The sequence below is a fragment of the Actinokineospora spheciospongiae genome (assembly GCF_000564855.1).
In the GTDB taxonomy this organism is placed as follows: Bacteria; Actinomycetota; Actinomycetes; order Mycobacteriales; family Pseudonocardiaceae; genus Actinokineospora; species Actinokineospora spheciospongiae.
Map to the genome: position 1 here is coordinate 1 of NZ_AYXG01000139.1, position 115343 is coordinate 115343.

The window sequence follows — 115343 nt, forward strand, 5'->3', positions numbered from 1 at the left end:
ATGACAATTCTCCTGTCGACAGACCCCATTCTACTTGGGGTCGATGTCCGAGAAATCCATGGCACTCCAGGCATGGCCGTAGCCGGGGCGGCGGTTTCCGGGGTGGTCGGTTGGGCAAGCACATCCGCCCACCCGGGCATTCGCTCGCCGGGCCGCCGGTTCTCGGGGTGGTCGGCCTGCGTTCAGGACCTCCACCCACCCGGGCAGTTGGCTCGCCGGGCCGGCGGTTCTCGGGGTGGCTGGTTGTTGTTGCTGCGCCGGTGGGGTTCTTGGTGGCGGGCTGCCGGGCTGGTGGGCTGGTGGTTGGCGGGGTGGTCGCGCGGTCTGGGGGGCAGGTCTTAGGGTGCTGGGGTGATCACCGAAGAAGAACGCGCCGCCCGTTCCGCCCGCGCCCGCGACGCCGCTGTGGCCGCCGCGACCGATCTGGGGCTTGACGCCTCGGGGGCGGCGGTCGTCTACGACGTGTTCTCGGTCGTGGTCGACCTGGCTCCGTCGCCGGTGGTGGCCCGGGTGCCGGTTGTGACCCCGCGTGGCACCGACTCCGCGGGGTTCCAGCGCACCGAGCTCGCCGTCTCGCGGTGGCTGGCCGGGCGCGGGGAGCCGACCGTGGTCCCCAGTGGACTCGTTCCGGCCGAACCGGTCTTGCGCGATGGGTTCGCGATGACCTTCTGGGAGAAGGTCGACGGCGTCCTCCCGCCGGACTACGAGGTGGTCAAGCGCATGCCCGCCGTCGCGCGCCTGCACTCGGTCCTCGCCGAGTACCCCGGTGAGGTCGGGTTCTTCCCGGGGATGCAGGGTTACGTGGACCTGGCCTTCGACGACCTCGCGGGGCGCGCGGACCTGCTGCCCGCTGCGGACCTGGCCCGGGCTCGCGCCGAGTGGGCGGCGCTGTCGCCCGCCATCGCCTCGCCCGAGGCGTTCGCCGGGGTGTTCCCGGGGGTCCCGGTGCAGGTCGTGCACGGCGACGCCCCGTACTTCAACCTCATCGCGACCGCCGACTCCGTGCTGTACTCCGACTTCGAGCACGTCGGCCTCGCTCCCGTGGAGTGGGACCTCGCGCACACCGGCGCCGAGGCGATCGCCGCCTACGACGCCGCGGCCGTCGACCTGGGGCTGCGGCCGGTGGACCCCGGCGCGCTGCGCGCGGCGGAACGCCTGCGCGACCTGCAAGCGGTCGCCTGCCTGGCGCTGGCGCCGCAACTGCCGCTGCTGGTCGACGGACTGGCCTCGACGGTGGAAACCTGGCGCGGCACCGAACCCTGGGCCTAGGACCGAGCCGGTCAGTGCGGTTGAGGGAACACGACCGACCGGGGCGACGGGTTCGGGGCGGGCGGCAGCACGGCGCGGACACCGCCGCGGTGTCCGAAGAGGACGCGGGGTGTCGGGCCCGCGGTGGTGGCACCGAGGTCCGCGGGCCTGTGCGGGGTCGCCCGTATGGTCCCTGTCGCGGGTGCGGGGACGGGGGCATCCTTGGTGTCCGGCGCGCGTGCCCGTGCCGGGCTCCCGAGCACCGCCTGGATGGAGACCGATGATGATCACATCGTTCCGCACCGCCGCGGCCGTCCTGCCGGCAGCCGCCTGCACCTCGGCACTGCTCGTGCTGGGCTCGAGCACCCCGGCCTCGGCGGGCGTGCTCGACGTGACCTGCGCCCCGCCCAGCAGCGAGGTCGTCAACTTCTCCCCGCCGTTGACCATGACCCCGCAAACCGTCACCGTCAGCACCACGACGCAGTACGGGCCGTGCGTGTCGCTGAGCAACCCGGCCCTGACCTCCGGCGCCCGCACCAACAGCAGCTCCGCCCCCGGTCAGACCTGCCTCGAACTGCTGACCAACGGGCCCACCACCTTCACGGTCACCTGGAACACCGGCCAGACCTCCACCATCTCCGCGAACCGCACCTCCACCGTCGTCGGAGCCGCCCTGGTGACCACCCACACCGGCACGGTCACCGCGGGCCTGTTCGCCGGGAGCACCGCCGTGCAGGTCCTCACCGGCGCGGCCGCCGACGTGCTGCCGTGCACCCTGGGTCTGGGAACGGTCGCGAGCATCTACTCCGCCGTCACCCTGGAGATCACCTCGGTCTGAGGTCCGTGGGGTCCGCCCACGACCTCGACGATCGCGGCCGCCGTCGGTTTCCCCGCTCCCGCGGTTCAGACGGGTTGGTGGGAGGTCCACTCCACGGGGTGCAGCGCGTGGTCGCCCTTGAGGCCCTTCAGCTCGGTGTGCCGGGGCTCCGCGAGGCGGAAGCGGCCCGGGTCCGGGAGACCGTCGAGGGTGTCGGCGCTGACCAGGACCTCCTCGCTGCCCGCCTGGGCCGCCACCCGGGCGGCGGTGGCGACGGTGCGGCCGAAGTAGTCGCCGTCGCGGGTGATGGCGGGGCCGCGGTGGATGCCGATGCGGATGGTGATGGGGGTGGCGCGCAGGGCCTTGTGCTTGCGCTGGGCCAGGGCGTGCTGGATGGCGATGGCGGCGGAGATGGCCGGTTCGGGGGTGCTGAAGGCGACCATGAAACCATCGCCGAGGGACTTGACGACGTGGCCCCCTCGGGTGCTGACCTGCGTGCGGACCAGGTGGTCGTGGGCTTGCAGGAGGCGGACCCAGGCCTTGTCGCCGAGTTCGTCGTTGAGGGTGGTGGAGTCGATGATGTCGGTGAACACGAACGTGATGGTGCCGTCGGGGGCGGTGACGCGGGCCAGTTCCCCGCGGTGTTCCTCGGCCCAGCGGGTCAGGTCGTCGAGGGAGCTCAGGAGCAGGCCGCCGACGCCGTGGCGGCGCAGGCGGGCCGCGGTGGTGTTGGCGATCCGGACGGCGCGGTGGGTCGCCCCCAGCAGGCCCTCGGCGCGCGGCCCGGCCCCCAGGCGCGGCCGCGACTCCGAACGCGAGCGGGTGGAGGCCAACAGCCTGGCGTAGCGGCGCCTCGACCGCCCCAGGAGGATGGAGAGCACCAACACCGCGACCAGGGCACCGACGGCGACCACGGACACTGCCACCAACCAGACGGTCACGACGCGGTCTCTCCTTCACGGCGGGCGGACCCGGGCACCAGCATGCTACCCATCGGTAACCCACCGGGCGGCCGGTGTCACCGTGATCTCACCGGTCCCGGGCACTTGGACCACCTCGCCGCGTGCGGGACCGCCGCTTCGCCTGGTTGCGACGTGGGTGGTTCGACTGTGCGCGAGGTGGCAGATGCGGTGGCCACCACCATCGACCACAGCGGGATCGACCGATGAACGACGCTTTGCGGCAGCTCGCCGACCTGACGGGTCGGCAGGGCACGGCCGGGGCAGAGCCCCGAGGGCGCCCCGCTGGCGGCCCAGCTCGACGTGCGGGTCGTCGGCGCGGACGGCGTCTTCGACTCCGGGTTCCCGACCTTCGTCGTCCACCAGGTGACCGGCCGGGGGTGGCGGCCGGTGTACCTGGGCGGGCTGGACCGCTGGGCCGCGCGTCAGCGGTCCGCGTGGTCGCTCGGGTTCGGGACCCCGGTGGTCGGGGCGTGCGGTGCCCGGGTCGGTCCGCGGTTGAGGTAGGTGGCCAGGCCGCCGAGTTCCTCGCTGGCGATGAACGCCGACCGCACGTTGAGGAGGGCTTCCTCGGCGTGGACCTGGCAGCCCCACGCCGCGTCGCCCCAGGAGTCGGCGACCTTGAGTTCTGCCGGGGCGGTGCACCCGTCGGCGGCGCCCAGCGCGCACTGCTCGGGGTGCGGCACGGCGGCCTGCGCGGCGGCGGCGGTGCGCATCCGGTCCGCCAGTTCGGCGGCGGCGGTGGCGCGCTGCTCGGCCTCGGCGCGCAGTTTCTGCTCCGTGCGCACCGCCTTGGCCAGCTCGTCGCGGGCCGCTTCGGCGCGGGTTTCGGCGTCGCGCCGCGCCTGCTCGTCGTGGTGGCGCTCGATGGCCAGGGCCGCGGTGCCCGCGAAGACCCTGGCGAGGGCGAAGTCGAAGTCCCGTGGGACCCGCGGGATGCGGTGGTACATGGCGAAGGTGCCCAGCAGGCTCCCGTCGCGGGCCAGGATCGGTGTGGACCAGCAGGCGGCCAGGCCCGCCCGGTCGGCCAGGTCCCGGAAGTCGTCCCAGAACGGGTCGGTGGCGATGTCGGTGACGATGACCGCTTCCCGCCGGTGGGCGGCCGTGCCGCACGAGCCGACGCCCTCGCCGGTGGCGATCCCGTCGATGGCCTCGTTGTAGAAGTCGGGCAGGCTGGGCGCGGCCCCGTGGCGCAGGTGCAGGCCGTCGGGGTCGGCGAGCAGGACGGAGACGAGCACCTCCTGCGCCGCGAGGTCCTCGATGCAGCGGGCCATCCCGTCGAGGACCTCGCCCAGGGGCGCCTGCCGGGCGATCTGCTCCAGCAGGGCGCGGTGCTCGGCCATCAACTGGTGGGCGTGCTTGACCTGGGTGGTCTCGACGCCGATCACCCGAATCCCGGTGACAGCGCCCCCGGCGTCGCGCCGCGGCTCGTAGGTGAAGTCGAAGAACGCCTCCCGCGCGTCCGGGCCCGTCCCGAGCACCACCCGGACGTCGCGGCCGGTGTGCGGCTCACCGGTGCGGTGGACCTGGTCGAGCAGGGCGATGAAGCCCTGACCGACCAGCTCGGGCATCAACTCGGCGAGCGGCACACCGGTGCGCTCCCGCTGCCCACCGATCGTGGCGAAGAACGCCGGGTTCGCCGCCTCCACCACGTGCGTCGGCCCCGCCAGCGAGGCGAACACGGCGATGGACTGCCCGAACAGCGCCCGCAGGTCCTCCTCCGCGGCCTGCCCGGCAACCGCAGGACCCGTGGACAGGGGGTGCCCGCTCGATGCCGCCGTCATGGTGTGTTCCGTTCCTCGTCTGTGGGGTGCCACCGTAATACCAGGGACACGTCCGGGCCGCACGGGCTCGCGGGCTGAGACGCACGCCGCTGTGGTCGAAGGCCCGGCCCCGGACGGCGGAGAGCGAACCGCCCGTCGAGGAAACCCGTCCTCGGCGGGCGGTTCGCCTGCCGTCAGCCGGGGCCCGGCCTCACCTCAGGTGCCGGACGAAGAACCGGTTCCCGTCGTCGCCCTCGAACCGCGGGACGCCGGTGTGCCCGCCCGTGTTGGCGTGCAGCGTCTTCTCCGCGGAACCGAAGGCGTCGAACAGGTTCAGGGCCATCTGCCGGTCGTTCCCCTCGTCGTCCCACTGCAACAGGACCAGCAGCGGGATGGTGACCCGCCGGGCCTCTTCGACGATGGCGCGCGGCACGTAGCTCCCGGCGAACAGGAGGGCGGCCGAGATCCGCGGCTCCACCACCGCCAACCGGACGCCGATGGAGATCACCCCGCCCGAGAACCCGACCGGGCCACCGATCCCGGGCAGCGGCAGGAGTGCGTCCAGGGCGGCCCGCCACTCCGGGACCGCCTCGTCGACCAGCGGGAGGACCAGCCGGTCGACGACCTCGTCGGGGACCGGCTCACCCGCCCGCACCGCCCGGCGCAGGTCGGCCCGGGCTTCCTCCGCGGCGGCGGAACGGGGTCGGTCACCGCTGCCGGGGAGTTCGATGGTGGCCGCGGCGAAGCCCTCCGCCGCGGCGTGCCGGGCCCGGTCCAGCAGCCGGGGGTACATCCCGGCCAGCCCGCCGGGGTGGCCGAGCAGGACCAGCGGGGCCGGTGCGGGCGCGGGTTCGGGCGTCCACAGGATGCCGGGGACCTCGCCGAGGGTGAACCCGCGTTCGAGGACACCGTCGTCGAAGCGCTGTTCGGAAGTGAATCGCATGGTCGTGCCTTTCGGGAGAGCTCGTGAACGGCGCTCCCGGACGACCTACCGCCCGACCGTGACCCGCGAGGGGAGCACCCATGTCGATACGTTCACGGGTACCACCTCCTCGGTCTCTCGCACGGCCGACGGCAAGGTAGCAGTGCCCGCCGCGGTCCACCACGAGGTTTTCGCATGACCTCCGCGACCGCCCGGATGAATCGAAAAAAGATCCGGGAGGCGGTGTCGGATCGGGGTGGTGGCGTTCGTAGCAGGGGTGAGGCCGCCCGCGGGGGTGGCCCGGACGAGGGAACCGCGACCATGAGGCTGACGGCCATGACCCAGGTCACCATCGACGGCGTGATGCAGGGCAACGGGCACGCGCCGGAGGAGGACCGCGAGAACGGGTTCGAGCGCGGCGGGTGGGCCCGGACCTCGCCCTCGACCCGGTCGAGTCGCGGGTCGACTCGAAGGGCGTGGCGATCCAGGTCCACCGGCCCGCCGGGCGCCCGCGGTACGCGACGGTCTGAAGTCCCCCGCTTTCCCGACGACACAGGAGATGATCCTCAGATGCGGTACCTGGTTTCCGTCATCGACGACAAGGTCAACCCCGGCAGCACGGACCGGCAGCCCGCCATCAGCGCGTTCAACGAACGGCTGATCGCCGACGGCCACTGGGTCTTCGCGGGCGGACTAGCCGACACCGACGCCGCCACGGTCGTCGACAACCGGGGTGAGCAGGTCGTGTTCAGCGACGGGCCCTTCGTGGAGTCGAAGGAGTACCTCGCGGGCCTCTGGGTGTGGGAGGCCTCCGACCTGGACGTGGCGCTGCGGCTCGCCACCGAGGCGTCGGAGGTCTGCGACCGCAAGATCGAGGTGCGGCCGTTCCGGTGAGCGATGTCGACGAGGCGGTCACCCGGGCCCACCGGGAGGGGTGGGCCCGGGTGGTCGCCGCCCTGACCAGGCGCTTCGGTGACCTCGACATCGCCGAGGAGTCGGCGGCCGAGGCGTTCGCGACCGCCGTCGAGCGGTGGCGGGCCGACGGCGTGCCCCCCAACCCCGGCGCGTGGCTGACCACCACCGCCAACCGCAAGGCCATCGACCGCATCCGGCGGGAGAACAAGCGCGACGACAAGCACGAGGAGGCCCGGCTGGTGCACGACGACGACCCGCCCGAGCCCCCCGGCGCCATCGACGACGACCGGCTCCGGCTGATCTTCACCTGCTGCCACCCGGCGCTCGCGCCGCAGACCAGGGTGGCGCTGACGCTGCGCATGGTCGGCGGCCTGACCGTGCCCGAGATCGCCCGCGCCTTCCTGGTGGCCGAGACCGCCATGGGGCAGCGGATCACCCGCGCGAAGACCAAGATCAAGGCGGCGCGCATCCCCTACCGCGTACCGTCCGCCGAGGACCTGCCTGCCCGCGTCACCGGTGTGCTCACCGTCCTGTTCCTCGTCTTCAACGAGGGCTACCTGGCCACCGGCCCCGACACCGACCCGGTGCGCCACGACCTGACCGCCGAGGCGATCCGGCTCACCCGCCTGATCCGCGCCCTCCTGCCGGAGGACGGCGAGGTGGCCGGGCTGCTGGCGCTGATGCTCCTCACCGAGGCCCGCCGCCCCGCCCGGGTCTCGGCGGACGGCGAACTGGTCGCCCTGCACGAACAGGACCGCGGGGCCTGGGACCCCGCCCTGATCGCCGAGGGCCACCGGCTGGTGCGCGAACGCCTCGCCGCTGCCGCCGCCGGGGTGGCCCCGGGCCGCTACCAGGTCCTGGCCGCGATCAACGCCGTGCACACCTCCGCCCGCGACGCCCGCGACACCGACTGGTCCCAGGTCCTCGCCCTCTACGACCGGCTCGTCCGCCTCGACCCCTCCCCGGTCGTCGCCCTCAACCGGGCCATCGCGGTCGCCGAACTCGACGGCCCGGAAGTGGCCCTGGCGGCCGTCGAGCGCCTCGGGGACGAACTGGCCCGCTACCACGCCTACCACGCCACCCGCGCCGACCTGCTGCGCAGACTGGGCCGCAGCGAGCAGTCGCGCGCGGCCTACGACACGGCGATCGAACTGGCGGGCAACACCGCCGAAACCGCCTACCTGACCCGCCGCCGCGACCAACTGGGGTGGAGCCCTCCCGGCGCGGCAACCGAAACACGGCCTAGTCCTCCCGTGGAGGGACGTTGAGCACCTCCAGGTAGAGCTTGCGGACGATCGCCTCCTGCGTCGCGCCCGTCGAGACGTAGTGGTCGAGTCCGGGGGTGCCGTTGACCTCGATCACCGCGCACGTGCCCTCGTCGGAGGCGATGTCCGAACAGGCCAGGTCGACACCGCAGAACCTCAGGTTGAACAGGCCCGCCACCGTGACCGCCAGGGTGACCCACCGCTCGGCGACGATTCCGGTCACGTCGTCGGCGGTGCCCCCCGCCGACAGGTTGGAGATGTCGAGCAGGCGGACCCGTTCGCCGGTTTCCGGCACCGAGCGCAGCGTGCGCCCGTCCCGGCGCAGTCGCGCCCCGATGCGGGCGTCGCCCGCCCTGAGCACCGTGTCGCGGAGTCCCAGGCTGTACGACTCCTGCAACCGGGACATCAACTCGGCCACCGTGGACGCGCCGTCCCCGACGACCGCCAAGGGGTTGCGCCGGTACGCGGAGATGAGCTTCCCGTCGAGCACGACCAGGCGGTAGTCCGGCAGGTCGATGGCCTCCTCGACGAGGGCCACCCGGACCCGCTCCTCCTCGAAAGCGGCGAACACCCCGGCGAGTTCCGCCTCGTCGGACACCCGCCACACGTTGATGCCCTTCGAGCCGTCGACGGGCTTCACGTACACCGGGAACCCCGTGTTGTCCCGCACGTACTCGGCGGCGGCGTCGACGGTGCGCAGCGCGTGGTGGCCGTTCGACTCCATCCGGGGGCGGATGCGCCGGGCCCACCAGGGGAGCAGGAACGACTCGCCCCTGGCGCAGGGAACACCGGAACGGCGCAGGAAGAACTTGGTGTGGGCCTTGTCCTTCACCACCTCCTGCGCGGCACCCGAATTCAACCCGACGTCATTCCCGCGAGTCGTGCGGTACGTGCCGTTCGCGTAGTGGATTCTGGTGACGTACCCGTACTCCGGCTCGATCTCGACATCCACGACGTTGGACAACGCGCCCTCCGCGAACAGCCCCGCGACCATCCGGGTGACATACGGGTAATGCGGCGCACCATCGATGACCATGTCGCGACACGTTACCCCGCAACGGATTCAACCCCGGGATGGCCTGGAGGTCGTCCAGGTGGGCTCCGCCCCATTCGGCCTCAGCTCGGATTGACCTCCCGTGCTCGAGGGGCGGGGGACCGCACTGCTGGTCCACTGTGGATTGAACGTGGGAAGGTCCGGCACCAGGCCGGGGTGGCTCAGCGCGCGGGCCGACAGCCCCCACGCGACCTGCCCGGCTGCCCCCCGCCCCGGCGGCCGTGCCCCAGGTCGGGGACGGTGCTGGATGGGGGCGGAGGGGCGGGAGGAGGTGCCTCAGCGCGTGCTCGCCAGCCGGGTGACCGGGGTGGTGTCGCGGTCGACGAGGAAGTCGGGTCTGGTGGGGGAGCGCGGTGCGTTGGTGACCGAGTTGTAGGTGATCAGCAGCAGTGCCCGGCCCCGGTCGGACCGGTTCTCCGCTGAGGAGTGCACCAGGTTCGGGTGGAACGCGAAGAGCGTCCCCGCCGGTCCGGTCAGCTCGACGGTGCCGTGCGCCTCGGCCAGGTGCCGGGCCACCGCGCCGTCCACCCGGTGCGGCAGGTCGGCCGAGACGTGGCTGCGCCAGTCCGCTTCCCCGGCACCCACCCGCTCCGGGACGTCGAGCAGGTGGGTGCCGGGGATCACCGTCAGCGGGCCGTTGGTCGAGTCCACGTCGTCGAGCAGGAGGGCGATCGTCAGCGCCCTGGGTTCGGGCATCCCGTCCTCGGTGCGCCAGAACGGGTAGTCGCGGTGCCAGGGCCAGGCGGCCCCGAGGCGGGGCTGCTTCAGGTTCACCTTGAACTGGTAGACGTACGCGGGCGTTCCCAGCAGCGCCTCCGCGGCGTCGACCAGGGCGGGGTGGCGGACCAGCCGGGCGCACCCGTCGTCGTGGCGGTGGCAGCCGTGGACCGCCCGCACCACCGACGACCCCGCTTCGTGGACGACCTCCGGCCGGTCCTGCGCGCTGATCCGCTCGATGGCCGCGCGCAGCTCCGCCACCCGGTCCGGCCCCAGCCGGGCGGGCAGCCCGCTCCACCCGTGCGCGGCGTAGTCGGCGACCAGCGAACCGGTCGCCGCCTGCTCGACCGGCATCAGGCCGGGTCCCCGCCGTCGCGGGCGTGGCCCTCCATCGCCTCGATGAGGCTCTTGGGGCGCATGTCCGTCCAGTTGCGCTCCACGTACTCCAGGCACTCGGCCCGCCCGGCCGGTCCGTGGGCGGTGGTCCAGCCCGCGGGCACCTCGACGAACTCCGGCCACAGCGAGTGCTGGCCCTCGTCGTTGACCAGCACCAGGTAGGTGCCGTCCTCGTCCTCGAAGGGGTTGGTCATCGTGGTTCCTCTCCACTCGTGGGTCTACCGCTGGGTGCCGCGCGGGTGCGCGGTGTCGTGCCGCCGGGTGGTGTCGAGCCTGGCGGCCAGCACCCGGCCGATCTCGGCGGCCGGGCCCGGCCGCATCATCTCGGCGTGCCTGCACCCGATGAGGTGCGGTCGCACCGCGCCGTCGACGTGGGGCAGCCACCGCCGGGCCAGCGAACCGGGGTCCGACTTGCCGACGGTGGCGGTGAACAGCAGCAGGTCGCCGCGGAACCGGCCCAGGTCGGCGGTGTGCACGACCCGGACGTTGTTGTCCATGACCCGCAGGAAGCCGGGCAGCTCGGACTCGACGAAGGCGCCGATCGCGCTGCCCCGCTCGCGCAGCAGCGCGGCCACGGCCTCCGGGGTCGGTTCGCCGTCGCCGAGGTCGCGCGGGTCGCAGCCCGCCACCTCCAGCAGCAGCTCCAGCGCGACGCCCCGGCCCACCGGCTCGACGTCCGGTCCCGCCTGCGCGGCCCCGGCGGTGGCCAGCGTGGTCGGGTAGGTGTCGAGCACCGCCAGCAGCGCCACCTCCTCCCCGGCCGCCTGCAACCGGGTGGCCACGACGTGCGCCACCGGGCCGCCGAAGGACCAGCCGAGCAGGTGGTAGGGGCCGTGCGGTCGCACCGACCGGATCTCCCCGAGGTAGTCCTCGGCGACCTCCGCCACGGTCGAGGGCAGCGCGTCCGGCTCGGTGTACGCCCTGGCCTGCAACCCGTAGACCGGGTGCTCGGCCGGGATGTGCGGCAGCAGGGCCGCGAACGGCCAGCCCAGGCCGCCACCGGGGGACACGCAGAACACCGGGGGCGCGTCCCCGCCGCGGCGCAGCGGCAGCAGCACGGCCAGCGCGTCGTGCTCGCCGACGCCGGTGTCGAGCAGCGTGGCCAGCCCGGCGACGGTGGGTGCCTCGAACAGCGCGCGCAGGGTCAGCTCCGCGCCGAACGCGGCCCGCACCCGCGCCACCACCCTGGGGACCAGCAGCGAGTGCCCGCCCAGCTCGAAGAAGCTGTCGTCGATGCCGACCGAGGGCAGGCCGAGCACGTCGGCGAAGATCCCGCACAGCACCTCCTCGTGCGGGGTACGCGCCCGCCGGGCACCGGGCCCGCCGGGCAGCGGGGCGGGCAGCGCGGCCCGGTCCACCTTGCCGTTGCGGGTCAGCGGCAGCGCGTCGAGGACGACGAACGCCGCGGGCACCATGTGGCCGGGCAGGGCGGCGGCGACCCGCCCGCGGACCAGCTCCCGGTCGACCTCGTGCCCGGCGGCGGGCACGAGGTAGGCCACCAGCCCGGTGGTGCTCCCGTCGGCGCGGGCCACCACGGCGGCCTGGGCGACACCGGGCTGGGCGGCGAGCACCGCCTGGACCTCGCCCGGCTCCACCCGGAACCCGCGGACCTTGACCTGCTGGTCGGCCCGGCCCAGGAACTCCAGCTCGCCCGCGCCGGTCCAGCGCACCAGGTCGCCGGTGCGGTACATGCGCTCCCCGGTCCCGGCGAACGGGTCGGGCAGGAACCGCTCGGCGGTCAGCCCCGGCCGCCGGTGGTAGCCGCGGGCCACCCCGGCGCCCGCCGCGTACAGCTCGCCGGGCACCCCGGACGGCACCGGTGCCAGCCGGGCGTCGAGCACGTAGAGCCGGGTGTTCCACAGTGGACCGCTGATCGGGGCGGTGCCCGGCCACCCGACCGGGTCGGCGGGCAGGGTGTGGGTGGTGACCGCGTGCGTCTCGGCCGGGCCGTACACGTTGTGCAGCCTGCGGCCGGGCAGCGCCGCGTGGAACGCGCGCAGGCCGCCGCCGAGCGCCAGGGCCTCGCCGCCCTGGAGCACGTCGGTGAGCGACGGGAGCGCGGTGCCCAGGTCCCCGGCGGCCTCGACCAGCGCCTCGACCGCCGGGTTGGGGGCGAACAGCTCGTTCACCCCGTACCGGTCGATCCAACGCGCGAGCGCCGTGGCGTCCCGGCGCACCCGCTCCGGCGGGATCACCAGGGTCTTGCCCGCCACCAGGGTGGACAGGACCTCCTGCACCGCGAAGTCGAAGGCGAGCGCGGTGAACTGGGCGGTGCGCGTGCCGGGCCCGCCGGGCAGCGCCGACCGGTGCCAGGACAGCAGGTTGACCAATCCCCGCACCGGCATCACGACGGCCTTCGGGCGCCCGGTGGACCCCGAGGTGTGCACCACGTAGGCCGGGTTCTGCGGCCGCACCGCGGCGGTGCGGTCCGCGTCGGTGATCGCGGTGGCCGGGGTCGCGGCGACCGCCGCCAGGGTGGCCGGGTCGTCCAGGGCCAGCCACGCCACCCCGGCCGCCGCGCCGGGCAGCCGGGCGGTGATCTCGCCGGTGGACAGCACCAGGTGCGGTTCGACGTCGGCGAGCAGGTCCGCGACGCGCTGGGCGGGGTCCTCCGGGTCGAGGGGCAGGTAGGCCGCGCCCGCCTTGAGGACGGCGAGCACCGCCACCACCAGCTCAGGGGAGCGCGGCAGCAGCAGCGCCACCACCCGCTCGGGACCCGCCCCCCGGCCGATGAGCAGCCGGGCCAGCCGGGTGGACCGCTCGTCCAGCTCGGCGTAGCCCAGTCCGGCGGCGCTGTTCCCCGCCGGGTCGGTCTCCTCGTCCGCCCACAGCGCGGCCGGGCCGCCCGGGGTGCGGGCCACCTGTTCGGCGAACAGTTCCGGCACCGACCGCGCCCGCACCGGGTGGGCGGTGTCGTTGCGGGTGACCAGCAGCTCGTGCCGCTCGTCGGGGGTCAACACCTCCACGGCGGTGACGGGGGTGTCCGGTTCGGCCAGCACCGCGGCCAGCAGCCGGGTGAAGGTGGCCGCCAGCCGCTCGACGGTGCCGCGGTCGAACAGCTCGGTGCTGAACTCCAGTGCGCCGTTGACGCCGTTCGGGGTGCCGTCCTCCGCCCGGCTCTCGGCCATGCTGAACAGCAGGTCGAACCGGGACGTGCCCAGCCCCACCGGCACCTGCTCGGTGCGCAGGCCGGGCAGCTCGACCGCGGCCCGCGCGTTGTTCTGCAACGCCAGCATCACCTGGAACAGCGGGTGGCGGGCCGCCGACCGCTCCGGCCGCAGCACCTCCACCAGTCGCTCGAACGGCACGTCCTGGTTGGCGTAGGCGGCCAGGTCGGCCTCCCGCACCCTGGCCAGCAGCGCCCGGAACGACGGGTCGCCCGAGGTGTCGGTGCGCAGCACCAGCGTGTTGACGAAGAAGCCGACCAGCTCGTCGAGCGCGCTGTCGGTGCGACCGCCGACCGGGGTGCCGATCGGGATGTCGGTGCCCGCGCCCAGCCGGGTGAGCAGCACGGCCAACCCGGCCTGCAGCACCATGAAGACCGTCGCCTGGTTCTGCCTGGCGAAGGCCACCAGCTCCGCGTGCGGGCCCGGGTCGAGCCGGAAGGCGATCCAGTCGCCCCGGTGCCGGGTGGTGGCCGGGCGCGGCCGGTCGACCGGCAGCGCCAGCTCCTCGGGCAGCCCGGCCAGGCGCTCGCGCCAGAAGCCGGTCTGCCGGTGCACGGGGCTGGTGGGGTCGTCCTCGTCGCCGAGCACCGCCCGCTGCCACAGGGTGTAGTCGGCGTACTGGGCGGGCAGCGGCGCCCAGCCCGGGGCGCCCCCGCCCAGCCGGGCGGTGTAGGCCGCGGCCAGGTCGCGCATCAGCGGCGCCATGGACCACCCGTCGCTGGCGATGTGGTGCAGCACCAGCAGCAGCACGTGCCGGTCGCCGCCGAGGTCGAACAGCGCGGCGCGCAGCGGCAGGTCGGCGGCCAGGTCGAACGGCTCGGACACCGCGGCGGCCACCAGCGCGGGCAGGCCCGCCTCGTCGGCGGGCACCCGGCGCAGGTCGGGTCGCAGCCCGTCGGGGTCGAGCACCACCTGGTGGGGTTGGCCGTCGGTCTCGGCGAACACCGTCCGCAGGCTCTCGTGCCTGGTCACCAGGTCGGCCAGCGCCTCGGCCAGCGCGGTCGCGTCGACCCGCCCGGACACCCGCAGCGCCACCGGCACGTGGTAGGTCGGGCCCGCGTCCTCGAACCGGTCGAGGAACCACAGCCGCCGCTGGGCGAACGACAGCGGCACCCGCTCGGGCCGCGGCCCGGCGGTGAGCGGTGGGCGCCCCGCCCCGTCCGCCGCGCCCAGCAGCCCGGCCAGGCCCGCCGGGGTCGGCTCCTCGAACACCGCGCGCACCGACAGGTCGACCCCCAGCACCGCGCGGATGCGGCTGACCAGCCGGGTGGCCAGCAGCGAGTGCCCACCCAGGTGGAAGAAGCCGTCGTCGGGGCCGACCGCGGGCGCGCCGAGGACGTCGGCCATCAGCTCGCAGAGGATGTCCTCGGTCGGGGTGCGCGGGGCCCTGGCCGCGCGCTCCCCGCGCACCTGCGGCTCGGGCAGCGCGGACCGGTCGACCTTGCCGTTGGGCAGCAGTGGCAGCACGTCGAGCACCACGAACGCGGCGGGCACCATGTACTCCGGCAGCGCCGCCTCGGCGTGCGCCCGGATCGCGGCCACCTCGGGCGAGCGCCCGGACCGGGGCACCAGGTAGGCCACGATCTGCCGGTCGCCGCGCGGGTCCCGGCGGGTGACCACGCAGACCTTGGCCAGGTCGGGGTGGCTGTCGAGCACCGACTCCACCTCGCCCGGTTCGATGCGGAAGCCGCGGATCTTGACCTGGTCGTCGGTGCGGCCGAGGAACTCCAGTTGCCCCTCGGCGTTCCACCACACCAGGTCGCCGGTGCGGTACATGCGCTCGCCCGGCCCGCCCAGCGGGTCCGCGACGAACCGGTGCGCGGTCTGCCCCGGCTGCCCGAGGTAGCCGCGGGCCAGTTGCACCCCGGCCAGGTACAGCTCGCCGGGCACACCGGGCGGCACCGGCCGCAGGGCGTGGTCCAGCACGTACACCCGGGTGTTCCACAGTGGACGACCGATCGGCACCATGCCCGGCCCCCGGTCGCGGGGGCAGTGGAACGCCGTCGTGTCCACCGACACCTCCGTGGGCCCGTACAGGTTCCACAGGTCGGCGCCCAGCACGCGGAAGAAGTCCGCCCGCAGCTCGTCGGAGAGCAGTTCGCCGCCGTAGATCACCCGCTTGAGGCCGGTGCACAGCGCCGTGGTCGGCTCGTCGACGAAGACCCGCAGCATCGGCGGCACGAAGTGCGCCGTGGTCACCCCCGCCCGGCGCACCAGCCCGGCCAGGTACGCCGGGTCGCGGTGCCCGCCCGGCTTGGCCAGCACCGTGGCCGCGCCGACCGCCAAGGGCCAGAAGAACTCCCACACCGACACGTCGAAGCTCGACGGGGTCTTCTGCAGGACCCGGTCCTCGGCGGTGAGCCCGTAGGTGTCCTGCGCCCACAGCACCCGGTTGACGATGCCGCGGTGCGGGATGACCACGCCCTTGGGCCTGCCGGTCGACCCCGAGGTGTAGATGACGTACGCCGGGTGGTCGGGACCGGCCACCGGGGTGGGGCCGTCGGCGGGCAGGGTCGCCAGTTCCGCGACCACCGCCGGGTCGTCGAGCACCACCGCGGGCACCGCCGCGGCGCCCGCGGGCAGCCCGCCCCCGCCGCCGACGGTCAGCGCGACCACCGGGCGGGAGTCCGCCAGGGTGTAGGCGATCCGGTCGGCCGGGTACTCCGCGTCGACCGGCAGGTAGGCCGCCCCGGCCTTGACCACGGCGAGCAGGCACACGACCAGTTCGACGGACCGGGGCACGGCCACGGCGACCACGTCCTCGGCGCCCACCCCGCGCGCGGCCAGCAGCCGCGCGAGCCGGTTCGCCCTGGCGTCGAGGTCGGCGTAGGAGACCTCGGTGTCCTCGAACACCACCGCGGTGGCCTCGGGCGTGCGGGAGACCTGCGCCTCGACCAGTTGCGACAGCGTCGTGGGCGGCAGTTCGCGCGCGGTGTCGTTGCGCACCACCAGCAGTTCGTGGCGCTCGGCGTCGTCGAGCACGTCGATGGTGGCCAGGTCCCGCTCCGGGTCGGCGGCCACCGCCCGCAGCACCCGCAGCAGCCGCGCCAGCACCCGCTCGGCCTGTTCCCGGTCGATGAGGCCGGGCTGGTGGTCGAGCCGGAACCGCAGCCGCTCGCCCGCGCGCACGGTCAGCGAGAGGGCGTAGTGGTTGGCGTCGCGGCCGGAGACGCCGCTGATCCGCAGCCCGGTGTCCGGGAGCGCGATGGCCCTCGGGTCCGTCGGGTAGTTCTCGAAGGTGACCACGGTGTCGAACAGGTCGGTGCTGCGCCCGGCCCCGCCCGCCGTGCCCGCGAGCCGCTGCACGTCCGCGAGCGGCAGGTACTGGTGCTCGGCCATGCGCGCCTGCGCGTCCTGCAACTCGGTGAGCGCCCGCGCCGCGCCGCGGCCGGGGGTCAGGTCGACCCGCACCGGCACCGCGTTGATGAACAGGCCCACCATCGCCTCGACCCCGTCGACCTCGGGCGGGCGGCCCGAGACGATGGTCCCGAAGACGACGTCCGCGCGCCCGGTGAGCGCGCCCAGCACCACCGCCCAAGCGCCCTGGACCACGGTGTTCGTGGTCAGGCCCAGCCGCCGGGCCGCGGCGGACAGCGCGTCGCCCACCGCCCGGTCCAGCTCGCCGGTGCGGCGACCGGGCGCCGTGGGCGTCCAGTCCGGCGGTGCCGTCGCCACCAGCGTCGGTTCCTCCACGCCCGCCAGGTGGTCCCGCCACGCCCGTTCGGCCGCGCCACGGTCCCATGTGGACAACCAGGTGAGGTGGTCGCGGTAGGGCGCGATCGGCGGCCCCGCCGCCGCGCCGCCGTGGTATAGCTCGAACAGCTCGCGCACCAGCACGGGGGTCGACCAGCCGTCCAGGAGCACGTGGTGGTTGGTCATCAGCAGCCGGTACCGGTCGGCGGCGACCCGGACCACCGTGAACCGCAGCAGCGGCGGGTGGTCGAGCCGGAACCGGCGGGTGCGGTCCCGCTCGGCGACGCGCTCCAGCTCGGCCGCGGGGTCGGCGGCACCGGACAGGTCCACCTCGTGCCACTCCGGTCGCACGTCCCCGGCGATCACCTGCACCGGGCCGCCGGAGGCGCGCCGGGGGAAGCAAGCCCGCAGGTTGTCGTGCCTGGCCACCACCGCGTCCGCCGCGGCGCGCAGCCGGGCGGGCTCCCACGGGCCGTCGAGGTCGATGGCGAGCTGCACCGCGTAGAGGTCGTCGGCGCGGTCGTCGTACCAGGCGTGGAAGAGCAGGCCCCCCTGCAACGGGGCCAGTGGCAGCACGTCGGCCAGCCCGGGCACGGCCGCCGCCAGGTGGTCGACCTCCCGCTGGGAGAGCTCGACGAGCGGGAAGTCCGAACCGGTGTGCCCGCCGCCGCCCGCGTCGACGTGCCGGGTGATGCCCTCCAGCGCGTGCCGCCACAGCTCGATGAGCTCCGCGACCTCCGCCTCGGCCAGGGCGGTGCGCGGCCAGGTGGCGGTGGCGCGCAGCCGCGGGCCGTCGGGGTGCTCGTGGGTGACGGCGTTGACCTCGACGGCGTGCGCCGCGGGCAGGTCGGCGGTCAGCGCCGCGCGGTCGGTGCCGGGCGCGGCGCGGTCGAGGCCGCCCGCGCCCGCGCCGAACCGGCCGAGGTAGTTGAACCCGATCTGCGGGGTCGGCAGCGCGGCGAGCACCGCGCCCGCCTCCGGCCGCAGGTACCGCAGCAGGCCGAAGCCCACGCCGTGGTCGGGGACCGCCCGCAGTTGCTCCTTGACCCGCTTGACCGCGCGGCCGACGCCGTCGCCGCCCGCCCGGACCTCGGCCCAGCCGACCTCGCCGGGGTCCAGGCGCACCGGGTGGATCGCGGTGAACCAGCCGACCGTGCGGGACAGGTCGGCCCCGGTGTCGCCCTCGTGCCTGCCGTGGCCCTCCAGGTCGACCAGCACGGCGCTGCCCGCCGCCGCCCGCCGCCCGCGCCACCGGGCGACGGCCAGCGCGAGCGCGGTCAGCAGCACGTGGTCGACCCCGGCGTGGAACGCCGCGGGCACCCGGGTCAGCAGCGCGCTCGTCAGCTCGGCGGGCAGCTCCGCGGTGAACCGGGCCGCGGTCGAGGCGGTGTCCGCGGCGGGGTCCAGCGGCCGGTCGAGCAGCAGGGGGTCCGGGGTCCGCAGCACGGCGGTCCAGTGCGCCAGCTCCCCGGCCCGGTCCACCGCCTCGGCCCGCTCGGGCAACTGCCTGGCCCACCGCCGCAGCGGGGTGCCCACCGGCGCGAGCCCGGGAGCCCGGCCCGCCGACACCGCGGCCCAGGCCGCGTGCAGGTCGGGCAGCAGGATGCGCCACGACACGCCGTCCACGGCCAGGTGGTGGACCACCAGCAGCAGCCTGCCCGGGGTGTCCGCCCCGGCGTCGAACCACACCGCGCGCAGCAGCGCACCGGCACCGGGGTCCAGCGCGCGCCGCGCGGCCACGGCCGCCCGGTCGACCGCCGCCGCGTGCTCGGACGGGTCGAGCCCGGTCAGGTCGACCGTGGTCAGCAGGTCCTCGGCGGGCACGGGCGCGGTCGGCCCGACCGACAACCGCCACGGCCCGTCCGCGGGGCGCTCCAGGCGCATCCGCAGGGCCTCGTGGTGGTCGAGCAGGGCTTGCAGCGCCGCCGCCAACCGCCCTGGCGCGCAGTCGGGCGGGGTGTCCAGCAGCACCGACTGGTTGAACTCGTCGACCGGGCCGCCGCGCTCGCGCAGCCAGTGCGCGATCGGGGTGAGCGGCACCTCCCCCCAGGCGTCCTCCGGGGTGCTGCCGGGCCGCGCGGGGCGGGCGATCGCGGCCAGCCGCTCGACGGTGCGGTGGCTGAACACCTCGCGCGGGGTGAACACCAGGTCGGCGGCCCTGGCCCTGGCCACGAGCTGGATGGAGACGATGCTGTCGCCGCCGAGGTCGAAGAAGTCGTCGCGCACCCCGACAGAGGGCAGCCCCAGCAGGTCGGCGCAGAGCGCGCAGAGCACTTCCTCGGCCGCCGTGCGCGGGGCTTGCGCGGTGGTGGACGCGGTGAAGTCCGGGGCGGGCAGCGCCCGCCGGTCCAGCTTGCCGGTGGGCCCCACCGGCAGCGCCGCCAGCTCGACGACGGCCGCCGGGACCATGCGGTCGGGCAGGGCCGCGGCCACGTGCGCGCGCACCTCGGCGGGGTCGAGCCGGGCACCGGGCCCGGGCACGGCGTAGGCCACCAGCCTGCGCACGCCCGGCGCGTCCTCGCGCACCACCACGGCGGCCTGCGCGACGCCCCCGTGGCGCAGCAGCACCGACTCCACCTCGCCCGGTTCGATCCGGAAGCCGCGGACCTTGACCTGCCGGTCGGCGCGGGCGACGAACTCCAGCTCGCCGGTGCCGCGCCAGCGCGCCAGGTCGCCGGTGCGGTACATGCGCGCACCGGGCGGCCCGAACGGGTCGGCGACGAACCGCTGCGCGTCGGTGCCCGGCTGCCGCAGGTAGCCCCGGGCCAGGCAGTCGCCCGCCAGGTACAGCTCGCCGGTGAGCCCCTCGGGCACCGGGCGCAGCGCGGCGTCGAGGACGTGGGCGCGCACACCCGGGTTCGGCCTGCCGATCGCGGGTGCCGCGTCGCCGGACAGCGGGTCGCTCAGGGTCGCGCACACGGTGGCCTCGGTCGGGCCGTAGGCGTTGAGCACGCGGCGGCCCGCCGACCACCTGGCGACCAGCCCGGCGGACAGCGCCTCGCCACCCACCACCAGGCAGCGCAGGCTCGGCAGGGCGGCGGGCGGGACGGTGGCGAGCACCGAGGCGACCACCATCAGGTGGGTGGCGCGGTGCTCGTCGACCAGCGCGGCCAGCTCCGGCCCGACCGGGTCGCGCCCGGCGCCGGGCAGCACCAGGGCCGCGCCGCTGAGCAGGGTCATGGCCAGTTCGCCGACGACGACGTCGAAGTGCGGCGCCGCGACCTGGAGGACCCGGGAGTGCCGGTCCAGGCCCAGCCGCTCGGCGTGGCCCCCGGCCAGGGACGCCAGACCGGTGTGCGCGACGACGACGCACTTGGGCGTGCCGGTCGAGCCCGAGGTGGGGATGACGTAGGCCGGGTGCGCGGGCAGCAGCGACGCGGCCCGGTCGGCGTCGGTCGGGTTCGCGCTGTCCTGCTCGGTGCTGTCGGTGCTGTCGGTGCTGTCGGTGCCGGTGGGGGTTGTGGGTGCCCCCGCCAGGTCGACCTCCACCCGGGGCACGCCGGTCGGCGCGGGCAGCGGGCGGTCGGCGGTGGCGAGCACCAGCACCGGCCGGGTGTCGTCGAGCAGGGTGCGCAGCCGGGGCTCGGGCAGGTCGGGTTCGACGGGCAGGAACGCCCCGCCCGCCTTGGCCACGGCCAGGACCGCCACCACGAGGGCGACCGACCGCGGCAGCGCGAGGGCCACCACCCGCTCCGGACCGGTGCCCGCCGCGATCAGCGGCCGGGCCAGCCGGTTCGCCCTGGCGTTCAGCTCGGCGTAGGTCACCGGGCCGGTGTCCGGGCAGTCGACGGCCACCGCGTCCGGGGTGCGCTCGACCCGCGCCTCGAACAGGGCGGGCAGCGTCGCCGGGGGCACCGGGGCGGCGGGGGCACCCCACCGCCGCAGCCGCTCACGCTCGTCGGGTGCGAGCAGGTCGAGCCCGGCCACCGGCAGGCCCGGGTCCGCGGCGATCGCCCCCAGGACGCGCACCAGCCCGCGCAGGGCCGTGCGGGCGAGCCGGTCGGGCACGTGCTCCGGGTGGTGGTGCAGGCCCAGCCGCAGCCGCGGCCCCGGCACGGCGGCCAGCCCCAGCGGGTAGTGGGTGGAGTCCTGCCCGTGCACGCCGGTGATCCGCAGCTCGGCCGCGGGCGGCTCGCCGGGGCCCGCGTCGAACGGGAAGTTCTCGAACACCACCGCGCTGTCGAACAGCGGGCCCACCCCGGCCACCCGCTGGACCTCGGCCAGCCCCAGGTGCTGGTGGGCCATCAGCCGGGTCTGCTCGTCCTGCAGGCGCGCGAGCAGGTCCACGACCCGCGCGGCCGGGTCCAGCCGCACCCGCACGGGCACGGTGTTGACGAACAACCCCACCATCGACTCGATCCCGGCGACCTCGGGCGGCCTGCCCGCCACGGTGGCGCCGAACACCACGTCGTCGCGGCCGGTGAGCGCGGACAGCACCACCGCCCACGCGCCCTGCACCAGCGTGTTCGTGGTCAGCCCGCACCGGCGGCCCACCGCGGTGAGCGCGGCGGTGGTGTCCTCGGGCAGTTCCGCGCCGATCCGGGTGGGCTTCACCCGTCCCGCGTGCCCGGCGTCGGGTGCCACCAGGGTGGGGCCCGGCAGGTCGGCGAGGGCGGTGCGCCACGCCTCCCTGGCCGCGTCCCGGTCCTGCGTCGCCAGCCACGCCAGGTGGTCCCGGTACGGGGTGGGGGCCGGGAGGTCCGCCGCGCCGCCGTGCAGGGCCACCAGGTCGCGCAGCAGCGCCGGGGTGGACCAACCGTCCAGCACGAGGTGGTGGTGGGTCAGCACGAGCCGGGCGTGCCGCTCGCCGAGGCGGACCAGCAGGAAGCGGATGAGCGGCGCGGTCGAGACGTCGAACCGCTCGGCGCGGTCGGCGGCGAGCAGGGCGGCGAACTCCTCGGCCCGCCGCCCGCCCGCCCCGGACAGGTCGACCTCGCGCCAGGGCAGGTCGACCCGGTCCAGCACGACCTGCGCGGGAGTGCGCAGGCCGGTGTGCCGGATCGCGGTGCGCAGGGCCGCGTGCCTGTCGACCAGGGCCGCCGCGGCGGCGCGCAGCCGTTCGGGCCGCCACGGGCCGTCGAGGTCGACGGTGAGCTGCCCGGTGTAGGCGTCGTGCCCGCGTTCCCCGGACCCCGGCCCGTCGTAGAGGGCGTGGAAGAGCAGGCCCTGCTGGAGCGGGGCGAGCGGCAGCACCTCGACCAAGCCGGGCAGATCCCGTTGGAGGCCGTCCAGCTCGGCCTGGTCGAGGTCGGCCAGCGGGAAGTCCGAGGGGGTGAACCCGCCCGCGCCGGGTTGCCCGGTGTGCTCGACCAGACCGGTCAGCGCCGCGAACCACAGCTCCGCCAGCTCGCGCACCGCCGCCTCGTCGAGCACGCCGGAGGGCCAGGACCAGACGGCGTCGAGGCGGGGGCCGTCGGCGCCGTCGTGGGTGATGGCGGTGATGTCGACCGCGTGCACCACGGGCATGTCCGGGTCCGCCGTCGGCACCGCGTGCGGCTCGTCCGCCGGGCCGAAGTCGCCGACCTGCCCGCCGGAGCCGAACCGGCCGAGGTAGTTGAAGCCGATCTGCGGGGTGGGCAGCGCGGCCAGGGTCGCCGCCGCGGTGGGGTCGAGGTGGCGCAGCAGCCCGTGGCCGATGCCGTTGTCCGGCACCGCGCGCAGTTGCTCCTTGACCCGCTTGAGCGCCATCCCGGCGGCCGGGCCGCCGCGCAGCGCCTCGGCCGGGTCGACCGGCCCGGCGTCCAACCGCACCGGGAACGTGGCTGTGAACCAGCCGACGGTGCGGCTGAGGTCGAGCCCCGGCGCGATCTCCTCGCGCCCGTGCCCCTCCACCTCGACCACGACAGCGGTGGTGTCCGCGCCGCGCCCGCGCCGCCAGGCGGTGACCGCCAGGGCCAGCCCGGTGAGCAGGACGTCGTTCACCGCCGCGTGGTGGCGTGCCGGGACCTCGGTGAGCAGCGCCTCGGTGGTGGCCACCGGCAGCGACAGGGTCAGGTGCCCGGCGTCGCGGCGCAGGTCCTCGCCCGGCCGCACGGGCCGCGCACCGAGCTGGGGGTCCTCCCCGTCCAGTACGGCCACCCACCCGGGCAGCTCGGCGGTGCGGGCGGGGTCCAGCGCGGCGGTGACCAGGTGCTGGGCCCAGCGCCGGAACGGGGTGCCCACCGGCTCCAGGTCGGGTGCGGCCCCGGTGCGCACGGCCGCCCAGGCCGCGGCCAGGTCCGGCAGCAGGATGCGCCAGGACACCCCGTCGACGGCCAGGTGGTGCACGACCAGCAGCAGCCGGTCGCCGTCCGGCCGCCCGGTGGCGAACCGGACCGCCCGCACCACGACACCCGCCTCGGGGTCCAGCTCGCCCACAGCGGCGGTGCCGTGCGCGGTCACCAGTTCCGCCAGGTCGGTGCCGGGGTCGGGGCAGCGCACGGTGGTGAGCAGGTCCTCCGCGCGCGCGGAGCCCGGCTCGGGCACGCGCAGCCGCCAGGAGCCGTCCGCCCGGCGCAGCAGCCGCACCCGCAGCGCGTCGTGCCGGTCCAGCAGCGCCTGCAGGACGGTGACCGCCTGCTCGGTGGTCAGCTCCGCGGGGACGCGCAGCAGCATGGACTGGTTGAACGCGCCGATCGGGCCGCCCAGCTCGCGCAGGTCGTGCACGGCGGGCGTGAGCGGGACCTCGCCGACGCCCGCGGCCGGGTCCACCACGACGTGGTCGGTCAGCTCGCGGGCGGTGCGCGCCAGCGCGGCCACCGTGCGGCGCAGGAACACCTCGCGCGCGGTGAGCACCAGGCCCGCGCGGCGGGCGCGCGCCACCAGCTGGATGGAGGTGATGCTGTCGCCGCCCAACGCGAAGAAGTCGTCGTCGGCGCCCACCTCCGGCCGGTTCAGCAGCTCGGCGACCAACCCGCACAGCACCGCCTCGCGCCGGGTGCGCGGTGCGCGGGTCGTCGCGGTGGTGCCGGGGTCCACGGGCGCGGGCAGCGCCGCGCGGTCGAGCTTGCCGTTGGGGGTCAGCGGCAGCTCGGCCAGCGGCACGAAGACGGCGGGGACCATGTGCTCGGGCAGCGACGCGCCCAGGAACTCGCGCAGGGCGGCCTGCCCGGGCAGGGTGTGCCCCGCCCGCGGCACCACGTGCGCCACCAGGCGCGCCGCGCCCGCGCCCCCGGTGCCGTGGTCGAGTGACACCACGGCCCGGCTGATGGCCGGGTGCCGACGCGCGGCGGCCTCGACCTCCGCCGGTTCGACGCGGAAGCCGCGCAGCTTGACCTGCTCGTCGACCCGGCCCAGGTACTCCAGGACGCCGTCGGCGGTCCACCGCACCAGGTCCCCGGTGCGGTAGGCGCGCGTGCCCGGCGGGCCGTACGGCGCGGCGACGAACCGCTGCGCGGTCAGTCCGGGCCGGTCGAGGTAGCCGCGGGCGAGCTGGGCGCCTGCCAGGTACAGCTCGCCGGGGACACCGGTCGGCACCGGCCGCAGGTGCTCGTCGAGCACGAGCACCCGGGTGTTGCACGCCGGTCGCCCGATCGGCACCGGCCCGTCCGACAGCGGGGCGCCCGGGGCGACCCGGTGCCGGACGCAGCCGATGGTGGCCTCGGTGGGGCCGTAGTGGTTGGTCACCGCCGCCGCCGGGTGCCGCTCCCGCCAGTCGCCGAGCGCGGACGCGTGCAGTTGCTCGCCGCCGATCACCAGGTCCTCGGTGGGCGACATGCGCTCGGGCGCCGAGTCGAACAGCGCCAGGTGGCTGGGGGTGACCTTGAGGAAGGTGCACGGCCGGGCCTCGCCCGGGTCGTCGTCCGTGGCGGCGAACGCGTCCGCGGACTTCTCCACCCGCAGGCACCCGCCCGCCGCCAGCGGCACGAACAGGGTGGTGGCCGCCAGGTCGTACGCCGTGGACGAGTGCAGGACGGCGACGCCCACCGCGCCGGGGAACTCCTCCCGCGCCCACGCGACGTAGTTCGTCAGCGCCGAGTGCGAGACCACGACGCCCTTGGGCTCGCCCGTCGAGCCGGAGGTGTACACGACGTACGCTGCACTGTCCCCAGTGGACTCCACCGCGGGGATTCGTTCGGGGGACAGGCCTGCGAGTTCGTCGCGCACCCCCGGGGCGTCGAGCACCAGGGTCGGCGTGCCCGCCGAGTCGATGTCCTCCGTGGCCAGCAGCAGGGCGGGCCGGGCGTCCGCGAGCAGGGCCGCGGTGCGTCCCGCCGGGTGGTCGGGGTCGAGCGGCAGGTAGGCGGCCCCCGCCTTGAGCACGGCGAGCAGCGCCACGAGCAGCCCTGCCGACCTCGGCAGCGCCACCGCGACGACCCGCCCGGCGCCGACCCCGCGGGCCCGCAGCAGCCTGGCCAGTCGGTTCGCCCGCGCGTCGAGTTCCGCGTGCGTGACCACCTCCGCACCGCACAGCACGGCGGGCGCGTGCGGGGTCCGGTCCGCCCACGCCCCGATGAGCGCGTGCACCCCGACGGCGGGCACCTCCCGGACCGGGCCGCGGCCGAGGTCCAGCAGCCGTTCCCGCTGCGGCCCGTCCACCAGGTCGACCCGGCTGATGGGCTGGTCCGGGTCGTCGGTCATGGCGGTGAGCACCCGGCGCAGCCACCCGGTGATGCGCTCGGCGGTGGACCGGTCGAACAGGTCGAGGTCGAACTCCACCGACGCGGCGACGCCCGCCGGGTCGCCGTCGGCCGTGCCCTGCTCGGCGAAGGAGAAGGACAGGTCGAACTTGGCCGAGGGCGGCCCTGCCGGGACGTAGGCGACGTCCAGGCCGGGGGCGCGCGTGGCGGGCGGTTCGGTGTTCTGCAGGGTCAGCATCACCTGGAACAGCGGGTGCCGCGACAGCGACCGCGGCGGGTTGAGGTGGTCCACCAACTGCTCGAAGGGCAGGTCCTGGTGGGCGTAGGCGGCGAGGTCGGTGTCGCGGACGCGGGCCAGCAGGTCCCGGTGGGTGGGGTCGCCGGAGGTGTCGGTGCGCAGGACCAGGGTGTTGACGAAGTTGCCGACGAGGGAGTCGAGGGCGGTGTCGGTGCGACCGGCGATCGGTGTGCCCAGCGGGAGGTCGGTGCCCGCCCCCAGCCGGGTCAGCAGCGCCGCGACCCCGGCGTGCAGCACCATGAACACGCTCACCCGTTCCCGGCGGGCGAGCGCGGCGATCCGCCCGTGCAGCCGCGCATCGAGCGGGAACGCGATCCGGTCGCCGCGCCCGCTGGGCTCCACCGGCCGCCTGCGGTCGGTGGGCAGCGCCAACTCGTCGGGGAGCCCGGCCAGCGCGGTGCCCCAGAACGCCAGCTCCGCGGCGGCCCGGCTGCCCGGGTCGTCCGCGGAACCGAGCAGTTCCCGTTGCCACAGCGCGTAGTCGGCGTAGCGCACCGGCAGCGGCGGCGGCGCGAAGCGCAGGCCGCGGCACCGCGCCGCGTAGGCGTTCGCGACGTCGGTCAGCAGCGGGCCCAGCGACCACCCGTCGGCCGCGATGTGGTGGATGGACAGCAGCAGGTGGTGCTCGGCCGGGCCGAGCGCGAACAGCGTGGCGCGCAGCGGCGGTTCCACGGTGAGGTCGAAGCCCTTGGCCAGCTCCGCGTCGACGGCGTGGTCCAACCGCCCCGCCCCGACCTCGACCAGGACCAGGTCCGCGCCCGTGGCCGAGCCCGGGTCCAGCACCAGTTGGTGCGGTTCGCCGCCCCGCTCGGGGAAGACGGTCCGCAGGGGTTCGTGGCGGGCGACGACGTCGTGCAGCGCACCGCGCAGCGCCTCGCGGTCCAGCTCCCCGGTCAACCGCAGCGACAGCGGCATGTTGTACGCCGCGCCCGAGTCCTCGATCCGGTTCAGCAACCACAGCCTGCGCTGCCCGGACGACAGCGGGACCCGGTCGGGCAGGACCGCCCGCCGCAGCGGCGGCCGACCGGCGCCGCCGGGCCTGGCCCGGTCGAGGCGCTCGGCCAGGCCCGCCGCGGTCGGGGTCTCGAAGACTGACCGCACCCCGAGGTCCACCCCCAGCGCCGCGCGGACGCGGGCGGTCAACCGGGTGGCGAGCAGGGAGTGCCCGCCCAGGTCGAAGAAGTCGTCATCGACACCGACCCCCGGCACGCCGAGTACGTCGGCGAACAGCCCGCGCAGCAGTTCCTCGTGCGGGGTGCCGGGCTGCCGGGCGGGTGCGCCGGTCGCGGTCGGGGGCAGCGGGTCGGTCGCCAGCCGCCTGCGGTCGGTCTTGCCGCTCGCCGTGCGCGGCAACGCCCCCAGCGCCACCACCAGGGCCGGGACGAGGTGCCGGGGGAGCCGGGTGCCGAGCAGGTGCCGCAGCCGCGCCGGGTCCACGTCGTGGCCGGGCGCGGCGGAGACGAAGGCGACCAGCCGCTGCTCACCGGGGGTGTCGGTGCGCGCGACCACCGCGGCGCCCGCCACGCCGGGCAGCGCCGCGAGTGCGGCCTCGACCTCGCCCGGCTCGACGCGCACCCCGCGGACCTGCACCTGCTCGTCGACGCGGCCCACGAACTCCAGCACGCCGTCGGCGGTCCAGCGCGCGCGGTCGCCGGTGCGGTACAGCCTGCCCCCGGCCGTGCCCGCCGCGGCCGTGCCGAACGGGTCGGCCACGAACCGCAGCGCCGTTTCGCCCGGCCTGCCCAGGTAGCCCCGCGCCAGGGCGGGGCCCGCGACGTACAGCTCGCCGACCACGTGCGGCGGCACCGGCCGCAGGTGCCCGTCGAGGACGTGCACCCCGGCCCCCGCGATCGGGGTCCCGATCGGGGCGGCGGCGGTGCGCAGCGGGTCGCTCACCGTGGCGCACACCGTGGTCTCGGTGGGGCCGTAGGCGTTCACCAGCCGGTGGACCGGCCCCCACCGGCCCGCCAGCTCGGCGGGCAGGGCCTCACCGGCGAGCACGAGGGTCACGCCCGCGGGCACGTCCTCCGGCGCCAGCTCGGCGAGCACCGACGGGGGCGCGGTCAGGTGCGTCACCCGGTGCTCGGCGAGCAGGTCGACGAGCAGGTCGGGGGTCATCGGCTCGTCCGGGGGCAGCACCAGGGCCGCGCCGGTCCCCAGGGCCATGCACAGCTCCCACACCGAGGCGTCGAAGGCGGGGGAGGCGAACCGGAGCACCCGCGAGCCCGGCCGCACGCCGAGTCGTTCCCGCTGCGTGGCCACGAGCGCGGCGACCCCGGTGTGCGAGACCACCACGCCCTTGGGGGTGCCGGTGGAACCCGAGGTGTGGATCAGGTAGGCGGCTCGGGCCGGGTGCGGCGGACCGCCGCGCTCGGCGTCGGTCGGTTCCCGGTCCGGCAGCCCGGCCAGCTCGGCTCGGACGCCCGGGGCGTCGAGGGCGGTCCAGGCGGCGTCGGGGACGTCGGCCAGCGCCGCCGCCGTGCGCTCGTCGGACAGCAGCACGACGGGCCGGGCGTCGGCGACCACCGCGGCGAGCCGGTGCGCGGGGTGGTCCGGGTCGAGCGGGAGGTAGGTCGCGCCCGACTTCACCACGGCGAGCGCGGCGACGACCTGGTCCACCGACCGCCGCAGCGCCACCGCGACCGCCTTCTCCGGCGCCGCGCCGCGGGCGAGGAGGAAGTGCGCGAGCCGGTTGGCCCGCCGGTGCAGCCACGCGTGGGTGCGGGTGGTGCCGTCGGGCTCGACCAGGGCCGTCGCCTCGGGGGTCGCGGCGGCCTGGGCCGCGAAGAGTTCGGCGAGGGTGGCCTGCGGGGGCGCGGGCGGGGCGTCGGCGCGCAGGAACCGGCGCCGCTCCGCCGGGTCCAGGACCTCGACCTGGCTCAGCCGCTGGTCGGGGTCGGTGGCCAGGGCGTCGAGGACGCGCAGCAGCCGCTCGGCGATGGCGCGCGCGGCCGCGCGGTCGAACAGGTCGGTGCGGAACTCGAGGTGCCCGTCGACGCCGTCCGGCCCGCCGTCGGCGGTCCACCGCTCGGAGAACTGGAACGTCAGGTCGAACTTGGCCCCGCCGGTCGCGACCGGCTGGTGCTCGACCAGCACGCCGGGCAGCTCCAGCGCGGGCGCGGCGGTGTTCTGCACGACCAGCATGACCTGGAACAGGGGGTGCCCGCCGGGGACGCGCTGGGGGTTGAGGTGTTCGACAAGCTGGTCGAACGGGGTGTCCTGGTGGGCGTAGGCGGTGAGGTTGGTCTGGCGGGTCCTGGCGAGCAACTGGCGCAGGGTGGGGTCCGCGCCGGTGTCGGTGCGCAGCACGAGGGTGTTGACGAAGAAGCCGACGACGTTGTCGAGCGCGTCGTGGGTGCGGTTCGCGGTGGGGGTGCCCAGGGCGATGTCGGTGCCCGCGCCGAGGCGGGTCAGCAGCGCGGCGAGCGCGGTCTGCAGTGTCATGTGGACGGTGGCCCGGTGGGTGCGGGTGAGCGCCGCCAGCCTGCCGTGCAGGGCGGGCGGGATGGTGAAGCCGATGTGGTCACCCGCGTGCGTCGCGGTCGCGGGCCGGGGGCGGCTGGTGGGCAGGGGGGTGGTGGCCGGGATGCCGCGCAGGGCGTCGGCCCAGTGCGCGAGGTGGTGGTGCAGGGCGGAATCCGGGTCGTCCGCGTCGCCGAGGACGGCGTTGTGCCACAGGGTGTGGTCGGCGTAGTGCACCGGCAGCGGGGTGAACTCCGGGGCGCGACCGCCGCTGCGGGCGAGGTAGGCGGTGGTGAGGTCGCGGGCCAGGGGGGTGAGCGACCAGCCGTCGCAGGCGATGTGGTGCACGACCACGAGCAGCACGTGCTCCTCGGCGCCCAGCGCGTACAGCGCCGAGCGGAAGGGCAGGTCGACGGCGAGGTCGAACTCCCGCGCCGCCTCGGCGGCCAGCACACCGGGCAGGTCGCCCTCGTCGACCGCGGCGCCGACCTGCTCCGGGTGCGCCGTCGCGGCGTCGAGCACGTGCTGGCGCGGCTCGCCGTCCTCGGCCGGGAACACCGTGCGCAGGCTCTCGTGCCGCCGCACCAGGTCTTCCAGTGCCGCCCGCAGCGCCCGGGCGTCCAGCGGGCCGCGCAGCCGGACCGCGAGGGTCACGTGGTAGGCCGCGCCGGAGTGGTCGAACTGGTTGAGGAACCACAGCCTGCGCTGCCCCGGGGAGAGCGGCACGCGGTCCGGTCGCGGCCCCGCGACCAGGGGCGGCCGGACCCGCGCCGGGCCGCCACCCGCCGCGCGGTCGGCCTCGGCCAGGCGGGCCGCGGTCCCCACGACCGTCGGGGCGTCGAACAGCGCGCGCAGCGGCAGGTCGACGCCCAGGGTCGCCCTGATCCGGGTCACCAGCCGGGTGGCCAGCAGCGAGTGCCCGCCCAGGGCGAAGAAGTCGTCATCGATGCCCACCCGGCCGACGCCGAGCACCTCGGCGAACAGGCCGCACAGCACCTCCTCGCGCGGCGTGCGCGGCGGGCGGGACGCGGCGGGGGCGTGCCGGGGGGACGGCAGGGCGGCGTGGTCGAGCTTGCCGGTCGCGGTCAGCGGCAGCTCCACCAGCGGCACCAGCGTGGTCGGCACCAGGTGCGCGGGCAGGGTCGCGCCCAGGTCCCGGCGCAGGGCGTCGAGGTCGAGCCGGTCGCCGCCCCCGGTGGGCACGACGTAGCCGACGAGCGCGCGCTCGGTCTGCTCCCGGCCGCGCACCGCGGCGGCGGCGTCGGCCACCGCCGGGTGGGCGCGCAGCGCCGCCTCGACCTCACCGAGCTCGACCCGGTGGCCCCGGACCTTGACCTGGCGGTCGGTGCGACCCAGGAAGCGCACCCGGCCCCGCTCGTCGCGCGCGGCCAGGTCCCCGGTGCGGTACATCCGCGTCCCCGCTGGCCCGAAGGGGTCGGCGACGAACCGCTCGGCGGTCAGCCCGACCTGGCCGAGGTAGCCGCGCGCCAGTCCCGCGCCCGCCAGGTACAGCTCGCCGGGCACCCCCGGCGGGGCGGGGCGCAGCGCCGCGTCGAGCACGTGCGCCCGGACGTTGCCCAGGGGCAGCCCGAGCACGGGTTCCCCGCCGTCCACCCTGGCCGCCAACGCGCTCACCGTGGCCTCGGTCGGGCCGTAGGTGTTGAAGGCGGTCACGTCGTCGAGCGCGGCCAGCTCGGCCCACCGCACCGCGTCCAGCTCCTCGCCGCCCACCAGCAGCACCCGGGGCGCCCGGTCCCCGGACAGCAGCCCGGCCTCGACCAGGACCGGCAACTGCGAGGGGGTGGCGTGCAGCGCGTCGAGCCGGTGCTGGCGGGCGTACTCGACCAGCTCGACGGCGTCGGTCAGCAGTTCCTCGCCCAGCACGTGCAGGGTGGCGCCGTGCAGCATGGCGGCGAGCTGCTTGATCGAGGCGTCGAACAGGAAGCTCGACGTCAGCCCCATCCGGCCGCCCGGCTCCCACAGCGCCGGGTGCGGCAGCGCGGCGGGCAGGACGGCGCAGTAGTTGGCGACCGCCGCGTGCCCGACGACCACCCCCTTGGGCCTGCCCGTCGACCCGGAGGTGTGGATGACGTGCGCGGGGTGCTCCGGCAGCAGCGGCGTGGTGCGCTCGGCGTCGGTGGGCGCGGTCGCGGCCCGCCCGCGCAGCCGCGCGCGGACCCCGGGGTCGTCGAGTTCCACGATCGGCACGCCGTGACCGGGGGGCAGCGCGGCGGCGGTGGCGGTGGTGGTCAGCACGGCCGCCGCCGCGGTGTCGGCGAGCAGCAGCGCGACCCTGGCCGGGGGCAGGGCCGGGTCCAGCGGCAGGTACGCCGCGCCCGCCTTGAGCACGGCGAGCAGGGCGACCACGGTCCGCGCCGAGCGCGGCAGGAACAACCCGACCACCCGCTCCGGGCCGATGCCGCGCTCGGCGAGCAGGTGCGCCAGCCGGTTGGCCTCGGCGTCCACCTCGGCGAAGGTGAGCGCGTCCGCGCCGGACACCAGGGCGACCGCGTCGGGGGTGCGGGCGGCCTGGGCCTCGAACAGCGCGGCGGGGCTCGTGGCGGGCACGGGGACGGCGGTGTCGTTCCCGGCGCGCGCGAACCGGGCGCGCTCGGCCGGGTCGACCGGGTCGAGCAGGCCCAGTGGCCGCCGGGGGTCGGCGGCCTGCCCGGTCAGCGCCCGGACCAGCCAGGCCAGCGCCCGTTCGGCCCGCTGCCGCGGCACCGCGTCCGGGCGGTGGTCCAGCCGCAGCCGCAGCCGGGGGCCGGGCACGGCGACGAGCACCAGCGGGTAGTGCGCCGCGCCGCGCAGGTGCGCGGCGGTGATGCGCGGCTCCCCGGCGGCGGGCGGTGCCGCGGCCGGGTCCAGCGGGAAGTTCTCGAACACCAGCAGGGTGTCGAACAGCTCGCGCAGCCCCGCGGCCCGCTGCACCTCGGGCAGCCCGAGGTGCTGGTGCTCGAGCAGGCCCGCCTGCCGGTCGCGCAGGCCGCGCAGCAGGTCGAGCACGGGGGCGGCCGGGTCGAGCGGCACCCGCACCGGCACGGTGTTGATGAACAGCCCCACCATCGACTCGGCGCCGGGCAGGTCGGCGGGCCTGCCGGAGACCGTGGTGCCGAACACGACGTCGCGCCGCCCGGTCAGCGCGCCGAGCACCACCGCCCACGCGCCCTGCACGAGCGTGCTCGTGGTCAGCTCCGCCGCCCTGGCCACCGCCGTCAGCGCGGCGGTCTGCTCCTCGGTCAGCTCGGCGGTCAACTGCTCCGGTGCCGCGGACCCGGTGCGCCCGGCCACCAGGGTGGGGCCGTCCAGGTCGGCCAGCTCCGCCCGCCACGCCCGCGCCGCCGCGGCGCGGTCCTGCCGGTCCAGCCAGGCGAGGTGGTCGCGGTGGGGGGTCACCGGCGGCAGGGTGGCGCCCGTGTACAGCGCGCCCAGCTCGCGCACCAGGACCGGCACCGACCAGCCGTCGAGCAGGATGTGGTGGTGGGTCCACACGAGGCGGTGCAGCCGCTCGTCGAGCCGCAGCAGGGTGCAGCGCAGCAGCGGCGGCCTGGCGAGGTCGAACGGCCGCGCCCGGTCCTCGGCGGCCAGCCGGTCGGCGGTCGCCGCGCGCTCGGCCGGGGTGGCGCCGGTCAGGTCCAGCTCGCGCCAGTCGGGCTCCACCGCCCTGGCGACCACCTGCACCGGGTCGCCGGAGGCGCGCGGCCGGAACGCCGCGCGCAGGTTCGCGTGCCGGGCCAGCAGGGCCGCCACCGCCGCCCGCAGCCTGCCCGGGTCGACCCCGTCGGCCAGGTCCAGGGTGAGCTGCGCGGCGTAGACGTCGGCCTCGCGGCCGTCGTGCATGGCGTGGAAGAGCAGTCCCGCCTGCAGCGGCGCGAGCGGGAGGACGTCGTCGAACTTCGGCTGCCTCACAGCGGCGATCCCCAATCCATGTCGATCTCGTCCTCGAGCTCGTCGATCTCGTGCTGGCTCAGCTCCACCAGCGGCAGGTCGGACGGGGTGAGCCCGCCCGAGGCCAGGTGCCCGGCGAACCCGGCCAGGCCGGTCAGCGCCCGCTCGCAGGCGCGCACCAGCGCCGCGACGCCGTCGGCGGGCAGCAGCGACGCGGGCCACGACCAGGTGGTGCGCAGCCGCGGCCCGTCCGGTCCCCGGTGCACCACCGCGGCCACCTCCAGCGCGTGCGCCACCGGCAGGTCCGGGTCGGCACCGGGCACCGCGGCGCCCTCGGGGGCGAAGTCCCAGTCCGCGGCGGCGCGGTCGGCGCCGTCCACCGCGCCGAGGTAGTTGAACCCGATCTGGGCGGTGGGCAGGGCGGCCAGCGCGGCCCGGGCGGTCGGGTCGAGGTGGCGCAGCAGGCCGAAGCCCGCGCCGCGGTCGGGGACCGCCCGGAGCTGTTCCTTGACCCGCTTGAGCGCCTGCCCGGCGGCGGGACCGCCGCGCAGCGCCTCGTCGAGGTCCAGGTGCCCGGGGCCGATGCGCACCGGGTGCAGGGCGGTGAACCACCCGACCGTGCCGGACAGGTCCAGGCCGGGGGCCAGGTCCTCGGTCCGGCCGTGCCCCTCCACGTCGACCAGCACGCCGCCGCGGTCGGTGCCGCCCCGCTCGCGCCGCCAGGCCGCCACCCCCAGTGCGAGGGCGGTGAGCAGCACGTCGTCGACACCGGCGTGGTAGGCCGTGGGCAGGGTGCTGAGCAGCGGCTCGGTGGTCTCCGGCGGCAGCACCGCCACCAGCGTCCGGACCGTGCCCTCGGTGTGCGCGGCCGGGTCGAGCGGCTGGTCGGTGAGCGGAGTGCCCGCGTCGCGGAGCACGTCTGTCCACAGTGGCAGTTCGGCGAGCCGCTCCGGTCGGGCGGCGGCGCGGTTCAGCTCCCGGACCCACCGGCGGTACGACGTGCCCGCGCGGGTCGCCTCGGGTGCGCGCCCGGCCGAGACCGCCCGCCACGCCGCGGCGAGGTCGGCGCGCAGGATTCCCCAGGACACCGCGTCCACGGCCAGGTGGTGCACCACCAGGAGCAGGCGGCCGGGCCTGGTCGACCCCGCGTCGAACCACACCGCTCGGACCAACTCGCCCTCGCGCGGTGCCAGTGCCCGCCGGGCCAGTTCGCCGTGGTGCTCGACCGCCTCGCGCAGCGCGGTGCCGTCGTGGTCGCGAACGTCCACTTGGGACAGAACGTTCCGCGTCGGGTCGGCGCCCGGTGGGGCGGTGGTGAACGACCAGTCCCCGGCCGCGTCGACCACCAGGCGCATCCGCAGCGCGTCGTGCCGCCGCAGCACCGCGTCCAGCACCACCCGCAGGCCCCGCGGGTCGAGCCCGACCGGCGTGGTGAACAGCGCCGACTGGTTGAACCCGTCGACCGGCCCGCCGCGCTCGCGCAACCAGTGCGCGATCGGCGCGGGCGGCAGCTCCCCGAACGCCTCCGTCGGGTCCTCGGCCGACGGGGCCGCGAGGTCGGCGGCGACCGCGGCCAGCGCGGCGGGCGTGCGGTGCCGGAACACCTCGCGCGGGCTGAAGTGCAGACCGGCGGCCCGGGCGCGCGCCACCAGCCGGATGGAGACGATGCTGTCGCCGCCCAGCTCGAAGAAGCTGTCCGAGGGGCCGACCCCGGGCAGCCGCAGCACCTCGGCGAACAGCTCGCACAGCCGCGCCTGCTTGGCGTCCGCGGGTTCCCCGCCCGAGATCAGGGGTGCGAAGTCCGGGGCGGGCAGCGCGGCGCGGTCGAGCTTGCCGTGCGGGGTCAGCGGCAGGGCGTCCAGCACGACGACGGCGGCGGGCACCAGGTGGGCGGGCAGGGTGTCGGCCAGTTCCCCGCGCACCCACGCCTGCGACAGCTCCACCGCACCGGGTCCCGGGTTGCCGGGGACGACGTAGGCGACCAACCGGCGGTGCCCGTCCTCGTCGTCGCGGGCGACCACGGCGGCCAGCGCCACCCCCGGCAGCGCGGTCAGCGCGGCCTCGACCTCCCCCGGCTCGACCCGGAACCCGCGCACCTGCACCTGGTCGTCGGCCCGGCCGAGGTGGTCCAGCCGACCGTCCGCGCGCCACCGCACCACGTCACCGGTGCGGTACGCCCGCGCTCCCGGCGGGCCGAACGGCGCGGCGACGAACCGCTCGGCGGTCAGACCCGGCCTGCCGAGGTAGCCCTGCGCGATCCCATCGCCCACCAGGTACAGCTCGCCCCAGGTGCCGGTGGGCACCGGCCGCAGCCGCTCGTCCAGCACCACCAACCACCGGCCGGGCAGGCCGCGGCCGACGCCGCTGCCCGGCGCCGCCTCCGCCACCACCGACCGGTCCAGGGGCCGGTGGGTCACGTGCACGACGCCCTCGGTGATGCCGTACATGTTCGCCAGGGCCGCCGACCGGCTCACCGGGTGGGCGTACCAGTCGGCCAGCCGCCGGGCCCGCAACGCCTCACCGCCGAGGACCACGTGCCGCAGGGCGAGCCGGTCGGCGGTGGGCTCCGCCGCGAGGGCCGCGGCCAGCGGGTGGAACGCCGACGGGGTCTGGTTGAGCACGGTCACCCGTTCGCGGACCAGCAGGGCCAGCAGGTCGTGGGGCGAGCGGGAGACCTCGTGGCTGACCACGACGAGCCGCCCGCCGTGCACCAGCGCCCCCCAGATCTCCCACACGGAGAAGTCGAACGCGGGGGAGTGGAACAACGCCCACACGTCACCGGGCCCGAACCCGAACAGCTCCGCGGTCTCGGCGAACAGCGCCGCCGCCTCCCGGTGCGCCACCACCACGCCCTTGGGCCTGCCGGTGGAACCCGAGGTGTGGATGACGTACGCGGGGGAGTCGGGGAGCACCACCGCGCCGGGGTCGGTGTCGGGCTGCGCGGCCAGCGCCGCGACCGTGTCCGGGTCGTCCAGGCGCAGCACGGCGACCGGTCCCGGGTCCACCGGTGCGGTGGCCGACCGGGCGACGACCAGCGCGGGCCGGGCGTCGGTGAGGGTCAGCGCGATCCGCTCGGCCGGGTAGTCCGGGTCGACCGGCAGGTAGGCGGCGCCCGCCTTGAGCACCGCGAGCATCGCCACGACCAGCTCCGCCGACCGGGGCAGCAGCAGCGCGACCGGCCGCCCGCCGCCCGCTCCCCGCGAGCGCAGCAGGTGCGCCAGCCGACCGGCCCGCGCGTCGAGGTCGGCGTAGGTCAGCGTGGCGTCCTCGGCGGTCACCGCCACCGCATCCGGGGCCCGCCGGGCCCGCTCGGTGAACCGCTCCACCAGCGTCGCCGCACCGCCGGGCACCGCGGGTGCCGGTGCGCCGAGGAGCCTGCGCCGCTCGGCCGGGTCCAGCACGTCCACCTGCTCGATGGGCTGGTCCGGGTCGGCCACCACGGCGTGCAGGACGCGGACCAACCGCCTGCCGAGCTGTTCGGCGGTGTCGCGGTCGAACAGGTCGGTCCGGTAGCGCAGCGCGGTGTGCAGCCCGGCCGGTGCCGCGTCGTCGGTGTGCTGCTCGTGGACGGTGACGGCCAGGTCGAACTCGGTCGGCCCGGGGTCGAGCGGCAGGCCGCGCACCCGCACCCCGGGCAGGTCCAGGTCCGCCCGCTCGGTGTTCTGCAGGGTCAGCACCACCTGGAACAGCGGGTGCCGGGACAGCGACCGCTGGGGGTTGAGGTGTTCGACCAGTTGCTCGAAGGGCAGGTCCTGGTGGGCGTAGGCGGTGAGGTCGGTGTCGCGGACGCGGGCCAGGAGTTGGCGGTGGGTGGGGTTGCCCGAGGTGTCGGTGCGCAGGACGAGGGTGTTGACGAAGTTGCCGACGAGGGGGTCGAGCGCGGAATCGGTGCGGCCCGCGACGGGGGTGCCGATCGGGATGTCGTGGCCCGCGCCGATGCGGGTCAACAGCACCGCGAGCGCTGCCCGCACCGACATGAACACGGTCGCGCCCGTCTCCCGCGCCAGCTCGACCAGGCCGCGGTGCACGCTCGCCGGGAGCGTGAACTCGACGCTCCCCGCGGGCTGGTCGGTGGGCAGCGCGGGCCTGGTCCGGTCGAACGGCAGCGGCAGTTCCTCCGGCAGACCGGCCAGCGCCGCGCTCCAGTGGGCGAGCTGGGTGGACCGGAGGCTGCCGGCGTCGTCCTCGGCGCCGAGCAGTTCCCGTTGCCACAGCGCGTAATCCGCGTACTGCACGGGCAGCGGTGCCGCGCCGCCCGCCTCCCCGGTGAGCCGGGCGCGGTAGGCCGCGGCCAGGTCGCGGGCCAGCGGCGCCAACGACCACCCGTCGCCCGCGATGTGGTGCAGCACGACCAGCAGGACGTGCTCGCCGGGTGCCACGGCGAACAGCGCCACGCGCAGCGGGACGTCGGTGGACAGGTCGAAGGGGCGCGCCGAGGCGGCGGCCAGCAGCCCGGCCAGGTCTTCCTCGGCGGCGGGCACGGCGACCAGCGGGGTGTGCGCCGCGCCCGCGTCGACGACCACCTGCGCGGGTGTCCCGTCCACGTCCGGGAAGACCGTGCGCAGGCTCTCGTGCCGGGTGGTGACGTCGAGGAGCGCGGCGTCGAGGGCCGCCACGTCCAGCTCGCCGGAGAGCCGCAGGGCCATCGGGATGTGGTAGGTGCCGCGGGCCGTCTCGAACCGGTTGAGGAACCACAGCCGAAGCTGGCCGGAGGACAGCGGCACGTGCTCGGGCCGGGTGAGGGCGCGCACCGGTGGGCGCACCGGGCCGTCGCCCGCGTCCGCGAGCCGCGCGGCGAGCGCGGCCACCGTGGGCGCCTCGAACACCGACCGCACCCGCAGCTCGACCCCGAACACCGACCGCACCCGGTTGACCAGGCGCATCGCCAGCAGCGAGTGCCCGCCCAGGTCGAAGAAGCCGTCGTCGACGCCGACCGAGGGCACCTCCAGGACGTCGGCGAACAGCCCGCACAGCAGTTCCTCGGCGCCGGTGCGCGCCGCCCGCGCCGGGGCGGGGGCGGCGCGCACCGGCGCGGGCAGCGCGGCCTGGTCCAGCTTGCCGTGCACGGTCAGCGGCAACGCCTCCAGCAGCACGACGGCGGCGGGCACCATCGGCTCGGGCAGCACCCGCGCGGCGTGGCGGCGCAACTGCTCCGCGTCCACCCCCGACGCCGCCCCACCCGCGGCGACGGCGTAGGCCACCAGCTCGACCGCACCCGAGGGCCCCGGCCTGGCCACGACCGCGGCCCGCGCCACCGCCGGGTGGCGGGCCAGCGCGGCGGCCACCTCGTCCGGCTCGACCCGGACACCGCGCACCTTCACCTGGTCGTCGGTGCGGCCCAGGAACTCCAGCGCCCCGTCCGGGTACCGCCGCACGCGGTCGCCCGTGCGGTACATGCGCTCGCCGGGACCGCCGTGCGGGTCGGCGACGAACCGCTCAGCGGTGCGACCGGGTGCGCGGTGGTAGCCGCGCGCCAGTTGCGCCCCCGCCAGGTACAGCTCACCGGGCACGCGCTCGGGCACCGGGCGCAGGTGCTCGTCGAGCACGTACGCGCGGGTGTTCCACACCGGAAGTCCGATGGGGACGGTGGGCTCCGGCCGGGCGGGCGCGGGGCGCCACGCGGTGACGTCCACCGCCGCCTCGGTGGGCCCGTACAGGTTGTCCGGCGCGATGCCCAGCACCCGCTCGCAGCGGGCCGCGAGCGCGGTGGGCAGGGCTTCGCCGCTGCACAGCACCCGGCGCAGGCCGGTGCCCGCCGCGGCGGGCGCGTCCAGGAAGACGTCCAACATGGACGGTACGAAGTGCGCGGTGCCCACCCGCTCGCGGCGCACCAGCTCGGCGAGGTGGTCGGGCTCGCGGTGCCCACCCGGTCGGGCGAGCACCACGGCCGCGCCCGCGATCAGCGGCCAGAACAGCTCCCACACCGACACGTCGAAGCTCGTCGGCGTCTTGTGCAGCACCCGGTCCTCGGCGGTCAGGCCGTACTCGGCCTGCGCCCACAGCAGCCGGTTGGCGATGGCGGCGTGCGGCACGAGGACACCCTTGGGGCGCCCGGTGGAGCCCGAGGTGTGGATCAGGTACGCCGGGTTGCCCGGGACGGCGGTGGGCGGTGGCGCGGACGCGGGGCGCGCGGCGAGGTCCCCACCCACCTCGTCGAGCAGGATCTGCTCCACGGCGGCGAACCCCGCGCCGTCGAGCACCCCGGACGTGCCGCGGTCGGTGAGCAGGGCGACGGGCCCGGCGTCGTCGACCACCCGGGAGAGCCGTTCGGCCGGGTGTTCGGGGTCCAGCGGCAGGTAGGCGGCACCGGTCTTGAGCACCGCCACGAGGGCGACGACCGACTCGACCGAGCGGGGCAGCGCCACCCCCACGGTCTTCTCCGGTCCCGCGCCGGAACCGGCGAGCAGGTGGGCGAGCCGGTTCGCCCGCTCGTGCACCCGCGCGTAGGTGTGGGTGGTCCCGTCGTGGTCGACGACCGCGACCGCGTGCGGTGTGCGCGCCGCCTGGGCTTCGAGCAGTGCGGTCAGGGTGGTCGCGGGCAGCGGGTGGGTCGTCGTGGCGCGCAGGAGCCGGTGCTCCTCCGCCGCGTCGAGGACGTCGACCCGGCTGACGCGCTGGTCGGGGTCGGCGGCGAGGGCGTGCAGGACCCGCATGAGCCGGGTGGCGATGCCGTGCGCGGTCTCCCGGTCGAACAGGTCGGTGCGGAACTCCAGCCTGCCGGTGATGCCCCCGGCCGCGCCGTCGGGCAGGCGGGTCTCGGTGAAGCCCAGCCACAGGTCGAAGTTCGCCCTGCGCACGGTGGTCGGCTCGTGCTCGACGCGGACGCCCGGCAGGCGCAGCACCGGCTCGGCGGTGTTCTGCAGGACGAGCATCACCTGGAACAGCGGGTGCCTGCCGGGGTCGCGCCGCGGGTTGAGGTGTTCGACGAGCCGCTGGAACGGCAGGTCCTGGTGGGCGTAGGCGTCGAGGTCGACCGCGCGGGCCCTGGCGAGCAGTTCGCGCAGGGTCGGGTCGCCACCGGTGTCCAACCGCAGGACCAGGGTGTTGACGAAGAAGCCGACCAGGTCGTCCAGCGCGTCGTGGGTGCGGCCCGCGACGGGGGTGCCGATGGGGATGTCGGTGCCCGCGCCCACCCGGGTCAGCAGTGCGGCGAGGGCGGCGTGCAGGGCCATGAACAGGGTGGCCCGGTCGGTGCGCACCAGCGCGGTGAGCCGCTGGTGCAGCGCGGCGGGGACGGTGAAGGTGATGTGGTCGCCGGTGTGCGCCGTGGTGTCGGGGCGGGGGCGGCAGGTGGGCAGGGCCAGTTCGGCGGGGGCGCCGCGCAGGGTGGTGGCCCAGTGCTCCAGGTGCCGGGCCGAGCCGTCGCCGTCGAGGGCCCTGTTGTGCCACAGGGTGTAGTCGGCGTACTGCACGGGCAGGGGTGCCTGCTCGGGTTCCCGGCCCCGCGCGCGGGCGGCGTAGGCGGTGGACAGGTCCCTGGCCAGCGGGGTGAGCGACCAGCCGTCGCAGGCGATGTGGTGCACGACCAGCAGCAGCACGTGCTCGTGCGTGCCCGTCGCCCACAGCCAGGCCCGCAGCGGGAGGTCGCGGGTGAGGTCGAAACCCCGCTCGGCGCGGGCTCGCAGCAGCGCGGCGACCTCGTCGGCCCGCACCGCCCCGGTGGTGACCAGGCCCTCGCGCACCGCCTCGACGTCGAGCACCCGCTGGTGCGGTTCGCCGTCGTCGGCGGGGAAGACCGTGCGCAGGACCTCGTGCCGCCGCACGACGTCGGCCACCGCCGCCCGCAGGGCGTCGTGGTCCAGCGGCCCGACCAGCCGCACGGCCATCGCCATGTTGTAGGTCGAACCGCTGTCCTCGAAGCGGTTGAGGAACCACAGCCTGCGCTGCGCGTGCGACAGCGGGAGCCGGGCGGGCCGCTCGGCGGGCCGCAGCGGCGGTCGCGCGCGGTCGGCGGGAGTGAGCCGGGCGGCGAGGCCCGCGGCCGTGGGGGCCTCGAACACCTCCCGGACGGCGAGCTCGGACCCCAGCACCGACCGGACGCGGCTGGTCAACCGGGTGGCCAGCAGCGAGTGCCCGCCCAGGTCGAAGAAGTCGTCGTCGACCCCCACCGCGGGCAGGCCGAGCACCTCGGCGAACAGCCCGCACAGGATCTCCTCCTGCGGGGTGCGCGGCGCGGCGCCCGCCGCCGCCGCGGCCACGTCCGGCGCGGGCAGCGCCCGCCGGTCCACCTTGCCGTTGACCGTGAGCGGCAGCGTGGGCAGGGCCACGAACGCCGAGGGCACCATGTACTCCGGCAGCACCTCGCCCAGGTGCGGGCCCAGCGCCGCGGTCAGCGCGCGGACGGCGTGCGACCGCTCCGGGTCGCTGGTCCGCCTCGCCTGCCCGGCGTCCTCGGCGGCCAGGTGGGTGCCGTCGAGGGCCCGGCCGCGCGCCTCGGCCGCGTCGACGAGCACCAGGTCCAGCGCGCCGTCCGCCTCCTGGTCCGGGGCCCGCCGGGCCGCGGGGGCGATCACGCAGGTGTAGCCGAGGTCTTCGACCGCCCGGTGCACGGCCTCCACCGTCGGCAGCGCGTCGGGGTCGCGGTCGGTGCCGCCGGTGAGCGCGGCCAGGGCGGTCCGCGGGTCGGTGTCGGCGTCCAGCGCCCGCAGGGCGGCCAGCTCCGGGGCGATCCTGGCGTTGGGCACCCCGGTGACCCGCAGCCGCGCCGGGCGCTCGGCGCGCAGGTGCGCCACCACCTCGGCGAGCCCGGTGACCTCCCGCCCCCAGCGCAGCCGGGGGGCGTCGGCGAGCGCGAGGACCCGGTCCGCGCCCTTGTGCAGCACCACGTCGTAGCGGTACCTGGTCAGCTCGTTGTCGTGGTGGCCGCGCTTGACGCGCAGGTCCACCGCGGTGATCCCGGGGTTCGCGCGCGCGGTGGCGGCGAAGTGGTCGGGGTCGACCAGCAGCTCCTCCTCCAGCAGCAGGCCGCGCCGCACGGCGGTGCGCACGGCCGCGGCGGTGCCCGCGCCCCCGCGGCGTAGCTGCACGGCGGTGCCCAGGCACCGGGCGAGGCGCAGGTCCCGCACGTCGCCGACGAACACCGCCCCGCCCGGCCGGACCAGCTCGACGGCGCGGGCCAGCACCCGGTCCAGGTAGTCGGCGGAGGGGAAGTACTGGACGACGGAGTTGATCACCACCGTGTCGAAGTGGTCGGTGGGCAGCCCGGTGGTGTCCTCGCCCGCCTGGCAGCGCAGCTCGACCCGGCCCGCCAGCTCCGGCCGGGTGGCCAGGTGCTCGCGCAGCCGGTCGACGGCCGAGGGGGAGAAGTCGGTGCCCCAGTACGACTCGCAGTCCCCGGCCAGCTCGGCGAGCAGCAGGCCGCTGCCGACGCCGATCTCCAGCACCCGCCGCGGTCGCAGCGAGCGGATGCGCTCGACGGTCGCCGCCTGCCACTCCCGCATGTCCGCCAACGGGATCGGCTGCCCGTCGTAGCTGCTGTTCCAGCCGGAGAAGTCGCTGCCGAAGCCGCCGCCGGGGGCGGCGAAGTAGGCGTCGGTGCCGTAGAGGGATTCGTAGATGCCGCGCCAGTCCTCGACCTGGTCGCGGCCCGCGCCGCCCTCCGCCGCGCCCGCCGCGGGCACCACGTAGGCCACCAGCCGCCGTTCCCCGGCCCGGTCCTCCCGGACCACCACCGCGGCCCGCCCCACCCCGGGGTGCGCGGTCAGCGCCGCCTCGACCTCGGCGAGCTCCACCCGGAAGCCGCGCAGCTTCACCTGGTCGTCGGCGCGGCCCGCGAACTCCAGCCCGCGCGGGGTCCACCGCGCCAGGTCGCCGGTGCGGTACATCCGCGTCCCCGCCGGCCCGAAGGGGTCGGCGACGAACCGCTCGGCGGTCAGCGCGGCCCGGGCGGCGTAGCCCCGCGCCAGCCCGGCGCCCGCCAGGTGCAGTTCGCCGACCACGCCCGGCGGCACCGGCCGCAGCCCCGCGTCCAGCACGTAGGCCAGGGTGCCCGCCATCGGCGTGCCGATCGGCACCGTGCGGCCGGGCGGGGAGCCGGGGTCCACCGCGTGGAAGGTCGCGAACGTGGTGGTCTCGGTCGGCCCGTAGACGTGCCGCAGCGCAGTGCCGGGGCAGGCCGCCGCGACCCGCTCGAACGCGGCGGGCGATACGTCCTCGCCGCCGGTCCACACCTGCCGCAGCGCGCCGAGGGTCGCCGGGCTCTCCTGCGCCAGCAGGTTGAACAGCGCGGTCGTGAAGAAGGCGCAGGTCACACCGCGCTCGGTGATCACCCGGTCCAGGTCGGCCACGCCCAGCTCCCCCGGCGGTGCCTGCACGACGCACCCGCCCGACAGCAGCGGCACCCACAGCTCGTAGGTGGAGGCGTCGAACGAGTGCGGGCTGTGCGCCAGCACCCGGTCCTGCTCGCCGCCGCGCCAGCACGGGTCGAACGCCAGCGACACCACGTTGGCGTGGGTGACCACGACGCCCTTGGGCACGCCGGTGGACCCCGAGGTGAACATGGCGTACGCGGCCCGGTCGGGCTCGACCGGGCGCCGGGGGTCGTGCTCGGGCAGGTCGCCGGGGACCGCGTCGGCCCGCAGCACCGCGAGCCCGTCGGCGGCGGCCCGGTCGGTGAAGGGGTGCTCGGCGCCCGCCGCGTCGGTCAGCAGGATGCCCGCGCCGGTGTCGGCGGCGATCAGCCCCATCCTGGCGCGCGGGTGGCGCGGGTCGAGCGGCACGTACGCCGCGCCCGCCTTGACCACGGCCAGCAGCGCGACCACCAGCTCGGCGGAGCGTTCCACCAGGACCAGCACCGGGCGGTCGTGGTCCGCCCCGTGCCGGATCAGCAGGTGCGCCAGGCGGTTGGCCCGGGTGTCCAGTTCGGCGTAGCCGAGCCGCACGGCGCCCGCGTCCAGCGCGGTCGCGCCCGGGGTCCGCGCGACCTGGGCGGCGAACAGCTCGGCCAGGCCCGCGCCCGGCCGGGCCGGGGCGGGTGGGCGCACCGGGCCGCCGTCGCCGCGGGCGAGCACGGCCCGGCGGCCGTCGTCGTCGAGCAGGTCGAGCCTGCCCACCGGGCACGCCGGGTCGGCGGCGACGGCCGCCAGCAGGCCGAGCAGGTGCGCGGCCAGCCCGCGGGCGGTCGCCGGGTCGAACAGCTCGGTGGCGAACTCCAGCACGCCGTCCAGGCCGTCCGGGCGGCCGTCGGCGGTGCGCCGCTCGGTGAAGGCGAACAGCAGGTCGAACTTCGCCTCGGCCGGGGGCACCGGGACCGCGCCCAGCACCACGCCGGGCAGCCCTGCCTCGGCCCCGGTGTTGTTCTGCAACCCCACCATCACCTGGAACAGCGGGTTGCGGTCGACCGAGCGCCCCGGGTTCAGCTCCTCGACGAGCAGGTCGAAGGGCAGGTCCTGGTGGGCGTAGGCGGCCAGGTCGGTGTCGCGGACGCGGGCGAGCAGGTCGGTGAAGCCGGGGTCGCCGGAGGTGTCGGTGCGCAGCACCAGGGTGTTGACGAAGAAGCCGACGAGGTCGTCGAGCGCCGCGTCGGTGCGCCCGGCGACGGCCGTGCCCAGCGGCAGGTCGGTGCCCGCGCCCACCCTGGTCAGCAGCGCCGCGACCGCGGCGTGCAGCACCATGAACAGCGTCGCCCCGCCGTCGGCGGCCAGCGCGGCGAGCCGGGTGTGCAGCGCGGGCGGGACCGGCAGCGGGACCGCCCCGCCGCGGTAGCGGGCGACCGGGGGCCGCGGCCGGTCCAGGGGCAGGGCGAGCTGTTCCGGGGCGCCCGCCAGGGTGCTGCGCCAGAAGGCGAGCTGGCGGCCACCGGTGCTGTTCGGGTCGCCGGGGTCGCCGAGCACCGCGCGGTGCCAGAGGGTGTAGTCCGCGTACTGCACCGGCGGCGGCGCCCACCCGGGCGCCCGGTCGGCCAGCCGGGCCGCGTAGGCGGTGGCGAGGTCGTCGGCCAGCGGGCGCAGCGACCAGCCGTCGCCCGCGATGTGGTGCAGTACCAGCACCAGGACGTGGTCGTCCTCGGCGAGGGCGAGCAGCCGGACCCGCAGCGGCGGGTCGGTGCGCAGGTCGAACCCGGCGGTGGTGGTCGAGGCGACGGCGGCGTCCAGCCCGGCGGCGTCCACGGCCACCACCGCGGCGTCCACCCGGCCCGCCCGCCCGGCGGGGGGCGGCAGCACCACCTGGTGGGGTTCGCCGTCGGACTCGGGGAAGACCGTGCGCAGGCTCTCGTGCCGGTCCACCACGTCCAGGCAGGCGGCCAGCAGCGCGTCGCGGTCCAGGGGACCGGTGAGCCGCAGCGCGAGCGGGATGTTGTAGGCCGACCCGGACCCCTGCAACCGGTCCAGGAACCACAGCCTGCGCTGCGCGAACGACAGCGGCAGCCGGTCCGGGCGCGCGGCGGGCCGCAGCGGCGGCCGGTCCGTGCCCGCGGCGGTGTCGACCCGCCCGATCAGCCCGGACACCGCGGGCGCCTCGAACAGCGCCCGCACCGGCAGGTCGACGCCGAAGGCCGCGCGGACGCGGCTGATGAGCCCGGTGGCCAGCAGCGAGTGCCCGCCCAGTTCGAAGAAGCTCTCGTCGACCCCCACCTCGGGCAGCCCGAGCACCTGGGCGAACAACCCGCACAGGACCTCCTCCCGCGCGGTGCGCGGGGCCCGGCCGCGACCGGTCGTGGCGACCGGGGCGGGCAGCGCCCGGCGGTCCACCTTCCCGTTCGGGGTCAGCGGCAGCTCGTCGAGCACGACCACCGCCGCCGGGACGAGGTGGTCGGGCAGCACCCCGGCCAGCGCACGGCGCAGGTCGGTGGGTTCGAGGCGGTGCCCGGGGGCGGCCACGGCGTAGGCGACGAGCCCGAGGTCGCCGGGGCGGTGCTCCCGGGCGACGACGACCGCCGCGCCGACGTCCGGCCGCGCGGTGAGCGCGGCGGCCACCTCGCCGGGCTCGACCCGGAAGCCGCGGACCTTCACCTGGTCGTCGGCGCGGCCGACGTAGTCGAGTTCGCCGTCCGCCCGCCAGCGCACCACGTCCCCGGTGCGGTACATGCGCTCCCCCGGCGGCCCGTACGGGCAGGCCACGAACCGCTGCGCGGTCGGGGAGGGCAGGTCCAGGTAGCCGCGCGCGAGGCCGGGACCCGCGACGTACAGCTCGCCCGCGACCCCGGCGGGCAGCGGGCGCAGGTGCTCGTCGAGCACGTGCAGGCGCAGGTCGGGCAGGCCCCGGCCGATCGGGCTGCCGGTCCGGTGCGCCCGCCGGTCCAGCCGCACCCCGGTGACGTGCACGGTCGTCTCGGTGATCCCGTACAGGTTGACCAGCGCCGGGCTGTCCGGGTGCCGCTCCCGCCAGCCCGCCAGCGACCCCGGGTCCAGCGCCTCGCCGCCGAAGGCGACGCGCCGCACGGACAGCCGGTCGCCCAGCCCCGGGTCCTCGGCGTCGGCGCGGGCGAGCTGGGTGAACGCCGACGGTGTCTGGCTCAGCACGGTGACGCCGGATCGCACCAGCAGCGCCAGGAACTCCTCCGGTGCCCGCGCCACGTCGGCAGGCACCACGACCAGGGTGGCGCCGTGCAGCAGCGCCCCCCAGGTCTCCCAGACCGCGAAGTCGAACGCGGGGGAGTGGAAGGCGCTCCACACGTCGTCCGCGGTGAAGTCGAACAGCTCGGCGGTGGCGGTGAACAGCCGCAGCACGTTGCCGTGCGGCACGACGACGCCCTTCGGGCGGCCGGTGGACCCCGAGGTGTGGATGACGTACGCGGCGGAGTCGGTCGTGGGGGCGAGCGGGCGCTCCTCGGGGGTCAGCTCGCCCGCGGGCGCGGCACCGAGGGCCCGGACCACCCCGGGGTCGTCCAGCAGGACCAGGGTGGCGTCCGGTTCCCGGGGGAGCGCCGCCGCGACGGCCCCGGTGGTCACCACCGCGGTGGGGTGCGCGTCGGCGAGGGTGGAGGCGATGCGCTCGGCGGGGTGCTCGGGGTCGAGGGGCAGGTAGGCGGCTCCCGCCTTGACCACCGCCACCGTCGCCACGACCTGCTCGATCGACCGCGGCAGCGCCAAGGCCACCGCCCGCTCCGGCCGGGCGCCCGCGGCGAGCAGCACCCTGGCCAACCGGTTGGCCAGGGCGTCCAGCTCGCCGTAGGTGAGCGCCCGGTCCCCGCAGACCACGGCCGTGGCCCCGGGGGTGCGGCGGGCGACCGCGGCGAACGCCTCGGCCAGCGTGCCGGTCGGCGGCTCGACCCGGGTGGGGGCGCCCCACTCCAGAAGCTGTCGCCGCTCCGCCCCGTCGAGCAGGTCCACCGCGCTCAGCCGCTGGTCCGGGTCGGCGACCACCGCCGCGAGCACCCGCACCAGCCGCTCGGCGATCCGCTCGGCCCCCGCCCGGTCGAACAGGTCGGTGCTGTACTCCAGGGACCCGTGGACGCCGTGCGGGGTGCCCTGCGCGCCGCGCCGCTCGGTCAGCTCCACGGACAGGTCGAACATGGTCGTAGGCAGCCCGAGGGGCAGCCCCTCGACCGCCAGGCCGGGCAGTCGCGGCGGGGGCGGGGCGGGGTTGTTGTGCAGGACCAGCGCCACCTGGAACAGCGGGTGCCGCGCGGTGGACCGGGCCGGGTTGAGCTCGTGGACCAGCCGCTCGAACGGCAGGTCCCGGTTGGCGAACGCGGCGAGGTCGGCCGCGCGGACCCGACCGAGCAGCTCGCGCGCGGTCGGGTCGCCCGAGGTGTCCGTGCGCAGCACCAGGGTGTTGACGAACAGGCCGACCAGGTCGTCGAGCGCCTCGTCGGTGCGGTTGCCGACCGGGGTGCCGATGGGGATGTCCCGGCCCGCCCCCAACCGCGACAGCAGCAGGGCCAGTCCCGCCTGCACGACCATGAACAGCGTGGTGCGGCTCTCCCTGGCCAGGGCGCGCAGGCCGCGGTGCAGGTCCGGCGGGATCTCCAGGGGCACGCGGTCGCCGCGGTGGCTCGCGCGGGCGGGGCGCGGTCGCTGCGCCGGGAGGGTCAGCTCGGCGGGCAGGTCGGCCAGCGCGGTCCGCCAGAAGTCGAGCTGCCGCGCCAGTGCGCTGTCCGGGTCGGCGCCGTCGCCGAGCAGTTCGCGCTGCCACAGCGCGGCATCCGGGTACTGCAGCGGCAGCGGTTCCCACTCGGGGGCGCGACCGGCGCGGCGGGCGGCGTAGGCCCGCGACAGGTCGCGCGACAGCGGCGCGAACGACCAGCCGTCGCCCGCGATGTGGTGCAGGACGAGCAGCAGGACGTGCTCGCCCGTTCCCCCCACCTCGTACAGCGCCGCGCGCAGCGGGGGATCGGTGGTGAGGTCGAAGGGCCGGGCCGCCGCCGCGGCAGGCCCGGCGGCCCGCTCGGCCTCCGGCAGCGCCGCGACGGGCAGCGCGACGGCGGTCGCCGGGCGCACGTCCTGGTGGGGTTCGCCGTCGACCTCGGGGAAGACCGTGCGCAGGCTCTCGTGCCGCTCCACCACGTCGCCGAGCGCCGCGGTCAGGGCGGCGCGGTCGAGGTCGCCGGTGAGGCGCAGCGCGATGGGCAGGTGGTAGGCGGACCCGGTGTCCTCGAAGCGGTTGAGGAACCACAGCCGCCGCTGGGCGTGCGAGAGCGGGGTGCGCTCCGGGCGGTCCACCGGTCGCGGCGCGGGCCGGACGGCGGCGCCGGGGTCGAGCACGGCGTCGAGGCGGGTGCCCGTGCCCGCCTCGAACAGCGCGCGCACGGGCAGCTCCACCCCGAGCACCGACCTGATCCGGCTCACCAGCCGGGTGGCCAGCACGGAATCGCCGCCCAGGGCGAAGAAGTCGTCGTCGGCGCCGACCGCGGGCAGCTCCAGCACGTCGGCGAACAGCTCGCAGAGGATTTCCTGCCGCGGTGTGCGCGCGGGCGCGCCCCGGCCCGGGGCGGCGGGGCGGGTGGGCACCCGGTCCGGTTCGGTGACCCCGGGGAGCACCGGGCCCGCGGTGTGCCCGGGCGGGTGGTCCAGGTCCGCGGCCAGTGACCGGAGCGTGCGCACCACCGCGTCCAGCGCGCGCCGCGCGGTCTCGGCGTCGACCACGTCGGTGCGGTGGGACAGGCGCAACAGCAGCCGGTCGCCGGGTGCCACCGTGAGCGAGAGCGGGTAGTGGTTGGCGTCCCAGGCGCCCACGGCCGTGACCCGCAGCCCCGGCGGCGCGGCCACCACGGCGTCGGCGGTCCGCCCGCGGGCCAGGTGGTTGCGGAACAGCAGCACGGTGTCGAACAGCTCGGCGCCGACCCCGGCCAGCCGCCGCAGCTCGCCCAGGCCCACGTGCTGGTGCGGCAGCAGCGCGGCCCGCCGGTCCTGCGCGGCGGCCAGTTGCTCGCCGAACGGCCGCCCCGCGTCGAGGCTGACCCGCACCGGCACCGTGTTGACGAGCAGCCCCACCAGCGTCTCGACGTCGGGGATCGTGGGTGGGCGGATGGCGGCGGTGGTGCCGAAGACGACGTCCTGCCGCCCGGTCAGCCCGCTGAGCACCACCGCCCACGCCCCCGCCACCACGGTGTTGAGCGTCAGGCCCCGGCCGCGGGCGGCGGTGTGCAGGCGCGCGGTCTGCTCGGCGGTCAACTCGGCGTCCAGGTCCCGAGGCGGGGCGGGCGCCCCGCCGCGGGCGGCGCCGGGGGCGACGAGGGTGGGTCCGCTCAGCCCGGCCAGGTGGGTCCGCCACTCCCGGCGGGCGGCGTCGTGGTCCTGCCTGGCCAGCCACCGCGGGTAGGCCCGGTGGTCGGCGGCGGGCGGCAGGGTGACCGCCGGGTCGCCCTCCCGGGCGTAGAGCGCCCACAGGTCGTCCACCAGCACCGGCACGGACCAGCCGTCGAGCAGCACGTGGTGGTTGGTGATCAGCAGCCGGTGCCGGTCGGCGGCCAGCCGGACCAGGGTGAACCGGATCAGCGGGGGGCGGTGCGGGGTGAACCCCGCGGTCCGGTCCTCGGCGCCGACCCGGTCCAGCCCGGTCGCGCGCTCCGGCTCGCCGAGGGCGGACAGGTCGTGCTCGCGCCAGGCCAGGGGCACCTCGGCCAGCACGACCTGGACCGGTTCGTCGACCCCGTCCTGGACGATCGCCGAGCGCAGCACCGCGTGCCGGGCCAGCAGCGCCCCGGCGGCCCGGCGCAGCGCGGCCGGGTCCAGCGGCCCGTCGACCTCCAGCGCGAGCTGCATGGTGTAGACGTCGGCCGCCCCGTCGTGGGCGGCGTGGAACAGCAGTCCCTCCTGCAACGGCGTGACGGGGAGGACGTCCTCGATCTCGGCCCTGGTCACCGGGGTGCCTCCCATTCCGCTTCGATCGCCGCCGCCAACCGCCCGCGCTGGAACGCGCTCAGCTCCACCAGCGGGGCGCCGGTGTCCTCGGGGTCGGCCTCTGGTGCCTGCCGGTCCGCCGCCGCGGCCACCGCCGCGAGGGCGGCCGGGGTGCGGTGCACGAAGACGTCGCGCGGCGTGAGGGGCAGCCCGGCCCGGCCCGCGCGGCCCGTGAGCCGCAGGGTGAGCACGCTGTCGCCGCCGAGGGCGAAGAAGTCGTCGTGGACCCCCGCCTCGGCCACCCCCAGCACGTCGGCGAACAGCTCGCACAGCGCCAGCTCCGCCGGGGTGCGCGGGGCGCGGTCCGGTGCGGCGCCGCGCGGGTCCGGCGCGGGCAGCGCGCGCCGGTCGACCTTGCCGTTGGCGGTCGTGGGGAACGCGTCGAGCACCACGACCACCGGGACCATGTGCTCGGGCAGCACCCGCGCCGCGTGCTCCCGGACCGCGGCGGGGTCCACCGCCCGCGCGCCCGCCGCGGTGACGTAGCCGACCAGCCGCCGGTGCCCGTCGCCGGACTCGCGGGCCACCACCACCGCCCGGCCGACCAGCGCGTGCCCGGCCAGCGCCGCCTCGACCTCGCCGGGTTCGACCCGGAAGCCGCGCACCTTGAGCTGCTCGTCGGCCCGGCCGAGGAACTCCAGCCGCCCGGACCCGGTCCAGCGCACCAGGTCGCCGGTGCGGTAGGCGCGCTCGCCCGGCCCCCCGCCGGGGTCGGCGACGAACCGCTCCGCGGTGAGGCCGGGGCGCCGGTGGTAGCCGCGGGCCACCCCGGCGCCCGCCAGGTACAGCTCGCCGACCACACCCGGCGGCACCGGCCGCAGCGCCCGGTCGAGCACCAGGACCCGGGTGTTGGCGATCGGTTCGCCGATGCCGGGCGCCCGCTCGTCCGCGCCGAGGTGGGCGAGGGTGGACCAGATGGTGGTCTCGGTCGGCCCGTACAGGTTGACCGCGCTCGCGGCCCTGGCGCGCAGGCGGGCGGCCAGCGCGGCGGGCAGCGCCTCGCCGCCGGAGAGCACCCGCACCCCGGACAGGGCGTCGCGGTCGCCCTCCTCGTCGGCCGCGTCGAGCACCGTCTGCCACAGGCTCGGTGTCGCCTGCGCGACGGTGACCCCGGCCCGCCGGGCCAGCGCCAGCAACCGCGCCGGGTCCCGCACGGTGTCGCGGTCGGCGAGCACCACGCACGCCCCGTGCGCCAGCGGGAGGAACAGCTCCAGCGCCGCGATGTCGAAGGCGACCGTGGTCACCGCCAACCACCTGTCTTCTGTGGACAGTGGAACGTGGTCGGCCAGCGCAGCCAGGAAGTTCGCCAGGGCACCCCTGGGCACCACGACGCCCTTCGGCAGGCCGGTCGAGCCCGAGGTGTAGATCGCGTACGCCGCGTTCGACGGCACCGCCCGGGGGAAGGCGCACGGCGGGGCGCCCGCCAATTCGGCCCGCGTCCGCGCCGCGTCCAGCGCCAACCGGGGCACCCCGACCGCGGGCAGCGCGCCTGCGGTGGCCTCGTCGGTGATCACGAGCACCGGTTCCGCGTCGGACAGCATGTGCGCGGTCCGCTCCGGCGGGAAGGCCGGGTCCAGCGGCAGGTGCGCCGCCCCCGCCCGCTGCACCGCCAGCAGCGCCACCACCAGCTCCGGCCCGCGCGGCAGCGCCACGGCCACGAACCGCTCCGGGCCCGCGCCGCGGGCCACCAGCAGCCGGGCCAGGCGGTCGGCCCGGTCGACCAGCTCGGCGTAGGACACCGTCGTGTCGGCCGTGCGGACGGCGGGCAGCCCGGGGTGCGCGGCGGCGACCCCCGCGACCACGTCGGCCAGGTCCACCGGCGGAACCGGGCGGACGACGCCCCGCCCCTGCTCCAGCAGCAGCGCGCGTTCCCCGGCGGTGAGCAGTTCGACCTGGCGGACGGGGGTGTCCGGGTCGGCCGCCACCGCGGCGAGCAGGCGTGCCAACCGGTCGGCGATGCCTGCCGCGGTCGCCGGGTCGAACAGGTCCGCGTTGAACTCCAGCACCCCCTCCAGCCCGTCCCCGCGCTCGGCGAACCCGAACGAGAGGTCGAACCGCGCCGACCCCACCGCCACCGGCTCGGCCGCGACGGCCAGCCCGGGCAGGTCGAGCACCGGCTCCGGGGTGTTCTGCAACCCCAGCATCACCTGGAACACCGGGTGCCTGGCCAGCGACCGCGGCGGCGCCAGCGCCTCGACCAGCCGCTCGAAGGGCAGCTCCGCGTGGGCGTAGGCCGCGAGGTCGGTCTCGCGCACCCGGCCGAGCAGGTCGCGGAAGCTCGGGTCGCCGGACGTGTCGGTGCGCAGCACCAGCATGTTGACGAAGCAGCCGACCAGTTCGTCCAGCGCGTCGTCGGTGCGCCCGGCCACCGGTGTCCCGACGGGGATGTCGTCCCCGCCGCCCAGCCGCGACAGCAGCAGCGCGAGACCGGCGTGCAGCACCATGAACAGCGTCGTCCCGGTCCCGCGCGCCAGCGCCCGCAGCGCCGCGTGCTGCTCGGCGGGGATGCCGAAGGCCACCTCGCCGCCCCGGTGCGAGGCCACCGGCGGGCGGGGCCGGTCGGCGGGCAGGGGGATCTCGTCGGGCAGACCGGCCAGCACCGCGGTCCAGTGCGCCAGGTGCGGCGAGTCCGCGGCGAGCAGGTCGCGCTGCCAGAGCGCGTAGTCGGCGTACTGCACCGGCAGCGGCGCGAACCCGGGGGCGGCACCCGCGCGCCGCGCCGCGTACGCGGCGGACAGGTCGCGGGCCAGCGGGGTCAGCGACCAGCCGTCCGCCCCGATGTGGTGCAGCACCACCAGCAGCACGTGCTCGTCCGGCCCGACGGCGAACAGCGCCGCGCGCACCGGCGGCTCGGTGGCCAGGTCGAACGGCGTGGCGACCTGCTCGGCCAGCGCCGCGGCCACCCCGTCCCCGCCGGTCTCCGCCTCGGTCCAGGCCACCGGCCCCGGGTCGAGGACCTCCTGGCGCGGGTGGCCGTCCACCACCGGGAACACCGTCCGCAGGCTCTCGTGCCGGGCCACCACGTCGTCCAGCGCGGCCCGCAGCGCCGCCCGGTCGAGCCCGCCGGTCAGCCGCAGCACCAGCGGGATGTGGTAGGTGGCGCCCAGGTCCTCGACCCGGTCGAGGAACCACAGCCGCTGCTGCGCGGCCGACAGCGGCAGCACCCGGGGTCGGGTGGCCGGGGCGGGCGCCGGGCGCGCGGCGCCCGCCGTGCCGTCCAGCCTGCCCGCGAGCAGGGCGGCGGTCGGGGCCTCGAAGACCGCCCGCACCGCCAGTTCCACCCCCAGGACCGCCCGCACCCGGCTGACCAGCCGGGTGGCCAGCAGCGAGTGGCCGCCCAGGTCGAAGAACCCGTCGTCCACCCCGACCCGCGCCACCCCCAGCACCTCGGCGAACAGCTCGCACAGCACGGCCTCGCGCGGGGTGCGCGGGCCGCGGCCGGACCCGTCCGGGGTGAGGTCGGGGGCGGGCAGGGCGGTGCGGTCCACCTTCCCGCTCGGGGTGGTCGGCAGCGCCGCCAGGCGCACGAACGCGGCGGGCACCAGGTAGTCCGGCAACCGGTCGGCGAGGTGGCCGCGCAGCGCCGCCGCGGTGGGGGTCGTGCCCGCCCGGGGGACGACGTAGCCGACGAGCCGCTGCTCCACCGCGCCACCGCGGGTCACCGGCACCGCCAGCACCGCGGCCCGCGCCACGTCGGGGTGGCCCGCGAGCGCGGCCTCCACCTCGCCGGGCTCCACCCGGAACCCGCGGATCTTCACCTGGTGGTCGACCCGGCCGAGGAAGTCCAGCGTCCCGTCCGCCCGCCACCGCACCAGGTCGCCGGTGCGGTAGACGCGCTCCCCCGGCGGGCCGAACGGCGCGGCGACGAACCGCTGCGCGGTCAGGCCGGGGCGGCCGAGGTAGCCGCGGGCCACCTGCGCGCCGCCCAGGTACAGCTCGCCGGGGACGCCGATCGGGACCGGTCGCAGCCGGTCGTCGAGCACGTGGCAGCCGGTGTTGTCGATCGGGCCGCCGATGCCCACCCGGACCGGCCAGTCCGCCGCCCCGCCGGTGAGCGCGTGCGCGGTGACCACGTGGGTCTCGGTGGGGCCGTACCAGTTGCGCAGCGTCCACTCGGGATGCCTGCGGTAGAACTCGCGCACCTCCCCGCGCACCGACAGCGCCTCGCCCGCCTGCATCACGTCGGTGAGGGCGCCGGGGTCGCGCCCCAGCTCCGCCGCCGCGTCGCACAGCGCCTCCAGCACGACGGCGGGGGCGAACAGCTCGTTGACGCGGTGGCGGTCGAGCCAGCGCAGCAGTTCCGCCGCGTTGCGCCGGGTCTCGGTGTCCGGCACCACCAGCGTCTTGGCGCTCGCCAGGGCGGAGGCGACCTCCTGGGCGGAGGCGTCGAAACCGGTCGCGGCGAACAGGGCGGTCCGCTTGCCCGGCCACACCGGCACCGCCGCGAGCTGCCAGGTGATCAGGTTGACCAGCGCGCCCGCCGGGAACACCACGCCCTTGGGCCTGCCGGTGGAACCGGACGTGTAGATCACGTACGCGGGGTTGGCGGGCGACAGCGGGGCGGGCAGGTCCGCGGTCCCGGGGGCGTCGGCCCGCTGCCGCGCGAGGTCGTCGACCACGTCCTCGGCGTCGAGCACCAGCACGGGCACGCCCGCGGTGGCGGGCAGCCGGTCCGCGGTCCCCCGGGTGGCGAGCACGACCAGCGGCGCGGCGTCGGCCAGCGTGAACGCGGTCCGCTCGACCGGGTACTCGGGGTCCAGCGGCAGGTAGGCGGCGCCCGCCTTGAGCACCGCGAGCAGCGCCACCACCAGGTCGGGGGAGCGGGGCAGCGCGAGGCCGACCAGCCGCTCGGGGCCCGCGCCGCGCGCCAGCAGCAGGTGGGCGAGCCGGTTGGCCCGCGCGTGCAGCTCGGCGTGGGTCAGCACCACCTCGCCCGCGCCGCCCGCGACGACGGCGGGCACGTCGGGGTGGCGCGCGACCGCCGCGTCGAACAGCTCCGGCAGCGTCGCCGCCCCCGTCGCCCGCCCGGTGTCGTTCCACTCCAGCAGCACCTGCCGCCGCTCGGCCCGCCCGAGCACGTCGACCCGGCTGATCGGCAGGTCGGGCTCGGCGGCGACGGCGCGCAGCACCCGCACCAGCCGATCGGCCAGCCGGTGCGCGGTGTCGGGGTCGAACAGGTCGGTGCTGTGCTCCAGGAAGCCCGCCACCCCGGCGGGGGTGCCGTCGGGCGCGTGCCGCTCGGTGAGGGTGACCAGCAGGTCGAACTTCGCCGTGGCGCTGTCGACGTCGTCCACGACCACCCGCAGCCCGGTCAGCCTCGGCGCGGGCGGTGCGGCGGGTTGCAGCGCCAGCATCACCTGGAACAGCGGGTGCCGCGCCGTCGACCGGGCCGGGTTCAGCACCTCGACCAGCCGCTCGAACGGCACGTCCTGGTGGGCGTAGGCGTCGAGGTCGGCCGCGCGGGCCCTGGCGAGCAGTTCGCGGAAGGTGGGGTCGCCGCCGGTGTCCACCCGCAGCACCAGGGTGTTGACGAACAGGCCGACCAGGTCGTCGAGCGCGTCGTCGGCCCGGCCCGCGACCGGGGTCCCGACTGGGATGTCGGTGCCCGCCCCCAGCCGGGTGAGCAGGGTGGCCAGTGAGGCGTGCAGGACCATGAACAGGCTGGCCCGGTTCTCCCTGGCCAGCCCGGCCAGCAGCCGGTGCAGCCGCTCGTCGAGCCACAGCGGCGTGCGGGCGCCGCCGCGGCCGGGCCGCGCGGGCCGCGGGTGGTCGCGGGGCAGGGCCAGCTCGTCGGGGAGCCCGGACAGCCTGCCCGTCCAGAACTCCAGCGCCGCGCCCGCCCGTCCGTCCTCTGAGGACAGCTCCGCGCGCTGCCACAGCGCGTGATCCGCGTACTGCACCGGCAGGGGAGCCCACTGCGGCGGTGCACCGGCGCAGCGCGCCCCGTAGGCCCGCGACAGGTCGTTGCCGAGCGGCGTCATGGACCAGCCGTCGGCCGCGATGTGGTGCACGACGAGCAGCAGCACGTGCTCCCGCGGCCCCAGCGCGAACAGCGTCGTCCGCAGCACCGGGCCCGAGGCCAGGTCGAACGGCGCGGCGAGGTGTTCGGCCAGCGCCGCGGGCAGCGCCGCCGCCTCGATGTCCACGATGGACAGATCAGGACAGCCGACCGCCGTGGGCAGCACGTGCTGGTGCGGTTCCCCGTCCTCGACGGGGAACACCGTGCGCAGGCTCTCGTGCCGCTGCACCACGTCGGTCAGCGCCGCGCGCAGCGCCTCCCGGTCCAGCGGCCCGGACAGCCGCAGCACCCCGTGGACGTGGTACTCCGAGCCCGCTCCCTCGTACTGGTCGAGGAACCACAACCTGCGCTGCGCGAACGACAGCGGGACCCGTTCCGGACGGGGTGCCCGCCGGGGCCCGGTGCGCGCCGGGCCCGCGCCCGCCGCGCCGACGGCCGGGGCCAACCGGGCCACCGTGGGGGCCTCGAACAGCGCGCGCACGTCGAGGTCGGCGTCGAACGCGCCGCGGATTCGGCCGACGAGCCGGGTGGCGAGCAGCGAGTGCCCGCCCAGGGCGAAGAAGTCGTCGTCGATGCCGACCCGCGCCACGCCCAGCACCTCGGCGAACAGCGCGCACAGCAGTTCCTCGCGCGGTTCGCGCGGGCCGCGCGACGGGCCCGCGGCGGCCACCGGCCGGGCGGCGGGCAGCGCCGCGCGGTCGAGCTTGCCGTTCGGCGTCGTGGGCAGGGCGTCGAGCACCACGAACGCGGCGGGCACGAGGTGGTCGGGCAGCAGGGTCCGGGCGTGCGCGCGCAGCGCGGACGGGTCCGGCACCCGGCCCGGCGCGGGCACCAGGTGGGCCACCAGGCGCGGGTCGCCGTAGCGGTCCGGGGCCGCGCCAACCACGACCCGGGCGACGTCGGGGTGCCCGGCCAGCGCGGCCTCCACCTCGCCGGGCTCCACCCGGAACCCGCGCACCTTGAGCTGGTCGTCGGACCGGCCCAGGAACTCCAGCTCGCCGTCGGGCCGCCGCCGCACCAGGTCGCCGGTGCGGTACAGGCGGGACCCCGGCGGGCCGAACGGGTCGGCCACGAACCGCTCGGCGGTCAGCGCGGGCCTGCCCAGGTAGCCGCGCGCCACACCCGCGCCGCCGAGGTGCAGTTCGCCCACCGCTCCCGGCGGGCACGGCCGCAGCGCCGCGTCGAGGACGTGCGCGCGGGTGTTGGGCAGCGGCAGGCCGATCGGCGGCGCGGACCGGCCGGGGACCACCTCGGCGCAGGTGGACCAGATGGTGGTCTCGGTGGGGCCGTAGACGTTGGTGACGCTCGCCGCGCACGCGGCCAGCCGGTCGGCGAGCGCGGCGGGCAGCGCCTCACCGCCGACGAGGACCCGCACGCCCGCCAGGCTCCCCGGGTGCGCGGCGACCAGTGGGCCCAGCAGGGTGGGCGTGGCCTGCACGGCGGTGATGCCCCCGCTGTCGAGCTGCTCGGCCAGCAGCGCGGGGGTGAGCAGTGCCGCCCCGGGGCAGACGACCACGCGTGCGCCGACCACCAGCGGCAGCAGCAGCTCCAGCAGCGAGATGTCGAAGCCGGTGGTGGTCACCGCGAGGAACCGGTCGTCGGGGCCGAGCCCCCACCGCCGCGCCATGCCCAGCAGGAGGTTCACCAGGTTGGCCTGGGACACCACCACGCCCTTGGGGGTGCCGGTCGAGCCTGAGGTGTGCAGGACGTAGGCCGCCTGGTCCGCTTCCACCGCCCGCGCGGGCAAAGCGGTGCCTTCGCCGAGGGCGCGTCGCGTCGCCGGGTCGTCGAGCAGGATCGCGGGCGGGTGGTTCGCGGCGGCCGGCGAGTCGGAGGTGGTCAGCACCACCGCGGGCCGTGCGTCGGCGAGCACGAACCGCACCCGCTCGGCCGGGTGGTCGGGGTCGATCGGCAGCCAGGTCGCGCCCGCCCGCAGCACGGCGAGCAGCGCGACCACCAGGTCCGCCGACCGGGGTAGCACCACGGCGACCGGTCGCTCGGGGGCGGCGCCGTGCTCAACCAGCAGCCGCGCGAGCCTGCCCGCCCGCTCGTCGAGTTCGGCGTGGGTCAGCCGGTCGCCGCCGGACACCACCGCTGTCGACCCCGGGGTGGCGGCGGCCCGCGCCGCGACCAGCTCGGCCGCGGAGACCGCGGGCACCGGTGCGGCGGTGTCGTTCCAGTGCGCCAGCACGTGCTCGCGCTCGCCGGGCGGCAGCGCGTGGACCCGGCCGAGGGGCAGGTCCTCGCCCGCGGCGAAGGTGCCCAGCACGTGCTCGAGCCGGGCCAGCACACGCCGGGCGGCGGCGTCGTCGACCAGGTCGGGCTGGTGGTGCAGGCGCAGCAGCAGCCGCGGCCCGGGTGCCGCGGTCAGCGCGAGCGGGTAGTGCACGGCGTCGCGCCCCTCGACCCCGGTGACGCGCAGGCCGTCGGGGGCGGCGAAGGGGTCGGCGCCCACCGGGTAGTTCTCGAACACCACGACCGTGTCGAACAGCGTTCCGGTGCCGCGCTGGATCTCGGCGAGCGCGAGGTGCTGGTGCGCCACGAGTCCGGCCTGCCGCTCCTGCACACCGCGCAGCACCCCGGTCAGCCGGGCCGCGGGTGGCAGGGGCACCCGGACCGGCACGGTGTTGATGAACAGCCCGGTCGTGGTCTCGATGCCCGGCACCTCGGCGGGGCGTCCGGAGACGGTGGCACCGAACACCACCTCGTCGCGCCCGGTGATCGCGCCCAGCACCACCGCCCACGCGCCCTGCACGACCGTGTTCAGCGTCAGCCCCCAGCCGCGGGCCGCGGCGGCGAGCCCGGACGTCGTGCCCTCGGGCAGCTCCGCCGTGAGCAGGCCCGGCGGCACCGGTGTCCGCGATCCCGCGTCCGGTGCCACGAGCGTCGGGGTGTCCACTCCGGACAACTCGTGCCGCCAGGCGGTCGCGGCGGCGTCGCGGTCCTGCGCCGTGAGCCATGCGAAGTAGTTCCGCAGCGGCTGCGCGTCGGGCAGCCCCCCGGCGTGGCCGCCGTCGGCGTAGAGGGCGAACAGCTCGCGGACCAGCACCGGGATCGACCAGCCGTCCAGGATGAGGTGGTGGTGGGTCAGCACCAGCCTTGAGCGCCGCGCCCCCAGCCGCACCAGCGTCCAGCGCAGCAACGGCGGTCGCGCCACGTCGAACCGGCGCTCGCGCTCGCCGAGCAGCACGCGGTCGAGTTCGGACCGCTGCTCGTCCTCGGGCAGACCGCCGAGGTCGACCTCGGCCCACGGCACCTCGACCTCGCGCAGGACCAACTGCACGGGGGTGTCGAGCCCGGCGTGCTGGAAGCAGGCCCGCAGCGCCGCGTGCCGCGCGACCAGCGCCCGCGCGGCGGTGCGCAGCAGCGCGGCGTCCCACGGCCCGGTCAGGTCGAAGGAGAACTGGACGGTGTAGACGTCGGCGGCCCGCTCGTCGTAGCGGGCGTGGAAGAGCAGACCCTCCTGGAGCGGGGCCAGCGGCAGGACGTCCTCGATGGGTGAGCGGTGCACTACGACCCCTTTGGCCCCGTGTCGAAGGTGCTCTCGAACTGCTGGATCTGGTGCTGGCTCAGCGCGACCAGCGGGAAGTCGGACGGGGTGCGGCCCGCTGTGCCGGTGCCCGCGGCGAACCGGACCAGGCCGCGCAGGGCGGTGGACCACGCCTCGGCCAGCTCCCGCACGTCCGCCTCGCCGAGCAGGTCCCCCGGCCACGACCAGGTGGCGGTGAGCACCGGCCCGCCGGGGTGGTCGACGGTGACCGCGGTGACCTCCAGCGCGTGCGCCACCGGCAGCCCGGGGTCACTGCCCGCCACGCCGGGGTCGGACCCCACCAGCTCCCAGGGCGTGCCCGGGGCGCCCGCCCGGAACCGGCCGAGGTAGTTGAAGGCGATCTGCGGGGCGGGCAGCGCCGCGAGGGTCGCGCGGGTGTCCTGGCGCAGGTGGCGCAGCAGGCCGAAGCCGATCCCCTTGTCCGGCACCGCCCGCAGTTGCTCCTTGACCCGGCGCAGCGCCGCGCCCAGCGCGGCCGAACCGGCGCCGGTCTCGGACCGGGTCACCGTCCCCGGGTCGAGGCGGACCGGGTGGACGGTGGTGAACCAGCCCACGGTGCGGCTGAGGTCGACGGGCGCGAGGCCGTCGTGCCTGCCGTGGCCCTCCAGGTCGACCAGCACGCCCTCGCCCGCCTGCCCGCGCCGGTCGCGCCGGTGCCGCACCGCCAGGGCCAGCGCGGTCAGCAGCACGTCGTTCACCTCGCCGTCCACCGACGCGGTGACGCGGGTGAGCAGGTCCCGGGTGTCCGCACCGGACAGCGAGACGGTCACCTCCCGGCTGCTGCCCGCCGTGTCCCGCGCCGGGTCCAGTGCCCGGTCGCCGAGGAGCGGGTCGTGCCCGGAGAGCAGGCGCACCCACGTCGGCAGTTCCGCCGCGCGGCGCTCGTGCGCCGCTTCGGCGAGCAGGACGCGCGCCCAGCCGCGCAGGGAGGTGCCCACCGGCGCCAGCCGGGCCCGCTGTCCCGCCGCGATCGACGCCCACGCCGCGGCCAGGTCGCCCAGGACGATCCGCCAGGACACCCCGTCGACGACGAGGTGGTGCAGCACCAGCAGGACCTGCCCCGGTCGCTCGGGTCCCGCGTCGAACCACCGGACCCGGACCACCCGCCCCGACCCGGGTTCCAGCTCCGCGCGGGCCTGTTCACCGCGCGCCGCGATCACCGCCCGCACCTGGTCGGCGTCGAGGCCCGACGTGTCCACCCGCTCGACGCAGTCCGCCGCGCGGGCACCGCCCGGCCGGTCGACGACCAGGTGCCAGGTGCCGTCCGCCTCGACCAACCGCGCCCGCAGCGCGTCGTGCCGGTCGATCACGGCCTGCACGGTGGCGGTGAGCGCGGCCTCGGTCAGTCCGGCGGGCGCCCAGGCCACCATGCTCTGGTTGAACCCGGTGACCGGGCCGCCGCGCTCGCGCAGCCAGTGCCCGATGGGGGTGAGCGGCACCTCGCCGGTGGCCGCGCCGTCCGCCTCGACCGGCGCGTCCGCCACCGGCACCGCGACGGCGGCCAGCGCCGCCACCGTCTGGTCCCGGAACACGTCCGCCGGGGTGATCAGCAGCCCGGCCGCGCGCGCCCTGGCGGTGAGCTGGATCGAGGCGATGCTGTCGCCGCCCAGCTCGAAGAAGCCGTCATGCGGGTCGACCGAGTCCAGGCCCAGCACCTCGGCGAACAGCCCGGCCAGCACCCGCTCGCGCGGGCCGCGCGGCAGGCGGGCGACCTCCGGCGCGTGCCGGACCTGCTCCGCCACGACCACGGGCGACCGGTGCGCACCGATACCCGGGAGGTCCACCTGGGACACGCGTAGACCGGGGTCTTCCGCCATGGCGGCGACGACCCGTTCCAGCCACCCGGTGAGCCGCCGCGCGGTGGTGCGGTCGAACAGGTCGGCGTTGTACTCCAGCTCGGCGACGATGCCCGCGGGCGCCGCCCCCGGACCGCGCCGCTCGGCGAACGCGAGCGACAGGTCGAACTTGGCCGCCGCCAACGGCGTGGGGTGCGCGGTGGCGCGCAGGCCGGGCAGGTCGAGCACCGGCGGGTCGGCGGAGTCCTGCCGGACGAGCGCCACCTGGAACAGCGGGTGCCTGCCCAGCACCCGGGCGGGCCGCAACTCGTCCACCAGCCGCTCGAACGGCAGGTCCTGGTGGGCGTGCGCGGCCAGGTCCACCTCCCGCACGCGCCCCAGCAGTTCCCGCAGCGCCGGGTCGCCGGAGGTGTCGGTGCGCAGCACGAGGGTGTTGACGAACAACCCGACCAGCCGGTGCGCCGCCGCGTCGGTGCGCCCGGCGACCGGCGTCCCGACGGGGATGTCCACACCGGCGCCCACCCGGGTCAGCAGGACCGCGAGCGCGGCCCGCAGCACCATGAACAGCGTCGTCCTGGTGTCCCTGGCGAGGTCGTCGAGGCGGTGGTGCGCCGCGGCGGGGACCGTGAACGCCACCCGGCCCGCCCGGCCGGTGGCCACCGCGGGCCGCGGCCGGTCGCGGGGCAGGGCCAGCTCGTCGGGCAGCCCGGCCAGCGCCGCCGACCAGTACCGCAGTTGCGCCGAGATCCGGCTGTGCCCGTCGTCGGCGGAACCCAGCAGTTCCCGTTGCCACAGCGTGTGGTCGGCGTACTGCGCCGCGAGCGCGGGCCAGCCCGGGGCGCGCCCGGCGAGCCGGGCGGTGTAGGCCTCGGCCAGTTCGTCGAGCAGCGGGCGCACGGAGTGCCCGTCGCAGGCGATGTGGTGCAGCACCAGCAGCAGCAGGTGCTCCCGGTCGCCCAGCGCGAACAGCACCGGGCGCAGCGGCGGCTCGGCGGCGAGGTCGAACCCGCGCCCCAGCTCCCGGGCCACCAGCGCGGGCAGGCCCGCCCCGCCCGCACCCGGCGCGGCGCTGTCCGGCGCGGTGCTGTCCAGCACGACCAGGTCGGGCACCTCGGCCGGGTCCAGCACGTGCTGGCGCGGCACGCCGTCGGTGTCGGGGAAGGTGGTGCGCAGGATTTCGTGCCTGCCCACCAGGTCCCGCAGGGCGGCGGTGAGCGCCGCGACGTCCAGTGGGCCGGACAGCCGGGTGGCCAGCGGCACCAGGTAGGCGTCGTCCGCACCGCCCAGCCGGTCGAGGAACCACAGCCTGCGCTGGGCGAACGACAGCGGCACCCGCTCCGGGCGCGGTACCGCCACCAGCGGGGGCCGCGCCGCCGTGGCCCTGGCGTCGAGCCACCGCGCCACCCCGGCCGGGGTGGGGGCCTCGAACAGCGCGCGCACCGGCAGCTCGACGCCGAGCGCTGCGCGGACCAGGCCCGCCAGCCTGGTGACCAGCAGCGAGTGCCCGCCCAGGGCGAAGAAGTCGCCGTCCGGTCCGACCCGCGCCACCCCGAGCACGTCGGCGAACAGCCCACCGATCAGGTCCACGCGCTCGTCGAGCGGGGCGCGGTGCCCGCCCGGCGCCGCCCGCCCGGGGACGGGGTCGGGCAGCGCCCGGCGGTCGAGCTTGCCGTTGGCGGTGACGGGCAGCTCGTCGAGCAGCGCCACGACCGAGGGCACCAGGTGCGCGGGCAGCGTCGCGGCCAGGTGCGCGCGCAGCTCGGCCGGGTCCGGCCGCCGCCCCGGGTGCGCCACCGCGTACCCCACCAGCCTGCGGTCCCCGGTGTGGTGCTCGCGCACGGCGGCGGCGCTGTGCGCGACGGCCGGGTGCGCCGCCAGCGCGGCCTCCACCTCGCCGAGTTCGACGCGGAACCCGCGCACCTTCACCTGGTCGTCGGCCCGGCCGAGGTGGACCAGCTCGCCCTCGGCGGTGCGCCGGGCCAGGTCGCCGCTGCGGAACATCACCGCGCCGGTGCCGGAGGGGTCGGCGACGAAGCGCTGGGCGGTGAGCCCGGGGCGGTGCAGGTACCCGCGCGCCACCCCCGGTCCGGCCACGTACAGCTCGCCGGTGACACCGGTCGGCACCGGGCGCAGCCGCTCGTCGAGGACGTGCACCCGCAGGTCGGGGAGGCTGTCGCCGATCACCCCGGCCGCCGCGCCGCCGGTCCGGCCGTCCAGCGGCGCGTGCGTGGCGTGCACGGTGGTCTCGGTGATCCCGTACATGTTGACCAGCCGGGCGCCCGGGTGCCGCCGCGCCCAGTCCGCCAACCGCGCGGGGTCGAGCGCCTCGCCCCCGAAGACCACCCACCGGAGGCCGGACGGGGTGCCCCGCCGCCGGTCGGCGTGGTCGAGGGCGTAGAACGCCGACGGCGTCTGGTTGAGCACCGTCACCCGCTGCTCGTCGAGCAGGTCCAGCAGGTCCTCCGGCGATCGGGTGACCTCCCGGGGGACCACCACCAGCGTCCCGCCGTGCAGCAGGCAGCCCCACAGCTCCCAGACGGAGAAGTCGAACGCGTACGAGTGGAACAGCGCCCACACCTCGTCCTGGCCGAACCCGAACAGGTCCCGGGTGGTGGTGAGCAGCCGGACGACGTTGCGGTGCGTCACCAGCGCGCCCTTCGGCACCCCGGTGGACCCGGAGGTGAAGATCGCGTAGGCGGCGTTCGCCGGGGACAGCGGCACCGCGCGGTCCCGGTCGGTCGGGGCGGTGTCGGGCAGTGCCGCGAGCCGGGCTGCGGCAGCCGCGGAGTCGAGGACCAGAACCGGCACCGCCGCGGGCACCCGGTCCAGGGCGGCCCCGGTCGCGACCACGGCCACGGGCCGCGCCTCACCCAACAGCAGCGCCACGCGGTCGGCCGGGTAGTCCGGGTCGATCGGCAGGTAGGCCGCCCCGGCCTTGAGCACGGCCAGGACCCCGACCACCAGGTCGACCGACCGGGGCAGCACCAGCGCCACCACGGTCTCGGGGCCGCAGCCCCGGCCGATGAGCAGGTGCGCCAACCGGTTCGCGCGGGCGTCCAGCTCCCCGTAGGTCACCACCGTCGCGCCGTGGACCACGGCGGTGGCCGTCGGCCGCCGCGCGACCTGGGCGGCGAACAGGTCGGGCAGGGTGGCGGGGTCCGGGGTCGTCGCGGCCTCCGCGCGCCGCCACCGCGACCGCAGCGCCCGCCGCTCGGCCGGGGTGCACACCTCCACCTGCCCGATCCGCCGGTCGGGTGCGGCCGTGCAGGCGTCCAGCACCTGCACCAGGCGCTCGGCGAAGGCGGCCGCGGTGCCGCGGTCGAACAGGTCGGTGCGGAACTCCACGGTGCCCGCGAGCCCGTCCGGCGCGCCCGACCGGTCGAGCCGGGTCGCCAGCTCCACCGACAGGTCGGCCCTGGCCGTGCCGGTGCCCACCTCCTCGGCCCGCACCAGCAGGCCGGGCAGGTCGAACCGGCCGCCCGGGGTGCTGCGCAGCGCCAGGATCACCTGGAACAGCGGGTGGTGGGCGGGGCTGCGGGCCGGGTTCACCGCCTCGACGAGCACGTCGAAGGGCAGCTCCCGGTGGGCGTAGGCGGCCAGGTCGGCCGTCCGCGCGCGCTCGAGCAGCTCCCGGAACGACGGGTCGCCCGAGGTGTCGGTCCGCAGCACCACGGTGTTGAGGAACGGGCCGACCAGACCGTCGAGCACCGGGTCCGGCCGGTCGGCGACCGGGCTGCCCAGCACCACGTCGGTGCCCGAGCCGAGCCGGGTCAGCAGCGCGGCCAGCGCCGCGTGCACGACCATGAACACCGTCGCGCCGCTCGCCCGGGCCAGCTCCACCACCGCGGCGTGCAACCGCCGGTCCACGGCGAACCGCACGAAGTCGCCCGCGTGAGCGGCCACCGGGGGACGCGGCCGGTCGGTCGGCAGCGGCAGCGGCTGCCGCAGGCCGTCCAGGGTCGCGCGCCAGTGCTCCAGGTGTTCTCCGCGCGTGGTGCCGACCGATTCCCCCTGCCACAGGGCGAAGTCGGCGTACTGCAACGGCAGCGGGTCCCACCCCGGTGCCGCGCCCGAGCACCTGGCGGTGTAGGCCGTCGAGAGGTCGCGGGCGAGCGGTTCGAGGGACCAGCCGTCGCAGGCGATGTGGTGCACCACCAGCAGCAGGACGTGCTCGCGCTGCCCCAGCACCAGCAGGTGCACCCGCATCGGCGGCCCGGCGGTCAGGTCGAAGCCGTGCGCCGCCGCCGCGCGCAGCGCCACCTCGGGGTCGTCCGGGGTGGAGGTGGTGACGGGCACCGCTTCGGGTGGGTGCACCACCTGGTGCGGTTCGCCCTCGTGCTCGGGGTGGGCGGTGCGCAGGACCTCGTGCCTGGCCACCACGTCCCGGACGGCGGCGGACAGCGCACTGCGGTCCAGCGGGCCGGTCAGCCGCAGGGCCAGGGGCATGTTGTAGGTGGCCGCCCACCCGGTCAGCCTGCTGAGGAACCACAGGCGCCGTTGGGCGGGCGACAGCGGGACCCGGTCGGGCCTGCGGCGCGGCCCCGGCGCCGGGCGGGCCGCGCCACCCCGCGCGCCGTCGAGCAGCTCGGTCAGCGCCGCGGCCGTCGGGGACGCGAACACGTCGGCGATGGCCAGGTCGACCCCGAAGACCGCGCGGACCCGGCTCGCCAACCGGAACGCCAGCAGGGAGTGCCCGCCCAGGGCGAAGAAGTCGTCCAGCGGGTGCACCGCGGGCACGCCGAGCACCCGCGCCATCAGTCCACACAGGACTTCCTCGCGCGGGTCGGCGTGCGCGCGACCCGTCCCGGCGCCCGCGCCCGTGCCCGGGGGAGCGGGCAGCGCCCGCCGGTCCACCTTGCCGTTGGCCGTCAGCGGCAGGGCGTCGAGCACCACCACCGCTGCCGGGACCAGGTGCTCGGGCAGCGACCGGGCCAGGTCGCGCCGCAGCCGCACCGGGTCCGCGGTCCGGCGGGCGGCCGGGACCGCGTACGCCACCAGCCGCCGGTCGCCACCGGGCCCGTCGCGCACCACGACCGCGGCCCTGCTCACCTCGGGCAGACCGACCAGGGTGGCCTCGACCTCCCCCGGCTCGACCCGGTACCCGCGCAGCTTCACCTGGTCGTCGGTCCGCCCGACGAACTCCAGGTCGCCGGTGGCGTTCCAGCGCACCAGGTCGCCGGTGCGGTACAGCCGCGACCCGGGCGGCCCGAACGGGTCCGCGACGAACCGCTCGGCGGTGCGGCCCGGCGCCCCGAGGTACCCGCGGGCGAGCTGCGCGCCCGCCAGGAACAGCTCGCCGACCGCGCCCGGCGGCACCGGCCGCAGCCAGGGGTCGAGCACGTGCGCCCGCGCGTTGTGCACCGGCCGCCCGATCGGCACCCGGTCCGGCCACCCGGCGGCGTCCCCCGCGAGCGTCGTCGCGGTCACCACGTGGGTCTCGCTGGGCCCGTAGTGGTTGTGCAGCCGCAGGCCCGGCCTGCGCGCCAGCAACCCGCGCAACGGGTCGCCGAGGGTCAGCTCCTCACCCGCCTGGGCGATGTCGGCCAACCGGGCGAGGGCGATCCCGCGCTCCGCCGCGGCCTCGGCGACGGCGTCGAGGACAGCGGTCGGTGCGAACAGCTCGTCCACCCCGCGCTCGTCGAGCCACGCGGCGAACGCGGCCGGGTCGCGCCGCACCCCGTCCTCCGGCACCACCAGGCACCGCCCCGCGCACAGCGTGGCGAGGACCTCCTGGACGGACACGTCGAACCCGGGGGCGGTGAACTGCGCGGTGCGCCCGCCGCTGCCACCCGCCGGTCGCGCGGTGGCGTGCCAGTGCAGGAGGTTGACCAGGGCGCCGCCGGGCATGACGACCCCCTTCGGGGTGCCGGTGGAACCCGAGGTGTAGACGACGTAGCAGGCGTTCGCCGGGTGCGGGGGCGGGACCCGGCCCGCTTCCAACGGCGGGACCGCGGGTCGCCCGGCGAGTGCGTCGCGCACCCCGGGGGCGTCGATGGCGATCACCGCGGCGGTCCCGGCGGGCAGGTCGGCCGCGGCCGAGCCGGTGGTGATGACCGCGACGGGTGCGGAATCCGCCAGCAGGAAGCCGATCCGCCGGGCGGGCAGGTCGAGGTCGACCGGCACGTGGGCGGCACCGCACTTGAGCACCGCCAGCAGCGCCGCCACCCGGTCGGCGCAGGCGGGCAGCGCCACCGCGACGGTCCGCTCCGGCCCGGCTCCGTGCTCCACCAGCAGGTTGGCCAGGCGGTTGGCCCGCTCGTCGAGCGCGAGGTAGGACCAGGTGGCGCCCGCGTGCTCCACCGCCGGGGCGTGCGGGGTCCTGCGCCGCTGCGCCTCGAACAGCCCGGCCGCGGTGGTCTCCGGAACCGCGGCCGCGGTGTCGTTCCACGCCGCGGGGACCCGGTCGCGCTCGTCCCGGTCCACCACCTCGATACTGCCCACCGGCCGGTCGGGGTCGGCGGCGGCGACGGCGGTCAACAGCGCGGTGAACCGCCGGTGGTGGTCACCGAGGTCGCTGTCCCGGTACAGCTCGGGGTTGCCGTTCACGTTGATCCGCAGCCGCCCGTCCGCCCGGCTGTAGACCACGATCGCCACGTCGTCGACCGGCCCGTTCGACAGGTTGTGCACCTGGGCGCCGACCCCGTCGAACTCCAGCTCGTAGTCGAAGGGCATCACGTTGACCGTCGTGCCGAACCAGGCGCGGCTGCCGCCCACCACGTTCAGGTCCCGCCGCAGCTCCTCGCCCCGGTAGCGCTGGTGGCGCAGCGCCTCCCTGGCCACCGCGGAGACCTGCTTGGCGAGCGCGCCCAGGCTCATCGCCGGGTCGACGACCAGCCGCAGCGGCAGCTCGTTGGCCAGCGTGGTCGGCATCGCCCTGGCCCCCGGCGTGGTGCGGGCGGCGACGGGCATGCCCAGCACCACCTCGCGCACCCCGCTGACCCGGTGGGCGTACAGCGCGGTCGTGGCCATGACCAGCACCGGCCAGGCCACCCCGGCCGCGCGGGCGGTCTCCCGCAGCCGGTCGGCGGTGGCGGCGGGGACCGACGCGGCGTGGCGCAGGAACCCGGTGGTGGTGCGCGGCTGCCTGCCCGCGAGGCTGACCGGGGCGGGGGCGTCGGCGAGCTGGGCGAGCCAGTGCGCCCGGTCCGCCGCGAACCGCGGCGACCCCCGGTACTCCCGCTCCTGCTCCACCAGCTCCCGCATCGACCCGAACTCCGGGGGCGGGCACGGCTCGCGGCGGGCCAGCGCGGTGTACACCCGCGCCACCCGGCGCATGAGCTGCAGTGCGCCGTACCCGTCCATCGCGATGTGGTGGGCGAGCACGCCCCAGAGGTGGTGGTCGTCGGCCAACCGGTACACCGGGAAGCGCATGACCGGGCCCGCGGCAAGGTCGAACGGCTGCGCGAGCAGGTCGCGCAGGTGCTGCTCGGCCGCGCCGCGCGGGTCGGCCGCGCCGCTGAGGTCGAACTCGGGGACCGGTGTCCCCGAGCCCGCGGTGAACCGCTGCCAGGTGCGCCCCTCCTCGTCCTGGCGGAACACCGCGCGCACGGACTCGGCCTCGTCGACCACCCGGCGCACCGCCGCCACCAGCAGTTCCCGGCGCAGCGGCCCCACGAGCTCGACGAAGTCGCCCGCGTTGTGGGTCGTGGCGGCCGGGTCGAGCTGCTGGGCGTACCACAGGCTGTTCTGCGCGGCCAGCAACGGGATCTCCCCGGCCGGACCGCCCCCTCCCCGCGGTTCCCGCTCGTGTGGTCGGTCCTGCTCGTCGGAAGTCCTCTGCACGTCTCAGCCCCCCAGGCCAGCGCGAGGTCGTGGTGGCGGGTGCGCTCAGCTCTCGCTGCTGTACAGCACCGGCTTCTCCAGTGCCCGCAGGTCCGCGGGCGCGACGGCCAGCGACACGCACAGGTCGCCCGCGTTGAAGAAGATCTCGTCCTCCGCCAACAGGTCCACGTCCATCACCAGCGGCAGGCCGAACAGCCCGCCGATCGGCGGCAGCTCGCCGAAGGAGCAGCCGGTGGTCTCGCGCATCTGCTCCTCGGTTCCCAGCCGCACCTCGCGGGCGGACAGCAGCTCCGCGGCCCTGGCGAGGTCCGCGCGCTTCTGCGCGGGCAGCGCGAGGACCGCGAAACCCTTGGCGCCGGGCCGCTTGTGCCGCAGGAACACCGCCTTGGCCTGCTGGGAGTACCGGGTGCCGAGCACCCGGTGGTACTCGTCGGCCGAGGCGGCGCGCTCGTGCTCGATGACCCTCGATGCCACGCCGTTGGCCTCGAAGTACTCCTGAATCCGCTGCGTGACCGCACTCACCGCTGTTGCTCCGTTCCACTGCTCACCCGCGCGGCACCGCCTTGTGCCGCACCACCGACCGCGGAACCGCCCTGTGTCGCGCGGTTCCGCCCGTCATCCTCCAGGACCCGCGGCCCGCCGAACTCGCCGAGGTGCTGCCTGCTGGTGAGTTCGGCCGTGCCCAGGTCGAAGGCCCTGGCGAAGGACAGGCCGCCGGAGAGGTCGTCGACCCCGTCCGCCACGCCACCCAGCGCCGCGGGTGAGTCCACCCAGGACACGTAGGCCGAGCCCGGGGCCAGCACCACGCCGACCTCGCCGTGCACCGGCAGCGAGATCCGCTCCTGGAACCGGTCGAGGGCGGCCCGCAGGGTGCTGTACCAGCCGCCCGCCACCACCAGGTCGGTCCACTCGTGGTCCAGCGCCGCCTTGACGCGCAACTCGGTGCCGGTGAGCACGACCTGCTCCAGGTGGCGGTGCGCGGCCAGCACGACCGCGGCGGCGGGCGCCTCCCGCACCTCGTGGTTCTTGTGCCCGTAGCGGGTGTCCTCGACGCCGTTGAACCGGCCGATCCCGAACCCGCCCGCGCGGGCGTTCAGCTCGGTGAGCAGGTCGCGCAGCGGCAACGCCCTGCCGTCGAGCGAGGTGGGGACACCGCCGGTGAAGCCGAGCACCAGTTCCTCGGGTTCCCGCGTGCTCCGCCCCGGGCCGCGCGTCCAGGCGAAGACGTGCTCGGGCACCCGGTTGGCCACCGAGTCCAGCTCACCGTTCTCGATGACCCTGGCCCAGATGTTGGCGTCCACGCTGTGGATGCCCCGTTCGCCCACCGCGCCCGCGAGCGCCCGCAGCTTCTCCGGCCTGCTGATCCGCTCCTCCAGCAGCGGGTTGCCGACCACCAGCTCCGGGGCCAGGGCGCGGATCGAGTTGTTGAACCGCGCGCAGCTGTTCTGGTGGAACTCCGCGGTGTGCACCACGCAGTCCGCGCCCACCTCCCGCGCGAGGTCCACCGCGATGCGGGCCATCAACGGCCTGCTCAGCGTCGAGGAGACCGGGAAGATGCCCTGGTACAGGCAGTTGGCGCGGATCGCCGGTCGCACGTGCTCCTCGACGAAGGCCTCCGTCGCGTCCACCACGCGCAGCGGGTGGCCCAGCTCGTCGGGCAGCGCGGCCAGCCCGTCGGCGTCGGGGTCGTCGGGGGCGCCGAGCCGCACCGACAGCGCGACCAGGTCGATGCCGCGCTGCGCGGCCCACCACATGAAGTAGCTGCTGTCCAGGCCCCCGGAGTAGAGCAGCACGCACTTGCCCGCCACCCGCTCCAACCCGGCCAGGCTGGAGACGAGGCCGGGCCCGCGGCCCCCGCGCTCAGAAGACAAGGCGGTGCCGCCCGTCGAGGTAGACCCGGCTCGACCACAGGTCGCCGCTGCGCACCAGCACGCGCAGGCACCAGCGGTCGAGGCCGCGCCACTGCGGGGCGAAGCTGCTGCGCCCGTGCAGGACCTTGCGGTTGTCCAGCACCAGCAGGTCCCCCGCCTCCAGCGCGACCTGCGTGGCGCAGCCGCCGCACCGCTGCTCGAACGCGGCCATGGCCCGCTGCGCCCGGTCGTCGATGCCGCGCATGTCGGCGAACTCGGCGTGCACCTCGGGGGCCGAGGACGGGCCGCTGATCAGCGGGATCGGTCCGGAACCCATGGTGTGCCCGCCGAACGACAGCGGCGCCCGCACGTGGAACAGCGGCAGCCGCAGCACCTCCAGGACGTCCTCGGGCAGCCGGGCGCACACGTCCCCGGCCGCGACCACGCTGGTCCGCGCGTCCGCGGTGGGATCACCGCGCAGGCACAGCAGCGCGACGAAGTCGGGGGAGTGCGGGTGCAGGTGCACCGACTCCGAGTGGTGCGGCAGCACCGCGCGGGCGCCGCTGCTGGACACCGCGTCGGCGGCGGCCCGCGTCGGCAGCACGTGGGTGACCAGGTCGCCGTGGTACTCGCCGCGGTAGCCGTAGGGCTCACCGAGCAGTCGGGTGGTGCCCACCAGGGCCCCGGTGGCCACCGGGGCCAGCCCGCGCGGGTCGCCCCGCTCGCGGTCGGTCGGCGTGGGCGGCAGGTCGCGGTCGACGGGCAGGCCGCGCACGAGCAGCACACCCGGCGCCCCGGGGTCGCGCAGGCCGAGCAAGCCGTGCAGCACTTCGGCGGGCAGGTGCGGCAGGACCGCGGCGGTGGCGTCGTCGGCGAAGGCCGCGTCGTCCCCGCCCGCGCGCACGGGGCCGAGGGCGTCGGCGAGCCGGGCGGCGTGCGGTGCGGGGAGGGTGCGGGTGACGTCGGCCAGGTCGAGCCCGGCGCCGAACGCCGTCGATCGGACCACGAATTCCCCCTGTCACCCGAAATGCTGTTCGCGACCAACAGCCCAATTCGGATGCTAACCACGCCCTCGCGGCTACCCGGTGGAATGTAACGCAGGTCACTTTTGGTTGGTGAAGATGTGGCAACGGCCGGTAGCGGCCATTCGAGCGGAATGGTTGCGATGTTCCCACGGGTGTGTGCTAAGGTGGATTTAGTCACTGTGTGTGACCATGGATAGCAATGGATGAGTAGTAGCCGTCTGATCCGTCTGGGGGAACAGAATGGTCCAAGTGATCGCGGAAAGATAAACGCCGGGCGTGGTGGCTGCCGTTGCCCCGGTGTGCCGCTCGGTGTCCCCGGCTGTCTCGACAACCGCCGTGACCTGCGCTTTTGCCATGGTCGGCGTCGTCGTTCGCCTGTGGGAACCAGCGCCGGACCGCGCCGTGCGCCGTGCCGCGAGTCGGGTGGGGTCGGTTCACCCCCCGCCGGTCGCAATCGCGGTGGCGTACCCCGATGGGGTGCGGGTGGTGTGCCGGGCGGGCTGGTCAAGATCGGGTTTGCGACCCGGTCGCGTTGGTGATCGCGCTATTCCCGGGCTGCGGTCGGCCGGGTTCGGTGAATCGATTCTTTCCGATTCCCGTCTCCTTTGCGCGGTCCGGCGGCCTTCTCCCCGTGCTTTCCGGATAAGGATGACCGGCCGGTCCGGCCGGTTTCTCGCCCTGCCTTGGGGGTCTGTGGTGGAAACGTGGCTGCTCGGCCAGGACGACGTGGGCCGCGTCCTGCGCGTCCTCGGTCGCGACACCGTGATGCGACGGGTGATCGACGCGCTGCGCGCCGCGCTGGCCGACCTCGGCCGGGGCGTCCTGGCCCCCTCGCCACCCCGCACCGGCTTCACCCGGGGCGGGGCGGTCCCCGGTGTCATCGAGGTGATGCCCCACCGCCAACCGGGCCGCGGCGTCACCGTCAAGACGGTCGCCTACAGCCCGCGCAACGCCCGCCGCGCCGGGCTGCCGACGATCCTGGGCACCGTCGCCCGCCTCGACGACGACACCGGCCACCTGGTGGCGCTGGCCGACGGGGTCCTGCTCACCGCCCTGCGCACGGGCGCCGCGTCCGCGGTCGCGACCAGCCTGCTGGCCCACCCGGGCGCCACCACCCTCGGCCTCGTCGGCGCGGGCGCCCAGGCGGTCACCCAGGCGCACGGCCTGGCCCAGGTCCTCGACCTGCGCCGGGTGCTGGTCAGCGACACCGACCCGGCGCACGCGGCGGGCTTGGCGGCGCGCATCGCCTTCCTCGGCCTGGACGTGCGGGTCGCCGCGCCCGCCGAGGTCCTCGCCGGGGCCGACGTGCTGTGCACTGCCACCTCGGTCGAACCCGGCCGGGGCCCGGTCTTCCCCGACGGCCCGCACCGCGAGCACCTGCACGTCAACGCCGTCGGTGCCGACGAGCCGGGCAAGACCGAGCTCCCGCTGTCGCTGCTACGCCGGGCCCGCGTCTGCGTCGACCACCCCGAGCAGGCCCACGCCGAGGGCGAGTCGCAGCGCCTGGCCCCCGGCGAGGTCGCCACGACCCTGGACCGGCTGTGCGCCGACCCGGCCGCGGCCGAGGGCTGGCGGCACGGGCTGACCGTGTTCGACTCCACCGGGTTCGCCCTGGAGGACCACGTCGCGCTCGACGTGCTGCTGGCCGCGGCCGAGGAACTCGGGCTCGGCACCAAGGTCGCCATCGAACACCTCCCCGAGGACGTGCTCGACCCCTATGCGACCCGCCGCGCCACCACTGACCACTATGGACAGTCCACCGTGGTCGACGAGTGAGGACGCACACCCCCGAACGGCGGTGTCGTGGGAAAGTGGCGACTGCTGTACTGGTTTGGCAAGGAATCAACCGATACACCGACTGGGGATCATGACCATGCGCAACTCCTTGAAGAATGCCTGTCGGAACGTGCTGGCCGCACTGGTACTGGCGCTCCCGCTCGTCGCGGCGGGCGCCGGGTCGGCCGCGGCGGCGCCGGAACTGCCGAGCGTCCAGGTCGACGCCCGCGCGTGCAGCGACACCGACCCGACCCCGCAGATCCGCCTGGTGCTCGGCCCGGGCGCCGTCGTCTGCTACGGCGGCTACCGCGGCTCCCTCCGCGTCGACGACCTCTGGGCGACCGGGCTCGCGTCCGGCGGGTACTGGGGCTACGTCACGTGCAACCTGAACCCGAACTACCCGCAGGAGCTGTTCGCGCCCAACGAATTCGTCCCCCTCAGCTGCCCGGTGATGTGGATCGGCATCACCGGCCCGAACTGGACGCCGTGACAGCGGGAAGCACCACCTCCCGCTGACAGTCGCGTGTGGACCCCCCGATGACGGGGGGTCCACACGTGTACCGTGACGAGGACTCCACCCGACGACGGAAACAGGTGCGCGTGATGGGTCCCGGCGGCACACCCCCGGTCGGCGACGCCCCGCCCCCCGGGGTGCTCGGGGTGCTGATCCCCAAGCAGGAGATCCTGACCCGCACGCGGGACGCGGTCATCGCCCTGACCTGCTTGCGCGTCCACGAGGAAGGCTGCGTCCTCGAACTGGTCGCCGCGGCCCGCCGGGGCGACCGGCCGTACGAGACCTGGTTCGGCCGCACCGACGCCCAGGCCGGTGCCCTCTTCGCCCCCGTGCCGGGCCGCACCGACCCCGCGGCGGTCCGGGTCCGCGTCGCCCACGCGGGCGCCGACCCCGGCACCCCGCCCCTGCTGCGCGGCAGCGCCGGAACGTCCACACCGGACCTGCTGGAACTCACCCTGCGCTTCTGGCTCTCCCCGAACCCGCCCCCGACCCCGTTCGACCTCGTCGTCGAGTGGCCCGCCGCGGGCATCGCCCCGCACCGCCACCCGATCGACGGCGGGGAGATCGCCGAGGCCGCCCGCCGCGTCCAGCGCTTCTGGTGACCCCGGAGCGCCGCCACCCGCCTCCGGCGGTGCTCAGGAACCGATGCCGACGTAGTCCTTGAACTGCACCGTGATCGAGTGCCGGTCCGACGGCCAGTTCCGCGTGGCCACGGTGCGGGTCGCGCCGCCGCTGCCGCGCACCGCCTGGGTGACCCGGACGGTGCGGCCCGCGTCCGGCTGGGCGGGCACGTACCGGTCGGTCCCGGTCACGAAGGGCAGCGTGCTGAACGGGGGCAGCGCCACCCCCGGCGCGGACGCGCCGTCGCAGCCGTCGTCGAAGACGAAGGCCGCGAGGATCTGGCGCAGCCGGGGGGCGGTGGTGGGGGCCAGGACGTCCACGCCGTCGAACCGCAGGCGGTCGTTGTCGCCCGCCGCCTGCTGGTCGGCCCACCACTCGCGGTTGCGGATCACGGTGAAGGCGGAGTGGCCGGGGCACCTGTCGACGTGGTCGGTGATGCCGCCGGGGCGGGAGATCTGCAACCGCACGAAGCGGTTGGAGCGCTCGAAGGGCTCGAAGTAGTAGTGGTGGGTCTGCTGGCCCTCGCGCACCACCTCCACCTCGTAGTGCTTGCGGCCGTTGACCTCCAGCGGGCCGAAGGAGCCGTCCGGGCCGGTCGTGACCGTGTGCGCGGCCCCGCCCCGGCGGGCGCCGGTGCGGTCGTCGACCTCCCAGACCCGCAGCACGCCCTCGACGCCCTGGTTCTGCGGGTAGTACAGCGCCCGCCCCGCGATCACGACCCGGTCGGGCGGTTCGGGCAGCACCGCGGTGGTGCGGGCCGGGCGGTCGCGCAGGAACCGGTGGATGTGGGCGAAGCCCTCGGCGGAGGTGGTGGTCTCGGTGTGCCCCAGGGTGGGCAGGTGCACGTTGGTCGCGCCGCCGATCGAGCCGTCGGGTTGCAGGCTGCCCCAGAGCGCGAGCGTGGGGACGCCGCCGGGCAGGGTGGCGCTGGAGCGCCCGTCGACGTTGACGTACCTGCGCACCGAGGCCGCCCGCTCGGGGGTGGCGAGGTAGGTCTGCGCGACCGACGTGCCCCGGGAGTGCGCGATGACGTCCACCCGAGGCGAACCGGTGCGGGCGCGGACGCCCGCGATGAACCCGTCGAGGCCCGCGACGGCCTGGTCGTTGCTCGCGGTGCTGGTGTCGTACTCGTAGGCGTGCAGCAGGCCGTCGGCGTAGCCGTTGACCGAGAACCGCATGGCGTTGGACTCCCACTGCTGCGCCGAGCCCTGCTGGCCGTGGACGAACACGACCGGGGTGAACCCGGCCCGCACCGCCTCCACCGCGGCCCGCGCAGGCGCCACCGACACCGCTGAGGTCGCGACGAGCGCCAGCAGCCCCGCGAGCACCCCCGATCGGCGCCACCGGGTCGACGTCAGGGCGTTCATGATCCTCCTCCGTGGTGGGCGGGCCGCCCGATGCCGCTCGCGACGGCGTCCCGCAGGTTCTCCCGCGCGTCGGCGGGCAGCAGGTGACCCGCGTGGACGTTGGCGGCGTCGGTGCTGACGACCGGGCCCAGGTAGCTCGCGGGGTTCGGGTAGAGCCGGGACAGCGTCGGCCCGTCGAAGGGCTCGTGGGTGCCGAACAGGCGGCAGAACGCCTCGCCGGTGTTGTCACCGGTGTTCAGCGCGATCGGCGCGACCACCTGCGAGAGGCGGATGCCGCCCAGCGCGAGCCCCAGCGCGTCGCGCTTCTTGGTGACCCCGTCGGCCTCGAACTCCAGCGGCCGGGCCGTCGGCGGCGGAGTGCCCCGCTGCACCCACGCGCGCAGGTGCTCGTAGGCCGCCGCGGTCACGTGGTGCATCGGCACCCGGCTGAACGGCGGCCGGTCGCAGGCGTACTCCGGCGCCCCGCCCAGGTCGCGCTCGGAGATGGGGGCCCGGTAGGCCTGCCCCTCGTACCCGGAGTGCGCCGCGCCCGCGACCTCCCAGCGGCGGAACCGGTCGGTGTCCGCGGGCCGCTGCGCGCTGCGCACGTCGGTCTCGGACTGGACCTGGAAGACCGGCTCCGCGCCCGCCCGCGTCGGCGCCGCGCCGACGACGAAGGCGTAGCCGTCGAACACCGGGCTCGTCTGCGGCAGCACCCGGTCGTAGAGGATCGCCATCCGGGCCGAGGACTGGGAGGCCTCGATCGCCAGCAGGGTCCTGGTCCGCAGCCCGCCCATGACCGTGCCCAGGTCCACGGCACGGCCGGCCTGGGTGAAGATGTCGTAGGACAGCTCGTCGGCGGGGAAGCGGCCGCCGCCGGTCACGTCGAGGTTTCCGTAGCGGGCGGGGCTCCACCCGCGTAGCTGCTCCGCCCCGACCCGCTGGGCCGACACCCCGACCCACGCGTGGCCCGCGCGCACCACCGAGTCGGCGTTCCACAGCGCGTCCAGGTCGTACCCGGCGGTGACGTTCTGCCACTCCACCAGGGTCGTCCCGGAGAAGTCGCGGGCCCGCGCGGGCCGCCGCACCACGACCCTGGTCGTGTACGGGACGTCGTCGGCCACCCGCGCACCCGCGGCGGACCAGCCGTCGGCCAGCCCGGAGAGGTGGAACTCCTGCTCGACGTAGCCGCTCGCGGCCAGGTCGACGGGGGTGGAGAAGAAGGGGTGGGTGTCCTCGATCCGCTCGGCCAGCCGATCACCGGGCGCGGTCCCCGGCAGCGGGCCGACGACCCGGGGGACGGGGTCCGCCGCGGCGGTGGCCGACGCCGGGACGGCGTTCGGGGCGAGCAGGGCGAGCGCGGCCGTGACCAGGCCGACGCGGCGCCAGGGGGAAATCGGCATACCGGCTCCCGCGACGATGGGGGGTGGGGGCACACGGAACGTAACCGGACCCGCACACCCCGCACCAGGACGGGCGGAAATCGTGAGACCGCCGTCGCACGGGCGCGGGGCACCTCACCCGGAGGGCCGCAGCACCGCCCTGGCGGCCCGCTCGGCCAGGGCGGGGTCGAGCGGGGCACCGCCCAGCAGCTCGGCGTAGATCATCGACTCGACGATGCGCACGTACAGGTAGGCGAGCTGGTCCAGCGCCGACGGCGACCACGGCCCACCGGGGCCGTGCACCTCCCGCAGGATCTCCCGCTGCGCCGACACCGCCCGCCGGTGCACCCCGCCGGTGGCGTTGAGCAGCACCCGCGCGGCCGTCTCCGGCTCACCGCGCAGGAACGCCCGGAACGGCGCCGACCCGCGGATCTGGTCGGTGAACCGCTGGGTCACCTCCAGGACACCGTCGTCCCCGCCGCGCCTGCGCTGCTGCCGCGCCCGCACCAGGAGCCGCTCGGCCAGCAGCCACAGCACGTCACCGAGCAGACCGTCCCGGCTGCGCACCACCCGGTAGAGGGTCGCCCGGCTGATGGCCAGGGCCGTCGCCAACCGGTCCATGTCCACCGTGCCGTGCTCCAGGAAGAACCGGGACGCGCCCCGCACGACCTGCTCCCGGCTCACGACCCGCTTGGCGCCGATCGGGGTCGCCATGACGCCTCCACTCCCGCCGGGCCGCCCGCCCGCACTCCCACCCATCATCGTCCCCCACCACCACCCGGCCACGAGGGTCGCGCGTGCGCCGGTCCGCACCGCGCGGAAGCGGGGTGAGCCCACGAGGTGGCCGACCTCACGCGGCACCGGGCGACACCGTCGGTTCGTCCACCCCCGAACTCCGGTTCGCCCGGCGCACCTGCCCGTCTGCCACGTCGGGAGCAGCCCTCGCCGTGGGGGAAGCGGTCGCTGAGGACGTTCTCGCCCCCGCCGTGGTGCTTCCCGGCACCGCTGAGCCACGCGGTCCCCCATCGTCGTCCGTGCCCGCTCGGTACCCGGGGAACTGGTCGCCGCGTGGTCGACGGTGTGTCCGGCGCCGCTGCGCACCAGCACAACCGGTTGAGTCGGCTCGGGTACGAGGACCTGGCCGAACCCGCACTCACGCCGTGCACGGGCCTGGGGGCACACCCCGCCCGTTGTCCTGACGGGCCGGGGGCGGTGCGGGATGATCGCACCGGCCCCGGCCTCGTCCGCTGCCTCAGGCAGCGGCAGGCGACCGCAGTCGGACAGCCTGGCTGATGATGTACTCGGCGACCTTGGGCGGTTCGCCGACCGGCGCGCCGTCCACCTCCACCCAGGCGTGCGCGGTGAACGGGTCCAGTGCGAAACCGGTGCACCAGTCCGGTGCGCGCCCGTGCAGGCGACAGTACACGACCACGGCCACCGAGCGCGGCAGGCAGCCCTGGCCGGTGCACCGCGCGCTCGTCGCGCAGACGGTGTCCCGCGCCCGCTGGGTGAGTTCCGCGGACGCCGGGCGCGCACCGCGGTGCAGGAACGCCACCGCCCGCGCCAGCCGCCGGGGCGGGAGCGTGATCAGCACCCGGGCGACGCCCACGGCGAGCCGGGCCCGGATGCCGGTCATCCGACGTCCTCCGCGAGCTTCGCGTCCACCAGTGCCGTCACCAGGTTCTCCACGTCGCGGCGGACCACGGCGGCGTCGGCCGCCACCAGCGCGGTGGTGGCCGTGACGACGGCCTCGACGTCGCGGCCGTCGAGCAGGAGGGTGACCATCTGCTTGGCGGTCCCGTTGAGGCGCCAGTAGGCGGCGTCGCGGCCGGTGCCGAGCAGGATCGCTTGGTCGCCGGACTCGTGGATGGTCACGCCGGGGCGCAGGCGCAGTGTCATCCGGTGCTCCTCGTCTCGTTGTCGATGGCCCGCAGCCACCGCTCGGCGCCGACGACCCTCTCCAGCTCCAGCAGACCCACGTCCGCCAGCGCGGGGGAGTCCAGGTGCGGCAGCAGGCGGTGCGGGTCGACCAGCCCGAGGTCTGCGAGGCGGGCCGTGGCGAAGCCCGCCACCAGGTCGTGCCTGCGCCTGCGGTGCTCGGCGTAGATGTCGGCGGTGAAATCACCGCGGTCCCGCTTGGCGAACAACGCGCGCGGCATGAACGGGGCCACCGCCTCGGCCAGCAGCCGCTTGTCCTCCCGGGCGTCCAAGCGCGCCGACACCGGCGCCCGCAGCGCCGCTTCGACCACCCGGCGGTCGGTGAACGGGGCCTGCCAGGTGATGCCGGTGCCCGCGAACACCACGCCGAACTGCCGCAGGATCTGCCCCTGGTAGCTGATCGACTCGACCACCTGGTGCGCGGTCGGGTCCGCGCCGAGCGGCTCGGGGTCCCCGGCCGCCGCCTCCTCGAGCGCGCCCACCACCAGCGCGCGCCCCTCGGCGGTCAGCCAGCCGGGCAGCACCGGCGGCGGGAACCACGAGTAGGAGTCCGCCCGCCGCGCGGCTCGGCCCGCGGCCACCGCGGCCACCACCGACCGCAGGTGCGCGGCGTAGGAACGCCGGTCGGCGACCCCGGAGGCGAACGGGCGCAACGGGAACTTGCCGGACAGCTGGTGCCTGCGCAGGACCCCGAGCGCGCCCAGTCCGCGCTCAGCCCACACCGATCGGTACACACCGGGCACGACGTCGAAGAGTTCGTCACCGCCGAGACCGGTGAAGTGCACCCGCGACCCCGTCGCGGCCACCGCCGGGGCCAGCACGTCCAGGTAACCGCGGGAAGCCGACCACACCACCGGGCCCTCGGCCAGCTCCACCGGGTCGGCGCGGGCGTCCAGCGTGAACGCCGTGCTGGTCTCCGACAGCGGTGGGAACTCGACCAGTTCGACCCCCAGATCGGCGGCGGCTGCCCTGGCCCGCCCGGTCTCGTCGTTCCACGGGCTCGTCGAGGAGGTGCGGAAGGCGCGGAACCGCCTGCCGAGGTCGTCGAGCGCATAGCAGATGCTCGTCGAGTCCAGGCCTCCCGACAGGTCCGCGGTCACCAGGCCCGCCGACCGCGACTGCGCGCGCAGGACGTCCCGCAGCGCGTCGCGCACACCGGCCGCGGCTTCCGCGACCGGGAGCGCGGGCCCACCGGTGGGTGACCACCAGCGGTGCGTGCTCGGGACCCCGCCGGGTGGCAGCCGCAGCCACCGCCCGATCCCCACCGCGGTGATCCCCGACCACATTGTGCGGTGCGCGAACGGCTGGATCGGCATCGCCTTCGCCAGCGACAGCGCCACCGAGGTCAGGTCGGGCGCGGCACCGGTCATGGCGCGCAGCACGGCGGGTGAGTCCGACACGAGTGGCAGGTTGTTGTCCAGCGCCCAGAAGAATCGACAGGAACCTGACAGGTTTCCCTGGAAACGGGTGCCGCCCGGCCCTTGGCCGATAAAATGGGCGTGGGCAGAAATATGTCCGGCGACGGAATTCCACGAGTGGTGATCAATGGGATTCCCGGTCAACCGGTCGATGTCGAGCGCGGTCGCCGGGGGGGTGGTGGAAACAATTCGGGCACCGGGCGGGGACGCGATCTCGTGCCACTGCGCGTCCGGTGTCGAGATGATCCACGGGCGCCCGGACGGGTACCGCAGGACCTGGTCGCCGACGATGTCGCCTGCCCGCTCCCCGGCGGCGGCGGAGAGTGGGTCGTCCGGGAGCACGACGAAGGGCACGACTGCCTCCGCGATCTTGGTTGCCTGGTCAGACCCGCTTTTGCCGCGGTGTGCGGCGGTGGTGCCGGTGGGGCGGGTTCCGGACCCCGCCCCACCGGCGGGTGCTCAGCCGATGAAGGTGTAGCCACCGAAGATGTCGCGGTTGTCCCAGAACGGGTAGCCGTTGGTGACCTCGCGGAAGCCGCCGATCTTCTCGAAGACCGGTGCGATGTAGACGGACAGCACGATGTACCTCCCAGTGTGTTCCAGCGTGTTGGTGGAAAGGAAGACAAAAAGGTCATCCTGAGCGGCGAAAATCACGCTCTCCCCCGCTCGGCAGCCCCATGCCGTCTCCCCGAAATCAACGTAGCACGCACTCGACGGAATCGGCAAGAAATCTGTATGGTGACCACCGCGGCCGCAGATTGTCCGGCCGGGCGACCAATGAAAACGGGGGTTTGGTGCCATGGGTGCGATCACACGTCCACGCCCGGCGAAGGTGTTGTGGGGGTTGGTGCGGCAGCAGCGCGGGACACTGCTCCCCGCGGCCGGGCTCAGCGTGCTCGGCGCGGTCGCGGCCCTCGCGCAACCGGTGGTGGTGAACGCCATCATCACCGCGGTCCAGCACGGCGACCCCGGTGCCGCGCTCGCGGTGGGCGCCTGCGCGCTGTTCCTCGCGGTCGGGGTGATCATGTCGGTGCAGCAGTACCTGTTGCAGCGAATGGGAGAGGGGGTCGTGCTCTCCGCCCGGCGATCGCTGGTGTCGGCGCTGCTGCGGCTGCCGATCGCCGAGTTCGACCGGAGGCGCTCCGGCGACCTGGTTTCCCGGGTCAGCAGCGACACCACAGTCCTGCGCCTCGCGCTGGCCCGCGGGGTGCTGGCGGGAGTCGGCGGTACGGTCACGGTGATCGGCGCGCTGGGAGCGCTGGTCTACATCGACGCGCTGCTGTTCGGTCTCACCGTGCTGGTCGCGCTGGTGTTCGCGGCGATCACCGCGGTTCTGGCCAAGGGCGTGCGGCGCGCCAGCCAGGAGGTCCAGGCCCAGGTGGGGGTGCTCACCGCCGCGGTCGACCGGGCCGTGCGGGGAATCCGGACCATCCGGGCGGGGAACTCGACCGACCGCCAGGAGGAACTGCTCCAGCGGCACGCGACCGCGTCCTGGCACGCGGGGCTCCGGCTGGCGCGGGCGTCCTCGGTCATCGAGCCGATGTCGGTGCTGACCACGCAGGCCATGCTGATCATCGTGCTCGGGGTCGGCGGCTACCGGGTGGCCGCCGGGCAACTGGCGATGCCCGACCTGGTGTCGTTCCTGATGTTCGTCTTCCTGCTCGTCGCACCGCTGGGCCAGATCTTCGCCGCCGTCGGCACCCTGGGCTCGTCGCTGGGTGCCCTCGACCGCATCCAGGAGATCCGCGACCTGCCGTCCGAGGACGAGGTGCGGCGGCGGGCGGCGGTCGTCCCCACCGCGCCCGCCGACGGCGGTGGCGCGCGGCACGCGCTGTCCTTCCACGACGTCCGCTTCGGCTACGACACGGGTGGAGGTGGCGACCCGGCCCTGGACGGCGTGTCCTTCGACATCGAACGGGGGGCGCGCGTCGCGCTCGTGGGTCCGTCCGGAGCGGGCAAGAGCACCGCGCTCAACCTCGTCGTCGGCTTCTACCCGCCGGAGTCGGGGACCATCACCGTCGGCGGTGTGGACGCGGCCACGTTGACCGCCGCGCAGCTGCGCGCGGGTGTGGCCTACGTCGAGCAGGACGCGCCCGCCCTCGCGGGAACCCTGCGGGAGAACCTGACCCTCACCGCGCCCGGGGCCACCGACGTCGAGTGCTGGGAGGCGCTGTCCGCGGTCAACCTCACCGGCCTGGTCCAGCGCTCCAGCCGGGGTCTGGACAGCGAAGTCGGGGAATCCGGCGTCGCCCTCTCGGGCGGGGAGCGCCAGCGGCTCGCCATCGCGCGCGCACTGCTGTCCCGACCCGAGGTGCTGCTGCTCGACGAGTCGACGTCCAACTTGGACGGGCACAACGAGATGCTGGCCAGGCAGGCGGTCCAGCGCGCCTCGGCGGGGTGCACGCTGCTCGTCGTCGCGCACCGGCTGTCCACCGTCGTCGACTCCGACCTCATCCTGGTCTTCGACGGCGGCCGGATCGTCGCCCGGGGCACCCACGAGGGCCTGCTCACCCGCAGCGGGCTCTACCGCGAGCTCGCCACCCACCAGCTCATCGCGTGAACAGCCGCGTCAGACCCAGGTCTGATGCGCGGGCTCGACGAAGATCAGGCCCGGGGCCGATGTGCCCGCCCCGGCCCACCGGTTGACTGGACCTCGACAAACCAGTGCTCCGACGGGGTGAACGCCACATGTTGACGATCGACAGGCTCACGAAGCGGCGGGGGTCGGCGCTGATCCTCTCCGACGTCACCTTCCAAGCCCGGCCCGGCCGCGTCACCGGCTTCCTCGGCCCCAACGGCGCCGGGAAGTCCTCGACGCTGCGAATCCTGCTCGGCCTCGACCGCCCGACCTCCGGCACCGCCCTGGTCGACGGGGTCCCGTTCGAGCGGCTGCCCGACCCGCTGCGCACGGTCGGCGCCGTGCTCGACGGGTCCGGCGCCCACCGCGCGCGCACCGGGCGGGCGCACCTGAGCTGGGTGGCCGCCGCGGCGGGCATCCCACGGCGGCGGGTGGACGAGGTGCTCGCCGAGGTCGACCTGACCGGTGCCGCCCGCAAGCGCGTGGGCAGCTACTCGCTGGGCATGGGCAGGCGGCTGGGCCTGGCCGCCGCGCTGCTCGGCGATCCCGCCGCGCTGGTGCTCGACGAGCCGGTCAACGGCTTGGACCCCGAGGGCATCCGCTGGATGCGCCGGTTCCTGCGCGAGCGCGCCGAGGCCGGGCACACGGTCCTGCTGTCGAGCCACCTCATGGGCGAACTGGCCGAGGTGGTCGACGACGTCGTGATCATCAATGGCGGGCGGGTCGTCGAGCAGGGCACCCTGGCCGAGGTCACCGGCGCGCACCGCACCCTCGAGGACGCGTTCTTCGCGCTCACCACCGGGGCGCGGGGGGACGCGCGGTGAGCGCCTACTCGGGAGAGCTGCGCAAGCTGACCTCGCTGCCGTCGGTCTGGGCCGCGTTCGCCATCGGCATCGCCGTGCCCGCGGTCGTCGGTGTCCTGTCCGCGGTTTCGACGAGCTCGGCGATCGCGAACGGGTCCAAGCCCGAGGCCGGACCCGACCTCGGCTACCAGGAACTCGCGTTCGGGGTCGCGGGCGCCATCGTCCTCGGCGTGGTCGCGGCCAGCAGCGAGTACTTCACCGAGGGGGAGAGCGCGGGCTCCGGACGGCAGATCACCACCAGCCTCACCGCGGTACCGTCCCGGACGCGGTTCCTCCTGGCCAAGGTCGCCGCGCTGACCACCGCGGTCGTGCTGATGTCGGCCATCGCCACCGGGATCACCCTCTCCTGCGTGCAGGCGGTGGTCGGCGACCACGCGCACGCGCTCGACGGGGCCGCCGCGACCCGGGTGCCCGGCGTCGTCCTCTACTGGGTGCTGACCGCGTTGCTCGCCTTCGGCATCACGCTGCTGACCCGCAACGGAGTCGTCCCGCTGGCGGTGCTGGTCCTCAACACCTCCGTCGTCACGGTCACGTTCCTGCTCTCCAAGGTCACCCCGCTCGCGGTCTACTTCCCCGATCTGGCAGGCATGCGCATGTTCCTCACCGAGGTCAGGGTGCCGGTGGAGTTGTCCCCGCTCACCGGCGGTGTGGTGATGGCGGTGTGGGTCGTCCTGCTGCTCGCCTGCGGGTTCACCGCCTTCACGAGGAGGGACGCGTGATGACGACGGTCGCACCCACCCGGGCCCGCGGGAGCGAGTTCACCCGGTCCAGCCGCGCCGAGGTGCTCAAGCTGCTCAGCCTGCCCGCCACCCTGCTCACCGCCGCGGGCTCGCTGCTCGTCTCGGCGGTCCTCGCGGTTGCCTTCGCCACGGCGGGGAGGCAGGGCAGCACGGGCACCGCCTCGGCGCTCGACATCGGACTGGCCCCGATCGGCTACACCCAGGCCGGGTTCATCATCCTCGGGGTGCTGGCGGCGACGTCGGAGTACACCGGCGGTCAGGTCCAGACCTCCCTCACCGTCGTGCCCCGCCGCGTGCTCCTGCACCTGTCCAAGGTGGTGGCGCTGGTGCTGATCGCGGTACCCACCGCCCTGGTGGTGGTCCTCGGTGGCCTGGTGGTGGCCGATCTGGTGCTGGGTGATGCGGCGGTGGTGCCGCCGTTCGGCGACTTCGCGGTCGGTGTGGGTGGCGCCGCCGCCTACCTGGCGCTGACCGCTGTGCTGTCGTCGTCGGTGGCCACGGTCATCCGCCGCACGATCCCCGCGGTGGCCGGGCTGCTCGTGTACTACTTCATCGCCGGACCGCTGCTGCGCGACCGGACGGCGTTCGCGGCGTACCTGCCCGACACCGCCGGGTACGGCATGTGGTTCCACAGTGGAGCGGGGCGCTTCGGCTCGCTGAGCGCTCTGGTCGGAACGGGTTTCGTGGTCGCGTGGGTGGTGCTGGCCGTCGCTGTGGCCGCCGTCTCGTTCCGAGCGCGGGATGCCTGAGCGCGAGCACCACCGCCGGGAGTGCCCGCGCCCCCGCGCCCGGTCAGGGCGCGCAGCGCTCGGTCGGGAACAGGCCGAGCGCCGCGGCGCGGGCCCCGGCGGCGAACCGGGAGGTCACGTCCAGCTCGCGCATGATGTCCGCGACGTGCCTGCGGTAGGTGCGCACCGACATGCTCAGCTCGCGGGCCGCGGCGTCGTCGGTGTGACCGGCGACGAGAGCGCACAGCACCCGTGCGCCGAGCGCGCCCAGGCTGCGGTCGCTCAGCCGCGCGTGCTCGCCGAGGTCGGTCGCCTCGGCCCAGGTGCTGGCGAAGAAGGCGCTCAGCCCCGCCAGCACGGCGGGAGCGCGCACCAGCACCGCCTCCGTGCCGGACGCGAGCACCGCATCCGCCCCGTCCGCGATGAGCAGGTGCGGGCTCGGTCGCGCCGAGGCCCGCACCCGCACCGCGACTCCATTGTCCATTGTGGACAAAAGGGTGCCCCGGACGGGCTCGGCCAAGTGCTTCACCGTGCACAGCAGCTCGACCCGGACCCCGCGCCCGGGCAGCGCGGCCACGAGGTCGACGAGTTCGGCGAACTCCGCACCCGGTGGCGGGGCGGTGCACCGCAACGATGTCGTCGTGGTGGAGACCAGCAGGCGTGCGGCGTGCCTGCGGGCGTGCGGCGTGGGCAACCGCTCGGCTCCGTCGCGGTGGTACTGGTGGTTGCGCGCGGCGAAGGTGATCAGGGCGGCCGCCTTCGCCAGTGCCTCCTCCACCCCGTCCTGGCCCGCGGTGGACCCGGAGGCCCCGCGCTCGATGTCTTCCCCCTGGTGCAGCACTCATCCCCCACGTGTGTGTCCTGCGGTGACCTCTCAACTCTCCGGTGCACCACCAGATCCGCTGTTCCGCCGGTTCTTCGCGCAGCTGGACCTGTGACCGGTGCCCCCGGTCGCGACGACGTCGGCGGTGCTCCCGGTCTCCCTGCCCCCGCAGGACCTGATCCGCTTCCACCAGATACCCTCTGGGACGCGCGTACAGTCGAAGCTACCACGGACCGCAACGAGCGGAAAGTGTTGTGCCATCACCTGAATGGGGTGATCGGGACTCCCTCGGTGCGCGGCTTGTGGGAATCCCGCGCATGCGGATTCCCGCCACGAGCGCGGTAGTGTGAACACGATGACAACAGGCGATCGACCCGTTCGGCGGTCACGCGCGTGGCTCGTCTGCGCGGCCGCGCTGCTCGTGCTCTCGGCGGTGCTCCTGGCGGTGGGCGCCCAGGGGCCGGGGGCGGTGGTGATCCCGCCCGCGGTGGCCGTGCTGGCCGTCGGGGTGACCGCCTGGACGGTGGTCCGCGCCCGCCGCCGCAGGGCGGAGTACGAGGCCCGGCTCACCGCGTGGGCGGCGGAGCGGGCGGCCGACCGGGAGCGGATTCGGATCGCCGGGGAACTGCACGACATCGTCTCCCACGGCCTGGGGGTGATCATCATGCGCGCCGCGGCCGCCCGCCGGGTGCCCGGGGAGTCCGAGCAGGCACTGGTGGACGTGGAGCGGTTGGGCCGGGACGCGGTCGCGGAGCTGCGGCGGATGCTGACCGTGCTGCGCGCGGGCGACCGGAACTCCGTGCCGCTGCGCCCGGTGCGGAGCCTGTCCGACCTCCCCGGCATCGTCGACGCCGCCCGCGCGGCGGGCCACACCGCCCGGTTGTCCGTCGACGACCTCGGCGAGGTCTCCCCGGGCGTCCAGGCGGCGGTCTGCGCGATCGTCCAGGAAGCCATCGCCAACACCTCCCGCCACGCGGGACCGACCGGCCTCCTGGTCCACCTGGCTCGCGACGGCGGCTGCGTCGTGGTGGTCGTGCGGGACGACGGCCCGCGCACCGAGTGGTACCCCACCCGCGGCGCAGGCCACGGCCTGGTGGGCCTGCGCGAGCGGGTCGACGCCTTGGGCGGCACGCTCGACGCCGCCCCCGCCGCCACCGGCTTCTCGCTCACCGCGCGCCTCCCCGACGGGGCCGCCCGATGACCGCCCCGATCCGGGTCCTGCTGGTCGACGACCAGGCACTGCTGCGCCACAGCCTGGCCGCGGTCATCGGTGCCGCGCCGGACCTGGTCGTGGTGGGGCAGGCCGAAACCGGCGACCACGGGGTGGCGCTGGCCAAGGAGCTGCGCCCGGACGTGGTGCTGATGGATCTGCGCATGCCCGGGCGCGACGGCATCGCCGCCACCCGCGACATCACCACCGACCCGGACCTGGCCCACACCAAGGTTCTCGTCCTGACGATGTTCGAGCTCGACGAGCACGTCCACGGTGCCCTGCGCGCCGGGGCCAGCGGGTTCCTGCTCAAGGACACCGACCTCGACGAGCTCATCAGCGCCGTCCGCCGCACGCACGCGGGCGAGTCCCCGTTCGCGCCCGTGGTCCTCACCCACCTGGTCGAGCACTACCTCTCCACCCCGCGCCACCAGCCGCTCCCCGCCGACGGGCTCACGCAGCGGGAGGTGGAGATCCTCACCGTCATCGGCCGCGGCCTGTCCAACACCGAGATCGCGGACACGTTGAGCATCTCGGTCAAGACGGTCAAGACCCACGTCGGCAAGCTGTTGAGCAAGCTCGAGGCGCGCGACCGCGCCCAGCTCGTCATCGCCGCCTACAACCTGGGGCTGGTGGTACCCCAGAACTGAACCGGGGGAGGGGTGGAGCAGCACGGGTTCATCAACCCCACCCCACCCCGCACGGACAGGCAATGCCTCGCCGCCGGAAGCGCTACCCGGTAGTGCGCGCCGCCGCCTTCCTCGGACGGGGACGGTTGCGCCCCGAGTTTGAGTCGTATAGACTCAAACCATGTTCACCAGGGCAGAGGCGTTGGACCGAGTGGAGCGGGCCGAATCGGCCGCCGGGCTCTTCGGGCCGCCCACCACCGATCCGACGCGGCGCGCGGAGGCGCAGCGGCTGTACCGGGCGCTGGCTTCCGTCCTGCACCCGGACGTGACCGGCGAGGGGGACACCCGGGCGCACGCGGCGTCCGCGGAGCTGAACCGGATGCACCACGAGTGGACGCGGGGCGCGACGGTCGAACTGCGCACGGCGACCGGCACCTACCGGATCGGTGAACCGTTCGCCGTCGGCAGCGTCGCGAACGTGTACCGGGCCGACGGTCCGCACGTGGTCAAGGTGGTGCGCAACCCGGCGCTGAACCCCCTGCTGCACAGCGAGTGGGACGCGCTGCGGGCGCTGGAGCGGTTCACCGACCGGCACCGCTGGCTGCGCCCCTACTACCCGCGCCTGCTCGACACCTCCGGTGCTCTCGGCCGGGGTGAGCGGGCGTTCACGGTGCTCGACCCGCTGGTGGACGGGTTCGTGACGCTCGCCGACGTGCGGCGCGCGTTCCCGGGCGGGTTGGACGGCCGCGACTACGCGTGGATGCACCGCAGGCTGCTCAAGGCGCTGGCCGGGGCGCACCGGCTCGGGCTGGTGCACGGTGCGGTCACCGCCGAGAACGTGCTGGTGCACCCCGAGGAGCACGGGATCGTGCTGGCCGGGTGGTCGTTCGCCGTCGAGAGCGGGCAGCGGCTGCTCGCGACCGGCAAGACCACCGCCTACCCGCCGGAAGTCCGCCGAAGGGAACCGGTCACCACCGCGACGGACGTCCACATGGCACACACGCTGATGCTGGACCTGCTGGCACCCGACGAGAAGAGGCAGATCACGTTCGCCCGCGGGTGCACCCAGGACCGGCCGTCCCGGCGACCGGACGCCGTCGACCTGCTGGGCGAGTACGACGAACTGCTCGACGAGCTGTACGGCGCGCGGGTCTTCCGCCCGTTCGCCCTCCCCCGAACGACAGGAGCATGACCATGGGACACGGCAAGTGGGACGACAACGCCTACCTGGCGGCCAAGACCTTCCGGGCGGCGAAGGGGATCGCCGACTTCGGCTACACCGCGGCGACGAAGGGCAAGCCGTCCAGGAGCTGGAAGGCCGCTCCCGCGCTGGACCCGCTGGGCGTGGCGGCCCGCGAGTGCCGCGACTCGCCAGACCACGCCGACTCGACGCCGATCGCGGTGCTGTTCGACGTGACCGGTTCGATGGGCGCCGTGCCGAGGATCATGCAGGGCAAGCTCGGCAAGCTGCACGGGCTGTTGCAGCGCAAGGGATACCTCGCCGACCCGCAGTTGATGTTCGGCGGGATCGGTGACGCCGACAGCGACCGCGTGCCGCTGCAGGTCGGGCAGTTCGAGTCGGACAACCGGATGGACGAGCAGCTGCGCGACATCTTCCTGGAGGGCGGTGGCGGCGGGCAGAAGAGCGAGTCCTACGAGCTGGCCGCGTACTTCGTGGCCCGGCACGTGGTCACCGACGCGTGGCAGAAGCGGGGCCGCAAGGGCTACCTGTTCCTCATCGGCGACGAGCTGAACAAGCCCCGGTTGGAGGCGCGGCACATCCGCCGGGTCATCGGCGACGACGTCGCGCAGGACATCGACCCGGTGTCGGTGTACCGCGAGCTGGCCCGCAAGTGGAACGTGTACTTCATCCTGCCCAACCAGTCCTCGTACTACAACGACGACGCCATCGGTGAGCACTGGCGCCAGGTCCTGGGACAGAACTTCCTCAAGCTGGACGACCCCGGCGCGGTGTGCGAGCTGATCGCCGCCACGATCGGCGTGGAGGAGCGGGTGGTCGACCTGGACCAGGCGCTGGTGGACCTGGCCGACGTCGGCTCGGTCGCCGAGAGCAGGGCCGTGGGCAAGGCGCTGGTCTCGGTCGGCGCGAGCGCGCGGTCGCTGGCGAAGTCGGCCGCCCCGCTGGGCATCGACGGTCCTGACGACGTGGTGCTGAGCTGACATGGACCAGCACGTGGTCGTCTTCGGGCTGGGGTTCGGCGACGAGGGCAAGGGGGCGGTGGTCGACGCGCTGTGCGCCGACGGCTCGGTGTCGGCGGTGGTGCGGTTCAACGGGGGCGCGCAGGCCGCGCACAACGTGGTCGCGGGCGGCAGGCACCACACGTTCAGCCAGTTCGGGTCCGGCACGCTCGCGGGCGTGCCGACCTGGCTGTCCCGCCACGTGCTGGTGGAGCCGATCGCGCTGGCGGCGGAGTCGCGGGAACTGGCGGCGCTCGGCGTCGCCGACCCGCTGGGCCTGGTGTCGGTCGACGCCGACGCGCTGCTGACGACCCCGTTCCACGTCGCGGCGAACCGGGCGCGGGAGGACGCCAGGGGACGCGACCGGCACGGGTCGTGCGGCAAGGGCATCGGTGAGACCGCGTGGTACGCGCTGCTGGCCGAGCGGGGTGCCCGGCCGGGCGAGGTGGTGGAGGGCCAGGAGCTGAGGGGTGTTCCCGGCCTCCCGCCGAGGGTGGGCGACTGCGCGAACCCGGTCGCGCTGCGGCGCAAGCTCGACGCGCTCGCCCGGTTCCACGAGCCGCTGATCGGCGACGGCCCCCGGGTCGACGACCTCGTGGCCCTCTACCGGGCGTTCGCCGACGCCGTGCGGATCACGACCGGCGACGAGGCGGGCAGGCTCGCCGACGCCGGGCGGCTGGTCTTCGAGGGCGCGCAGGGGGTCCTCCTCGACGAGACGCACGGCTTCCACCCGCACACCACCTGGTCCACCGTCACGCCGCGCAACGCCAGGGCGCTGCTCGCGGGTCGGGGCGCGCGGGTGCTGGGGGTGACGCGGACCTACCAGACGCGGCACGGCGCGGGCCCGCTGCCGACCGAGGACCGCGGTGTCCTCGACCGGTTCCCCGAGCGCCACAACGGAACCGGGGAGTACCAGGGCGCGTGGCGGGCCGGTCACCTGGACGCCGTGCTGCTGCGGTACGCCGTGGCCGCGTGCGGCGGCGTCGACGGCCTCGCCGTGACGCACCTGGACGCGCGGGACCTCCAGGTCGCCACGGCCCACCGGACCGGCACGGGCCACCTCACCGAGCTGGGGTCCTCCTCGGACCTGGTGGCGGGCTGCACCCCGGTCCTGGAGCCCCTGCCCGACCCGGTGGGTTTCCTGGAGGACCTGCTCGACGTCCCGGTCCTCGTCACCGGAGCGGGCCCCACCCGGGCGGACTACACCGTGCGGGCACCGGCCCACCGCTGACGTGCGGGACAATCCCCCCATGATCGAGTCGACGCTGGTCTCGGTGGACGTCCTCGTGCTGCGCTTCGACCCGGACGCGCGCGCGGTGCTGCTGGGAGTGGCACCGCGCGCACTGGACCCGTTCGCGGGCGCCCTGGCCCTCCCGGGCGTGCTCCTGGGCAGGGGCGAACGCCTGCGCGAAGCCACCCGCCGCGCCGTCACCGGCAAGCTCGGCGTCCCCGACGCGGCCGTCACCGCGACCGGCCAACTCGCCACGTTCGACGAACCCTCCCGCGACCCCCGCGGCCCGACCCTGTCGATCGCCCTGTGGGCCACGGTCGCCCCCACCCGCCCCGACGACGGCACCACCACCTGGACCCCCCTGGACGCCGTCCCCCCACTGGCCTTCGACCACGACCGCATCATCACCGACTGCCGCCCCCTGCTGGCCGACAAGCTGTGGCGCGACCCGCAGTTCACCGCGGGCCTCCTCGGTGGCGAGTTCACCACCGCGCAAGCCCTCGACGTCACCGAATCCCTCACCGGCGACCGCCCCTACCCGGCCAACCTGGGTCGCACCATGGACCGCGTCCCCGGCCTCGAACGCACCGCGCAGCACGCCGCAGCCCTGCCGAAGGGCGGCCGCCCGCCACTGGTGTGGCGGTGGACCTCCCCCACGACCGGATCGCCCCGGGACGACAACGCGCGATCGGACTCCAGCGTTGTGGCCGCCGGTGCCGCGGTGCACCGCCGTCGGTCCTGAGCACGGAACTTCATCCCGACGGGTCACGCAGGCGCCCGGTAGGATTGATCCACCAGGTCGGTCGTCCACCTCGAAGGAAGACCCCGCGCATGAGTTCGTCGTTCCGGTTGGACCTCCCCGAGGTGCTGGTCGCTTCCTACCGCCGCAGCGGTGAGGCGGGCAGCGCCTGGATCTCCGGCCTGCCGGGACTGGTCGCCGAGTCGCTGGAGCGGTGGGGGGTCGTGCCCGACGGGCCCGTGGCCTCCGGCGAGGCGTCGCTGGTGGTGCCGGTGCGCGACGCGGACGGGCGGCGGGCGGCTCTGAAGTTCCAGATGCCCAAGGAGGAGTCCGCGGCCGCGATCGCCGGGTTGGCGGCCTGGGGCGGCCGGGGGATCGTGCGGTTGCTCGACCACGACCCGGCCAGCACCACGATGTTGCTGGAACGCCTGGATGGTTCCCGCACCCTCGAACAGGTCGAGGACGACGAGGCGGCCATGGGCGTCCTCGCCGGCATCTTCACCAGGTTGCACTCGGTGCCCGCGCCCGACGGGCTGCCGAGCCTCGGCGACGTCGCGCGCCGCGCCGTCGAGCAGGTCCCGGAGGCGGAGCGGGCACTGCCCGACGCTGACGACCGTCGACTGCTGCGCACCTGCGCCTCGGCCGTCGCCGAACTGCTCGACGAGCCGGGCGACCGCCTGCTGCACTGGGACCTGCACTGCGGCAACGTCCTCGCCGGTGACCGGGAACCGTGGTTGGCGATCGACCCCGAACCCCTCGTGGGCGACCCGGGCTTCGACCTGATGCCCGCCATCGACAGCGGGTGGGACGCGGTGGTGGCCACCGGCGCCCCGGACCTGGTCGTGCGCAGGCGGTTCGACACGCTCACCGACGGCCTCGGCCTCGACCGCGGGCGCGCCGCGGGCTGGACCCTCGGCCGGGTGCTGCAGAACAGCCTGTGGGACATCGAGGACGGCCGCACCCGACTGGCACCCGGCCAGGTCACCGTGGCCCACGCCGTGCTGGGCCGCTAGGACCTGTCCTCACGGTGGGTGTGGGTGATCGCGGACAAGGGCTGCTCGACCCGGGCCATGTCGTGCAGTGCTCGTCCTCGGTGCCGGGCCGAGTGCGCCTTCCGCGCAGGTTGTCGACCGCCGGCGATGGGCGGAGTCCTTGCTGTCCTAATTAGACCTCAAGGGGTCGCGGGTGGACTTGGCGGTCGCCCCGCTCTGCGGGCGTGGGAATCGGTGTTCAACGACTTGCGTTCTCTCTGTGAAAAATTCTTCCGGGAAACCCCTTGTCCACGGGTCGGGGCCGATAGCAGAGTTCTTCCCCATCGACCGGTTGTCCCACCGGTCGTCGGAGATCCACACGCTGAGTGGGTGCGGAAATGGCAGTTCCGCGCCCCCTCCACCCCTGCGCGTGTGGACTTCGGTGAGGAGAGGCATGGTCTATGTCGATCAGTTTCCGGAAGTCTTTGATCGCAGGCGCCGCGCTGTGCGCGCTCGTCCCCGCTGCCCTGGTGTCCGCCGGTTCCCCGGCGAGTGCCGCACCGCAGCAGTACCAGCCGGAGATGGTGACCGCGCTGGCGCGCACCCTGGGTGTCGACGAGCGGGCCGCCGTGTCCAGGTTGGACCGGGAGGCGGCCCAGCGGCAGCGGCTCGCCGACCTGACCCGCGGCGGGTTGCGGGTGGACGGTGCGTTCGTCGACGGTGGTGGCACCCTGACGGTGAACACCGCTGACCCGGCGAGCGCGGCGCGGGTGCGGGCGGCGGGCCTGGCGGCGCGCACCCCGGCCCGCGGCGAGGCGGCGCTGAACCGGGTCCAGGCGCAGCTCGACCAGCTCGCCACCCGCCAGGTGCCCGAGGGCATCTCGGCGTGGGGGGTGGACGTGGCCGCCGACGTGGTCGAGGTCGAGGTGGGCGACGCGGCGAAGCCGCAGGCCAAGGCGTTCCTCGCGGAGGCGGCCCGGTTCGGGCAGGCGGTGCGGGTGAAGAACGGCGGGAGGGCGTTGCAGACCCAGGCCACCGTCTACCCGGGCAGCAAGATGACGATCAACGGCGGCAGCGGGTACTGCTCCGTCGGGTTCGGCGCGCGCAGCTCCTCCGGCGTGCAGTACCTGGTCAGCGCCGGGCACTGCGTCGCGGGGGCGCCGACGTTGCACCTCAACGGCGTCCGGTTCGCCAAGGGCACGAGTTCGCGCTACGCGCTGGGCTCGAACAGCGTCGACATGGGCATCGCCAGGGTCGACTCCGGCAACTCCATCGCCACCCAGGTCGGCACCTGGGGCGCGGTGGGCAACATCGCCGTCCGCGGCGGGCAGCGCGCCGCCGTGGGTTCCTCGATCTGCAAGTCCGGCGCCACGTCCGGCTGGACCTGCGGCACGATCAAGGGCTACAACGTCACCGTCACCTACACCGACCCCAACGGCGGCCCGAACACCGTGGTGCGGGGGCTGGGCAGTTCCTCGGTGTGCACCATGGGCGGTGACAGCGGCGGGGCGTACATCTCCGGCAACCAGGCCCAGGGGATGACCTCGGGTGGCCCGACCGGGCAGCAGTGCACCTACAACGGCGGCAACCAGGCGGGCAAGTCCTCCTACTTCCAGCCGCTGAGCGACGCGCTGTCGTACTACGGCCTGACCCTGAACGTCGGCTGATCACAACAAGACCCACGCGCCGTGGTTGTCACTCCCCCTCAGGGGTGACAACCACGGCGCTTCGGGTGATACTGCGTTCCCGTCCGGAGGAGACCCCCGAACGAAAGAGCGCCGCCGTGAGCCGGTTCCCGACAGCACAGGGGCCCACCACCGACCCCGACCCCGACCCCGCGTCTCGCGCGGAGAGCTTCGGCGAGGTGCTGCGGGCCGCGATCCAGCGGCGCGACCTGACCCTGCAGCGAATCCGCTGCAGGCTGGCCGACCGCGGCGTGGACGTCGGCCTGGCCACGCTGAGCTACTGGCAGCAGGGCCGCAGCAGGCCGGAGCGGGCCAAGTCGCTGCGCGCGCTGCGCGAACTCGAGGCCATCCTCAACCTGCCCCGCGACACCCTGTTCGACCTGCTGGAACCACCCCGGCCCCGGGGCCGGGGGGCCACCACCGCGGGGGTCACCGGGAGCCACCTCTACGGCGTGGACTCACCCTTCCAGCGGGTGCTGGGGGATTCGTTCGAGCACTTCAACGACGGGGTGGCCCCGTTGAGCGTGTCCGAGCTGTGCACCGTCGACGCCGACCGCTCGCTGCGCCGGATCGCGGTCACCCAGGTGCTGCGCGCGGTGGCCGAGGGCCAGGACCGCTTCCTCGTCGCCCACGGCGTGGACGACGGCGAGGTCATGCCCTCCGACATCCGGGTGCGGGCGGGGCGACTCGGCGAGGTGGCCGCCGACCACGAGAACGGGTACCTGGCCGCCGAGATCCACTTCGGCCGCACGCTGGCCAGGAACGAGACCGCGATCATCGAGTACGAAACCGTGCTCGGCCCGAGCCCGGCCCCCTCCCGCCTGCACGAGCGCCGCTTCCGCGTGCCCGCGCACGACTTCCTCCTGCGCGTGCGGTTCGCGGGCTCGGCGTTGCCCGCGCGCTGCCACAGCTACCACCGCGACACCGTCCCCTCCGCCCCGAGGCAGCGACGGCGACTCACCGCCGACGCCTCGGACACCGTGCACACCTTCCTGCCCAGGTGCGCCCCCGGGGTCTACGGCATCTCCTGGCTGTGGTCCTGACCCCGCCGACCGGGCGCCCCACCACCGATTCCCGGCCGCTCGACCCGCGGGCTCGTCCGGAACCGTGACCGCCGTCGTCACCTCCGACCCCCTGCAAAGGCCGTGCCCCCGCCTGCGAGCAGGCGGGGGCACGGAGACCGATCAGGGAGTGCGTCAGCAGTTGTTCTTCGGGGCCTTGCCCGCGAACCGGTCGGTCAGGAACTTCTCCACGTCACCCGCGGTGAAGGCCATGGTGGTGACGTGCTCGCCGAGGAACGCGCCCCACTGGACCTTGGCGCCCGCCCGGCAGTAGTCCTTGCGCAGGGTCTCGGCCTGCTTGAGCGGGATGATCTCGTCGACGAGGCCGTGGTAGAGGAAGACCGGGGCGTTGGGCTTGACCTTGCCGAGCCGGTTCTCGGCGAGCTTGGCCTGCCACTCCGGGACGTTCAGCGGGTTGGTGGTGGTGTAGTCGGAGATCTTCTGGAACGCGTAGCCGAACACGGCGTCGACGCACACGCCCTGCTTGGTCGCGTAGAGCTCCTTGCCCTTGTCGTTGAGGTAGGACGGCAGGTCCAGCTCCGGGTAGGCGGAGTTGAGGCCGAGCGAGGCCAGCAGCAGGAAGCCGAAGCCGAGGCTGCCGTCGAGGGACTTGGCGACCTCGTTGAGGTCGGCCGGGGTGCCACCGGCGGCGATGCCCACGACGTTGAGGTCGGGGGCGTAGGACGGGGCGAGTTCACCGGCCCAGGCCGCGCCGCCACCACCCTGGGAGTAGCCCGCGAAGGCGATCGGGCCGCCGGCGGTCAGACCGGTCGCCGACAGGCGGGTCGCGGCGCGGGCGGCGTCGATGACCGAGCGGCCCTCGGACTGGCCGACCACGTAGGTGTGCGTGCCCGGGGTGCCCAGGCCCTCGTAGTCGGTCGTGGCGATCGCGTAGCCCTTCTGCAGCAGCGGGTCCGTGAAGGGGGCCTCGTAGTCGAGGTACTTCGACGGCGCGCAGCTGTCGCCGATGCCGCGCGTGCCCGGGGCGGTGGAGACGATCGGGCGCGGGCCCGAGCCGGTCCACGCCGCCTGGGGCACGAACACCCGGCCGGAGACCGCGATCGGCTGGCCGGTGGCCGACTCCGAGCGGTACAGGACCAGGTAGGCCTTGGCGCCCGCCTTCCCGGGGATCTCGCGCCACCAGATCACGTCGCCGTTGTTGCCCGGCGGCAGCGGGTTCGGCGGGGTGTAGAACGCGTCGCCGATGGGGCCCTGCGGGGCCTCGGCGGCCTTGGTGACCGGCGCGGCGGACACGGTGGTGAAGACGCCGACGGTCGCGGGGACGGCGAGCGCGGTGACGACCGCGGCGACCACGGGCCACCGCCGCGCCCCGCCTTCGGACCTGCGGAAGAATCGGGACACTGGCCTCACGGGACTCCTCATTGAGATACCTCTGACCTGGCGGAACGTATCGTTCCGAATGAATCTACAAGCGCGACCGACAATCGAACAACCCCGCTGAAACATCGAATATCTATCCAATGGGCGCAATTCCACGGACAGGAATCAGCGCTTGCGCTTAAACAGCACCCCGCCGCTCCGCAAGTGGGACGGGGCTGCGCCGGTGGTCTCGGCAAGGGGGCCTTCGCGGCCGTGGCCCGCTCGGCGGTCCCGTCCCGGTCGCCGTTACGCGCCATCCCCGTAACGGGCGCCTCCCGGAAGTCGATCCCCCCTCGACGGGTGGTGCGCCCGATCGGATCGGAGTGGGCACGTGCAGATTTCACGGGTGAGCTGGAAGTCCGCCGTCGGGGACGCCAAGTCCCCCCGGTTCCTGGAGATCCTGTCCACCGGGTTCCAGGAGTACGACGAGCGGACGAAGCAGTACGTCCCGCAGTACAAGGGGTGGACCAGCGAACTGAGCCTCCCCGAGCTGCTCGAGGTGTGGGACATGCTCAAGGACGTCGAGACCTTCCACTTCGCCCCCGAGCGGAAGGCGGAGCTGCGCAAGGAGGTCGAGGACCGGCAGGACCCGGTCAAGGTCGCCGAGCGGGAGCGGGTGGCGCGGGAGCGCGCCGACGCGCAGCGGGCCGTCGGGCAGCGGCTGCTGCAGCAGGGCCTGGTCGCCCTGGGCGGGGCCGGGACCACCTGGAAGGCGCGCAAGGCGCAGATCGAGAAGTGGTGGGCCGACCTGAAGGCCGCCGAGGCCAGGGAGACCTGGGCCGGTGCCTACGCCGCCAACCGCATGTCCGCCAGGCAGATCGGCGCGGACGGGCGCGGCGGCGAGTTCTCCATCGTCAACAGGGCCGCCCGCCGCGACCCCACCAAGCAGGTGAACATCACCCTCGACCGGTCGGCGAAGGGCGTGCTGGCGCGGATGGACCCGGCGAACTTCAACGACCCGGGGACCGGCGCGAACCACAAGGACGCGCTGGGCCTGCACGACCTCAGCGCCTCCCTGCTGGACGGGTCCAAGCCCACCGTCTTCGACCAGCTCAAGGGCTACGCCGACGCGGTCGTGGTGTTCATGCCGGTGCCCAGCGAGACCGACGCGCAGGTCTTCAACGCCATCTCCTCCCTGGCGGAGCCGGACGCGCCGGTGCTGCGCGGCTACCGCAACGCCCTCACCCGCGTCCGCCTGGCGCAGGGCAGCGACATGCACACGATCCTCGTCGACGACGGCGAGGGCCCGCCCGCCCCGGTGCGCGTCCGCTACGGGGTCACCGGCCGGGTCCAGCGGGCCAAGGGTGCCGCGGAGACCATCGCCGACGAGGTCGACATCGATGTCCGCCGCACCAACGCGTTGCAGCACAACGTGATCCTCGGCGCGGGCGCGACGCAGACGGTCAACGAGATCGTGGTGGCCTACCGCAGGCACGCGTCGCCGGTGTTCCCCTGCTTCACCAGGTGGGACGAGGCCACCAAGCGCTTCAACGTCATCGAGGACGGCGACCCGACCAAGCCCACCGGCGCCTACATCACCAACGCGGGCGTCTGGCACGACGCCTGACCCGGCCGCGGGCCCACGTCGACGGCGTGGGCCCGCTCAGCGGCGGTCGAGCGCGGCGGCGACGGCGTCCAGCACGGACGACCAGTGCGCGCGCTGCCGCTCGCGCTCGTCACCGTCGGCCATCCGCTCCTGGTGGAAGCGCAGCATCGTCCGACCGGACCCGCTCGCGCGCACGGCCACCTGGATGGTGGTCGTGCCGTGGGTGACGCGGATGCGGTCCCGCTCGCGGTAGCCGCGCACCTCGCCCTCCACCCCGCCTGCGGTGCGGAACGGCGCTCCCGGCTCGGGGTCGGGGTCCGCGCCCAGCCACAGCGCCAGCCCCTCCGGTCCGCTCAGGAAGTCCCAGACGACGGGCAGCGGGTGCGCCACGGTGCGCGACACCCCGATCTGCCAGCCCGCGTCCCTGGTGAGTCCGGTGGGCACGTGCTCATCCCCCTTCGGTCCGGCGGGCCCGGGCGGCCCGCACCTTGTGCCGGTTGCCGCAGTGCTCCATCGAGCACCACCGCCTGCTCCCCGGCCGGGACGTGTCGACGTAGACCAGTCGGCAGTCCGCGGCGGAGCACGTCCTGACCCGGTGCGCGAACGCCCCGGTCAGCAGCTCCACCGCGTCCCTGGCGACCGTGGCGAGCAACTGCTCGCCGTCGGGTTCGCCCGCCCACGCCTTCGCCCCGCCCGGCCCGATCACCGGCGCGAGCGCCGGTCGCCGCGCCGCCGCGTTCACGACCTCCAGGTCCGCCCCGTCCGGGGTGGGCGCGTGCACCACCCGCAACAACGCGTCCCGGAACCGGCGAGCAGCCGCGACGTGCTCGGCGGTGACCCGCAACCGCGGCGTCGGGGTCAGCCGGGAGCGCTCCGCCCAAGCAACCAGGTCGTCCGGCGCGTGCAGCACCTCGTACCGCCGGTACGGGCCGGGTCCGCCGGTCACCAGCAGCTCCAGGCACAGCGCCCCGGGGTCGAACCGGTACTCCACGCCCGTGTGCGAGCGCAGCACCATCCCGGCCGAGGTCATGTAACCACTATAACCGGTTACATCCGGCAGGGCCACGTCGCCAGGGGTCCGCCCACAATGGCTGGGCTCCCCGCCCGCTCAGCGGCCGACGGCGGCGCGGTCGAGGATGGCGGTCACGTCGGCGGCCGCGGGCAGGGTGCCGTAGGCGTTGCCCCAGTCGCCGCCGAGGCGGGTGGCGCAGAAGGCGTCGGCGACGGGGGCGGGCGCGTGGCGGACCAGCAGCGACGCTTGCAGCGCCAGGGCCATCAGCTCGACGACGCGGCGCGCCCTGGCCTGGATGCCGTCCACATCGGACAGTTCGCGGCCGAGGCGGGCCACGGTGTCGTCGAGGTGGCGGTCGGCGCCCCGGGTGGTGGCCAGTTCGGTGAACAGGGCCTGCGCCGTCCCGGACTCCTTGGCCAAGGCGCGCAGGACGTCGAGGGCGGCGACGTTGCCCGAGCCCTCCCAGATGGAGTTCAGCGGCGCCTCGCGGTAGAGCCGCGGCATGCCGGATTCCTCGACGTACCCGTTGCCGCCCAGGCACTCCAGCGCCTCGGCGGTGAAGCCGGGGGCGCGCTTGGTCACCCAGTACTTGCCGACCGCGACGCCGATGCGGCGGAAGGCGCGCTCGGCCTCGTCGCCGCGCGCGGCCCGGTCGGCCGCCCCCGCCAGGCGCATGGTCAGCGTGGTCGCGGCCTCGGACTCCAGGGCGAGGTCGGCGAGGACGTTGCGCATCAGCGGCTGGTCGAGGAGCCGGGTCCCGAAGGCGCCGCGGTGGGCCGCGTGGTGCGCGGCCTCGACCAGGGCCTTGCGCATCAGCGTCGACGAGCCCGCCACGCAGTCCAGCCGGGTGCAGTTGACCATCTCGATGATCGTCCGGACGCCGCGCCCCTCCGGCCCGACCAGCCAGGCCACGGTGCCGTCGAACTCCGGCTCGGACGAGGCGTTGGAGCGGTTGCCCAGCTTGTCCTTCAGGCGCTGGATGCGGAAGGTGTTGCGGGTGCCGTCGGGCAGGACCCTCGGGACGAGGAAGCAGGACAACCCGCCCGGGGCCTGGGCCAGCACGAGGAACACGTCGCACATCGGCGCGGAGGTGAACCACTTGTGCCCGCGCAGGGTGAACACGCCGTCCTCGCCGGTGGGGGTGGCGGTGGTGGAGTTGGCGCGCACGTCCGAGCCGCCCTGCTTCTCGGTCATGCCCATCCCGGCCAGCAGTCCGCGCTTGCCCTCGGGCGCGCGCAGGCCCGGGTCGTAGACGCGGCTGGTCAGCCCCGGCTCGTAGGCCGCGGCCAGCGCGGGGGAGTGACGCAGCGCGGGCACCGCCGCGTAGGTCATCGCCGCCGGGCAGCCGTGGCCCGCCTCCGTGTGGCCCCACACCTGCAGGGCGGCGTACCTGGCCACGTGCGCGCCCGGCCGCTCGTCGGCCCACGCCGAGCCGAAGGTGCCCTCGGCGACCCCGACCCGCATCAGGCTGTGCCAGGCGGGGTGGAAGTCGACCTCGTCGACGCGGTGGCCGTAGCGGTCGTGGGTGCGCAGCACGGGCTCGTTGACGTCGGCCTGCTCCGCCCACTCCTGGGCCTCCGGCGACCCGGCGTGCGCGCCCAGCCCGCGCAGGTCCTCCTCCGCCCAGCCCGCGCCCTCCCGCCGCAGTCCTTCGAGCAGCGCGGGGTTGTCGGAGGCGTCGTAGGGCGACAGCGGCGGCGGCTGGTTCTCCACCGCGTGCGTCGCGTGCTGGGTCGGCGTGGGCAGCGTGGAGGTCATGACCCGACATTACGTCCCCGTTGCGACCGTGCCAAGGGTGTAATGTCATCGGCGATGCGACCCGAGACCGACCTGCGCCCGCTGACCGCCCGCTCGGTCGTGCTCAGCCTGCTCCTCGGCGCCGACCCACCCGAACTGCCCGGCCGCGACCTCGTCCGCCTGGCCGGACTCCTCGGCGTCGGCGAGTCGGCCCTGCGCGTGGCCCTGACCCGCATGGTCGGCGCGGGCGACCTCGTCCGCGCCGACGGCGTCCACCGGCTCTCCGACCGCCTCGTCGAGCGGCAGCGCAGGCAGAACGCCGCCCTGAACCCCGAGACGGCGACCTGGGACGGCGACTGGCACTGCGTCGTCGTCACCGCCACCGGCCGCAGCCCCGCCGACCGCGCCGCCCTGCGCACCGCCCTCACCGACCGCCGCCTGGCCGAGCTGCGCGAGGGCGTCTGGCTGCGCCCGGCCAACCTGCCCCTGGACACCCCCGCCCCGCCCGGCCTGGTCCAGGCGTTCCGAGCCCGCCCCGAGGCGGACCCGGCAGCCCTGGCCTCGACCCTGTGGGACCTCACCACGTGGTCGGCCACCGCGACCGCCCTGCACGACCTGCACCGCCGGGCGGCGACCCCGGCTGAGCGCTTCACCGCGGCCGCCGCGATCGTCCGCCACCTCGCCGCCGACCCGGTCCTCCCGCCGCCGCTGCTCCCCGGGCCCTGGCCCGCCGCGGACCTGCGCGCCGCCTACCGCGACTACCGCGCGGAGCTGACAGCCCTGCGGTCCGCTCTCTGAAGCCGCGCCCGGCTCCGCACCCGCTGGGAACGCCGTGGCGACACCCACGGGGCTCGCCACCCGCGTCATCACCCGGCGCCACGTCCCACGACTCCGCGGCACCCCCCGCTGATCTAGAGCACGGACAGCGCCTCGACGACCCGCTCCCACCGACCCCGGTCGTCGCGGACCGCCCGGTTCATCTCGACGTGCAGGAAGACGGTGCCGTTCTCGGCCGCCGCCCGGCCCTGCGCGTTGCGCCCGCCCTCCAGGTTCCCGCACCGGTCCGCCCACGCCAGGCAGACCCGCGACCCGCCGAGCGCGTCGGCGACCTCCCTGGCCTCCTCGGTGACCTCCCCGGCTCCGGTCGACAGCACGACGTCGGTCCCGGGGAGGCTGGCGTTGTCGAACCCGTGCACCTGCACCTGCGGCAGCCCGAGCCCGGTGACCAGGGCGTGGAACATCGAGTCCACCCGGTGGGCGACGTCCCCGGCGCCGTTCGCCGCGCGCCGGTGCGTGCCCGCCACGGCCAGCACCGCGCCCGGCCGGGCGCGGAACAGCGCCAGGCCGACCTCCTCGGTGTCGAGGTCGGAGTTCGGGTGCGGCACCTCGACGACGACCCGCGGGGGCGTGTCGAGGTCGATGACGTAGAGCCCCCACGCCCGCTCGCCCGAGGACTCCTGCACCGCCATCCCGTACCGGCGGCCGGTCTCCGCGTCGGTGCCGACCCGGTAGTCGAAACCGAACGGCGCGAACGCCGACCTCGCCGCGCCGGTGTCCCCGGCGGTGGCCAGGCCGAGCGCGCCCGCCACCCCGGACCGCTCCCCGGGGTCCGGCGGGCGGTACGCGGCGTCCGGCTCGCGGGTGCGGGCGAAGTCACGGACCGTGGCCGCGAGGTCCGATGATCCCCCCGGCTCCGGGGCGCACGCGGCGGTGCAGGCGAGGACACCGACCGCCAGCCCGACCAGTGCCCGCCTCGCGGCGGGGAGTGCGTTCACCAAGCCTCGCAAAGGTTTTGCTCCATTCACCGTGGGTAATCATCTGTGAGAGAGCTGAGTCACAGCGCGTCTATTCGTGTAACAAATCCCGTAGCTTTGACGCTTCCTATCACGCAGCGGATGACTGTTCATCCACTTGGGTGATGTCGCTGGGGGACGCGCCGAGGTCAAGGGCGCCGAGGAGAACACCTGCGGTGGCCGACGACGCGCGACGCCAGCCCCGACCCGGTCGGACGCTCACCGACCAGATACCGGAAAGCGGCTTCCCCTCCGGGGTCGGCACGCCGTCGGCGGTCGTGCTGGTCCTGCTGGTGTTGCTGGCCGCCCTCACCACAGTGCTGCTGCAGGTGCGCGACCCCGGCGTCGCGCCCGCGGCGGTGGTCGACTCCGAGCAGCAGCTCGCGCTCAGCGCGGGCCGGGCGGTGGGCGTCTCCGCGAGCCGCAACGCCACCGACCTGCGCACCGCCACCGCGATCCCGGCCTCGCCGGAGGCCCTGCTCGCCGGGCTGGCCACCGACCGCCGCTGGCGCGGGCTGGCCGTGCTGGACGGTGCCACCAGGTCGCTGCTGGCCGCGCGCGGCGAAGCCGTGCCCGTGCACCTGGTGCCCACCGTGCTCGACCAGGCCGCGGTGCTCCCGACCACCGACGCGGGCGGCAGGCTGACCCTGGTCACCGCGCTCGTGCTGGCCGACAACCGGATTCTCGTCGCCACCAGCCGCACCCGGCTGCCCGACGTCGGTGTGGACGCCGACCCCGACCGCGCGGTGCTGGTCACCGACGCCACCGGCCGCGTCCTGGACACGCGTGGCACCCCGCCCCCCGCCACCGACGGCGCGACGGCGGAGCTGATCGGCCTGGCCGCCGCCGCGGCCGCGGGCGGGCAGGCGGGCACCGTGCTCGGCGACCCGGTGGCCGGGTGGCAGACCGTGGTCACCCACGCCCCGATCACCGTCGACGGCACCGGCGGTGGACTGGGCATCGGCGTGGTCGCGGTGGTGCGCACCCCGGTCACCGCGGGCGCCGAGCAGGACCTGGGGCTGCTCCCCGGCGCCGTGCTGCTCGGGCTGGCCCTGCTGGGGTTCCTGCTCATCCGCGCCACCCTGGTCCGCCCGGTGCACCGGTTGCGCGCCGACGCGCTGGCGGTCGCGGGCGGCGACCTCGACACCGACGTCGCGCTGCCCCGGGCCCGCGAGGTGCGGCGGGTGGCGGTGGCCGTCGAGCACTGCCGGGCGGTGCTGCGCGAAACCGGGCCGAAGGTCGCCGGGGACCGGCCCGGCCTGCCCGCGGTCGCCGCGGTGGGCCTGGCCGCGACCCTGGTCCTGGGCTGGTCGGCGACGCTGGTGCTGACCGTGGCCACCGGCACCGCCGAGGTGCCCGACGCGGTGGTGACCAGCCTGCGCAACCGCGCCGTCGCGGTCACCACGACCCTGCGCCGCGGTGTCAACGACGGGGTCGCGGACCTGGCGGCCGTGGCCCTGCTCGGCGCGGGCAAGGACCCGGCGGCCCTGCGCCCCGCCCTGGAGAACCTGGTCTCCACCCAGACCCGCTACCGCAGCGCGTACCTGGTCGACGCGAGCGGCGCCGTGTCCGGCGTGGTCGGTCGCGAGCCCCTGCGCGAACAGGCGCCGGTGCCCGCGGAGGCCGGGGTGGCGCAGGGGGATCGCGAGGGCCCGGTACCGGTCCTCTACGCCCACGTCCCCGTGGCGGGAGGCGGCAGCCTGGTCGGCGAGTACGACACGCTCGCGCTGACCGGCCTGCTCGACCGCGCCCCCGGCGAGGTGCGGGTGCTCGACGGCCGGCACCGCACCATCCTGGCCACGGGCGGCTACGTCGCCTTCGAGCGGGTCGAGGACGACCGGCTGCGCACGGCCGCCGAGAGCGCTCGCGCGGGGACCCCGGTCGCCGAGGTCCGCGGCGCGGGCCTGGTGGTCTCCACGAAGCTCAGCGGTGGTGCCAGCAGCGCGCTGGACTGGGTCGTGGTGGCCGACCAGCCGGTGGCCGACCTCGCGCTGGCGGGCAGCGAGCTGCGGCGCAACGCGCTGACCGCGGCCCTGATCGGCGCCCTGGCCGCGCTGTTCCTGTTCGGCTGGCACTTCCTGGTCCTGGTCCGCCCGCTCAACCGGATCGGCGCCCACGCCGACGCGATCGCCGGTGGGGACACCTCCGGCGTGGTCTACCCGCAGCACCAGGACCAGATCGGCACCATCGCGTCCTGCCTGGAGATCTGCCGCCAGGCCCTGACCGGGGGAGCGGGGCGGCTCGGCGAGGTCCGCCGCCCCCGCGGCGCCGCGACCGAGGCCACCGAACTGGTCGCCCCGGTCCGGGTCGGGCAGCACCCGGCCGAGGCGACCGAACTGCTCACCCCGGTCAGCGCCGAGCAGCGCCCGGCCGAACGCGACCGGCGCGGCCGCGGCGACGCCCCCGGGCACCGGGAACCGCCGCGGCAGCGCCCCCGCGCCCCCCAGCGCGACCACGCCGGTGAGCCCGACCCGCCCCGGCGCCCGGACCGGGCACCGCACGGCGCCCGCACCGAGTCCCGCGAGCGACCCCCGCGGCGGACCGCGCCCGAGCGGCGCGACCGGTCGGGGCAGAGCACCTGATGCTGTTCCTGTACGTGGTGTTCGCGCTGGGCTGTGCGGCGGTGCTCGTGGCGGGTGTGGTCGAGCAGCGCAAGCACGACGCGAACCTGGACCGCATCCCGCACCGCGTGCTGGTCAACGGCATCCGCGGCAAGAGCTCCATCACCCGCCTGTGCGCGGGCGCGCTGCGCGGCGGCGGCCTGGTGACCGCGGCGAAGACCACCGGCACCGCGGCCAGGTTCATCCACCCCGACGGCAGCGAGGAGCCGGTCTACCGCAAGTTCGGCATCGCCAACGTCATCGAGCAGGTCGGCATCGTCCGCCGCGCGTCGGCGTACCACCCGGACGTGCTGGTGGTGGAGTGCATGGCGGTGATGCCGGACCTGCAGGAGATCAACCAGCGCAAGCTGATCCGCTCCACCATCGGTGTCCTGTGCAACGTCCGCGAGGACCACCTCGCCGAGATGGGCCCCACCCTCGACGACGTCGCCCGCTCGCTGAGCCGCTCGATGCCGCACGGCGGCGTCTGCGTCACCGCCGAGCGCGAGCGCCTGCCGATCCTGCGGGCGGAGGCGGACAAGCGCGGCTGCGAACTGATCGCGGTCGACCCCGAGTCGGTCACCGACGAGGAGATGTCCGGGTTCGGCTGGATCACCTTCAAGGAGAACGTCGCCATCGCCCTGGAGGTCGCCCGACTGCTCGGGGTCAACCGGCGCCTGGCGTTGCAGGGCATGTGGTCGGCCCCGCCGGACCCGGGCGTCCTCACGGTCAGCCGCCACCGCGCGGACGACAAGCTCCTGCGCGTGGCGAACGTCTTCGCCGCCAACGACCCCGAGTCCACGCTGATGAACGTCGAGCGGCTGCTGGCCCAGCGGGCGATCCGCCGCCCGATCCACCTGGTGATCAACTGCCGCCCGGACCGGGTCGAGCGCAACGGCCAGATGGGTGCCCTGGTCCCGCGGGTGGACCCGGAGCGCATCGTCCTCATCGGCGAGCCCACCCGCAGCGCCAGGGCGACGATCCCGCCGGAGTGGCACCACGTCATCACCGACCTCGGCACCGCCCCCGCCGACGAGGTCCTGGCGGGCATCCTCGCCGAGGTCGACGACCACGCCTCCCTGGTGGCGGTGGGCAACATCCACGGCTCCGGCGAACTCCTCCTGGGGGTCCTGTCCGACCTCCCCACCGCGGACGACGAGGAAGAACCCCCCGCCCGCGAGGTCCGCCCCGACCCCGACGAACCCCCCACCGAGCTGATGCCCCCGGTCCCCGCCCCCGGCACCGCCCGGCGCCCGCCCGCTCGACCCGGCCCGCGTCCCACGCGACCGAGCCAGGCCCACCCGTACTCCGCACCCACCCGCACGTGGTCGCCCGACCCCGAACGCCCGGGCGGCGCGCAGCCCGCGAACAGGCCCAGTCCGGCGCCCGGTTCCCCGCGCGCCGGGGCGGGCACCCGCGACCCCGGCGCCCCGCGCCCCGGAACCGACAGCCGCGGCCGACCCCCCGAGACGACCAGGTCCGACCCCACCCGGTCCGGCGCGACACGAGCCCGCCCCGCACGACCGGCGGCGGACTCCGACCCGGGTCCGACCACCCGCCGCGCCAGGCCCGAACCCCGGCACACCAGCACGGCACAACCCCGCTCCGCGCAACCCGATCCCACCCGCGCCGGCCTCCCCGGGGCCACCCCCCGGCGCCCGCCCCCCGGCCGGTCCACGCGCGATCAAGCCGAGCCGCGGGCCCGGCGGCCCGGCCCGACACCGCCGCGGCCCGAGTCGCCGGGTCCCGAGCCCACCCCGCCGCGCCCCGCCGCTCGGCGCCCCGAAGCGGGCAGGCCCGAAGGGGCGGACCCCCGGCGCACCGGCGCGGGCACCCCGAAACCCGAGCGCACGAACCCACCCCGCCCCTCGAAGTCCACTTCGGACCACAATGCGACCCGCCCGCCCGCGACCGGGCCGCACCAGACCAGGAGGACCCCGTGAACGGCAGCCTGCTGCTGCCCGAGATCGCCACGCTCGGTCTGGCCATCGGTCTGCTCTTCTCCCTGGTCTGCTACCTCACCACCAACCTCTCCCCGGGCGGCATGATCACCCCGGGCTGGTTGGCGCTGACCCTGCTGGAGGACTACCAGCGCGCGGGGGTCGTGGTGCTGATGACCGGCCTGACCTTCGGCGCCACCAAGCTGTTGCAGCGCTTCGTGATCCTCTACGGCAAGCGGCTGTTCGCGGCGGTCGTGCTGACCGGTGTCCTGTTGCAGACCACCCTGATCGTGGTGATCCAGCAGAACTCACCCTTCCTGTTCGCCCACCAGACGCTCGGCTTCGTGGTGCCCGGGTTGATCGCGTACCAACTGGTGCGGCAACCGCCGGTCATCACGTTGTTGGCCACCGGCACGGTCAGCTTCGCCAGCTACGGCGTGCTCGCCAGCGGTGTGCTCGTCGGGTTGATCCCCACGACGATCTAGGAGGTCCGATGCGTGTGCTCATGACTGTGCTCGCCGTGCTGCTGGCAGGCGTCGGGGTGGTGCTCTTCGTGGCGCAGGACCGCGGGGACGGGCGGGGCGTTGCCGCGTTCCCGCCGATCACCGCCCAGCCCGGCGCGGCCCAGCCCGGCGCGGCCCCACCGGGCGGTGGGGCACCTCGGTTCGAACGACTCGCCGAGCCCGCGCGAACGGTGGTGCGCGACGCCGCGGGCACCACCCTCGCCACCTTCACCGACGGCGCCCGCACGGCCGTGCTGACCGGGCCCTCGCGCACGCTGGCCGAGCCGAGGTTCACCACCGCCACCGTCACCACCACCGCCTGGGTGCGCCTCCTGCCCCGACCGTGGTCGCCGAACGCGGAAACCGAACCCTGGTTCACCCCCTGGTTCGACCAGCACGGCGGCTCCACCGAGCCGGATGTGCTGGCGGTGGCCACCCAGTACCTCGACGGCGCCCCGAACGAGACCGACGCCGACGGGGTGCGCTACCGCGGCGACGCGTCCTTCGGCCCGGTCGCGGCCTCCGGCGCCGGCCGCCTGGAGCGCTCCGACTTCTACGACTACCTCGGTGTCCGGCACACCTTCGCCGACCGCACCACCGGCACACCGGACCCCAAGCGCCTGCGCGCGGTCGACTGCTCGGGGTTCGTCCGGCTCGTCTACGGCTACCGACTGGGCTACCCACTGCTCCCGGGCAACAAGCCCGGCCCCGGCCTCCCCCGCCGCGCCTACGCCATCGCCGACTCCGGCCCCGGCGTCCTGGTCGTGCCCAACGAACACCGCCGAGCAGCCGCCTACACCGCCCTCCAACCAGGCGACCTGGTCTTCTTCGAGGTGGAGGACGACGAGGCCACACTCGACCACGCCGCCGTCTACCTGGGCGTGGACAACACCGGCCACCACCGGTTCATCTCCAGCCGCGAACGCGCCAACGGCCCAACCATGGGCGACCTGGGCGGCACCTCACTACTCGACGACGGCGGCCACTACTCCCTGGCCTGGCGAGCGGCACGCCGCATCTAGGCGGTGTGCCGCGGATCTCCACCGGAGGTGGGGGACGATGCGGGCGAGGATGATCTCGGAACGGTGGTGGGCGGCTCGGCAACACCGAGTCCACCCGCGGCCGCACCGCCCACGGCAAGGACGACGAGGAGGAGTTCTCCGGCGCGGACGAGCCCGACCAGGCCAACCCGGACAAGCAGGAGGAGAACTCCCACCGGTTCACCACCACCCGCCACGACAAGAACACCGACACCTACGACATGGGCTTCCGGGGTTGCTCCCCGGGCTCAACCGCACCCGCCGCCGGATCGGCGAGCCTGCAGGCGTGGTCGCCTCGCGGGCGGGCTCGACCCGCCTCGCCGGGGGCCGCACCGGCCTGCCGCTCACCGCACGGCCTCGCGGATGAGGTCGGCGACCCGGTCGGCCGCGATCGAGGCGCGGTCCGGTGCCGCCGCCAGCAGCAGGTCGACGGTGACCTCGGTGCGCAGCGGCAAGTAGGACACGCCGCGCAACCCCAGGCTGCGCACGGGCTCGGGGACCAGGGCGACCCCGAGCCCGGCGGCGACGAGCACGACCAGGGTGGCGGTCTCGCCGACCTCGTGCACGCGGGGTTGGAAGCCCGCCCTGGCGCACGCGTCGAGGACGCGGCGGTGCATGGACGACCGGTCGCCCGAGGGGTGTGCGATGAACGCCTCGTCGGCGAGGTCGGCCAGGTCGACGTCGGGGCCTGCGGCCAGCGGGTGGGTCGCGGGCAGCACCGCGACGAGCCGCTCGGAGCGCAGCGGCGTCACGGTGAGGGGGTGCTCGCGCGCGGACGGGCGGACCAGGGCCAGGTCGAACTCGCCGCAGGCCACGCCGTCGAGCAGGTCCGGGGTGAGCAGTTCGCCGCGCACGCGCAGGTCGACCCCGGGCAGCCGGGTGCGCACCAGGTGCGACAGCCGCGGCAGCACGTCGTAGGTCGCCGTGCCCACGAACCCCACGCTGACCCGGCCCACGAGGCCCTTCGCCAGCGCCGCCATGTCCTCGCCCGCGCGGTCGACCGCGTCGAGGATGCGGCGGGCGTGCTCGGTGAACCGCCTGCCCGCCTCGGTGGCCTCGACCCGGCGCGTCGACCGGTCGAACAGCCGGGCGCCCAGTTCCGCCTCCAACTGCTTGATCTGCTGGGACAGGGCGGGTTGCGCGACCCGGACCCGCTGCGCCGCGCGGCCGAAGTGCTGCTCCTCGGCGAGGGCGAGGAAGTACCGCAGCACCCGCAATTCCACCGCCTCAGCTTATCAATCCATCGTCACCCAGTCTTGGACACGATCGGTCGGCGGGCCTAACGTCGACCGCGTGGACTCCTACCTCTACGCGGCGGCGCGCACCCCCTTCGGGCGGTTCGGCGGCGCCCTGGCCGAGCACCGGCCCGACGACCTGGCCGCCACCGCGCTGAGAGCCGTCCTGGCCAAGGCGCCCGGGGTGGACCCGGAGCGGATCGCCGACGTGGTGTGGGGGTGCGCGAACCAGGCGGGGGAGGACAACCGCAACGTCGGGCGGATGGCGGTGCTGCTGGCCGGGCTGCCCGTGTCGGTCCCGGCCACGACGGTGAACCGGCTGTGCGGGTCGTCGATGGACGCGGCGATGGCCGCGGCGCGGATGGTCGAGACCGGGGACGCCGAGGTGGTCGTCGCGGGCGGGGTGGAGTCGATGACCCGCGCGCCGTGGGTGCTCCCCAAACCGTCGAGGGCGTTCCCGGCGGGCAACGTGACCGCCGTGTCGACCGCGCTGGGCTGGCGGCTGGTCAACGAGCGGATGCCCGAGGAGTGGACGGCGAGCCTGGGCGAGTGCAACGAGCGGCTCGCCGAGGAGTTCGGCGTCAGCCGGGAGCGGCAGGACGGGTTCGCCGCCCGCTCCCACAACGCCGCCCACGCCGCCTGGGAGGCGGGTTTCCACGACGACCTGGTGGTCCCGGTCGGCGGCCTGACCCGCGACGAGGGCATCCGCCCCGGCTCGTCGGCGGAGAAGCTGGCCGCGTTGAAGCCGTCGTTCCGCGCGGGCGGGACGATCACCGCGGGCAACGCCTCCCCGCTCAACGACGGCGCCGCGGCCCTGCTGATCGGCGGCGCGGGCCTCGGCCCCGACCCGCTGGCGCGCATCGCCGGGCGCGGGGCGTTCGCGCTGGCGCCCCAGCGGTTCGGCTACGCGCCCGTCGAGGCCGCCAACCGGGCCCTGGCCAGGGCGGGCGTCACCTGGGACCGGGTCGGCGCGGTCGAGCTCAACGAGGCCTTCGCCGTGCAGTCGCTCGTGTGCGTCGACGCGTGGCTCGAGGCCGGGCTGGCCGACGCGGAGCTGGTCAACGCCAAGGGCGGGGCCATCGCCATCGGCCACCCGCTCGGCGCGTCCGGGGCCAGGGTCATCGGCACGCTGGCCCACCGGCTGCGCGAGTCCGGCGAACGGTGGGGCGTCGCGGCCATCTGCATCGGCGTCGGGCAGGGCCTGGCGGTCGTGCTCGAGAACACCTCCACCGGCAAGGCGTGACGTGGCGGTCATCTGCGACACCGCGGCGGAGGCGGTGCGGGGGGTCGAGGACGGCAGCACGGTCCTCGTCGGCGGCTTCGGCCTGGCGGGCATGCCCGTCGCCCTGGTCGACGCGCTGATCGAGCAGGGCGCGGCCGACCTGACCGTGGTCTCGAACAACGCGGGCAACGGCGACACCGGCCTGGCCGCGCTGCTGGCCGCCGGACGGGTCCGCAAGGTCGTCTGCTCGTTCCCCCGCCAGGCCGACTCGTGGGTGTTCGAGGGGCTGCACCGGGCCGGGAAGATCGAGCTGGAACTGGTGCCGCAGGGCAACCTGGCCGAGCGGATGCGGGCGGCGGGGGCGGGCATCGGCGCGTTCTACTGCCCCACCGGCGCGGGCACGCTGCTCGCCGAGGGCAAGGAGACCCGCGAGATCGACGGCCGCACGCACGTCCTCGAGTACCCCATCCGCGGCGACGTGGCGCTGATCGGCGCGCACCGGGCGGACCGGATGGGCAACCTCGTCTACCGCAAGACCGCCCGCAACTTCGGCCCGGTCATGGCCACCGCCGCGGCCACCACGATCGTGCAGGTCGCCGAGGTCGTCGACCCCGGCACCCTCGACCCCGAATCCGTCGTGACCCCGGGCATCTTCGTCGACAGGGTGGTGGCCGCGTGAGCCTCGACAGGCACCGGATCGCCGCCCGCGTCGCCCGCGACATCCCGCGCGGGTCCCACGTCAACCTCGGCATCGGCCAACCCACCCTCGTCGCCGACCACCTGCCGCCCGACTCCGGCGTCGTCCTGCACACCGAGAACGGCATGCTCAACATGGGCCCCGCCGCCACCGGCGGCGACGTCGACCCCGACCTGACCAACGCGGGCAAGGCCCCCGTCACCGAACTCCCCGGCGCCTCCTACTTCCACCAGGCCGACTCCTTCGCCATGGTGCGCGGCGGGCACCTCGACGTCTGCGTCCTCGGCGCCTTCCAGGTCTCGGTGTCGGGCGACCTGGCCAACTGGCACACCGGCGCCCCCGGCGCCATCCCCGCCGTCGGCGGCGCCATGGACCTCGCCGCCGGTGCCCGCCGGGTCTTCGTGATGATGACCCTGTTCGCCGAGGACGGCACCCCCAAACTCGTCCCCGCCTGCACCTACCCGCTGACCGGCCTCGCCTGCGTCACCCGCCTCTACACCGACCTCGCCACCTTCGACCTCGGCCCCCGCGGCGCCGTGGTCCGCGAAACCCACGGCCCGACCGTCGCCGAACTCAGCGGACGACTCAGCCTGCCGCTGGCCGGAGGTCCGGCGCGGCACTGATGCGACCCCCGTCGGGTGATCGGTCCACTTCGGACGAATGGGCCGATTCCCTCCCGGGCCGGACGTCAGCGGCGGCGGGTGACGGCGATGGCGGGGAGCAGGGCCAGGGACAGGACGCCGCCCGCGAGGGCGAGGACGGGGTAGCCCGCGGCGCCGACGACGACGCCGGAGGCCAGGCCGCCGGTGGCTCCGGCGATGGCGATGGAGACGTCGATGGCGCCCTGGGTCTTGGCGCGGGTGGCCAGGGGGACCGCGTCGGTGACGATGGCGGTGCCGGAGACGAGGCCGAAGTTCCAGCCCAGGCCGAGCAGCGCCAGCGCCAGTGCCAGCAGGGCGATGGAGTCGCCCGGTGCGGTGGCGGCGATGATCCCGGCGGCGAGCAGGGTGACGCCGGACGCGGCGGCGAGGGGGAGGCGGCCGTGGCGGTCGACGAGCAGGCCGGTCAGGGGTGAGGGCAGGTACATGGCGCCGATGTGGATGCCGATGACCAGGCCGGAGGCGGCGGTGCCGTGGCCGTGGTCGTGCATGTGGACCGGGGTCATGGTCATGATCGCCACCATGACCAGTTGGGTGAGGACCATGACCAGGCCGCCCAGCAGGGGACCCGGTGCGTGCCGCGGCTCCGGGGTCGGCAGCGTGGGGTCGGTCGCGGTCGCGGGGGCCGGTTCCCGCTCGTGCAGGGTGCGGGCGAGCAGCAGGGGATCGGGGCGCAACCAGAGGGTCAGGACGAGCGCGGCGAGGGCGTAGGCGGTGCCGGAGAGCACGAACAGCCCCGCCAGGTGGGGCAGGCCCGCCCAGTGGGCGAGGGTGCCCGCGGGGGCGGCGAGGTTGGGGCCGGCGACACCGCCGATGGTGGTGGCGACCAGGACGGTGGACACGGCGCGGGCGCGGTGGGTGGGGGCGGCGAGGTCGGCCCCGGCGTAGCGGGCCTGCAGGTTGGTGGCGGTGCCCGCGCCGTAGACGAACAGGGCGGCGAAGAGCAGGACGGCGTTGTCCAGTGCCGCGGCGGTGATCACCCCGGCGCTGCCCAGGGCGCCCGCGAGGTAACCCGCCGCGAGACCGGGGCGGCGGCCGCGGGCGTGGGAGATCCGACCGACGGCGACGGCGGTGAGGGCGGAGCCCGCGGTGAACAGGGCG

General features: G+C 75.5%; 57 protein-coding genes and 1 pseudogene (1 of these 58 running past the window's edge). 30 read left to right on the forward strand and 28 right to left on the reverse strand.

Annotation, left to right across the window (positions count from 1 at the left end; all coding sequences use genetic code 11):
* Nucleotides 1-351: 351 nt before the first annotated feature.
* Together UO65_RS18485 and UO65_RS38660 are read left to right on the forward strand one after the other, a co-directional pair.
* Entirely contained in the window at nucleotides 352-1269 is a 918-nt protein-coding gene (locus UO65_RS18485) for a hypothetical protein (RefSeq protein WP_035284276.1), read from the forward strand.
* A gap of 262 nt (nucleotides 1270-1531) precedes the next feature.
* Nucleotides 1532-2086: a hypothetical protein gene (locus UO65_RS38660; RefSeq protein WP_152552148.1), complete on the forward strand. Its 555-nt coding sequence runs from the start codon at nucleotides 1532-1534 to the stop codon at nucleotides 2084-2086.
* Between the two features lie 65 nt (nucleotides 2087-2151).
* On the opposite strand, the gene UO65_RS18495 is transcribed toward UO65_RS38660, so the two are convergent.
* The 3 genes from UO65_RS18495 to UO65_RS18510 all read right to left on the reverse strand — a co-directional run bounded on the left by UO65_RS18495 (nucleotide 2152) and on the right by UO65_RS18510 (nucleotide 5730).
* Nucleotides 2152-3006, reverse strand: a complete 855-nt coding sequence (locus tag UO65_RS18495; protein ID WP_035284282.1) for an adenylate/guanylate cyclase domain-containing protein — start codon at nucleotides 3004-3006, stop codon at nucleotides 2152-2154.
* 443 nt (nucleotides 3007-3449) lie between these two features.
* A complete protein-coding gene (locus UO65_RS18505; RefSeq protein ID WP_084175828.1) occupies nucleotides 3450-4808 on the reverse strand; it encodes a GAF domain-containing protein in 1359 nt (452 codons plus the stop codon).
* Between the two features lie 190 nt (nucleotides 4809-4998).
* A complete protein-coding gene (locus UO65_RS18510) occupies nucleotides 4999-5730 on the reverse strand; it encodes a dienelactone hydrolase family protein (protein WP_035284288.1) in 732 nt (243 codons plus the stop codon).
* A gap of 300 nt (nucleotides 5731-6030) precedes the next feature.
* Between UO65_RS18510 and UO65_RS38170 the strand changes: the two are divergent.
* The 3 genes and pseudogenes from UO65_RS38170 to UO65_RS18520 all read left to right on the forward strand — a co-directional run.
* A pseudogene (locus tag UO65_RS38170) lies at nucleotides 6031-6138 on the forward strand (dihydrofolate reductase family protein); the annotation flags it as partial.
* Nucleotides 6139-6279: 141 nt separating this feature from the next.
* Nucleotides 6280-6603, forward strand: coding sequence for a YciI family protein (locus tag UO65_RS18515; RefSeq protein ID WP_035284291.1), 324 nt, complete (start codon nucleotides 6280-6282; stop codon nucleotides 6601-6603).
* Complete coding sequence (locus UO65_RS18520; protein ID WP_052021331.1) at nucleotides 6600-7892, forward strand: RNA polymerase sigma factor; 1293 nt, start codon at nucleotides 6600-6602, stop codon at nucleotides 7890-7892. The genes UO65_RS18515 and UO65_RS18520 overlap by 4 nt, the downstream gene beginning before the upstream one ends.
* Here the strand turns inward: UO65_RS18520 and UO65_RS18525 are convergent.
* The 10 genes from UO65_RS18525 to UO65_RS18570 all read right to left on the reverse strand — a co-directional run bounded on the left by UO65_RS18525 (nucleotide 7867) and on the right by UO65_RS18570 (nucleotide 72407).
* Complete coding sequence (locus UO65_RS18525; RefSeq protein WP_152552149.1) at nucleotides 7867-8925, reverse strand: hypothetical protein; 1059 nt, start codon at nucleotides 8923-8925, stop codon at nucleotides 7867-7869. The genes UO65_RS18520 and UO65_RS18525 overlap by 26 nt on opposite strands.
* A 294-nt stretch (nucleotides 8926-9219) precedes the next feature.
* Entirely contained in the window at nucleotides 9220-10014 is a 795-nt protein-coding gene (locus UO65_RS18530) for a phytanoyl-CoA dioxygenase family protein (RefSeq protein ID WP_035284296.1), read from the reverse strand.
* The gene (locus UO65_RS18535) at nucleotides 10014-10250 is read right to left on the reverse strand and encodes an MbtH family protein (protein ID WP_035284298.1); all 237 of its coding nucleotides are present in this window, start codon (nucleotides 10248-10250) and stop codon (nucleotides 10014-10016) included. The genes UO65_RS18530 and UO65_RS18535 overlap by 1 nt, the downstream gene beginning before the upstream one ends.
* 24 nt (nucleotides 10251-10274) lie before the next feature.
* Nucleotides 10275-33143 (reverse strand): non-ribosomal peptide synthetase, encoded by a 22869-nt coding sequence (locus UO65_RS18540; protein WP_035284300.1) that lies wholly within the window; start codon nucleotides 33141-33143, stop codon nucleotides 10275-10277.
* A complete protein-coding gene (locus UO65_RS38665; protein WP_161784481.1) occupies nucleotides 33140-50365 on the reverse strand; it encodes a non-ribosomal peptide synthetase in 17226 nt (5741 codons plus the stop codon). The genes UO65_RS18540 and UO65_RS38665 overlap by 4 nt, the downstream gene beginning before the upstream one ends.
* Nucleotides 50362-59934 (reverse strand): non-ribosomal peptide synthetase, encoded by a 9573-nt coding sequence (locus UO65_RS18550; protein ID WP_052021333.1) that lies wholly within the window; start codon nucleotides 59932-59934, stop codon nucleotides 50362-50364. Before UO65_RS18550 ends, UO65_RS38665 begins: the two co-directional genes overlap by 4 nt.
* On the reverse strand, nucleotides 59934-69551 hold the full coding sequence (locus UO65_RS18555) for a non-ribosomal peptide synthetase (RefSeq protein WP_084175835.1): 9618 nt from the start codon (nucleotides 69549-69551) through the stop codon (nucleotides 59934-59936). Before UO65_RS18555 ends, UO65_RS18550 begins: the two co-directional genes overlap by 1 nt.
* Before the next feature lie 45 nt (nucleotides 69552-69596).
* On the reverse strand, nucleotides 69597-70073 hold the full coding sequence (locus UO65_RS18560) for an aminoacyl-tRNA deacylase (protein ID WP_035284302.1): 477 nt from the start codon (nucleotides 70071-70073) through the stop codon (nucleotides 69597-69599).
* Nucleotides 70070-71422 carry an argininosuccinate synthase domain-containing protein gene (locus UO65_RS18565; RefSeq protein ID WP_146241301.1) on the reverse strand — a complete coding sequence of 451 codons (1353 nt, stop codon included), beginning with the start codon at nucleotides 71420-71422 and terminating at the stop codon, nucleotides 70070-70072. The genes UO65_RS18560 and UO65_RS18565 overlap by 4 nt, the downstream gene beginning before the upstream one ends.
* On the reverse strand, nucleotides 71412-72407 hold the full coding sequence (locus UO65_RS18570; RefSeq protein ID WP_052021336.1) for a TauD/TfdA family dioxygenase: 996 nt from the start codon (nucleotides 72405-72407) through the stop codon (nucleotides 71412-71414). The genes UO65_RS18565 and UO65_RS18570 overlap by 11 nt, the downstream gene beginning before the upstream one ends.
* A 715-nt stretch (nucleotides 72408-73122) precedes the next feature.
* Here UO65_RS18570 and UO65_RS18575 point away from each other — a divergent pair.
* The 3 genes from UO65_RS18575 to UO65_RS35935 all read left to right on the forward strand — a co-directional run bounded on the left by UO65_RS18575 (nucleotide 73123) and on the right by UO65_RS35935 (nucleotide 75318).
* The gene (locus UO65_RS18575; protein ID WP_052021337.1) at nucleotides 73123-74202 is read left to right on the forward strand and encodes an ornithine cyclodeaminase family protein; all 1080 of its coding nucleotides are present in this window, start codon (nucleotides 73123-73125) and stop codon (nucleotides 74200-74202) included.
* Between the two features lie 97 nt (nucleotides 74203-74299).
* The gene (locus tag UO65_RS18580) at nucleotides 74300-74692 is read left to right on the forward strand and encodes a hypothetical protein (RefSeq protein WP_110080965.1); all 393 of its coding nucleotides are present in this window, start codon (nucleotides 74300-74302) and stop codon (nucleotides 74690-74692) included.
* Nucleotides 74693-74805: 113 nt separating this feature from the next.
* Nucleotides 74806-75318, forward strand: coding sequence for a hypothetical protein (locus UO65_RS35935; RefSeq protein WP_052021338.1), 513 nt, complete (start codon nucleotides 74806-74808; stop codon nucleotides 75316-75318).
* 33 nt (nucleotides 75319-75351) lie between these two features.
* Here the strand turns inward: UO65_RS35935 and UO65_RS18590 are convergent, their stop codons facing one another.
* From UO65_RS18590 to UO65_RS37470, 7 genes are all read right to left on the reverse strand, one after another.
* On the reverse strand, nucleotides 75352-76704 hold the full coding sequence (locus UO65_RS18590) for a hypothetical protein (protein WP_052021339.1): 1353 nt from the start codon (nucleotides 76702-76704) through the stop codon (nucleotides 75352-75354).
* Nucleotides 76701-78086 (reverse strand): alpha/beta hydrolase domain-containing protein, encoded by a 1386-nt coding sequence (locus UO65_RS18595; protein WP_233427729.1) that lies wholly within the window; start codon nucleotides 78084-78086, stop codon nucleotides 76701-76703. Before UO65_RS18595 ends, UO65_RS18590 begins: the two co-directional genes overlap by 4 nt.
* A gap of 114 nt (nucleotides 78087-78200) precedes the next feature.
* Nucleotides 78201-78779: a QsdR family transcriptional regulator gene (locus UO65_RS18600; RefSeq protein WP_052021340.1), complete on the reverse strand. Its 579-nt coding sequence runs from the start codon at nucleotides 78777-78779 to the stop codon at nucleotides 78201-78203.
* Nucleotides 78780-79317: 538 nt separating this feature from the next.
* The gene (locus tag UO65_RS18605; protein WP_052021341.1) at nucleotides 79318-79701 is read right to left on the reverse strand and encodes a lasso peptide biosynthesis B2 protein; all 384 of its coding nucleotides are present in this window, start codon (nucleotides 79699-79701) and stop codon (nucleotides 79318-79320) included.
* Nucleotides 79698-79964, reverse strand: coding sequence for a PqqD family peptide modification chaperone (locus tag UO65_RS18610; RefSeq protein WP_035284307.1), 267 nt, complete (start codon nucleotides 79962-79964; stop codon nucleotides 79698-79700). Before UO65_RS18610 ends, UO65_RS18605 begins: the two co-directional genes overlap by 4 nt.
* Nucleotides 79961-81775, reverse strand: a complete 1815-nt coding sequence (locus UO65_RS18615; RefSeq protein WP_152552150.1) for an asparagine synthase-related protein — start codon at nucleotides 81773-81775, stop codon at nucleotides 79961-79963. Before UO65_RS18615 ends, UO65_RS18610 begins: the two co-directional genes overlap by 4 nt.
* 105 nt (nucleotides 81776-81880) lie before the next feature.
* Nucleotides 81881-82000: a lasso RiPP family leader peptide-containing protein gene (locus UO65_RS37470; RefSeq protein ID WP_200873398.1), complete on the reverse strand. Its 120-nt coding sequence runs from the start codon at nucleotides 81998-82000 to the stop codon at nucleotides 81881-81883.
* Between the two features lie 268 nt (nucleotides 82001-82268).
* Here UO65_RS37470 and UO65_RS18620 point away from each other — a divergent pair, with 268 nt between their 5' ends.
* The 4 genes from UO65_RS18620 (at nucleotide 82269) to UO65_RS18635 (ending at nucleotide 86351) form a co-directional block, all read left to right on the forward strand.
* Complete coding sequence (locus UO65_RS18620; protein ID WP_200873399.1) at nucleotides 82269-83981, forward strand: ABC transporter ATP-binding protein; 1713 nt, start codon at nucleotides 82269-82271, stop codon at nucleotides 83979-83981.
* 128 nt (nucleotides 83982-84109) lie between these two features.
* The gene (locus tag UO65_RS18625) at nucleotides 84110-84823 is read left to right on the forward strand and encodes an ABC transporter ATP-binding protein (protein WP_035284311.1); all 714 of its coding nucleotides are present in this window, start codon (nucleotides 84110-84112) and stop codon (nucleotides 84821-84823) included.
* The gene (locus UO65_RS18630) at nucleotides 84820-85581 is read left to right on the forward strand and encodes an ABC transporter permease (RefSeq protein WP_035284313.1); all 762 of its coding nucleotides are present in this window, start codon (nucleotides 84820-84822) and stop codon (nucleotides 85579-85581) included. Before UO65_RS18625 ends, UO65_RS18630 begins: the two co-directional genes overlap by 4 nt.
* Nucleotides 85581-86351, forward strand: coding sequence for an ABC transporter permease (locus UO65_RS18635; RefSeq protein WP_035284315.1), 771 nt, complete (start codon nucleotides 85581-85583; stop codon nucleotides 86349-86351). Before UO65_RS18630 ends, UO65_RS18635 begins: the two co-directional genes overlap by 1 nt.
* Before the next feature lie 43 nt (nucleotides 86352-86394).
* Here UO65_RS18635 and UO65_RS33435 read toward each other — a convergent pair whose 3' ends face one another.
* A complete protein-coding gene (locus tag UO65_RS33435) occupies nucleotides 86395-87171 on the reverse strand; it encodes a hypothetical protein (protein ID WP_052021342.1) in 777 nt (258 codons plus the stop codon).
* Between the two features lie 337 nt (nucleotides 87172-87508).
* Here UO65_RS33435 and UO65_RS18645 point away from each other — a divergent pair, with 337 nt between their 5' ends.
* From UO65_RS18645 to UO65_RS18685, 9 genes are all read left to right on the forward strand, one after another.
* The gene (locus tag UO65_RS18645; RefSeq protein WP_035284428.1) at nucleotides 87509-88354 is read left to right on the forward strand and encodes a sensor histidine kinase; all 846 of its coding nucleotides are present in this window, start codon (nucleotides 87509-87511) and stop codon (nucleotides 88352-88354) included.
* Nucleotides 88351-89013, forward strand: a complete 663-nt coding sequence (locus UO65_RS18650; protein WP_035284317.1) for a response regulator — start codon at nucleotides 88351-88353, stop codon at nucleotides 89011-89013. The genes UO65_RS18645 and UO65_RS18650 overlap by 4 nt, the downstream gene beginning before the upstream one ends.
* Nucleotides 89014-89173: 160 nt before the next feature.
* On the forward strand, nucleotides 89174-90184 hold the full coding sequence (locus UO65_RS18655) for a protein kinase family protein (RefSeq protein ID WP_035284320.1): 1011 nt from the start codon (nucleotides 89174-89176) through the stop codon (nucleotides 90182-90184).
* A gap of 2 nt (nucleotides 90185-90186) precedes the next feature.
* A complete protein-coding gene (locus tag UO65_RS18660; protein WP_035284322.1) occupies nucleotides 90187-91173 on the forward strand; it encodes a hypothetical protein in 987 nt (328 codons plus the stop codon).
* A gap of 1 nt (nucleotide 91174) precedes the next feature.
* On the forward strand, nucleotides 91175-92422 hold the full coding sequence (locus UO65_RS18665) for an adenylosuccinate synthetase (protein ID WP_035284324.1): 1248 nt from the start codon (nucleotides 91175-91177) through the stop codon (nucleotides 92420-92422).
* 19 nt (nucleotides 92423-92441) lie between these two features.
* Nucleotides 92442-93164 (forward strand): NUDIX hydrolase, encoded by a 723-nt coding sequence (locus UO65_RS18670; protein WP_233427731.1) that lies wholly within the window; start codon nucleotides 92442-92444, stop codon nucleotides 93162-93164.
* Between the two features lie 89 nt (nucleotides 93165-93253).
* The gene (locus tag UO65_RS18675) at nucleotides 93254-94174 is read left to right on the forward strand and encodes an aminoglycoside phosphotransferase family protein (protein ID WP_035284325.1); all 921 of its coding nucleotides are present in this window, start codon (nucleotides 93254-93256) and stop codon (nucleotides 94172-94174) included.
* Nucleotides 94175-94593: 419 nt separating this feature from the next.
* Nucleotides 94594-95799 (forward strand): S1 family peptidase, encoded by a 1206-nt coding sequence (locus UO65_RS18680; protein WP_052021343.1) that lies wholly within the window; start codon nucleotides 94594-94596, stop codon nucleotides 95797-95799.
* A gap of 116 nt (nucleotides 95800-95915) precedes the next feature.
* Nucleotides 95916-96860 carry a helix-turn-helix domain-containing protein gene (locus tag UO65_RS18685; RefSeq protein ID WP_035284328.1) on the forward strand — a complete coding sequence of 315 codons (945 nt, stop codon included), beginning with the start codon at nucleotides 95916-95918 and terminating at the stop codon, nucleotides 96858-96860.
* A 153-nt stretch (nucleotides 96861-97013) separates the two neighbouring features.
* On the opposite strand, the gene UO65_RS18690 is transcribed toward UO65_RS18685, so the two are convergent.
* Nucleotides 97014-98240 (reverse strand): lipase family protein, encoded by a 1227-nt coding sequence (locus UO65_RS18690; protein ID WP_233427732.1) that lies wholly within the window; start codon nucleotides 98238-98240, stop codon nucleotides 97014-97016.
* Nucleotides 98241-98604: 364 nt separating this feature from the next.
* Here UO65_RS18690 and UO65_RS18695 point away from each other — a divergent pair, with 364 nt between their 5' ends.
* Entirely contained in the window at nucleotides 98605-99825 is a 1221-nt protein-coding gene (locus UO65_RS18695; RefSeq protein ID WP_035284333.1) for a hypothetical protein, read from the forward strand.
* Nucleotides 99826-99861: 36 nt separating this feature from the next.
* Here the strand turns inward: UO65_RS18695 and UO65_RS18700 are convergent, their stop codons facing one another.
* The 3 genes from UO65_RS18700 to UO65_RS18710 form a co-directional block, all read right to left on the reverse strand.
* Nucleotides 99862-100248 carry an SRPBCC domain-containing protein gene (locus UO65_RS18700; protein WP_035284335.1) on the reverse strand — a complete coding sequence of 129 codons (387 nt, stop codon included), beginning with the start codon at nucleotides 100246-100248 and terminating at the stop codon, nucleotides 99862-99864.
* Between the two features lie 4 nt (nucleotides 100249-100252).
* Entirely contained in the window at nucleotides 100253-100834 is a 582-nt protein-coding gene (locus tag UO65_RS18705; RefSeq protein WP_035284338.1) for a CGNR zinc finger domain-containing protein, read from the reverse strand.
* Between the two features lie 78 nt (nucleotides 100835-100912).
* Nucleotides 100913-102574, reverse strand: coding sequence for an acyl-CoA dehydrogenase family protein (locus UO65_RS18710; RefSeq protein ID WP_035284340.1), 1662 nt, complete (start codon nucleotides 102572-102574; stop codon nucleotides 100913-100915).
* 54 nt (nucleotides 102575-102628) lie between these two features.
* On the opposite strand from UO65_RS18710, the gene UO65_RS18715 reads away from it, so the two are divergent.
* Complete coding sequence (locus UO65_RS18715; RefSeq protein WP_233427733.1) at nucleotides 102629-103351, forward strand: PaaX family transcriptional regulator C-terminal domain-containing protein; 723 nt, start codon at nucleotides 102629-102631, stop codon at nucleotides 103349-103351.
* A 113-nt stretch (nucleotides 103352-103464) separates the two neighbouring features.
* Here the strand turns inward: UO65_RS18715 and UO65_RS18720 are convergent, their stop codons facing one another.
* Complete coding sequence (locus UO65_RS18720; RefSeq protein ID WP_052021344.1) at nucleotides 103465-104328, reverse strand: hypothetical protein; 864 nt, start codon at nucleotides 104326-104328, stop codon at nucleotides 103465-103467.
* Nucleotides 104329-104471: 143 nt separating this feature from the next.
* Here UO65_RS18720 and UO65_RS18725 point away from each other — a divergent pair, with 143 nt between their 5' ends.
* The 4 genes from UO65_RS18725 to UO65_RS18740 are packed head-to-tail and all read left to right on the forward strand — an operon-like array spanning nucleotide 104472 to nucleotide 110411.
* Complete coding sequence (locus tag UO65_RS18725; RefSeq protein ID WP_161784482.1) at nucleotides 104472-106928, forward strand: HAMP domain-containing protein; 2457 nt, start codon at nucleotides 104472-104474, stop codon at nucleotides 106926-106928.
* A complete protein-coding gene (pgsB, locus tag UO65_RS38190) occupies nucleotides 106928-108889 on the forward strand; it encodes a poly-gamma-glutamate synthase PgsB (protein ID WP_110080918.1) in 1962 nt (653 codons plus the stop codon). The genes UO65_RS18725 and pgsB overlap by 1 nt, the downstream gene beginning before the upstream one ends.
* Nucleotides 108886-109371, forward strand: a complete 486-nt coding sequence (locus UO65_RS18735) for a poly-gamma-glutamate biosynthesis protein PgsC/CapC (protein ID WP_035284348.1) — start codon at nucleotides 108886-108888, stop codon at nucleotides 109369-109371. The genes pgsB and UO65_RS18735 overlap by 4 nt, the downstream gene beginning before the upstream one ends.
* 8 nt (nucleotides 109372-109379) lie before the next feature.
* Nucleotides 109380-110411 carry an NlpC/P60 family protein gene (locus UO65_RS18740; protein ID WP_084175847.1) on the forward strand — a complete coding sequence of 344 codons (1032 nt, stop codon included), beginning with the start codon at nucleotides 109380-109382 and terminating at the stop codon, nucleotides 110409-110411.
* Nucleotides 110412-110773: 362 nt separating this feature from the next.
* On the opposite strand, the gene UO65_RS18745 is transcribed toward UO65_RS18740, so the two are convergent.
* Entirely contained in the window at nucleotides 110774-111652 is an 879-nt protein-coding gene (locus UO65_RS18745; protein ID WP_035284352.1) for a LysR family transcriptional regulator, read from the reverse strand.
* 70 nt (nucleotides 111653-111722) lie between these two features.
* Here UO65_RS18745 and UO65_RS18750 point away from each other — a divergent pair, with 70 nt between their 5' ends.
* The 3 genes from UO65_RS18750 to UO65_RS18760 are packed head-to-tail and all read left to right on the forward strand — an operon-like array spanning nucleotide 111723 to nucleotide 114206.
* Nucleotides 111723-112907 carry a thiolase family protein gene (locus tag UO65_RS18750; RefSeq protein WP_035284355.1) on the forward strand — a complete coding sequence of 395 codons (1185 nt, stop codon included), beginning with the start codon at nucleotides 111723-111725 and terminating at the stop codon, nucleotides 112905-112907.
* 1 nt (nucleotide 112908) lies between these two features.
* Complete coding sequence (locus tag UO65_RS18755; protein WP_035284358.1) at nucleotides 112909-113565, forward strand: 3-oxoacid CoA-transferase subunit A; 657 nt, start codon at nucleotides 112909-112911, stop codon at nucleotides 113563-113565.
* Entirely contained in the window at nucleotides 113562-114206 is a 645-nt protein-coding gene (locus tag UO65_RS18760) for a 3-oxoacid CoA-transferase subunit B (RefSeq protein WP_035284359.1), read from the forward strand. The genes UO65_RS18755 and UO65_RS18760 overlap by 4 nt, the downstream gene beginning before the upstream one ends.
* A 65-nt stretch (nucleotides 114207-114271) precedes the next feature.
* Here UO65_RS18760 and UO65_RS18765 read toward each other — a convergent pair whose 3' ends face one another.
* A protein-coding gene (locus tag UO65_RS18765; protein ID WP_035284361.1) for an MFS transporter crosses the window boundary here: on the reverse strand, nucleotides 114272-115343 show its 3' portion. Its footprint extends 164 nt past the window's final position; the window shows 1072 of its 1236 coding nt (coding positions 165-1236); its start codon lies off the right edge, out of view — the gene reads right to left on this strand; its stop codon occupies nucleotides 114272-114274.

Excerpts from the sequence above, each read along its gene's own strand:
- UO65_RS18625 (WP_035284311.1), top strand. The coding sequence starts at position 84,110 with ATGTTGACGATCGACAGGCTCACGAAGCGGCGGGGGTCGGCGCTGATC.
- UO65_RS18525 (WP_152552149.1), bottom strand. The coding sequence starts at position 8,925 with ATGGTCATCGATGGTGCGCCGCATTACCCGTATGTCACCCGGATGGTC.
- UO65_RS18660 (WP_035284322.1), top strand. The coding sequence starts at position 90,187 with ATGGGACACGGCAAGTGGGACGACAACGCCTACCTGGCGGCCAAGACC.
- UO65_RS18510 (WP_035284288.1), bottom strand. The coding sequence starts at position 5,730 with ATGCGATTCACTTCCGAACAGCGCTTCGACGACGGTGTCCTCGAACGC.
- UO65_RS18590 (WP_052021339.1), bottom strand. The coding sequence starts at position 76,704 with ATGAACGCCCTGACGTCGACCCGGTGGCGCCGATCGGGGGTGCTCGCG.
- pgsB (WP_110080918.1), top strand. The coding sequence starts at position 106,928 with ATGCTGTTCCTGTACGTGGTGTTCGCGCTGGGCTGTGCGGCGGTGCTC.
- UO65_RS18535 (WP_035284298.1), bottom strand. The coding sequence starts at position 10,250 with ATGACCAACCCCTTCGAGGACGAGGACGGCACCTACCTGGTGCTGGTC.
- UO65_RS18670 (WP_233427731.1), top strand. The coding sequence starts at position 92,442 with ATGATCGAGTCGACGCTGGTCTCGGTGGACGTCCTCGTGCTGCGCTTC.
- UO65_RS18705 (WP_035284338.1), bottom strand. The coding sequence starts at position 100,834 with ATGACCTCGGCCGGGATGGTGCTGCGCTCGCACACGGGCGTGGAGTAC.
- UO65_RS18665 (WP_035284324.1), top strand. The coding sequence starts at position 91,175 with ATGGACCAGCACGTGGTCGTCTTCGGGCTGGGGTTCGGCGACGAGGGC.
- UO65_RS18710 (WP_035284340.1), bottom strand. The coding sequence starts at position 102,574 with ATGACCTCCACGCTGCCCACGCCGACCCAGCACGCGACGCACGCGGTG.
- UO65_RS18515 (WP_035284291.1), top strand. The coding sequence starts at position 6,280 with ATGCGGTACCTGGTTTCCGTCATCGACGACAAGGTCAACCCCGGCAGC.
- UO65_RS18645 (WP_035284428.1), top strand. The coding sequence starts at position 87,509 with ATGACAACAGGCGATCGACCCGTTCGGCGGTCACGCGCGTGGCTCGTC.
- UO65_RS18505 (WP_084175828.1), bottom strand. The coding sequence starts at position 4,808 with ATGACGGCGGCATCGAGCGGGCACCCCCTGTCCACGGGTCCTGCGGTT.
- UO65_RS18635 (WP_035284315.1), top strand. The coding sequence starts at position 85,581 with ATGACGACGGTCGCACCCACCCGGGCCCGCGGGAGCGAGTTCACCCGG.
- UO65_RS18725 (WP_161784482.1), top strand. The coding sequence starts at position 104,472 with ATGTCGCTGGGGGACGCGCCGAGGTCAAGGGCGCCGAGGAGAACACCT.
- UO65_RS18530 (WP_035284296.1), bottom strand. The coding sequence starts at position 10,014 with ATGCCGGTCGAGCAGGCGGCGACCGGTTCGCTGGTCGCCGACTACGCC.
- UO65_RS18610 (WP_035284307.1), bottom strand. The coding sequence starts at position 79,964 with ATGACACTGCGCCTGCGCCCCGGCGTGACCATCCACGAGTCCGGCGAC.
- UO65_RS18605 (WP_052021341.1), bottom strand. The coding sequence starts at position 79,701 with ATGACCGGCATCCGGGCCCGGCTCGCCGTGGGCGTCGCCCGGGTGCTG.
- UO65_RS35935 (WP_052021338.1), top strand. The coding sequence starts at position 74,806 with ATGGGTCCCGGCGGCACACCCCCGGTCGGCGACGCCCCGCCCCCCGGG.
- UO65_RS18740 (WP_084175847.1), top strand. The coding sequence starts at position 109,380 with ATGCGTGTGCTCATGACTGTGCTCGCCGTGCTGCTGGCAGGCGTCGGG.
- UO65_RS18655 (WP_035284320.1), top strand. The coding sequence starts at position 89,174 with ATGTTCACCAGGGCAGAGGCGTTGGACCGAGTGGAGCGGGCCGAATCG.
- UO65_RS18600 (WP_052021340.1), bottom strand. The coding sequence starts at position 78,779 with ATGGCGACCCCGATCGGCGCCAAGCGGGTCGTGAGCCGGGAGCAGGTC.
- UO65_RS18675 (WP_035284325.1), top strand. The coding sequence starts at position 93,254 with ATGAGTTCGTCGTTCCGGTTGGACCTCCCCGAGGTGCTGGTCGCTTCC.
- UO65_RS18595 (WP_233427729.1), bottom strand. The coding sequence starts at position 78,086 with ATGCCGATTTCCCCCTGGCGCCGCGTCGGCCTGGTCACGGCCGCGCTC.
- UO65_RS18650 (WP_035284317.1), top strand. The coding sequence starts at position 88,351 with ATGACCGCCCCGATCCGGGTCCTGCTGGTCGACGACCAGGCACTGCTG.
- UO65_RS38660 (WP_152552148.1), top strand. The coding sequence starts at position 1,532 with ATGATCACATCGTTCCGCACCGCCGCGGCCGTCCTGCCGGCAGCCGCC.
- UO65_RS18680 (WP_052021343.1), top strand. The coding sequence starts at position 94,594 with ATGTCGATCAGTTTCCGGAAGTCTTTGATCGCAGGCGCCGCGCTGTGC.
- UO65_RS18580 (WP_110080965.1), top strand. The coding sequence starts at position 74,300 with ATGCGCAACTCCTTGAAGAATGCCTGTCGGAACGTGCTGGCCGCACTG.
- UO65_RS18715 (WP_233427733.1), top strand. The coding sequence starts at position 102,629 with ATGCGACCCGAGACCGACCTGCGCCCGCTGACCGCCCGCTCGGTCGTG.